This is a genomic window from Rhizobium sp. Root1334 (assembly GCF_001426665.1).
In the GTDB taxonomy this organism is placed as follows: Bacteria; Pseudomonadota; Alphaproteobacteria; order Rhizobiales; family Rhizobiaceae; genus Pararhizobium.
The window spans coordinates 394,377-509,719 of record NZ_LMEY01000012.1 but is presented as its reverse complement, the minus strand read 5'-3'; the positions used below and the strand labels follow the sequence as shown (position 1 = coordinate 509,719).

The 115,343-nt window shown below is 58.5% G+C and carries 101 protein-coding genes and 4 tRNA genes (1 of these 105 only partly in view); 76 read left to right on the top strand and 29 right to left on the bottom strand.

The genetic code is table 11. The annotated features are described in order from the left end of the window. The 3 genes from ASD36_RS16470 to ASD36_RS16460 form a co-directional block, all read left to right on the top strand. On the top strand, positions 1–842 hold the 3' portion of the coding sequence (locus ASD36_RS16470; protein ID WP_060505188.1) for a nitrite/sulfite reductase. Its footprint begins 832 nt before the window's first position; only the last 842 of its 1,674 coding nucleotides appear in the window; the start codon falls outside the window, past its left edge; it ends in the stop codon at positions 840–842. An 18-nt stretch (positions 843–860) separates the two neighbouring features. After that, positions 861–1,358, top strand: a complete 498-nt coding sequence (locus ASD36_RS16465; RefSeq protein ID WP_060505189.1) for a DUF934 domain-containing protein — start codon at positions 861–863, stop codon at positions 1,356–1,358. Between the two features lie 138 nt (positions 1,359–1,496). Further along, complete coding sequence (locus ASD36_RS16460) at positions 1,497–2,309, top strand: ferredoxin--NADP reductase (protein ID WP_060505190.1); 813 nt, start codon at positions 1,497–1,499, stop codon at positions 2,307–2,309. 108 nt (positions 2,310–2,417) lie between these two features. Here the strand turns inward: ASD36_RS16460 and ASD36_RS16455 are convergent, their stop codons facing one another. Continuing rightward, positions 2,418–3,899, bottom strand: coding sequence for a M10 family metallopeptidase (locus tag ASD36_RS16455; protein WP_060505191.1), 1,482 nt, complete (start codon positions 3,897–3,899; stop codon positions 2,418–2,420). A gap of 135 nt (positions 3,900–4,034) precedes the next feature. Between ASD36_RS16455 and ASD36_RS16450 the strand changes: the two genes are divergently transcribed. The 6 genes from ASD36_RS16450 to ASD36_RS16425 all read left to right on the top strand — a co-directional run bounded on the left by ASD36_RS16450 (position 4,035) and on the right by ASD36_RS16425 (position 13,117). After that, entirely contained in the window at positions 4,035–4,310 is a 276-nt protein-coding gene (locus ASD36_RS16450) for a hypothetical protein (RefSeq protein ID WP_060505192.1), read from the top strand. Between the two features lie 187 nt (positions 4,311–4,497). Next, the gene (locus ASD36_RS16445; protein ID WP_060505620.1) at positions 4,498–5,757 is read left to right on the top strand and encodes a ferric reductase-like transmembrane domain-containing protein; all 1,260 of its coding nucleotides are present in this window, start codon (positions 4,498–4,500) and stop codon (positions 5,755–5,757) included. A gap of 43 nt (positions 5,758–5,800) precedes the next feature. Continuing rightward, positions 5,801–9,055 carry a c-type cytochrome gene (locus ASD36_RS16440; RefSeq protein WP_060505193.1) on the top strand — a complete coding sequence of 1,085 codons (3,255 nt, stop codon included), beginning with the start codon at positions 5,801–5,803 and terminating at the stop codon, positions 9,053–9,055. Positions 9,056–9,125: 70 nt separating this feature from the next. Continuing rightward, the gene (locus ASD36_RS16435; protein WP_060505194.1) at positions 9,126–10,022 is read left to right on the top strand and encodes an OmpA family protein; all 897 of its coding nucleotides are present in this window, start codon (positions 9,126–9,128) and stop codon (positions 10,020–10,022) included. After that, positions 10,023–11,561, top strand: a complete 1,539-nt coding sequence (locus ASD36_RS16430; protein ID WP_060505195.1) for a caspase family protein — start codon at positions 10,023–10,025, stop codon at positions 11,559–11,561. Beyond that, complete coding sequence (locus tag ASD36_RS16425; RefSeq protein ID WP_060511082.1) at positions 11,561–13,117, top strand: caspase family protein; 1,557 nt, start codon at positions 11,561–11,563, stop codon at positions 13,115–13,117. Before ASD36_RS16430 ends, ASD36_RS16425 begins: the two co-directional genes overlap by 1 nt. Before the next feature lie 83 nt (positions 13,118–13,200). Here ASD36_RS16425 and ASD36_RS16420 read toward each other — a convergent pair whose 3' ends face one another. The 4 genes from ASD36_RS16420 to ASD36_RS16405 form a co-directional block, all read right to left on the bottom strand. Next, positions 13,201–13,977, bottom strand: coding sequence for an amino acid ABC transporter ATP-binding protein (locus tag ASD36_RS16420; RefSeq protein WP_037100902.1), 777 nt, complete (start codon positions 13,975–13,977; stop codon positions 13,201–13,203). A gap of 17 nt (positions 13,978–13,994) precedes the next feature. Next, positions 13,995–15,152 (bottom strand): amino acid ABC transporter permease, encoded by a 1,158-nt coding sequence (locus tag ASD36_RS16415; protein ID WP_060505197.1) that lies wholly within the window; start codon positions 15,150–15,152, stop codon positions 13,995–13,997. 4 nt (positions 15,153–15,156) lie between these two features. Further along, the gene (locus ASD36_RS16410; RefSeq protein WP_060505198.1) at positions 15,157–16,350 is read right to left on the bottom strand and encodes an amino acid ABC transporter permease; all 1,194 of its coding nucleotides are present in this window, start codon (positions 16,348–16,350) and stop codon (positions 15,157–15,159) included. A 97-nt stretch (positions 16,351–16,447) separates the two neighbouring features. Next, on the bottom strand, positions 16,448–17,473 hold the full coding sequence (locus ASD36_RS16405; protein WP_060505199.1) for an amino acid ABC transporter substrate-binding protein: 1,026 nt from the start codon (positions 17,471–17,473) through the stop codon (positions 16,448–16,450). Between the two features lie 346 nt (positions 17,474–17,819). Between ASD36_RS16405 and ASD36_RS16400 the strand changes: the two genes are divergently transcribed. Next, positions 17,820–19,010 carry a cystathionine beta-lyase gene (locus tag ASD36_RS16400; RefSeq protein WP_060505200.1) on the top strand — a complete coding sequence of 397 codons (1,191 nt, stop codon included), beginning with the start codon at positions 17,820–17,822 and terminating at the stop codon, positions 19,008–19,010. Between the two features lie 3 nt (positions 19,011–19,013). Here the strand turns inward: ASD36_RS16400 and ASD36_RS16395 are convergent, their stop codons facing one another. Beyond that, on the bottom strand, positions 19,014–20,174 hold the full coding sequence (locus ASD36_RS16395; protein ID WP_060505201.1) for an FAD-dependent monooxygenase: 1,161 nt from the start codon (positions 20,172–20,174) through the stop codon (positions 19,014–19,016). An 18-nt stretch (positions 20,175–20,192) separates the two neighbouring features. After that, on the bottom strand, positions 20,193–20,438 hold the full coding sequence (locus tag ASD36_RS16390) for a zinc-finger domain-containing protein (protein ID WP_018325189.1): 246 nt from the start codon (positions 20,436–20,438) through the stop codon (positions 20,193–20,195). Between the two features lie 164 nt (positions 20,439–20,602). On the opposite strand from ASD36_RS16390, the gene ASD36_RS16385 reads away from it, so the two are divergent. The 9 genes from ASD36_RS16385 to ASD36_RS16345 all read left to right on the top strand — a co-directional run bounded on the left by ASD36_RS16385 (position 20,603) and on the right by ASD36_RS16345 (position 28,513). After that, positions 20,603–21,388 carry an alpha/beta hydrolase gene (locus ASD36_RS16385; RefSeq protein ID WP_060505202.1) on the top strand — a complete coding sequence of 262 codons (786 nt, stop codon included), beginning with the start codon at positions 20,603–20,605 and terminating at the stop codon, positions 21,386–21,388. A gap of 102 nt (positions 21,389–21,490) precedes the next feature. Continuing rightward, positions 21,491–22,318, top strand: a complete 828-nt coding sequence (gene cysE / locus ASD36_RS16380; RefSeq protein WP_060505203.1) for a serine O-acetyltransferase — start codon at positions 21,491–21,493, stop codon at positions 22,316–22,318. A 97-nt stretch (positions 22,319–22,415) separates the two neighbouring features. Continuing rightward, positions 22,416–22,619 (top strand): DUF3126 family protein, encoded by a 204-nt coding sequence (locus ASD36_RS16375; protein ID WP_037100924.1) that lies wholly within the window; start codon positions 22,416–22,418, stop codon positions 22,617–22,619. 239 nt (positions 22,620–22,858) lie between these two features. Continuing rightward, the gene (locus ASD36_RS16370) at positions 22,859–23,212 is read left to right on the top strand and encodes a phasin family protein (protein ID WP_060505204.1); all 354 of its coding nucleotides are present in this window, start codon (positions 22,859–22,861) and stop codon (positions 23,210–23,212) included. 249 nt (positions 23,213–23,461) lie between these two features. Beyond that, positions 23,462–23,815 carry an ATP-dependent Clp protease adapter ClpS gene (gene clpS / locus ASD36_RS16365; RefSeq protein ID WP_060505205.1) on the top strand — a complete coding sequence of 118 codons (354 nt, stop codon included), beginning with the start codon at positions 23,462–23,464 and terminating at the stop codon, positions 23,813–23,815. Between the two features lie 9 nt (positions 23,816–23,824). Further along, on the top strand, positions 23,825–26,344 hold the full coding sequence (gene clpA / locus ASD36_RS16360; RefSeq protein WP_060511080.1) for an ATP-dependent Clp protease ATP-binding subunit ClpA: 2,520 nt from the start codon (positions 23,825–23,827) through the stop codon (positions 26,342–26,344). Positions 26,345–26,424: 80 nt separating this feature from the next. Then, entirely contained in the window at positions 26,425–27,171 is a 747-nt protein-coding gene (locus ASD36_RS16355) for an AzlC family ABC transporter permease (RefSeq protein ID WP_060505207.1), read from the top strand. Next, positions 27,158–27,502 (top strand): AzlD domain-containing protein, encoded by a 345-nt coding sequence (locus ASD36_RS16350; RefSeq protein ID WP_060505208.1) that lies wholly within the window; start codon positions 27,158–27,160, stop codon positions 27,500–27,502. The genes ASD36_RS16355 and ASD36_RS16350 overlap by 14 nt, the downstream gene beginning before the upstream one ends. A gap of 81 nt (positions 27,503–27,583) precedes the next feature. After that, the gene (locus ASD36_RS16345) at positions 27,584–28,513 is read left to right on the top strand and encodes a phosphatase PAP2 family protein (protein ID WP_060505209.1); all 930 of its coding nucleotides are present in this window, start codon (positions 27,584–27,586) and stop codon (positions 28,511–28,513) included. Positions 28,514–28,522: 9 nt separating this feature from the next. Here ASD36_RS16345 and ASD36_RS16340 read toward each other — a convergent pair whose 3' ends face one another. Genes ASD36_RS16340 through ASD36_RS16325 form a run of 4 tightly spaced genes read right to left on the bottom strand, consistent with a single transcriptional unit; the run spans position 28,523 to position 31,377 of the window. Further along, complete coding sequence (locus ASD36_RS16340) at positions 28,523–28,948, bottom strand: HIT family protein (protein WP_060505621.1); 426 nt, start codon at positions 28,946–28,948, stop codon at positions 28,523–28,525. A gap of 24 nt (positions 28,949–28,972) precedes the next feature. After that, positions 28,973–30,166: a GNAT family N-acetyltransferase gene (locus tag ASD36_RS16335; RefSeq protein ID WP_060505210.1), complete on the bottom strand. Its 1,194-nt coding sequence runs from the start codon at positions 30,164–30,166 to the stop codon at positions 28,973–28,975. Between the two features lie 3 nt (positions 30,167–30,169). Next, positions 30,170–30,895, bottom strand: coding sequence for a glycerophosphodiester phosphodiesterase (locus tag ASD36_RS16330; protein WP_060505211.1), 726 nt, complete (start codon positions 30,893–30,895; stop codon positions 30,170–30,172). A 14-nt stretch (positions 30,896–30,909) separates the two neighbouring features. Next, on the bottom strand, positions 30,910–31,377 hold the full coding sequence (locus tag ASD36_RS16325) for a RidA family protein (RefSeq protein ID WP_060505212.1): 468 nt from the start codon (positions 31,375–31,377) through the stop codon (positions 30,910–30,912). Positions 31,378–31,531: 154 nt separating this feature from the next. Here ASD36_RS16325 and ASD36_RS16320 point away from each other — a divergent pair, with 154 nt between their 5' ends. From ASD36_RS16320 to lpxB, 14 genes are all read left to right on the top strand, one after another. Next, a complete protein-coding gene (locus ASD36_RS16320; protein WP_060505213.1) occupies positions 31,532–32,359 on the top strand; it encodes a cell envelope integrity EipB family protein in 828 nt (275 codons plus the stop codon). 194 nt (positions 32,360–32,553) lie between these two features. After that, positions 32,554–33,321, top strand: coding sequence for a 30S ribosomal protein S2 (rpsB, locus tag ASD36_RS16315; protein ID WP_037100951.1), 768 nt, complete (start codon positions 32,554–32,556; stop codon positions 33,319–33,321). A gap of 256 nt (positions 33,322–33,577) precedes the next feature. Continuing rightward, complete coding sequence (gene tsf, locus ASD36_RS16310; RefSeq protein ID WP_060505622.1) at positions 33,578–34,504, top strand: translation elongation factor Ts; 927 nt, start codon at positions 33,578–33,580, stop codon at positions 34,502–34,504. Positions 34,505–34,693: 189 nt separating this feature from the next. Beyond that, complete coding sequence (gene pyrH, locus ASD36_RS16305) at positions 34,694–35,416, top strand: UMP kinase (protein ID WP_060505214.1); 723 nt, start codon at positions 34,694–34,696, stop codon at positions 35,414–35,416. Between the two features lie 51 nt (positions 35,417–35,467). After that, on the top strand, positions 35,468–36,028 hold the full coding sequence (gene frr / locus ASD36_RS16300) for a ribosome recycling factor (RefSeq protein WP_060505215.1): 561 nt from the start codon (positions 35,468–35,470) through the stop codon (positions 36,026–36,028). A 37-nt stretch (positions 36,029–36,065) separates the two neighbouring features. Beyond that, the gene (locus ASD36_RS16295) at positions 36,066–36,809 is read left to right on the top strand and encodes an isoprenyl transferase (RefSeq protein ID WP_060505216.1); all 744 of its coding nucleotides are present in this window, start codon (positions 36,066–36,068) and stop codon (positions 36,807–36,809) included. Then, positions 36,809–37,642 carry a phosphatidate cytidylyltransferase gene (locus ASD36_RS16290; protein WP_060505217.1) on the top strand — a complete coding sequence of 278 codons (834 nt, stop codon included), beginning with the start codon at positions 36,809–36,811 and terminating at the stop codon, positions 37,640–37,642. Before ASD36_RS16295 ends, ASD36_RS16290 begins: the two co-directional genes overlap by 1 nt. A gap of 28 nt (positions 37,643–37,670) precedes the next feature. Continuing rightward, positions 37,671–38,804 (top strand): RIP metalloprotease RseP, encoded by a 1,134-nt coding sequence (gene rseP / locus ASD36_RS16285; protein ID WP_060505218.1) that lies wholly within the window; start codon positions 37,671–37,673, stop codon positions 38,802–38,804. 247 nt (positions 38,805–39,051) lie between these two features. After that, positions 39,052–41,385, top strand: coding sequence for an outer membrane protein assembly factor BamA (gene bamA, locus ASD36_RS16280; RefSeq protein WP_060505219.1), 2,334 nt, complete (start codon positions 39,052–39,054; stop codon positions 41,383–41,385). A gap of 48 nt (positions 41,386–41,433) precedes the next feature. Then, positions 41,434–42,501 carry a UDP-3-O-(3-hydroxymyristoyl)glucosamine N-acyltransferase gene (gene lpxD / locus ASD36_RS16275; protein WP_060511078.1) on the top strand — a complete coding sequence of 356 codons (1,068 nt, stop codon included), beginning with the start codon at positions 41,434–41,436 and terminating at the stop codon, positions 42,499–42,501. Then, positions 42,494–42,961 carry a 3-hydroxyacyl-ACP dehydratase FabZ gene (fabZ, locus tag ASD36_RS16270; protein WP_060505221.1) on the top strand — a complete coding sequence of 156 codons (468 nt, stop codon included), beginning with the start codon at positions 42,494–42,496 and terminating at the stop codon, positions 42,959–42,961. The genes lpxD and fabZ overlap by 8 nt, the downstream gene beginning before the upstream one ends. After that, a complete protein-coding gene (gene lpxA / locus ASD36_RS16265; RefSeq protein ID WP_060505222.1) occupies positions 42,958–43,776 on the top strand; it encodes an acyl-ACP--UDP-N-acetylglucosamine O-acyltransferase in 819 nt (272 codons plus the stop codon). Before fabZ ends, lpxA begins: the two co-directional genes overlap by 4 nt. Before the next feature lie 5 nt (positions 43,777–43,781). Then, complete coding sequence (locus ASD36_RS16260) at positions 43,782–44,663, top strand: LpxI family protein (RefSeq protein ID WP_060505223.1); 882 nt, start codon at positions 43,782–43,784, stop codon at positions 44,661–44,663. Then, positions 44,660–45,835 (top strand): lipid-A-disaccharide synthase, encoded by a 1,176-nt coding sequence (lpxB, locus tag ASD36_RS16255; RefSeq protein ID WP_060505224.1) that lies wholly within the window; start codon positions 44,660–44,662, stop codon positions 45,833–45,835. The genes ASD36_RS16260 and lpxB overlap by 4 nt, the downstream gene beginning before the upstream one ends. Before the next feature lie 30 nt (positions 45,836–45,865). On the opposite strand, the gene gltA is transcribed toward lpxB, so the two are convergent. Beyond that, entirely contained in the window at positions 45,866–47,155 is a 1,290-nt protein-coding gene (gene gltA / locus ASD36_RS16250; protein WP_060505225.1) for a citrate synthase, read from the bottom strand. Positions 47,156–47,467: 312 nt separating this feature from the next. Between gltA and ASD36_RS16245 the strand changes: the two genes are divergently transcribed. The 3 genes from ASD36_RS16245 (at position 47,468) to exbD (ending at position 51,629) form a co-directional block, all read left to right on the top strand. Then, positions 47,468–49,966: a ComEC/Rec2 family competence protein gene (locus tag ASD36_RS16245; RefSeq protein WP_244482253.1), complete on the top strand. Its 2,499-nt coding sequence runs from the start codon at positions 47,468–47,470 to the stop codon at positions 49,964–49,966. Between the two features lie 225 nt (positions 49,967–50,191). Beyond that, complete coding sequence (exbB, locus tag ASD36_RS16240) at positions 50,192–51,199, top strand: tonB-system energizer ExbB (protein ID WP_060505227.1); 1,008 nt, start codon at positions 50,192–50,194, stop codon at positions 51,197–51,199. A 4-nt stretch (positions 51,200–51,203) separates the two neighbouring features. Next, the gene (gene exbD / locus ASD36_RS16235) at positions 51,204–51,629 is read left to right on the top strand and encodes a TonB system transport protein ExbD (RefSeq protein WP_060505228.1); all 426 of its coding nucleotides are present in this window, start codon (positions 51,204–51,206) and stop codon (positions 51,627–51,629) included. Positions 51,630–51,643: 14 nt separating this feature from the next. On the opposite strand, the gene ASD36_RS16230 is transcribed toward exbD, so the two are convergent. Continuing rightward, a complete protein-coding gene (locus ASD36_RS16230; RefSeq protein WP_244482255.1) occupies positions 51,644–52,468 on the bottom strand; it encodes an acyloxyacyl hydrolase in 825 nt (274 codons plus the stop codon). Positions 52,469–52,504: 36 nt separating this feature from the next. Here ASD36_RS16230 and ASD36_RS16225 point away from each other — a divergent pair, with 36 nt between their 5' ends. From ASD36_RS16225 to ASD36_RS16205, 5 genes are all read left to right on the top strand, one after another. Next, positions 52,505–53,170, top strand: a complete 666-nt coding sequence (locus tag ASD36_RS16225; RefSeq protein ID WP_060505229.1) for a protein-L-isoaspartate O-methyltransferase — start codon at positions 52,505–52,507, stop codon at positions 53,168–53,170. A gap of 308 nt (positions 53,171–53,478) precedes the next feature. Beyond that, the gene (locus ASD36_RS16220; protein WP_060505230.1) at positions 53,479–54,810 is read left to right on the top strand and encodes a TolC family outer membrane protein; all 1,332 of its coding nucleotides are present in this window, start codon (positions 53,479–53,481) and stop codon (positions 54,808–54,810) included. 218 nt (positions 54,811–55,028) lie between these two features. After that, positions 55,029–55,874 carry a PopZ family protein gene (locus tag ASD36_RS16215; RefSeq protein WP_060511090.1) on the top strand — a complete coding sequence of 282 codons (846 nt, stop codon included), beginning with the start codon at positions 55,029–55,031 and terminating at the stop codon, positions 55,872–55,874. A 127-nt stretch (positions 55,875–56,001) separates the two neighbouring features. Continuing rightward, complete coding sequence (locus tag ASD36_RS16210; protein WP_060511076.1) at positions 56,002–58,842, top strand: valine--tRNA ligase; 2,841 nt, start codon at positions 56,002–56,004, stop codon at positions 58,840–58,842. Positions 58,843–59,317: 475 nt separating this feature from the next. After that, on the top strand, positions 59,318–60,544 hold the full coding sequence (locus tag ASD36_RS16205) for an OmpP1/FadL family transporter (RefSeq protein ID WP_060505232.1): 1,227 nt from the start codon (positions 59,318–59,320) through the stop codon (positions 60,542–60,544). Between the two features lie 213 nt (positions 60,545–60,757). Here the strand turns inward: ASD36_RS16205 and ASD36_RS30670 are convergent, their stop codons facing one another. After that, a complete protein-coding gene (locus tag ASD36_RS30670; RefSeq protein ID WP_156393876.1) occupies positions 60,758–60,940 on the bottom strand; it encodes a hypothetical protein in 183 nt (60 codons plus the stop codon). A gap of 218 nt (positions 60,941–61,158) precedes the next feature. Here ASD36_RS30670 and exoR point away from each other — a divergent pair, with 218 nt between their 5' ends. Next, positions 61,159–61,962 (top strand): exopolysaccharide production regulator ExoR, encoded by an 804-nt coding sequence (gene exoR / locus ASD36_RS16200; protein WP_060505233.1) that lies wholly within the window; start codon positions 61,159–61,161, stop codon positions 61,960–61,962. A gap of 18 nt (positions 61,963–61,980) precedes the next feature. Here the strand turns inward: exoR and xth are convergent, their stop codons facing one another. Then, entirely contained in the window at positions 61,981–62,769 is a 789-nt protein-coding gene (gene xth, locus ASD36_RS16195) for an exodeoxyribonuclease III (RefSeq protein WP_060505234.1), read from the bottom strand. A 145-nt stretch (positions 62,770–62,914) separates the two neighbouring features. On the opposite strand from xth, the gene ASD36_RS16190 reads away from it, so the two are divergent. Continuing rightward, a complete protein-coding gene (locus ASD36_RS16190; protein WP_060505625.1) occupies positions 62,915–64,375 on the top strand; it encodes a phospholipase D-like domain-containing protein in 1,461 nt (486 codons plus the stop codon). Between the two features lie 8 nt (positions 64,376–64,383). Here the strand turns inward: ASD36_RS16190 and erpA are convergent, their stop codons facing one another. Continuing rightward, a complete protein-coding gene (gene erpA, locus ASD36_RS16185) occupies positions 64,384–64,716 on the bottom strand; it encodes an iron-sulfur cluster insertion protein ErpA (protein WP_060505235.1) in 333 nt (110 codons plus the stop codon). A gap of 211 nt (positions 64,717–64,927) precedes the next feature. On the opposite strand from erpA, the gene ASD36_RS16180 reads away from it, so the two are divergent. The 14 genes from ASD36_RS16180 to ASD36_RS16115 all read left to right on the top strand — a co-directional run bounded on the left by ASD36_RS16180 (position 64,928) and on the right by ASD36_RS16115 (position 81,341). Continuing rightward, positions 64,928–66,145 carry a deoxyguanosinetriphosphate triphosphohydrolase gene (locus tag ASD36_RS16180; RefSeq protein WP_060505236.1) on the top strand — a complete coding sequence of 406 codons (1,218 nt, stop codon included), beginning with the start codon at positions 64,928–64,930 and terminating at the stop codon, positions 66,143–66,145. 105 nt (positions 66,146–66,250) lie between these two features. Further along, positions 66,251–68,011 (top strand): arginine--tRNA ligase, encoded by a 1,761-nt coding sequence (gene argS, locus ASD36_RS16175; protein WP_060505626.1) that lies wholly within the window; start codon positions 66,251–66,253, stop codon positions 68,009–68,011. A 62-nt stretch (positions 68,012–68,073) separates the two neighbouring features. After that, on the top strand, positions 68,074–71,028 hold the full coding sequence (locus tag ASD36_RS16170; protein WP_060505237.1) for an SPOR domain-containing protein: 2,955 nt from the start codon (positions 68,074–68,076) through the stop codon (positions 71,026–71,028). Positions 71,029–71,153: 125 nt separating this feature from the next. Continuing rightward, complete coding sequence (nagZ, locus tag ASD36_RS16165) at positions 71,154–72,188, top strand: beta-N-acetylhexosaminidase (RefSeq protein ID WP_112834675.1); 1,035 nt, start codon at positions 71,154–71,156, stop codon at positions 72,186–72,188. Positions 72,189–72,269: 81 nt separating this feature from the next. Then, the gene (locus ASD36_RS16160; RefSeq protein ID WP_060505239.1) at positions 72,270–73,088 is read left to right on the top strand and encodes a ScpA family protein; all 819 of its coding nucleotides are present in this window, start codon (positions 72,270–72,272) and stop codon (positions 73,086–73,088) included. Beyond that, on the top strand, positions 73,081–73,815 hold the full coding sequence (gene scpB / locus ASD36_RS16155) for an SMC-Scp complex subunit ScpB (protein WP_112834674.1): 735 nt from the start codon (positions 73,081–73,083) through the stop codon (positions 73,813–73,815). Before ASD36_RS16160 ends, scpB begins: the two co-directional genes overlap by 8 nt. A 233-nt stretch (positions 73,816–74,048) precedes the next feature. Then, the gene (locus ASD36_RS16150) at positions 74,049–74,255 is read left to right on the top strand and encodes a twin-arginine translocase TatA/TatE family subunit (RefSeq protein WP_060505241.1); all 207 of its coding nucleotides are present in this window, start codon (positions 74,049–74,051) and stop codon (positions 74,253–74,255) included. Between the two features lie 72 nt (positions 74,256–74,327). Further along, positions 74,328–74,951, top strand: a complete 624-nt coding sequence (gene tatB, locus ASD36_RS16145; RefSeq protein WP_060505242.1) for a Sec-independent protein translocase protein TatB — start codon at positions 74,328–74,330, stop codon at positions 74,949–74,951. Further along, positions 74,948–75,766: a twin-arginine translocase subunit TatC gene (tatC, locus tag ASD36_RS16140; protein ID WP_037101031.1), complete on the top strand. Its 819-nt coding sequence runs from the start codon at positions 74,948–74,950 to the stop codon at positions 75,764–75,766. Before tatB ends, tatC begins: the two co-directional genes overlap by 4 nt. 69 nt (positions 75,767–75,835) lie before the next feature. Continuing rightward, positions 75,836–77,119, top strand: coding sequence for a serine--tRNA ligase (gene serS / locus ASD36_RS16135; RefSeq protein ID WP_060505243.1), 1,284 nt, complete (start codon positions 75,836–75,838; stop codon positions 77,117–77,119). 25 nt (positions 77,120–77,144) lie between these two features. Continuing rightward, positions 77,145–77,915, top strand: a complete 771-nt coding sequence (gene surE, locus ASD36_RS16130) for a 5'/3'-nucleotidase SurE (protein WP_060511073.1) — start codon at positions 77,145–77,147, stop codon at positions 77,913–77,915. After that, positions 77,912–78,565 (top strand): protein-L-isoaspartate(D-aspartate) O-methyltransferase, encoded by a 654-nt coding sequence (locus tag ASD36_RS16125; RefSeq protein ID WP_060505245.1) that lies wholly within the window; start codon positions 77,912–77,914, stop codon positions 78,563–78,565. Before surE ends, ASD36_RS16125 begins: the two co-directional genes overlap by 4 nt. 294 nt (positions 78,566–78,859) lie before the next feature. Further along, positions 78,860–79,516 carry a hypothetical protein gene (locus ASD36_RS16120; protein ID WP_060505246.1) on the top strand — a complete coding sequence of 219 codons (657 nt, stop codon included), beginning with the start codon at positions 78,860–78,862 and terminating at the stop codon, positions 79,514–79,516. 292 nt (positions 79,517–79,808) lie between these two features. Next, positions 79,809–81,341, top strand: coding sequence for a LysM peptidoglycan-binding domain-containing M23 family metallopeptidase (locus tag ASD36_RS16115; RefSeq protein ID WP_060505247.1), 1,533 nt, complete (start codon positions 79,809–79,811; stop codon positions 81,339–81,341). A gap of 55 nt (positions 81,342–81,396) precedes the next feature. On the opposite strand, the gene ASD36_RS16110 is transcribed toward ASD36_RS16115, so the two are convergent. Beyond that, positions 81,397–82,269 (bottom strand): ATP-binding protein, encoded by an 873-nt coding sequence (locus ASD36_RS16110; RefSeq protein ID WP_060505248.1) that lies wholly within the window; start codon positions 82,267–82,269, stop codon positions 81,397–81,399. 242 nt (positions 82,270–82,511) lie between these two features. On the opposite strand from ASD36_RS16110, the gene yajC reads away from it, so the two are divergent. The 5 genes from yajC (at position 82,512) to ASD36_RS16085 (ending at position 87,294) form a co-directional block, all read left to right on the top strand. Further along, positions 82,512–82,847: a preprotein translocase subunit YajC gene (gene yajC, locus ASD36_RS16105; RefSeq protein WP_060505249.1), complete on the top strand. Its 336-nt coding sequence runs from the start codon at positions 82,512–82,514 to the stop codon at positions 82,845–82,847. Between the two features lie 59 nt (positions 82,848–82,906). Next, positions 82,907–85,465 (top strand): protein translocase subunit SecDF, encoded by a 2,559-nt coding sequence (gene secDF, locus ASD36_RS16100; protein WP_060505250.1) that lies wholly within the window; start codon positions 82,907–82,909, stop codon positions 85,463–85,465. A 1-nt stretch (position 85,466) separates the two neighbouring features. Then, positions 85,467–85,853 (top strand): Mth938-like domain-containing protein, encoded by a 387-nt coding sequence (locus tag ASD36_RS16095; RefSeq protein WP_060505251.1) that lies wholly within the window; start codon positions 85,467–85,469, stop codon positions 85,851–85,853. Between the two features lie 27 nt (positions 85,854–85,880). Further along, positions 85,881–86,732 (top strand): phytoene/squalene synthase family protein, encoded by an 852-nt coding sequence (locus tag ASD36_RS16090; protein WP_244482259.1) that lies wholly within the window; start codon positions 85,881–85,883, stop codon positions 86,730–86,732. Positions 86,733–86,853: 121 nt separating this feature from the next. Continuing rightward, on the top strand, positions 86,854–87,294 hold the full coding sequence (locus ASD36_RS16085) for a hypothetical protein (RefSeq protein ID WP_060505253.1): 441 nt from the start codon (positions 86,854–86,856) through the stop codon (positions 87,292–87,294). Here ASD36_RS16085 and trmFO read toward each other — a convergent pair. From trmFO to ASD36_RS30205, 3 genes are all read right to left on the bottom strand, one after another. Beyond that, positions 87,291–88,703 (bottom strand): methylenetetrahydrofolate--tRNA-(uracil(54)-C(5))-methyltransferase (FADH(2)-oxidizing) TrmFO, encoded by a 1,413-nt coding sequence (trmFO, locus tag ASD36_RS16080; RefSeq protein WP_060505254.1) that lies wholly within the window; start codon positions 88,701–88,703, stop codon positions 87,291–87,293. The genes ASD36_RS16085 and trmFO overlap by 4 nt on opposite strands. A gap of 145 nt (positions 88,704–88,848) precedes the next feature. Beyond that, positions 88,849–88,992: a DUF1127 domain-containing protein gene (locus tag ASD36_RS30210; protein ID WP_081927849.1), complete on the bottom strand. Its 144-nt coding sequence runs from the start codon at positions 88,990–88,992 to the stop codon at positions 88,849–88,851. Between the two features lie 495 nt (positions 88,993–89,487). Beyond that, positions 89,488–89,631: a DUF1127 domain-containing protein gene (locus ASD36_RS30205; RefSeq protein WP_018325257.1), complete on the bottom strand. Its 144-nt coding sequence runs from the start codon at positions 89,629–89,631 to the stop codon at positions 89,488–89,490. 1,004 nt (positions 89,632–90,635) lie between these two features. Here ASD36_RS30205 and ASD36_RS16070 point away from each other — a divergent pair. From ASD36_RS16070 to ASD36_RS16045, 6 genes are all read left to right on the top strand, one after another. Beyond that, positions 90,636–91,748, top strand: coding sequence for a DUF2157 domain-containing protein (locus ASD36_RS16070; protein ID WP_060505256.1), 1,113 nt, complete (start codon positions 90,636–90,638; stop codon positions 91,746–91,748). Beyond that, the gene (locus tag ASD36_RS16065; RefSeq protein ID WP_060505257.1) at positions 91,745–92,326 is read left to right on the top strand and encodes a GDYXXLXY domain-containing protein; all 582 of its coding nucleotides are present in this window, start codon (positions 91,745–91,747) and stop codon (positions 92,324–92,326) included. Before ASD36_RS16070 ends, ASD36_RS16065 begins: the two co-directional genes overlap by 4 nt. A 211-nt stretch (positions 92,327–92,537) precedes the next feature. Further along, positions 92,538–92,622: transfer RNA gene (locus ASD36_RS16060), tRNA-Leu, on the top strand. A 172-nt stretch (positions 92,623–92,794) separates the two neighbouring features. Continuing rightward, on the top strand, positions 92,795–94,261 hold the full coding sequence (gene tig / locus ASD36_RS16055) for a trigger factor (RefSeq protein WP_060505258.1): 1,467 nt from the start codon (positions 92,795–92,797) through the stop codon (positions 94,259–94,261). Between the two features lie 240 nt (positions 94,262–94,501). Beyond that, the gene (locus ASD36_RS16050; RefSeq protein WP_060505259.1) at positions 94,502–95,644 is read left to right on the top strand and encodes an efflux RND transporter periplasmic adaptor subunit; all 1,143 of its coding nucleotides are present in this window, start codon (positions 94,502–94,504) and stop codon (positions 95,642–95,644) included. A gap of 3 nt (positions 95,645–95,647) precedes the next feature. Beyond that, positions 95,648–98,788, top strand: a complete 3,141-nt coding sequence (locus tag ASD36_RS16045) for a multidrug efflux RND transporter permease subunit (RefSeq protein WP_060505260.1) — start codon at positions 95,648–95,650, stop codon at positions 98,786–98,788. Positions 98,789–98,900: 112 nt separating this feature from the next. On the opposite strand, the gene sthA is transcribed toward ASD36_RS16045, so the two are convergent. Next, positions 98,901–100,307, bottom strand: a complete 1,407-nt coding sequence (sthA, locus tag ASD36_RS16040) for a Si-specific NAD(P)(+) transhydrogenase (RefSeq protein ID WP_060505261.1) — start codon at positions 100,305–100,307, stop codon at positions 98,901–98,903. A gap of 288 nt (positions 100,308–100,595) precedes the next feature. Here sthA and ASD36_RS16035 point away from each other — a divergent pair, with 288 nt between their 5' ends. After that, positions 100,596–101,591: a magnesium and cobalt transport protein CorA gene (locus ASD36_RS16035; protein ID WP_060505627.1), complete on the top strand. Its 996-nt coding sequence runs from the start codon at positions 100,596–100,598 to the stop codon at positions 101,589–101,591. 12 nt (positions 101,592–101,603) lie between these two features. On the opposite strand, the gene radC is transcribed toward ASD36_RS16035, so the two are convergent. Genes radC through phaC form a run of 4 tightly spaced genes read right to left on the bottom strand, consistent with a single transcriptional unit; the run spans position 101,604 to position 105,853 of the window. Then, on the bottom strand, positions 101,604–102,395 hold the full coding sequence (radC, locus tag ASD36_RS16030; protein WP_060505262.1) for a DNA repair protein RadC: 792 nt from the start codon (positions 102,393–102,395) through the stop codon (positions 101,604–101,606). A gap of 8 nt (positions 102,396–102,403) precedes the next feature. Then, a complete protein-coding gene (gene map / locus ASD36_RS16025; RefSeq protein ID WP_060505263.1) occupies positions 102,404–103,231 on the bottom strand; it encodes a type I methionyl aminopeptidase in 828 nt (275 codons plus the stop codon). Between the two features lie 30 nt (positions 103,232–103,261). After that, complete coding sequence (gene sfsA / locus ASD36_RS16020) at positions 103,262–103,981, bottom strand: DNA/RNA nuclease SfsA (RefSeq protein ID WP_060505264.1); 720 nt, start codon at positions 103,979–103,981, stop codon at positions 103,262–103,264. 18 nt (positions 103,982–103,999) lie between these two features. After that, a complete protein-coding gene (gene phaC, locus ASD36_RS16015; protein WP_060505265.1) occupies positions 104,000–105,853 on the bottom strand; it encodes a poly(3-hydroxyalkanoate) polymerase subunit PhaC in 1,854 nt (617 codons plus the stop codon). A 173-nt stretch (positions 105,854–106,026) separates the two neighbouring features. Between phaC and ASD36_RS16010 the strand changes: the two genes are divergently transcribed. From ASD36_RS16010 to recJ, 4 genes are all read left to right on the top strand, one after another. After that, entirely contained in the window at positions 106,027–106,365 is a 339-nt protein-coding gene (locus ASD36_RS16010; protein WP_060505266.1) for a hypothetical protein, read from the top strand. Between the two features lie 122 nt (positions 106,366–106,487). Continuing rightward, the gene (locus tag ASD36_RS16005; protein ID WP_037101088.1) at positions 106,488–107,705 is read left to right on the top strand and encodes an LL-diaminopimelate aminotransferase; all 1,218 of its coding nucleotides are present in this window, start codon (positions 106,488–106,490) and stop codon (positions 107,703–107,705) included. A gap of 84 nt (positions 107,706–107,789) precedes the next feature. Continuing rightward, a complete protein-coding gene (locus tag ASD36_RS16000; RefSeq protein WP_060505267.1) occupies positions 107,790–109,112 on the top strand; it encodes a homoserine dehydrogenase in 1,323 nt (440 codons plus the stop codon). Between the two features lie 123 nt (positions 109,113–109,235). Next, a complete protein-coding gene (recJ, locus tag ASD36_RS15995; RefSeq protein WP_060505268.1) occupies positions 109,236–111,038 on the top strand; it encodes a single-stranded-DNA-specific exonuclease RecJ in 1,803 nt (600 codons plus the stop codon). A 76-nt stretch (positions 111,039–111,114) separates the two neighbouring features. Here recJ and ASD36_RS15990 read toward each other — a convergent pair. The 4 genes from ASD36_RS15990 to ASD36_RS15975 form a co-directional block, all read right to left on the bottom strand. After that, positions 111,115–111,189 (bottom strand) — tRNA-Glu (locus ASD36_RS15990). A 189-nt stretch (positions 111,190–111,378) separates the two neighbouring features. Further along, positions 111,379–111,453: transfer RNA gene (locus ASD36_RS15985), tRNA-Glu, on the bottom strand. 137 nt (positions 111,454–111,590) lie between these two features. Beyond that, a complete protein-coding gene (locus tag ASD36_RS15980) occupies positions 111,591–113,006 on the bottom strand; it encodes a D-Ala-D-Ala carboxypeptidase family metallohydrolase (protein ID WP_060505269.1) in 1,416 nt (471 codons plus the stop codon). A 274-nt stretch (positions 113,007–113,280) separates the two neighbouring features. Then, a complete protein-coding gene (locus ASD36_RS15975; RefSeq protein ID WP_060505270.1) occupies positions 113,281–113,721 on the bottom strand; it encodes a VOC family protein in 441 nt (146 codons plus the stop codon). A gap of 196 nt (positions 113,722–113,917) precedes the next feature. Between ASD36_RS15975 and ASD36_RS15970 the strand changes: the two genes are divergently transcribed. The 3 genes from ASD36_RS15970 (at position 113,918) to ASD36_RS15960 (ending at position 115,154) form a co-directional block, all read left to right on the top strand. Then, on the top strand, positions 113,918–114,496 hold the full coding sequence (locus ASD36_RS15970; RefSeq protein ID WP_060505271.1) for a cold-shock protein: 579 nt from the start codon (positions 113,918–113,920) through the stop codon (positions 114,494–114,496). Then, entirely contained in the window at positions 114,496–114,981 is a 486-nt protein-coding gene (locus ASD36_RS15965; RefSeq protein WP_060505272.1) for a DUF192 domain-containing protein, read from the top strand. The genes ASD36_RS15970 and ASD36_RS15965 overlap by 1 nt, the downstream gene beginning before the upstream one ends. A 96-nt stretch (positions 114,982–115,077) precedes the next feature. Continuing rightward, positions 115,078–115,154, top strand: a tRNA-Pro gene (locus tag ASD36_RS15960). The last annotated feature ends 189 nt before the right edge of the window (positions 115,155–115,343 follow it).

Sequence of the window (115,343 nt, the reverse complement as noted above, 5' to 3'; positions counted from 1 at the left end):
AATTGAAGCTGCCGGAAGGGGATATCCAGGCCATCACCAGCTATTTCGCCCTTCCGCCGCTGACCGACCGTGCAGAAGGCTGGGCCAATCTCGCAGGCTGGAAGAAGGCGGATCCGGACTTTGCCCGCTGGGTGCAGCAGAACGTCCAGCCGCACAAGCATCCGGACTACGGCATGGTGACCGTATCGCTGAAGCCGATCGGCGGCATTCCAGGTGACGCCAGCGACAGCCAGATGGACGCGATTGCTGACCTGGCGGAAGAATACGCCTTCGATGAAATCCGCATCAGCCACGAGCAGAACATCATCCTGCCGCATGTGGCGCTGGCCGATCTGGAGGCGCTTTATCGCGGTCTCGTTTCGATTGGGCTGGCGACGGCCAATGCCGGCCTGATCACCGACATCATTGCCTGTCCTGGCTTGGATTATTGTGCGCTCGCCAATGCGCGCTCGATCCCGCTGGCGCAGGAAATCTCCACGCGCTTCGGTGACGCCGATCGGCAGGCTGAAATCGGTGAATTGAAGATCAAGATTTCCGGTTGCATCAATGCCTGCGGCCACCATCATGTCGGCCATATCGGCCTTCTGGGCGTGGAGAAGAAGGGCGCAGAGCTCTACCAGATCACCCTTGGCGGCTCCGGCGATGAGAACACGTCGATCGGCGAAATAATCGGCCGCGGGTTTGAGCCGGAAAAGGTGACGGACGCGATCGAGACCATCGTCAACACCTATCTCGGCCTGCGCAACGATGCCTCGGAGATTTTTCTCGATGCCTATCGCCGGGTCGGGCCGCAGCCCTTCAAGGACGCCCTCTACGGTGGCAACGCCCAGGAAGCCGCCTGAGAAGGCAAGGATAAAGACATGACGAAAATCTGGAAAGAAACCGGCTTCGTGACCGACGATCCCTGGGTTGTAGAAACCGAGGAAACCAAGGCCGGTTCGAATGAAAAAGCCATTCTCGGCATTGATGCTTTTCTTGAAAAAGCATCATCAGGCGATAGCGGCCTCGGTGTTTTGATCAATCCGGCCGATGATGTGACGCGGTTGCAACCGTTTCTGGAGCAGGTATCGCTGATTGCGGTGGCGTTCCCCGCTTTCAATGATGGCCGGGCGTTCAGCCACGCCTCGCTGTTGCGCGTTCGTTTGGGTTACGGTAAGGAAATCCGCGCTGTCGGTGATGTGCTGATCGACCAGGTGCCGCTGATGCTGCGCTGTGGTGTCGACAGCTTTGCCGTTTCCAACGAAACCGCACTCAAGCGCCTGTCCGAAGGCCGGTTGCCGGGGATCGACAATCACTACCAGCCGACGGCGAAACCATCGACGGATGCGAAATCCTACAGCTGGCGGCGGGTTTCTTAGGGCCCGCGACAGTCTGAAGCACGCATCAATCTGCAAAAGGCGCTATAATTGGAACGGAATTGCTTCCAAATCAGCGCCTTTTGGAATATCCGCTGATACCTGAAAGCATTACTCATCATTACAGGACCTGACGCCGAAATGAACGCTCCTGCCAAGATCGAAGAATTTGCCGCAACCGTACCTGCCGGCGTGTTTGCTGAAACGGTGACAAAGGTCACGCATTATACGGACCGGCTGTTTAGCTTCCGTATGACGCGGCCGACCGAATTTCGTTTCCGCTCGGGCGAGTTTGCCATGATCGGCTTGATGGTCGATGGCAAGCCGATCTACCGCGCCTATTCGATCGCCAGCCCGGCTTGGGATGATGAGCTTGAGTTCTTCTCGATCAAGGTTCCTGATGGCCCACTGACGTCGCATCTGCAGGGCATCAAGCCCGGCGATCAGGTGCTGATGCGCAAGAAGCCGACGGGTACGCTTGTGCTTGACGCTCTGACCCCCGGCAAGCGCCTCTATATGTTTTCGACAGGAACAGGCATCGCGCCGTTTGCGAGCCTGATCCGCGATCCGGAAACATTCGAAAAATTCGAGGAGGTCATCCTCACGCACACCACGCGCGATGTGGCCGAACTGAAGTACGGCTTCGATCTGATCGAGGAAATCCGCAACCATGAGTTCCTGGCCGAACTGGTCGGCGACAAGCTGCGCCACTATGCAACGGTCACCCGCGAGGATTACCCCTTCAAGGGCCGCATCACCAACCTGATGCGCGATGGCAAGATGTTCTCGGATCTCGGTCTTCCGGCGTTCGACCCGGCCGTCGATCGCGGCATGATCTGCGGCTCGACCGAAATGCTGAAGGAAACCAAGGAAATTCTCGAGGCGGCCGGTTTGCACGAAGGTGCCAACAACAAGCCGGGCGAGTTCGTCATCGAACGCGCATTCGTTGGCTAAATTTCGCACTTGAGATCGGTTGTAAAAAAAATGGGCGGCCCGTGGGCCGCCCTTCTGCATTGAGAGGCCGGATGTTTTCTTGATCCGGCCTTCTCTATTGCTGACCAATCAAAGGAGGAAGTAACCCTTCTGCATGGTGATGGCGTCGTCGAGATGAATGGCGAAGTCGATTTTCCTGTCGCCGTTCACGTCGCCATAGATGTAGGTATCGGACGCTTTCTTGACGTAACGCAACTCGCCTGCGGCGCCGGAAAAGGCGCTCGTGCCGATGAACTTGAACGCTTGATTGCCCGCAATCGTAGTGTCGGCGTCGATTCCCGAAAGATTGATCCGATCTCGCTCAGACCCCCGGAAATCAAAGATCGTGTCACGGTTGGACGCGATATTCGTGGAATCCAAAATAGACGTGAAAACGAATGTGTCAGCGCCGGCATCGCCGGTGAGCTTGTCAGCTCCTCTTCCACCATTCAGGCTGTCAGAGCCAGCGCCGCCAAACAGAGAATCGTTGCCGGTCATCCCGAGAAGCGTGTCATTTCCGCCGTTGCCGTAAAGCGCGTTTGCAGCCTGGTTACCGACAATCTTGTCGTTGGCGGAGCCAGCTTTCACGTTCTCGATCAGTGACGCAAGATTTCCTTCATGGAGCAATGCGTTGAAGATATTGCCGCGTGAGTGGCCATCGTTCGGCCCGCCGCCCAGCCAGGCCAATTGGTCCTTGTTGAACATTGAAAATCCACCGGCGCGAAGATCTATTTGCATGCCGGTCTTGTAAGCTGTCAGATCGTACGTATCGTTGCCGCCGCCATCCCAGATCGTGGCGAAGATGCGGTTGGCACCGGGTTCGATCGCCACCTTGCCATTGACAAGTGTATTGCCGCTTGTCGGTGTCCACTTGTAGACCGTGTTGCCGCTGTTGGTAGTGTAGTCGGCGCCGTACATATGCTGAAGCGCCGCAATATCGGCCATCATGAAGGTTTGCGGTGCACCGAATTGTTCATAATAATAACCGCTACCGCCGATGTAGCTGTTGTATGTCATCACAGAATATTCGACGGAATTGTTTTGAGAGGGCAGTGCACCGAAAGTGTCAGTCTCATGCCCGTGTTTAAGTCCAAGCGCATGGCCAAGTTCGTGGATCATGGTGTGCCAGGCGTAGTTGCCGGCTGTTGGGGTACGATAATCCTCGGAAGTACCAGCATATTCTGTGCCAAACCAGATATCACCCGCCTCATCGTAAGTGCCCGGATAGTAAGCATAGGCGGTGTCCGGGGTATCCGATTGCGCAAAACGGAGGGTTGCTGTGCTGGCGCTGCCAGCGGAGAAATTCAGATTCGTGAAGCCTTCCACCGAAAAACCGTCATTCGCAGCTGAGCCATAGGACTTCTCCATGGCAAAGAGTGCGGCGCCTCTCTGGGCAGTCGAAACGGCGGCGAAATTGTTTGAAGTTTCGTCTGTGTACGTATAGTTGCTGGTCAGCGTAGGAAACGCGTATGTGACGGAAGTGCCACCCCAGGCATAAGTTGAGATTACCCCATCAACGAGTTGGTCGCCTGTCGCAGCAATGGTTTTTGTCGTTTTGCTAATACCCGTCATGTTTGCCCTTTTCGGTGGAGAATATGAAGCTGAAATAACCAAATTTCTGGAAGACTGCCGCTTCGAAAAGCAACCGGAACCAGTCTATGCTACCAATCGCACGTATAACTTTCTTAAAACTGAAGAGGCATTGATATGCTAGTCGTATTTCGCAGGCAATGGCCGCTCCTTGCTCTTTTTGGGGCAATAGCAGGGTTTTTCGGCGGGTCGGTTCTGGCGGCACAAAAACCGGCAGGTGCCGGTGGCATCATGGCGCCAGCGCCGGATCCCGAGGCTGCCGTTCAGGCCGAATATGACAGCGTTGAAAAGAAGGGGACGCGCGAAGCCTACGAGCGCTTTATCCGCCGCCATCCCCAGCATCCGCTGGCACAGAAGGCACGCGAGATGCTTGCGTCGAGAAAGTTTCAGTAATCGCGAGTTGCTTTTTTGTCCGGAAATGTCGCCGGGCCTATTTCCGATGTAAACACAGAAGCTTGGGGGCCGTCGAATAAAGCCCGCCGCAAAATCGTATGTTCTACAATAGCAGTTGACGAAGCTTGAGGGCCTTGCCAGTCTTGCCTTCGGGGCTCTGCAGCTGCGGATTGGTGAGGGATATTGCGTGAGCGCGGGTGCTGTTCTTGTCTGGTCATTGATGGGATTTGCGGGGCTTTTGGCCATCCCCGCGGTCAGTCACACCAATGCGGGCACCACGTTTTCGCTGATGGCATCGTCCATGGCCTTTACCGGCATGGCGCTGGCGCTGTTCATGGCCACCCGTCCGCCTTTCGTTGAGCGGCTTTTCGGTGGTCTCGACCGTATCTACCAGACCCATCGCCGCGTCGGTATCACAGTGCTTGTCCTGATCCTCGTGCACTATTTCGTCACGCCGGATTTCAAGGGGCTGTCGCTGACTGGCGCTTTGAATAAACTTGCGGCGTCCGCGGGGGAATATGCCTTCTATGCCCTCGTGATCCTGCTGGTTCTCAGCATCGTCAAGATCATCCCGAAGACGAAGATCGAGATACCCTATCATTTCTGGCGCTTGACGCACCGTTTCATCGGTCTGCTGTTCATTATGGTTGCTTTCCATCAGACGTTCATCAAGCGGCCCTATGACGGCACGGCCATGCTGGCGACCTATCTCAACATTTTCGCCGTGATCGGAACGTTGAGCTACATCTACACCCAGCTTTTCCCCTGGCTGCGTACCCGGACCTACGAGGTCTCCGATGTGACGCGTCACGAGGGTGCGACGATCATTTCGGCCCGCCCAATCCGGCGTCCGTTGCGCGCCAGGCCCGGCCAGTTCGGGTTTTTCCGGGTCAATAAACCGGGTCTGCGTGAGCCGCATCCCTTCACGATTGCCGGCATGGATGACGACGGCGTCGTCCGCTTTGCGATCAAGCCTCTGGGTGACTATACCAAGGCCTTGCGCGAGGGCATCGCCGCTGGCGACCGGCTGACGCTGGAGGGCGGCTATGGTCATTTCAATCATCGCCGCGGCGGCAAGAAACAGATATGGCTCGCCGGCGGCATTGGTGTTACGCCGTTCCTGGCGATGGCGGGGAGCCTGAAGGGGGATGAGGGGCAGGACATTCACATGGTCTATTGTGTGCGCGAACGGAGCGAGGCCATCGGCCTCGACACCTTTGAGGCGCAGGCGGAAAAACTTTCGAATTTCAGTTTTACTTTACACGATTCCAAAACCGATGGACGGCTCGATGCGGCAAAGCTCGCGGCATCGACTGCGATCGATCCCGCAGGGGCGGACCTCTGGTTCTGCGGGCCGCCATTGCTGCGAAAAACCATTGAGAAGGGACTGACGGAGCTCGGCAAAAGACCCAGACGGGTCGAGTTCGAGCAGTTCGAGTTCCGATAAGGCATAACGTATTTGTCGGTTGAGAAAGCAAGGAGAACAAGCCATGCGCATGTTCGATCAATTGTCCGGTAAAATGACCCATAGTCCCAGCCTGTCGCGTCATGTTCTAGCGATAGGGGCTATCGTGCTGGCGTTGACCCAATGTCCAAGCGCCGTATCGGCCCGCGATGCTTTTTCTGACGATGCCTATGCGACCTACAAGGCCAATACCGACAACGGCAAATATCTGTTCAACGCATCCGGTTGTGCCGCTTGCCATGGGTCTGTCAGGAATTCCGAGGTCCTGTCCGGTGGACTTGAGATGGATACGGCGATCGGAAAATTCTACGCGCCGAATATTTCGCCCCATGCCAATGGCATCGGCGGCTGGAGCAATGCCCAGTTCCTCAATGCGGTGATGCAAGGGATCGACCGCGAGGGCAACAATCTTTATCCGGTCATGCCCTATACCGCCTATGGCGGCATGAAGCCGGAGGATGTGCTCGACATCAAGGCCTATATCGACACGCTCATTGCATCCGATGCCGTGTCGCAGGACCATGAGATCGCTTTTCCCTATAGCCGCCAGACGACGATTACGCTGTGGAAGCGCAGTCATTTCAATGTGCCGGAATATCAGTCTCGTGAAGAAACGCAGATGGAGCGGGGCCGCTATCTCGTCGAGAACGTCGGCGGTTGTGGCGATTGCCACACGCCGCGCACCACGACCTATGGTCTCGACATGGAAAACGCCTATACGGGGGAAAAGGGACTGACAGGTGCTGTTGCCCCGGACATTTCCAAGACGCGTATGGCAGGCCTTGCCTCGCCGGACGTGTTTACCGTCGGGCTGATCGATGAAGGTAAAAAGCTGTCGGGTGCGCCGCTGACCGATCCGGTGATGCGCGAAATCGCCCATGGGCTTTCCGCATTGACCGAGAAGGATCGTACGGCGATCTACGCCTTTCTGTCCGACCGTGAGGTCAAGCCACCGCAGCCGGTGGCGCAATCGGCAACCGCCGTCTGCAAGGAAAGCACACCCGCATCTGCGCTCGCCGGTGACAATGCTGGCCTTGCAACGCAGGCCGATGCCTTCATCGGCAAATATTGCCGCAATTGCCATGGTCCGGGTGAAAGTTCGCAAGGATCCTATCCGGCCGGCGATCTCAGCTCGATTGCGGCCGATGCGGCCTTCGTTGTTCCGGGCGATGCTGCAAAATCCCGCCTGTTCACCTCGGTGACCAGCGGCCGCATGCCGCTCGGCAAGCGTCCGACCGCCGAAGAGGTGAAAAGCCTCGAGGACTGGATCAACTCGCTCAAACAATCCGACCTGCCGCAGACGGCGGCAAGCAAGCCTGAGCGTACACGGCCCATGCTCTCCTATCGCGATTTCATCGAGGCCGGGCTGAAGGATATTTCCAAGGTCAACGATCTCGACCGGCAATACATGCGCTATTTCTCCTACCGCAACCAGTACAATGGCATGATGGGCTGCGAGGAGGACAAGACGTTCATGAAGCGCATGGACGTTCTGGCTGGCGGCTTCAAGAAACTGCTGAATTCGCTGTCTTATGGTCCGAAACTGGTCTTGCCGCAGGAAGTGGAGGGCACCAACGGACTGATGGTGCGGGTCGATCTGCGCGACCTGCAATGGACTGCCGACGACTATAATTTCCTGATCTCGCAATATGTCTATGGTATCGATCCCGGCAGCGATGCGTCGCTTCTGGCGCTGACCAAGGAGACGGATACCGTCCTGCCGGTCATGCGCATCGACTGGTTCATGGCCAATGCGGCCAAGCCGAAGATTTACAACCAGCTGATGAAGCTTCCGACCCATATCCGCGAGCTGGAACAGCGGTTCCAGATCAACGTGGACGACAATATCCGCCGCCGCCAGGTGTTGCGTGCGGGGTTTGCCGACGGATCGTCCGGTGTTTCCGATCATAACCGCATGCTTGAGCGTCATGAGATGCCGTTCGGCGGCTATTACTGGAAATCCTACGATTTCGGCGGCGATGTCGGACGTCAGGTTCTGAAGCGCTTTCCGCAGGGGCCGAAGGAACTGGAACCGTTCGACGGCGGGCTGACGGCGTTCGAACATGATGGCGGCGAAATGATCTTCTCGCTGCCGAACGGGCTGCAGGGCTATTACCTGTCGACGGCGGCAGGCAAGCAGCTGGATATCGGTCCGACCTCGATCGTGTCCTTCCGCAAGCGGCCGATCGGCAAGGGCGTCGAGATCGTCAACGCCCGCTCGTGCTTTGATTGCCATGCCAATGGTATCCTGTCGAAGCGTGATCAGTTGCGCGAGCATATCCAGACATCGACGCTGTTCAGCAAGGATCAGCAGGCCATTCTGCTCGACATGTATGTGCCGCAGGAAGAGCTTGATGCGGCGTATAACAAGGACCGGCAGCGCTTCGTCGAGGCACTGGTCAAGCTGGGGGTAACCGAGCCGACGCCGGACGGCAGCGCCCAAAGCATGCAGGCTCCGGGCAATGCCGAGCTCGTCACCTATTTCGGCGACAAGTATGAGGACGAGCTCGATTTCGATGCGCTGGCCGCCGAGTTCGACATGACCCCGGCTGAGCTTTCCGCAGCGATCCGGCGGGTGGAGGATGTCGATACGTTACGGCTCGGTATCGATTGGGTGACGACGCTGGAAGCCGGTGGCACCATCCCGCGCGCCGAAGTCGAACAGCAGTTTCCGCTGCTTTTGCATCCGCTGATGCAGTTGAAGCCGCTCGATACGACCACCGTCCATTTGGCGGTGACCAGCCAAAGCCAGGAGGTCGCAGGTCAGACGGCGCAGCAGGATTATGTCAAGCCTGAGACGGTTGCAGCCGCGATACCGGCCTACCGCCAGGAACAGCCAGCAGGTGGCAACAAGCTCGAACTGGCGCTGCATGTCGCGACGACCACTGCAAAAGTCGGTGATCAATTGTCGTTCGAGTTGAGCACGAACAAGGCCTGCGAACTGCAGATCCTCTATGTCGAGGAGACCGGCAATGTCGAGGTCATCCCCGATGAAATGATTGGCAACACGACGCTGCAAACGGGCGAAAAGCGGCAGATCCCGCAGCCGGGGACGGGCAACCTGACGTTCGACACACCGGCACCGGCCGAAACCATGATCGCCTATTGCCGCGAAGGAGGGCTGGGCGACCAGAAACTCTCGGTCGAGCGGGCGCGCCAGCTGGTGGCGCAATCGCATCTGCCGCCGACGCGCGGACTGGCGATCAACCTCGCCAAGAAGGCGCAGGACGACAAGGGCGCGAGCGGCCTGCAGGTGGTGACGTTTGAGATCAGGCAATAGCGGACTGGCCGGACGCCGAATGCCGTCCGGCCAGTTTGCAATTATTTGGAATAGCTTGGGAATACATGTGATGACATTGAAGGTTTTGGCAGGGGCATCGCTGCTGGCATTTTTCTTCGCTGGGACGGCGTCTGCGGCCTGCGATGCCTTGGCGCAAATTGCCGATGCCACCAATGCCGGAAACGAGGCACTGGCAAAACAGATCGCCGGGATGCCAAAGCCCGGCTGCACAGATGACCACAAGGCGATGATCAACCGTGTGGCGGCGCTCGCCTCCTTCAACCGGATCGTCGGTGCTGTCGGGCAAGGTGCCAATCTGGCAGATTTCGAGCACGAACTAGAGACGATCCGCACCAGCAATTCGGCTCCCTGGCAAGTGTTTGACGCGCTTGGTGATATCAATCGCGACCGGCGGGATTATGAAACGGCGGCACGCTACTACCAGTTGGCGTTGGAGGATGCCGCCAATGAAATGCTGACGCCGCAGTGGATGGCGCCGGATGAGTCCTATATCGTCCGGCTGGATCATATGGCCACCGAAATGCGGCTGGCGGCCCCTAAGCCCGTCAAGCTTGCCATGCGCGGCGGTTGCAAGATCAGCTATCGCGGTGTGTCGCTGAAGAAAAAATCGACGCCGGTGCGCTACGTGTTCGGCACGGCGGAGTTCACGCCGGAAGGAGTGGAATCGGCGAAAGACCTGTCGGAATGCCTGAAGTCGGTCAAGCCGAAAGCAATCACCCTGATCGGTCATACGGACCCGATCGGCACGGCCGAGGCAAACCGGGTGCTGTCGCTGCAACGGGCCGAGGCGCTGGCGCACTATCTCGTTGCAGAAGGCTACGCAGGCACCTGGACCACGATTGGCAAGGGCGAGGACGAGCCGTTCAAGGCCGATGATGCCAGCGCCTATGATGAGGAAACCCTCAATCAGATGAACCGGCGTGTCGAAGTCGATGTGGAGAACTGAATGATGCTGCGCCGGCTGGCTCTTGCTCTGCTGATCTCTGTTGTGCCGCTCGGTGCCGCATCGGCCAAGACCTTTGCCTTGATCGTCGGCATTGATGCCTATCCCTACGAAGTCAGCCTGGATGGCGCCGTCAAGGACGCCAAGGACGTGGAAGGTGCGCTAAGACGGGCAGGCGTCGATCAGGTGACGACGTTTTTTGATGCCGCCGCCCGCAAGGACGACATTCGCGCCGCCTGGGCCGGCTTCGTCGGCGGTGCGGTCAAGGGTGACACGATCATCTTCACCTATGCCGGACATGGTTCGCAAATGCCAGAGCTTGTTGCCGGTGATGAGGCGGACGGGCTGGACGAATTTCTGCAGCTGCCGGGCTTCGACCGCAGCCGCGCCGAAGAAACAGAACATGAAATCATCGTCGACAATGAGCTGAATGCCTGGTTTTCGGAAGCCGAGGCCAAGGGCGTGCAGGTTCTGTTTGTCTCCGACAGTTGCCATTCCGGCGGTATGAGCCGGTCGTTTTCCGGCAAGACACGGCTTGCCCAGGCGGTCACGGTCAAATTGCCGCCGCCATCGGAGGAGGCGGTGTCGGGTGCCGAGGTAAGAGAGACGCAGTTCCGCAATGTGACGGTCCTTGCCGCTTCCCTGGAGAGCCAGCCGTCGCCTGAGGTCATCATCGACGGCGAGCCGCGCGGTGCCCTAAGCTGGAGCTTTGCCCGCGCGGTGGAAGGGTCGGCGGACCGCAATGGCGACGGCCGCCTTTCCCGCGTCGAGTTGGAAGACTATGTCTTCGCCAATGTGAAGACCCAGTCGGAGGCATTGCAGGTGCCGAATTTCACGCCGCAACTGCCGCGATCCGAGGATGAGGTGGTGATGCCACTAAGTCGGAGCGTGGCCGCCACAATCCAACCAGCGGCAAAAAAGACCTATAAAACCGTTCGCGAAACCGGCTGGAATGGCAAGCTGGCGCTGTCAGTCGAGGAGGCTGATATTGTGCTGGAGAATACCGGCGGTACAGGTGTGCCCTATCGCTGGGATGCCGCCAGCGGTATTTTTTACACCCCGAATGGCGACGTTGCTGGTGAACATATCGATGCCAGTATGGTTCAAGCGGTCGTCAACAAGTTCATCCTGCTTGATTTTCTGAAAATCATGGCAAGCCAGAACCCGGGAATGGTGTCGCTGATCCCGCAAAAGGACATCTATGCCGGTGGCGACAAGATCTCCTTCGATGCGCCAGCGTCAGGGTACAGGAACATGGTGGTGTTCAATCTTGCCAATACCGGGCAGGTGCAGTTGCTGGACGTCCAGTCGGAAGGGACGGCAAGTGCTGAGTTCAAGCTCAGCAATCTGCAGGTTGTCGAACCGTTTGGCGCCGACCATCTGATCGTGATCGCCACCAATGAACCGGTTGATGCGATTGGCGCGGCACTGGCCAGCAAGAGCATCGATGCGGCCACGGTTTTGCAGCTTCTCACCAGCCGCATCGACGGCACCGACACCACTGTGGCCATCCAGCCGCTCTATACGCGGGAGAGGCTGTGATGACCGGTTTCCGCATGACTGTCTCTGCAGGCCTGTGGTGCCTGGCATCGTTGGCCGCGCTAACCACAGCGGCAAAGGCGGAAGATCGGGCGCTGGTGATCGGCATCGGCACCTACGAAAACTTGCCGCAGGACATGTTTCTGCATGGGCCGAAAAACGACGTAAAGGCAATTCAGGCGCTTTTGACGGGCACGTTGAATTTCAAGCCCGAGGCGATCCGGGTTCTGACGGATGAAAAGGCCACAAGGCACGCAATGCTGTCGTCCATGGACGAATGGCTGGTTGCCGGAACAGCCCCCGGCGACCGCGTCTATCTCTATTTTTCCGGGCATGGCCTGCAGGTCAAGGACACCGGCGGTGATGAGGAAGACGGAATGGATGAGGCCATTTCGACCTATGATATCAAGGCCGGCGACGACGACTGGACGAATGTCATTCTCGATGACGAGCTTGAGGCGGTTCTGGAGAAATTGAAGGGCAGGGCGGTGACGCTGGTGATCGATGCCTGCCATTCCGGCACGATAACGCGGTCATTGTCGCCGCAGGCGGTGTCCGGCTTGCAAGGTGCGCGCTACCTGCCGCGCCCGTTTGCCAAGGCAGACAAGCAACCGTCGACCCGGGGCCTTCGCATCGATCTCGGCGTTGTCGATAAACCCACGCAATTGACGGCCGGTGGCCTGACCGCGTGGAGTGCCGCCGCTGCCTATCAGGTCGCCTGGGACGATGTCCGGTTGCCGATCGAAGACCGGCACGGTGTTTTTACATCCGCTTACATAGCCGGCTACGCACCGGGAGAATCCGATGCGAATGGCAACGGCCTTGTCAGCAATGCCGAGCTCTTCGAATACGTGACCCGGAAATCGAAGGAGTATTGCTTGACGCTGGAGGATTGCGACAATCTCGATCCGCAGCTGGAAAGCGTGCCGGACGTCCTCGGTGTAAGCATCGCCAAGCCGGAGCCATACAAAACAGAACAGGCGGCGGCGGATCAGCGTCACGACAAGCCCGAGCCGGTTTATCAGGAGGCCAAGGTCGAGGCTGGTGGAGTCCCGGCTTATGTCGATGCCGATCCCGTCACGGCGATTGGAGATATCGTCGGCAAGGCGGATACCGGCGACGTCACGGTGTCGCTCGATACCGGCTCGAAGCTGAAGAAGGGGCAGCCATTCAAGATTTCTGTCACGAGCCAATATGACGGCAACCTCGTCCTTCTGGACGTGAACCGCGAGGGCATGGCGACGCAAATCTTCCCGAACGACATGGCCCAGAAAATCACGCCGCTTTCGGCCGGTTCGACATTGACGATACCGGATGACTATTACGGCTTCGATTTCGAGGCTGACGGTCAAGGCGAAAATATGCTGGTCGCCATCGTTGTCAGCGATCCGGTGGATTTGAAGGATACCGTCCCATCGGCGCAGGGCCTGACAGCCGAACTCGATGCCCGGCATTCTCTGAGCGAAATTATCGCAAGACTTCAGACAGCCTGGACTGGAGATGCCGAAAACCGCGGCGTGCGCTGGTCTTTGGGAACGTTGAAATACACGGTCGAGTAATGGCCGCAAACGAGTCTGGAATCAAAAAAGGCCCGCGGTGAATGCCGCGGGCCTTTTTGATTCAACGATGGAACTACTCAGCCTCAGTGCAGGATCTGGCTGAGGAACAGCTTGGTGCGTTCATGCTGCGGGTTGTCGAAGAATGCCGCCGGCTCGTTCTGTTCGACGATCTGGCCCTGGTCCATGAAAATCACGCGGTTGGCGACCTGGCGGGCAAAGCCCATTTCGTGCGTCACGCAGATCATCGTCATGCCTTCTTCGGCAAGGCCGACCATGGTGTCGAGCACTTCCTTGATCATTTCCGGGTCGAGCGCCGAGGTCGGCTCATCGAACAGCATGACGCGCGGATTCATGCAGAGCGATCGGGCAATTGCCACACGCTGCTGCTGACCGCCGGACAGCTGGCCCGGATATTTGTGGGCCTGCTCAGGGATCTTGACGCGCTTGAGGAAGTGCATGGCGACTTCTTCCGCCTGCTTCTTCGGCATCTTGCGCACCCAGATCGGCGCCAGGGTGCAGTTTTCCAGAATGGTCAGATGCGGGAAGAGGTTGAAGTGCTGGAACACCATGCCGACTTCGCGGCGCACTTCGTCGATCTTCTTCAGGTCATTCGTCAGCTCGATGCCGTCAACGACGATCTTGCCCTTCTGGTGTTCTTCCAGCCGGTTGATGCAGCGGATCATCGTGGATTTGCCCGAACCGGACGGGCCGGCAACGACGATGCGCTCGCCGCGCATGACCTTCAGGTTGATGTCGCGCAGAACGTGGAAATCCCCATACCACTTGTTCATGCCGGCGATTTCGACGGCGACATCCGTGGATGACACTTCCATTGTTAGCGGTTTGGCTTCAGCGGCCATAATATTCTCCCTCATTGTTATCTTTTGTGACCCTTGTCGAGCCTTCGTTCCATGAACCCTGAATAGCGCGACATGCCAAAGCAGAAAAGCCAGAAAACGAATCCGGCAAAAACAAGTCCCGACAGCGGCGTGACCGGCGATGCCCAGTTGGCGTCCGAGAAATTCTGGCGGACGATGCCGAGCAGATCGAACATACCGATGATCGACACCAGCGATGTATCCTTGAACAGGCCGATGAACGTGTTGACGATACCCGGAATGACCAGTTTCAGCGCCTGGGGCAGGATGATCAGCCGCATCTTCTGCCAGTAGCTCAAGCCCAGCGAATCAGCACCTTCGGCCTGCCCCTTCGGGATTGCCTGCAGGCCGCCGCGCACCACTTCCGCCATATAGGCGGAGGCAAACAGCGAGACGCCGATCAGTGCGCGCAGGAATTTATCAAAGGTCATGCCCTGCGGCAGGAACAGCGGCAGCATGACACTGGCCATGAACAGCACGGTGATCAGCGGAATACCGCGGACGAGCTCGATGAACGTGGTGCAGAGCAGGCGGATGACGGGCATCGTCGATCGCCGGCCAAGCGCCAGAACAATACCGAGCGGCAACGACACCGCGATACCGACGAAGGACAGGATCAGCGTGACCATCAGGCCACCCCAAAGCGCAGTTTCCACATAGGGAAGACCAAGCACGCCGCCGATCAGGATGAAGAACGATATGACCGGAAGGACACCAAACAGCAGGATGGCGTTTAGTCCCTTATACGGGATTTTCGGGATCAGGATCGGGACGAGAAGCGTCACGAACAAGACGCCGACCAACATGGGGCGCCAGCGTTCATCGATCGGATAGCGCCCGAACATGAACACATCGAATTTTGCGGTGACGAAAGCCCAGCATGCGCCACTCCAGCCCTCCAGCTGCGAGCCGCCTTGGGCGACGGTCGCGCAAACACCCCGCCCGCCGCCGGTCCAGGACGCGTCGATAAACAGCCATTTGATGGCGGGCGGCAGAAACCAGGCAAGTGCCAGGACGGCGATGATCGTCATCACCGCATCCAGCGGTGTTGCGAGCAGGTTTTTGCGGATCCAGGCGATATAGCCTTTGTCGAGTACCGGTGGCGCCGATTGGTCGATCATGGCGGTGCGGACGAAATTGGTCTGGTGCGTGTTCATGATCTTATCTCTCCACCAGTGCCATCTTGGCGTTGAACCAGTTCATGAGCAACGATGTCGACAGGCTGAGCGTCAGGTAGACGACAATCCAGATGGTGACGACTTCGATCGCCTGGCCGGTCTGGTTGAGGATGGTGCCTCCGGTCGATACGAGGTCGGAATAGCCGATGGCGATGGCAAGCGACGAGTTTTTCGTCAGATTGAGATACTGGCTGGTCAGCGGTGGAATGATGATCCGCATGGCCTGCGGAACGACGACGAGGCGAGTGGTTAGCCCTGGCCGGATACCAAGCGCGTGTGCTGCTTCCGACTGCCCATGGCTGACGCCACGAATGCCGGCCCGAACGATTTCGGCGATGAACGAGGCCGTGTAGAACGACAGCGCCAGGAACAGCGAGAGGAATTCAGGCCCGACGACGGACCCGCCGGTCAGGTTGAACTTGCCGGCAACCGGCACATCGAAGGAAATCGGCATTCCCGCCGCGAAGTAGGCCAGCAACGGCAGGCCGATCACCAGGCCAAGTACCGTCCACAGCACCGGCATGCGTTGACCTGTTTCCATCTGCTTCTTGTTCGCATAGCGCGAAAACAGGACGCTGCCGATCACCGCAATGACAAGCGCAAGAAGGATGTACTGCGAGCCGCTATCGAAAACCGGCCGCGGAAACGCCAAGCCACGGTTGTTGACATACATGTCAAATGGCAGCGCCAGCGATTCCCGTGGCTGTGGGAGAACAGCGAGAACGCCGGAGTACCAGAAGAAGATAACCAGCAGCGGCGGTATGTTGCGGAACACCTCGACATAGACCATCGACAGCTTGGCAATCAGCCAGTTCTTCGACAGACGGCCGATACCGACCAGAAAACCGATGATCGTGGAGGTGATAATACCTGCAACAGCAACGAGAATGGTGTTGAGAAAACCGACGACGAGTGCGCGGCCATAAGTCGAATCGCTGGAATAAGCGATCAGCGATTGCCCCACATCAAAGCCGGCCCGTCCGTTCAGGAAGCCGTAGCCTGATGCGATATTGGCGCGTTTCAAGTTTTCGATGGTGTTGGCCGTCACCCAATAGATGAAGAGAACCAGCAGCAGTAATGTCACGGCCTGGTAGATAAAGCCGCGGATTTTGGGATCGTTCAGAATTGAACCGGCCGGCTTGTCCTTCCCGGACGGAGTCGTGGCGTCAATCGACATAATAGAGCCTCTTCATTCCCCTGATCGCCCTGTTTCGAGCGATTCTTATTTTTGGGAAGGAAAGCGGCCGGAGCCGCTTTCCCGATGTCAAATGGTCTTAACGGACTGGCGGTGCGTACTGGATGCCGCCCTTGCTCCAAAGCGCGTTCAGGCCGCGTTCGATTTTCAGCGGGCTGCCTGCACCGATGTTGCGGTCGAATACTTCGCCATAGTTGCCCACGGCCTTGATGATCTTCACGGCCCAATCGTTTTCGAGGCCGAGGTCGGTACCGATCTTGGTATCTGCCTCAACGCCGAGGAAGCGCTGGATGTCCGGGTTTGTCGACTTCTTCATTTCCTCGACGTTAGCCGAAGTGATGCCGAAGTCTTCCGCACCGACGAGCGCGTAGTGAACCCAGCTGACAATGTCAAACCACTGGTCGTCACCCTGGCGGACGGCCGGGCCAAGCGGCTCCTTGGAAATGATTTCCGGGAGAATCATGTGATCGTCCGGGGCAGCCAGCGTCAGACGCAGCGAATACAGGCCCGACTGGTCGGTCGTGTAGACATCGCAACGGCCTGCGTCATAGGCAGCGTTCACTTCTTCGAGCTTTTCGAAAACAACCGGGTTGTACTGAAGGTTGTTGGCCTTGAAGTAGTCGGCAAGGTTCAACTCGGTCGTCGTGCCGGTCTGCACGCAAACGGCAGCGCCGGACAGTTCAAGCGCCGACTTCACGTTGAGCGACTTGCGGACCATGAAGCCCTGGCCGTCATAGTAATTGACCGGGCGGAAGTTGAAGCCGAGCGCGGTATCGCGGTTGATTGTCCAGGTCGTGTTACGGGCCAGAACATCGACTTCACCCGACTGGAGAGCCGGGAAACGGTCCTTGGCGGAGGTCGGTGTGTACTTGACCTTGGTCGGGTCACCGAAAATGGCGGCAGCAATCGCCTTGCAATAATCGACGTCGAAGCCGCTCCAGTTGCCGGACGCGTCCGGGGAGGCGAAGCCGGTCAGGCCAGTGTTGACGCCGCATTGAAGGAAACCCTTCGCCTTAACGTCGCTGAGCGTCGTTGCCGATGCTGCCTGGGCGCCAATCCCCATGACGGCAGCGCCGATCAGCGCTGTCAGAATTCTTTTAGCCATTTTAGAACCTTTTTCTGTTGTCTTTGTTCTTAATCCCCACGGCTGCGCTTGGTAGGCGAAGCTACGGCCCCCGCCACCCTCCTGGCGCGAGTACTGTCTATCTCATGCTCAAAACAGCGCAGGGTCAAGACACGTTGCCGATTTTCCGGGCTGCACCGGCATAATCGTTGATTGCGCCGTATGTTTAGGCAGTTTTTGACTGTTTGATGCACGTTTTTGTTCAAAAATCCGCCAGAAATTCAATTTTCCACGCTTGCGCCAGGGGGCCGTGACGGAAGTCCCTTGACCCTTCCGTCTGGGAGGCGGAAGAGTGTCCGGACATGAAATTTCACAAGCGGACCTTCCCATGAAAGAAAAGAATGATCTTCTCGCCGGCGCCGGCGTGAACACCCGGCTGTCGCATATCGGCAATTCGCCATCCGACTTTCATGGTTTCGTCAATCCACCCGTGGTGCACGCCTCTACTGTCTTGTTTCCAAACGCAAAAGCCATGGAAACCAAGTCGCAGAAATACACCTATGGCACGCGTGGAACGCCGACGACGGATGCGTTGTGCGAAGCGATCGACGCTCTGGAAGGTTCGGCGGGCACGATCCTTGTGCCGTCTGGCCTGGCTGCCGTCACCATACCTTTCCTGGCTTTTCTGTCGGCCGGTGATCATGCGTTGATCGTCGATTCGGTCTATTTCCCGACCCGGCATTTCTGCGACACGATGCTGAAAAGGCTTGGCGTCGCCGTCGAGTATTACGATCCGATGGTTGGCGCTGCCATCGAAAGCCTGATCAAGCCCAACACCAAGCTGGTTCACACAGAAGCACCGGGTTCCAACACTTTTGAGATGCAGGATATTCGCGCGATTTCAGCTGTCGCCCATCGCCATGGCTGCGTGGTGACGATGGATAACACCTGGGCGACGCCGCTTTATTTCAAGCCGCTCGATCATGGTGTCGACATATCGATCCATGCCGCGACGAAGTATCCGTCCGGTCATTCCGATATCCTGATGGGAACGGTGTCTGCCAATGCCGCACATTGGGAGCAATTGCTGGAGGCGCACGGCGCTCTTGGCATTTGCGGCGCACCCGATGACAGCTACCAGATCCTGCGCGGGCTGCGCACGATGGGCATCCGTCTTGAGCGCCACCAGGAAAGCACGCTCAACATCGCCCGCTGGCTGGAAGAGCGTGACGACGTGGCGCGCGTCCTGCATCCGGCCTTGCCGAGCTTTCCTGGCCATGACCTGTGGAAGCGGGATTTTACCGGCTCCAGCGGCATCTTCTCCTTCGTTCTCAAGGCCGGTAGCCCGGAACAATTCAAACCAAAGGCCCATGCCTTCCTCGATGCGCTGTCGCTTTTTGGGCTCGGCTGGTCCTGGGGTGGTTTTGAAAGCCTTGCTGTTCACGTCGGCCTGTCCGACCGCAAGGTCTGCAAGGCGCCAAGCGAAGGCCCGGTCATCCGGCTGCAGATCGGGCTTGAGGATGTTGTTGACCTGCGCAAAGACATCGAAGCGGGATTTGCGGCGGCAAAGGCCGTCTGATCGTCAGTCTTTTGGCTCGTATCCATAGAGCCAGTCGAAATCGGCGGCCAGACTTTCCGGCCGCCGCAACGACAGGACAAGATCACGCCCGAGCCGTATGGGGCCGCGGGCGTGATAGGCAAAACGGTTGAAGGCGCCGCGGGAGCGGACACGTGCCACGCGGCTTTTGCGGTGGTCGGCAAAGGCGGCAAGTGGCTTTCCGCCGGCCACGAATGATGCAAGCTCGAAGGCATCCTCGATCGCCATCGCGGCGCCCTGCGCGGCAAACGGCATCATCGCATGGGCTGCGTCACCGATCAGGGCAACCTCGTCGCCGCGATACCAGGCACCGGCAGTCACTTCGTAGAGTGGCCAGATGACCGGCTCGACCGCGTGCCGCAACAAATCGGCAATCTGAGGGTGCCAGCCGGAAAAGGCTCCCAGCAACCGCTGCCGGCTTGTTTCTGGGGGCAGGGTGCTGTCCCATGTTTCTCCGGGATTGGTGCCGCTGGTAATCGCCACCACGTTGAAACTGCGCGCGCGCTGCAAGGGATAAACGACAAGATGCGAGCCGATGCCGAGAAATGCGGTGACTTTGGTCGCGTCGAAAAATGCCGGCGCCTCGGCCTCACCGAGCGTAAAACGCCAGGCGACATTTCCGGAAAAGACTGCCTTTCCAGTTCCTTCTAAGGTTTTCCTGACTTTTGACCAGACGCCATCTGCTCCAACCACAAGGCGCGGTTGGATGCCTGTCATCCGTGCGATTCCGTGTTGCGCGGTATCGTCGATTGCCGTGCCGAGATGAAGGGTGCACAGGGGATTAGCCGTTACCGCGTCAAGCAACGCCTGCTGCAGGTCGGCCCTGTGTAGAACGCCATAAGGCGATTTCCAGCGATTGCGCGCGAACTGGCCGGATGGGACGGAAGCGATCGTCCGCAGCGATACACCGCTGACGAGGGTGATTGCCTGCGGTTCGCTCCACACCTTTTCCATTTGCGGAAGAAGCCCGAGCTTCGTCAGGATTCGCGTTGCATTGGGAGATAGCTGCAGCCCGGCGCCCGCCTCGCTGAGGACGGCCGTCCGTTCGAAGATCTCAGAGGCAATGCCCCTGTGGGCAAGACTGAGGGCAGCCGTCAGACCGGCTATGCCGGCGCCGGCAATCACGACGGGCTGGTGGCTGTTCATGCGGGGAGCGTTTGCCGCTCAGGCCGCCTTTGCATTGAACGTGCAGCCGTCCGGGACCGTCTGGTCCGCATGGAGCTTGGCGTTGTAGCGATACAGCGTCGAGCAGTAGGAGCAGACTTTTTCGTTGTCGTCGCCCATGTCGATATAGATGTGCGGATGATCGAAGGGCACAGACGCACCCGTGCACATGAATTCCTTGACGCCGATCTCGATGACCGCGTGGCCGCCATCGTTTTGAAAGTGGGGAATACCGTGCCCGGCCATGTCATGCTCCGTCGTATAGAAGAATAGTCGAATTTGGCCGCACCATAGAAAGCTTTGCGTCAAAAGTGTAGCGGCAAAGATGCCGCGCCTGCGGGTTTTTTGGTGTGCCGGGGTTTTCCCGGCGCTGCCGCTGTCATAGGTTCGCTCAAAACAGGACGCATGCCATGGATCTGAACCCGCCCGCCTTTTCGACCTTCACCCATGATGGTCTGTCTATCGCCTATTTCGATGAGGGCGATCCATCCGGCGATCCGATCTTGCTGATCCATGGATTTGCCTCCGGCGCCAATGTGAACTGGGTCTATCCGGGTTGGCTGAAGACGCTGGGCGATGCCGGATACCGGGTCATCGCGCTCGACAATCGTGGCCATGGTGCCAGCGACAAGCCGCACGATCCGGCGGTCTACCACCCGCCAGCGATGGCGGGCGATGCCGTGGCGCTGCTCGATCATCTCGGCATCGCCGAGGCCCATGTGATGGGCTATTCGATGGGCGCCCGCATCTCGACGTTCCTGACGCTGGCGCATCCGAACCGCGTGCGGTCCCTTGTTCTCGGTGGTTTGGGTATCGGCATGGTGACCGGCGTCGGTGATTGGGATCCGATCGCCGATGCGCTGAATGCGTCTTCTCTCGATGTGGTCACCCATGAACGTGGCCGGATGTTTCGCGCCTTTGCCGACCAGACGAAAAGCGATCGCAAGGCGCTCGCCGCCTGTATTTCGACATCGCGCGACCTGCTCTCCGTCGAGGATATGGGGCGCATCGATGTGCCGGTTCTGATCGCCGTCGGGACCAAGGATGACATTGCCGGCTCGCCGCAGGAGCTGGCCGCTCTCATTCCCGATGCCATTGCGCTGGATATTCCGGGCCGCGATCATATGCTTGCCGTGGGCGACAGGGTCTTCAAGAAGGCCGCGCTTGAGTTTTGGGCAAAGGTCGGGCAAGCGTAACGCCCGCCCAGCGTTTTGAGCGTCTATTTACGCGCGGCCATTTATATCCAATGCGATTTGGCCTATACCTGATGGACAGACGGACTACGAAGGAGAGTGGCGATGGTCGCCAGGACTGACATACGCCCGACCGAAACCGTGAAGATCATGGACCCGATCTGGGATAGTCTGCAGGAAGAGGCGCGGCTTGCTGCCCAGCAGGATCCGCTGCTTGCGGCTTTTCTCTATTCCACCATCATTAACCAGCGTTCGCTGGAAGACAGTGTCATCTACCGGATCTGCGAGCGGCTCGACCATCCCGATCTGCAAGCCAATCTCCTGCGCCAGACGTTTTCCGAGATGCTTGAGGACTGGCCGGAATGGGGCACCATCCTGCGGGTCGATATCCAGGCCGTTTATGATCGGGATCCGGCCTGCACGCGGTTTCTGGAAGCCATCCTCTATTTCAAGGGCTTCCATGCCATCCAGACCCACCGTCTGGCCCATTGGCTGATGAATCGTGGGCGCCGGGATTTCGCGCTCTATCTCCAGAGCCGTTCTTCGTCCGTCTTCCAAACCGACATCAACCCTGCGGCGCGGATTGGCAAGGGCATCTTCCTTGATCACGCCACCGGGCTTGTGGTCGGCGAAACTGCCGTTATCGGCGACAACGTCTCCATTCTACACGGTGTGACGCTCGGCGGTACCGGCAAAGAGGGCAGCGACCGCCATCCAAAGATCGGCAATGGCGTGCTGATCGGCGCTGGCGCAAAAATTCTCGGCAATATCCACATCGGCAATTGCTCCAGGGTTGCCGCGGGTTCCGTCGTGCTCAAGGAGGTTCCCTCCAAGACCACGGTTGCCGGCGTTCCGGCGCGTGTCGTCGGTGAAGCCGGTTGCTCGGAACCGTCCCGTTCAATGGATCAGTTGCTGGTTTCCTTCGAGATTTGAACCGGCGATTTGCCGCTTGGCTGCCAGCCAGGGGTTTACACCGATTGAATCTCTGTGCCAGAAGCGGCGCAAATCAAAACCGTCATGGAGAAGTGACTTGAAGCCCGAAGAAGTCAAAAAACTCGAAGCCTATTTCAAGCGTACCTTCAATGAAGGCATGGTCATCAAGCCGCGTCCGAAGAAGGACGAATCCGCCGAGGTTTATCTGGGTGACGAATTTCTGGGCGTGATCTTCCGGGACGAGGAAGACGGCGAACTGTCCTACAACTTCTCGATGGCGATCCTCGATATCGATCTCTGATTGCACTCTATCGTTGCAATTGAACTCGACCCGGTCCTGACCCTCAGGCCGGGTTTTTTGTTAAAATCATACTTTTTGATTATTTTTTGCGAAGAATTGGCGTGATTTCGCGATATTTCGCGATTTTTCATCAAGCTGTTGCAATGAAAGGATTTTATTGCGGCGCACGCATACATTGACTTTATTGTGCAGTGCACATAAAATATTGCCATTGCGAGCGTCACAAAAGGAGCAGCCTGATGTTCAATTTCGAAGATGCAAATAAGAAAAGCAAAGAGAACTTGGATACGTTGTTGAAGAGCTATGCGTCGCTGACGAAGGCTTTTCAGGCGATTGCCACCGAGGCTGCCGACTACTCCAAGAAGGCCTTTGAAGACAGCGTTTCCCACATCGAGAAGATCAGCACCGTCAAGAGCGTCGAAGCCGCTTTCGAGCTGCAGACGAGCTACGTGAAGACCGCTTATGAAGGCTACGTCGCCGAAGCCACCAAGATCGGTGAAATGTACGCTGATCTGGCCAAGGACGCCTACAAGCCCTACGAAGCGCCGGTTGCCAAGGCAACGGCAGCTGCCAAGACTGCGGTCGCCGCTTAACTCAAATTCAATACCTTAAATGATGAACAACCGGCTGCGCCCTCCGCAGCCGGTTTTTTGTTGTCTATCTGGCAGATTGGCGATAGGCGGCCTGAAGAAAGTTGATCAATCTTGTGCTTGACGACGCAAATGTGATTGCAGTGCAGACGAACAGCCTTAAAATCTGAAAAAGAACCACTAGATTATGTGTCACGAACAGGCCGCAAATTCCTCCCAAGCATTTGCGGCTGGACAAGGGAATGAAGTAGAATGATCGCCATGCCGGTCCGGATGCAAACAGACAGCGACGGGGATGGGGGCAAAGCCGGCCGTGGCACGTCCGTCATTACCCGGACACAGCCGAAGACCAAGAAGCCGAGCCTATATCGTGTCCTGCTTTTGAACGACGACTATACGCCGATGGAATTCGTGATCCACATTCTGGAGCGTTTTTTTCAGAAGGATCGCGAAGCGGCAACTCTGATCATGCTGCATGTTCACAATCACGGCGTGGGTGAGTGTGGTGTTTTCACCTACGAAGTTGCCGAAACCAAAGTGACGCAGGTGATGGATTTTGCCCGCGAGCATCAGCATCCGCTGCAATGCGTCATGGAAAAGAAATGAGGAACTGACGTGCCAACATTTTCAACAAGCCTTGAAAAAGCCCTGCACCAGGCCCTGACGCTGGCCAATGAGCGCCATCACGAATATGCGACCCTGGAGCACCTCCTGTTGGCATTGATCGACGATGCTGATGCGGCGGCTGTCATGGGCGCGTGCAACGTCAATCTCGACGCCCTGCGCAAGACAGTTTCCGACTATGTCGATAATGAACTCGGCAACCTGGTGACGGGGTATGATGAGGATTCCAAGCCGACAGCGGGTTTCCAGCGCGTCATCCAGCGTGCGGTCATCCATGTCCAGTCATCGGGGCGCGAGGAAGTAACAGGCGCCAATGTGCTTGTCGCTATCTTTGCCGAACGCGAGAGCCATGCCGCATATTTCCTGCAGGAGCAGGAAATGACGCGTTACGACGCCGTCAATTTCATCTCGCACGGTATCGGCAAGCGTCCTGGCGCATCCGAGGCGCGTCCTCCGCGTGGCGCCGACGAGCCGGAATCCGAACAGAAGGCATCGCGCGAACAGGACGAAAACGGCCCGAAGAAGCCGCAGGATGCGCTGACGGCCTATTGCGTCAATCTCAACGAGAAGGCCAAGGTCGGCAAGATCGATCCGCTGATCGGCCGTCACGCCGAGGTCAACCGGACGATCCAGATCCTGTGCCGCCGTTCCAAGAACAATCCGCTATACGTGGGCGATCCCGGCGTCGGCAAGACGGCGATCGCCGAAGGTCTGGCCAAGCGCATCGTCGAAAAGAAGGTTCCCGAAGCGTTGCAGGACGCGACGATCTTCTCGCTCGATATGGGCACGCTGCTCGCTGGTACCCGCTATCGCGGTGACTTCGAAGAGCGCTTGAAGCAGGTGGTCAAGGAACTCGAGGAATATCCGGGCGCCGTGCTGTTCATCGACGAGATCCACACCGTCATCGGTGCGGGGGCAACGTCCGGCGGCGCCATGGATGCGTCCAACCTTTTGAAGCCGGCTTTGTCTTCGGGCGCGATCCGCTGCATCGGTTCGACCACCTACAAGGAATACCGTCAGTTCTTCGAAAAGGACCGTGCGCTCGTGCGCCGGTTCCAGAAGATCGACGTCAGCGAACCGACGATCGACGATGCCATCGAAATCATGAAGGGCCTGAAGCCGTATTTCGAGGATTATCACAAGCTGAAATACTCGAACGAGGCGATCAAGTCGGCTGTTGAGCTCTCGGCCCGCTACATCAATGACCGCAAGCTGCCGGACAAAGCGATCGACGTGATCGACGAGACCGGTGCGGCCCAGATGCTGCTGCCCGTCAGCAAGCGGCGCAAGCTGATCACGGAAAAGGAAATCGAAGCGACGATCGCAACGATGGCCCGCATTCCACCGAAATCCGTTTCTAAGGATGACGAGGCTGTTCTCGCCAATCTGGAAAAGGAACTGCGGTCGGTCGTCTATGGCCAGGATCTGGCAATCGAGGCGCTGGCATCGGCGATCAAGCTCGCTCGTGCGGGTCTGCGTGAACCGAACAAGCCGATCGGCTCCTATGTCTTCTCCGGCCCGACCGGCGTCGGCAAGACCGAAGTCGCAAAGCAGCTGGCGGCGTCGCTGGGTGTGGAGCTCATCCGTTTCGACATGTCGGAATATATGGAGCGCCACACGGTCTCGCGTCTGCTTGGGGCACCTCCCGGCTATGTCGGCTTCGACCAGGGCGGCCTTCTGACCGACAGCATCGATCAGCACCCGCATTCGGTTCTGCTGCTCGACGAAATCGAGAAGGCGCATCCGGATCTGTTCAACATTCTGTTGCAGGTCATGGATCACGGCTCGCTGACCGACCATAACGGCAAAAAGATCGACTTCCGCAACGTCATCCTGATCATGACGACCAATGCGGGTGCGTCCGAAATGGCAAAGGCTGCATTCGGCTTCGGCTCTGCCAAGCGCGAAGGCGACGATGTGGAGGCGCTGAACCGGCTGTTCACGCCGGAATTCCGCAACCGTCTCGATGCGGTCATTCCGTTTGCTTCGCTGCCGACACTGGTGATCCACCAGGTGGTGCAGAAGTTCGTCATGCAGCTGGAAACCCAGCTGGCCGAACGCAACGTCACCTTCGACCTGCAGCCGGAAGCCATCGCCTGGCTGTCGGACAAGGGCTATGATGAAAAGATGGGTGCGCGGCCGCTGGCGCGCGTCATCCAGGAACACATCAAGAAGCCGCTGGCCGATGAAATCCTCTTCGGCAAGCTGAAGAAGGGTGGCGTCGTCAAGGTGAGGGTCGGCATCAAGCCGGATGGCGCCAAGGGCCTGCTGCTCGATTATGTGCCGGAGACGGCACGGATCAAGCCGAAGGCTGAGGTTGTTACCCCGGTTAAGAAGGCGCCAAAGACTGCAAAGCCAAAGGAGCTGGAAAGCGTTGGCGCTGAACCGGATGCGTCTCCCAAGCCGAAGAAGGCAGCGAAAGCCGCCAAGGCTGACGAAGCGGTGAGCGCCAAGGCAGCCGAGCCGCCGCGCAAGGGCAGCACGGTTCCGAAGGTGCCGCGCAAGAAATAACGCATTCCAGATTGAGATACGGTGCCGGACCTGATCGTCCGGCACCGTTTTTTTGTGGCGGCGAACAGGCGGATGTTTTGATGGATGACGGCCAGGCGATCGGCTCCGGGCGGACATGGTTCTTGGCTGGCATGCGGGGCATTTTCAGCCTGCCAGCACTGATGTTGATGCTGTCCTTCGTCGGCTTCTGTGCGTTTACTGCCCAGGCCGGTATTCCTGTCGAGCAGACCGTGTTCATGGTCGGTGCCGTCTGGGCGCTGCCAGCCAAGGTCATCCTCGTCAGTTCGATGCTGAGCGGCGCCAATCTGCTCGCCGCCTTTATCGCCGTTACGTTGTCCTCTATCCGTCTGATGCCGATGGTCGCGGCGCTTGTTCCTGAAATCCGCACTGGAAAAACCCCCACCTGGCTCCTGCTGTTCCTGTCGCATTTCGTGGCGATCACCGCCTGGGTGTTTGCGATGGAGCGCGTGCGAACAGTGCCCCGCGAACATCGGGTTACGTTCTTCGCGGGCTTCGGCATCACGCTTGTTGTAGCCAATATGCTTCTGGTGGCCGCAGTTTATCAGTACGTCACGGAGTTTCCGCCGATTGTCGCCGGTTGCCTGTTTTTCCTGACGCCGGTCTATTTCTTGGCATCAATCTGGAGTTCCGCCCGTCATCCGGTGATCTATTTGGCCTTGATCAGCGGTCTTGTGGCCGGGCCGTTCTTCTACTGGCTGGCGCCCGAGTTCGATATCCTACTGGCGGGCGTTGGTGGCGGAACATTGGCTTGGCTGACCGAGCGCCAATGGCGCAAGCGCGGGGAGGGCCGGCATGGCAGTGTTTGAAGGCTGGTGGCCCTATGTGTTTATCGCAATTGCCGGATGGTTGGCGACCGACCTCTGGCGCTGGCTCGGCGTTCTCGCCGGCAACCGGCTACGGGACGATTCCGAAGTCCTCAATTGGGTGAGGGCGGTCGCAACGGCCTTGGTGGCGGCCGTCATCGCCAAACTCATTCTCTATCCGACCGGAGTCCTCGAGCATTCGCCGCTCTGGCTCAGGCTTGGATCGATAGCTGCCGGTGTAACTGCTTTCTTTATTGGCCGCCAAAAACCGGCCGTTGGCATCGCCACGGCCATCGCTGTGCTGGCCATCGGGCTCTATGCGCTCGGGTTCTGATAAGGGTTCTCACGACAATCGGCTTAGGCGAATCTTAAATCCCATGGCGTATGTGTTGCCTGATTTCACAGGGAGCAGCAGGTGCGTTTTTTGCCGGGAGAATGGTTCGTCGTCCGAATTATTTTGGTGCTGGCTGCATTGGATGCCGTCTTGCTCTATTTCAAGAACATACCCGTCGATATTGTTGGCTATGTCAGCGTGATTGGGATTGGACTGTTTCTGGTTGCGGCGGGACAATATTATCGCGTCGTTCGGAATGAAGGCCGCCTGGCACTGGCTCTGGTCGCAGCCGGACTGTTTGTGCTGTTCACCATCATCGGCTCGGTTTTCAATTATATGTTCCTTCCCAATACCTTCGCGCCCATCGATGATTTTCTGATGCAGGTCGATGCGGCAATGGGATACCACTGGCCGTCATTGCTGACCTGGATATCGCATTACCCCTGGTTCGGGACTTTCCTGTATCAGGTCTATTTCACGTCCCTGCCACAGCTTTTGGTCATTATCCTGGTTTTGGGCTTCATGGGGCAGGCGCAGGCGTTGCATCGCTTTTTGTTGACCGGGGTCATCGGTGCGCTTTTGGCGATCGTGATCTGGGCGCTGTTTCCCAATTTTGGTGCCAAGAGCTTTCATGTTCTGCCACAGTCGGTGCTGGAGGCATTCCCAATCGCTGTCACTCCGGCCTATGGTGATGCGTTGCTGGCCTTGAGCCGTGATGGGGTAGATTATCTCTCTCCGAAGAACGTCCTTGGTTTGATCGGTTTTCCATCATTTCATACCGTCATGGCATGCATGTCCGTCTGTTTCGTGCCGCGTCATCTGATTTTAATGCCGGTGATCTTCTGCCTTAACGCTTTCATGGCGGTGGCCATTCTCGTGCAAGGCGGCCATCATCTGATCGATATGATCGGCGGCGTCGGCGTGTTTGCGATGGCCTACGCGCTGTCAGGTATGACAATGCGTAGGTTAAGCAACGCCTATCACAAGATTAGTGAGCCGCAGACCGTCTGAGCGCTGCCGTCAGAGGGCGTCCCTGATTTTCTCGGCATTCGCCGCAAGCACGGCCCCATCTTCCATCTTGCCGGAATGCGGCCGCAACGGCACGCCCTCGTGGCGGGGGATGACATGGAAGTGCAGGTGGAAGACCGATTGTCCAGCCGGCGCTTCGTTGAACTGCATGATCGTCACGCCGTCCGCTTCGAAGGCTTCCTCTGCGGCTATCGCCACTTTCTGGACGGTCGCGATGAGAGCGCCAAGCGTTGCCGGATCGGCATCGAGAATGTTGCGCGAAGCGGCCTTCGGGACGACCAGGACATGGCCCTGTGCCTGTGGCATGACATCCATGAAGGCAAGGACATTGGCATCCTCATAAACCTTGTGGGCCGGAATTTCGCCACGCAGGATTTTGGCGAAGATGTTGTTGGTGTCATAGGCGGCGTTGGGCATCTGCATTTCTCCTCAAAAACTCAATCAGTCGTCGGTCTCTTGCCGTTCGCCTTTGCGGAACGGACTGTGTTCGGCCAGGATATCGCTCATCTGCTCCACCTCCTGCCGTTCGCGTTCAAGGTAATCGGCAACGGCGCGCTTCAATCCGGGATGGGCGATGAAATGCGCCGAATGGGTGGTTGCCGGCAGATAGCCGCGTGCCAGCTTGTGCTCGCCCTGGGCACCGGCTTCGACGCGCTTCAATCCCTTGGCGATGGCGAAATCGATGGCCTGATGGTAGCAGACCTCGAAATGCAGGAAGGGATGATCTTCCATGGCGCCCCAGTGACGGCCATAAAGCGCATCGCTGCCGATGAAATTGATGGCGCCGGCGATGTACTTGCCGTTGCGCTTGGCCATGACAAGCAGGATGTCGTCAGCCATGCGTTCACTGATCAGCGAATAGAATTTGCGCGTCAGATAGGGCCGGCCCCATTTGCGGCTGCCAGTGTCCATATAAAAGGCAAAAAACTGATCCCAGACGTTTTCGGTCAAGTCCTTGCCAGTCAGCCAGTCGATGCTGATGCCGCCTTCAAGCGCCGAGCGGCGTTCCTTCTTCAGTGCCTTGCGTTTGCGCGATGCCAGCGTTTCGAGAAAGTCGTTGTGGGATGAATAGCCCGCATTGAGGAAATGAAACTGCTGGTCGGTCCGGTGCAGGAACCCGGCCTGTTCGAATGTGGGAATTTCGTCTTCCGGCAGGAACGTCACATGCGCAGAGGACACATTGTGACGGCGGGCGAGTTCCTGAAGACCGGCCGCGAGTGAAACACGAACACGGGCGGGATCGGCTGTCACAGCGGTCAGCAGCCGCGGTCCGGTGGCGGGAGTGAACGGAACCGAGCATTGCAGTTTTGGATAATAGCGCCCGCCCGCCCGTTCCAAGGCGTCGGCCCAGCCGTGATCGAAAACATATTCGCCCTGGCTATGGTTTTTCAGGTAGCAGATCAATGCGCCGGAAAACCTGCCTTTGCCATCTTCCATCAGCAGATGCTGGCCGAGCCAACCGGTATCGGCCGTCGCTGAGCCTGATTCCTCAAGCGAAGACAGATAGGCATGCGAAATGAACGGATTGTAGAGGCCGCCGTATTGCCCCTTGGCGGCCCCTGACAGTCCGTCCCAGCTTTCCTTCGAAATATCCTGAAAGGACGTCTCGACACGGATTTTAACGTCGCCGGTCATTCTTTAAGCGGTAAGCCTTTCACGCGGGTCAAACCCTTCGAATGTCATCTGGTCGGCGTGGCTGTAGGTGTGATCGACGCCCGCCTGATCGCGCACGGTCCAAGTCAAAATCGCACGGCCAAGCGAACGTTGCTTGGTGATGAACGAGTTTGGCAAATCCCCATAGAAATAGGAAATGAAATCAAGCCCGAGCTGCATCGCTTCCTCGTGAACGAGGAATTGCTCCGACTGGTTGCCACCCGCCGTCAGGCCGATCGGGTAGGGCGGGTCCTGCGCCTTGAGGTCCTTGAGCAGCCAATGATCGAAGCTCATCAGGGCAATGGGTCCCTCGTAGCTTTCAAGAGCCTCCAGCACCGCATCAACAAAACCTTCGTCGTCGCCGAGGCGTCCCTTCAGCTCAAGCACGATCGGAACCCGGCCCTTGACCAGTCTCAGAAGCTGCCCGAGTGTCGGGATCTTGTCGGTCGTGCCGCCGATGGCGATCAGGCCCAGTTCGCCGGCGGTCTTTTCCCGGATGTCGCCCTTGATGCCGCACAGTCGCTGCATGTCGTCATCGTGGAAAACCACCGGCACGCTGTCGGCGGTGTATTGCAGGTCGCATTCGATGGCGAAGCCATTTTCCGCTGCGCGGGAAAACGCTGAAAGCGTGTTTTCCCAGATGGCGTGGTTCATGTCGTGATAGCCGCGATGAGCGACCGGTTGCGCCGTCAGCCAGGACAGGTCTTTCATGAATACTCTTCCGCTCAGGCGATTTCGATCACGGCGTCGATTTCGACGGCGGCGTTGAAGGGCAGGGAGGCCATGCCGACAGCGGCGCGCGCGTGGATACCGGCGTCGCCCAGAACCTTGGCGATCAGGTTAGAGGCGCCATTCATGACCAGGTGCTGCTCGATGAAGGTCGGCTTGGAGGCGATGAAACCGTTGAGCTTGACGATGCGGCGAATGCGCGAGAGATCGCCGCCCAAGGCTGCTTTTGCTTGAGCAAGAATATTGATGGCACAGAGTTCGGCAGCGCGCTGGCCGGTGGCAACATCGACGTCGTCGCCGAGGTGACCGGTGATCGCGACCTTATCATTTTCCATCGGTAGCTGGCCGGAGATATAAAGGTGCGATCCACTGATGACGAAGGGAACATAGTTGGCGGCGGGTGCTGCCGCCTGCGGCAATGTGATTCCCAGTTCCTTGATGCGTGCTTCAATCTCTGCAGACATGGATAACTCCGGTCATTGTTGTGTTTTGCCGTCAAATGCTGCATGCACAGCATGTTTCATGAAGTGGTAAAATACTGCATCTTGAACATTGATGCCTCGCTTTTGCCTGATGTGTTCTTATAGCATCGGCAGCGAATCCAACAGGAGGAAACGGATGTTTCGTTCAAGCTTTGCCTCTGCCATCCTGGCATGGGCGTGTTTATCGGGTATGACGGTCGGCGGCGCTTCCGCTGCGTCAGCCAACATCCTGGTGCCTCACCGCGCTGTCTACGATCTGGAACTCAAGGACGCATCGGAGCGCTCCGGAATTTCCGGAATGTACGGCCGCATGGTCTATGAATTCAATGGCTCGGCCTGCGAGGGCTATACCGTCAGTTTCCGGTTTGTCACCAAGGTGGATACGGGTGAAGAGGTCAAGCTGACGGACCAGCAGACGACCACTTACGAGGACCTGAAAAACGGAAACTTCCGCTTCTTGACGCGCTCGTTCACCGACGAGAAGCTCGACAAGGAAGTGCGCGGCTCTGCCCATGAGGCCAAGCAAGGGCTGACCGTCGACCTGACCTCGCCCGACAAGCGTAAGGTCGATCTTGCCCAGGGCCTGTTTCCGACTGAGCACATGCTCGATGTCATCGACCGGGCAAAGAAGGGCGAGACGCTGTTTGAATCGCGTATCTTCGACGGCTCCGATGCTGGCGACAAGACGCTGATCACCACCACCATGATCGGCAAGCCGCAGAAGGCAACGGCTGGTGATGCCGACGCTGATAAGGCAGTGGCCGTGGCGGGAAAGCCCTATTGGCCGGTGACCATTTCCTATTTCAACGACAACGCGACCGGTGACGCGCTGCCGATCTACCGCATGGAGTTCAAACTCTATGAAAACGGTATCACCCGTGACCTGACCATGGATTACGGCGATTTCGTCCTGTCGGGCAAGCTCGCCGATCTGGAAATCTTCAAGCAGGAAAAGTGCAAGTAGGTCAGAACGGCCGCCCGCTGCTGCTATTTTCTTCGTTTGCCCTTGATTTATCGGGCGCCAAGGGGTAAGGGCACCGCATTCCACACGTAAGGTTTGGGACCGTCCGGGAGAAATCCGGGCAGTTCCACCCGGTGGCGCTTTCGAAGAAAGTGCTGTTTGCCTTGCGGAGGTTCAACCGGAAAAGGAGAAAAGGCATGGCATTGCCTGATTTTAGCATGCGTCAGCTTCTGGAAGCTGGCGTTCACTTCGGTCACCAGACTCACCGCTGGAACCCGAAAATGAAGCCGTACATCTTCGGCGATCGTTCGAACGTTCACATCATCGACCTCGCACAGACCGTTCCGTTGCTGTCGCGCGCGCTGCAGGTTGTCAGCGACACGGTTGCCAAGGGTGGCCGCGTTCTGTTCGTCGGCACCAAGCGCCAGGCATCCGAAATCATCGCCGACGCTGCCAAGCGTTCGGCCCAGTACTACGTCAATGCCCGCTGGCTCGGCGGCATGATGACCAACTGGAAGACGATTTCGAACTCGATCCAGCGCCTGCGCAAGCTCGACGAAATCCTCGCTTCGGAAGGCTCGGGCTATTCCAAGAAGGAACGCCTGAACCTTGAGCGCGAACGCGAAAAGCTGAACCGCGCACTGGGCGGTATCCGCGATATGGGCGGCGTTCCGGACCTGATGTTCATCATCGACACCAACAAGGAATCGATTGCTATCGACGAAGCAAAGCGTCTCGGCATCCCGGTTGTTGCGATCATCGATTCGAACTGCGACCCGGACCGTATCGACTTCCCGATCCCCGGCAACGACGACGCTTCGCGTGCGATCTCGCTCTATTGCGATCTGATCTCGCGTGCAGCCCTCGACGGCATCGCCCGTCAGCAGAGCTCGTCGGGCCGCGACCTCGGCGCCTCTTCCGATCTGCCGCTTGAGCCGGCTCTCGAAGAAGCCGCTGAAGCCTGATAAGGCGGGACGGCGGATAACACCGCCGCTCCTTTAGACAAGATCAGGACGAGGCCGTTTACGACTGAAAAAGTGAACGGCCTTGTTCTTTTGCATCGAACCGGCCCATGAGGCACTGGTTGTCACGATGCCTACCACCGTGATGGACCCTTTCATCACGATGTCACATTCAGGGGTCATGCCCTGCCACATCCTCCTGGTATCGCGCCGGCTTTCTGGCAGCGCACCAGCCGAACAAAACGAAGAGGCAAAAAAGATGAGCACTATTACTGCAGCAATGGTGAAGGAACTGCGCGAAAAGACCGGCGCAGGCATGATGGATTGCAAGAAGGCCCTCGGCGAAACCAATGGCGACATGGAAGCCGCGATCGACTGGCTGCGCGCCAAGGGCATCGCCAAGGCCGACAAGAAGTCGGGCCGCGCAGCAGCTGAAGGCCTCGTCGGCATCGCCAGCAGCGGCACCAAGGCTGTTGTTATCGAGCTGAACTCCGAAACCGACTTCGTTGCTCGTAACGATGCCTTCCAGGATCTGGTTCGTGGCGTTGCAGCTGTTGCAGTCGGCACGGACGGTACCGTCGAAACCATCAGCGCAACGACCTATCCGGCAACCGGCAAGTCGGTCGCTGAGAGCATCACCGACGCGATCGCAACGATCGGCGAGAACATGGCTCTGCGCCGTTCGGCCCTGCTGTCGGTCGAAGACGGTGTTGTTGCCACCTACATCCACAATTCCGTTGCTGACGGCCTCGGCAAGCTCGGCGTTCTCGTCGCGCTGAAGTCGACCGGCGACAAGGATGCCCTGAACGCCATCGGTCGCCAGGTTGCCATGCACATTGCAGCGACCAACCCACTGGCCATCCGTTCGACGGAAGTTGACGCTTCTGTTGCAGAACGCGAACGCAACATCTTCATCGAGCAGGCCCGCGAATCCGGCAAGCCGGAAGCGATCATCGAAAAGATGGTCGAAGGTCGCATGCGCAAGTTCTTCGAAGAAGTCGCACTTCTGTCGCAGGCTTTCGTCATGAACCCCGACCTGACCGTCGAAGCTGCCGTCAAGGAAGCTGAAAAGACCGTTGGTGCCCCGATCGAAGTTGTCGGCATGGCCCGCCTGCTTCTCGGCGAAGGCGTCGAAAAGGAAGAATCCGACTTCGCAGCCGAAGTTGCGGCTGTCGCCAAGGGCTGATTTCTTCATCCTGATTGGGAAAACAAAAGGGCATCGCGTGACAACGCGGTGCCCTTCGTGTATCCGGCATCATCATCACATTGGCGCAGGCTCCTTCGGGGAATATCCGGATGATATCGGCCGCGCAGGGATGAACAGATCAGTTTAAGCACATATCTTGCATATGTGCCTTCTTGGACAGGAGTGACGATGCCGGCCGAACCTCTCTACAAACGTGTGCTGTTGAAGGCCTCGGGCGAAGCGCTGATGGGCAACCAGGGGTTCGGGATTGATGTCGCGGTCGCTGACCGGATTGCCTCCGACATTGCCGAAGCTCGCGCCATGGGCGTCGAAGTCGGGGTCGTCGTCGGCGGCGGGAACATCTTTCGCGGTGTTGCGGTTGCCTCCAAGGGCGGCGATCGGGTGACCGGCGATCACATGGGCATGCTGGCGACCATCATCAACGCGCTGGCGCTGGCGACCTCCCTGCGCAAACTCGACGTCGATACTGTTGTTCTATCGGCTATCGCCATGCCGGAAATCTGTGAAAGCTTCTCGCAGCGCGCCACGCTGTTTCACCTGTCTCAGGGACGTGTGGTGATCTTTGCAGGCGGCACCGGCAATCCCTTCTTCACCACCGATTCGGCAGCCGCACTGCGCGCTGCGGAAATGGGTGCAGAAGCGATCTTCAAGGGCACGCAGGTTGACGGCATTTACACCGCCGATCCGAAGAAGGATCCGACGGCCACCCGCTTCGATCGCCTGACACACAGCGAAGTCCTGCAAAAGGGGCTCGCGGTCATGGACGTTGCAGCCGTGGCGCTGGCGCGCGAAAACAGCATCCCGATCATCGTCTTCTCGATCCACGAGAAGGGCGGGTTTGCGGAAATCTTGACCGGCGGCGGCCGGGCGACCATCGTTACAGACAATTGAGCAGTTAAAGGGCGGTCGTAAGACTGTCGCGATAAAACGGGAGTTTGATCCATGAGTGAAGGTATTGACCTGAGTGACCTGAAGCGCCGCATGGATGGCGCCATCACCGCGTTCAAGAGCGATATCGCATCGCTGCGCACGGGACGCGCATCGGCCAACGTGCTCGATCCGGTCATGGTGGAAGCCTATGGTTCACGCGTGCCGCTGAACCAGGTTGCCAATATTACGGTTCCGGAAGCCCGTATGCTCGGTGTTTCCATCTGGGACAAGTCGATGGTCAATGCTGTCGATCGCGCCATCCGGGAATCGAATCTCGGCCTCAACCCGATCGTTGATGGCCAGAACCTGCGCATTCCGCTGCCGGAACTGAACGAAGAGCGCCGCAAGTCGCTGGTAAAGGTTGCGCATGACTATAGCGAAAAAGCCAAGGTCGCCGTGCGCAACGTGCGCCGCGATGGTATGGATAGTCTGAAAAAAGCCGAAAAGGATGGCGATATCGGTCAGGATGTCAGCCGCAGCCAGTCCGAAAAGGTCCAGAAAATGACAGATGAGATGATTTCCGACATCGACCGCTTGCTCGGCGATAAGGAAAAGGAAATCATGCAGGTCTAGTCTGTCTTTTTCCGAGTCTCTGTTTTTCGGGTCACCGATGTCAAACCCATTGCTTAGAAATGTTCCCACGCACGTTGCCATCATCATGGATGGCAACGGACGCTGGGCCAATTCGCGCGGGCTGCCGCGAACGATGGGGCATCGCAAGGGCGTTGAATCGGTGCGTGAGGCCGTTCGTACTGCGGGCGAGGCCGGCATCCGTTACCTGACGCTCTTTGCTTTTTCATCGGAAAACTGGAGCAGGCCTGAGGCGGAAGTCTCCGATTTGATGGGGCTGCTCAAAGCCTTCATCCGGCGCGACCTGGCGGACCTGCATAAGCAGAATGTTCGCATCCGGGTGATCGGCGACAGGAACAATCTCCGCGGCGATATCCTGCCTCTGCTTCTGGAGGCAGAGGATACGACGCGCAACAATACGGGTATCACACTGGTTATCGCCTTCAACTACGGCTCCCGCGATGAAATGACCCGCGCCGTGCAGGCTTTGGCGGTTGATGTCGCCCAGGGGCGATTGACGGCCGATCAGATCACGCCGGAGCGCATAGCCAGCAAGCTCGATACGGCCGGCATTCCTGACCCTGATCTTGTCCTGCGTACCAGTGGCGAGGAGCGGCTGTCCAATTTCCTGCTCTGGCAGGCCGCCTATTCCGAATTGTTGTTTGTTCCCGAGCTTTGGCCAGACTTCAACCGCGAAGTCTTCCTCAATGCGCTGAAAACCTATGCCGGACGGGAGCGCCGGTTTGGTGGTCTGTCGCAGCCGACGCTTGCGGTTGGTTCCTGATGCAGAGCGAACTGCGACTGCGCATCATCTCCGGTATCATTCTTGCCATAGTCACCCTCGGTGCGACCTGGGCCGGTGGAACCGTGTTCGAGCTTCTCGCCGTGGCGATTGCAGTGCTTGTCTATTATGAATGGTCGACGATCACCCGGCTTGCCGAACGTGATTTCCAGGGCAACGCTTTCGGCTGGTTGTCACAGGCGGTGATTTCCGGGCTCATTCTGTTTGATGGCGCTCATGTCACTCTGCTCGTGCTGGCCGGGTTTGCGGCCGTCGCAGCCCTCTGGGTGTTTTTGCGGGGCGGCACCTGGTGGCTGCCGGGTGGTATCGTCTATGCCGGCCTGACGGGCATTTCGCTCTCGGCCATACGTGGCGAGAGCGATATCGGGCTGATCGCCATGATCTTCATCTTCGCCGTGGTCTGGGCAACCGATATCCTAGCCTATTTCACCGGCAGGGCGATCGGCGGGCCGAAGCTCGCACCGCGCATCTCGCCCGGAAAAACATGGTCTGGCGCAATCGGCGGTACCATCTGTGGGGTAATCGCCGGCGTCGCAGTGTTCATGAGTTATTTTCCACTGAACGATGTGCGTATTCCGCTTCTGGCGCTGGCGCTCTCGGTGTCCAGCCAGATCGGCGATCTGTTCGAATCCTACATCAAGCGCCGGTTCGGAGTGAAGGATTCGAGCAAGCTCATTCCCGGGCATGGCGGCGTTATGGACCGCGTCGATGGACTTGTTTTTGCCTGTTTTGCCGCGCTTTTGATTGCTTTGGTGCAAGTCATGTCCACCGGTGGACAGAATGTGCCCCTGGGGGCAATCCTTTTGGCGCCGTAAAACGCCCGCATAGCTGATCGAGGACCTTATGGCTTACCTGGCCGATACGCTTCAACTGATTGCCGGCTACATCGTGCCGTTCCTGCTGGTGCTGACGCTGCTCGTCTTCGTGCATGAGATGGGACACTATCTCGTCGGCCGCTGGTCCGGCATCCGCATCCTCGCCTTTTCAGTCGGCTTTGGCCCGGAATTGTTCGGTTATACCGACAAGCATGGAACACGCTGGAAGTTCTGCGCCGTCCCGCTCGGTGGCTATGTGAAATTCTTCGGCGACGAGGATGCTGCGAGCGTTCCTGATTACAGCCGGCTTGAACAATATTCGGCCGAGGATCGTGACCGGACCTTCCTGGGCGCAAAGGTCTGGAAGCGGGCGGCCACGGTGGCTGCCGGGCCTATTGCCAATTTCATCCTCGCGATCGCTATCTTCGCCGTGCTGTTTACGGTCTATGGCAAGCCGGTTGCGGATCCGGTCGTTGCCGAGGTCAAGGAAAACAGTGCCGCCGCCAAGGCAGGTGTATTGCCGGGCGATCTGCTTGTGGCCATCGACGGTGCGCACGTCACCACCTTCGATGATGTGCGTCGGTATGTCAGTATCCGTCCGGAAACGCCGATCACCATCCAGATCAAGCGCAAGGGCGAATTGCTGGATCTGCCTATGGTGCCTGAGCGCACCGAAATCACGGATCAGTTCGGCAACAAGATGGAACTCGGCATTATCGGTATCGTGACGAATCAGGAAACCGGCAATTTCCGTCTGGAAACGTTTGGTCCGCTCGAGGCCGTGGGGCAGGGTGCCGTCGAAAGCTGGCATATCGTCACCGGTACGTTCAATTATCTTGCCAATCTCGTGACCGGCCGTATGAAAGCGGATCAGCTGGGTGGTCCGATCCGGGTTGCCCAGGCCTCCGGCCAGATGGCGACGATCGGTATCGCCGCCGTTTTACAGCTGGCGGCGGTTCTGTCAGTTTCCATTGGACTTCTTAACCTAATGCCGGTTCCCGTACTTGATGGCGGGCATCTGATGTTTTATGCGGTTGAGGCCCTTCGGGGCAAACCGGTGGGGCCGCGTACACAGGATGTCGCTTTCCGGATCGGTTTTGCCATGGTGTTGATGCTGATGGTGTTTGCCACATGGAACGACATAAGTTCGCTTTTAGGCTGATATTACAGGCCTGCGGCGGACATGCAGGCGCAGGAGAGTGAACCGGCTTCGTTTAGACTTCAACGGGTTGGTTGAAAGGGTTTGTTTACGATAAAGCAATTGTGTAGTGGCCGTTAGGACACGGTTTCAATTGAAGTAAACAGAAATTAACGAGCTGGCTTGCTTGTATAGGAAAAGCGGTTAAAACGGCAACCTGACCGGAGTCGGTACGAGTTCGCTGCGGGGCATTTGGAAGAAGGTAAGATTTATGAAAGCTGGTTCAAGATTTTTGAACGCGGTGTCGGCGGTTGCGCTGTCTGCAAGTATGGTCGCAACAGGCTCTGGCATCGTAACGCTTGCAAGTGCGACTGTCGCTGAAGCTGCAACGATCAACCGTGTCGAAGTGCGCGGCGCTACCCGCGTCAGCCCTGAGACGGTCCGTGCAAACATCACGATCGTTCCCGGCAAAAGCTTCAGCAATGGCGACATCGATTCTTCCGTAAAGCGTCTTTATTCCACAGGCTATTTCTCTGATGTTAGCATCAATGTCTCCGGTGGCACGCTCGTCGTCACCGTGAGCGAGAACCAGCTGGTCAACCAGGTTGTCTTCAACGGTAACCGCAAGATCAAGGACGACAAGCTGCAGGCGGTCGTTCGCACGCGTTCGCTCGGTCCGTACAGCGAGGCGACTGCCGAATCCGATATTCAGGCCATCAAGGATGCCTATGCTGGAATCGGCCGCGAAGATGTGACTGTGACAACGCAGGTGGTTCCGATCGCGGAAGGCCGCGTCAATCTGGCTTTTGTTATCAATGAAGGCGATCGCACCAAGATCACTGCGATCAATTTTGTCGGCAACAATGCCTATAGCAACGGCCGTCTTGAGGCTGTGATCTCGACGAAGGAATCGGGAATCTTCTCCTTCCTGAACCGCAAGGACGTTTATAACGCCGACAAGCTGCGCGCTGACGAAGAGCTGCTGCGCCAGTTCTATTACAACCGCGGTTATGCCGATTTCCGTGTCGTGTCCTCGGATGCGGTGCTGGATGAAGCCACCAACGAATACACGGTAACGATCACTGTCGAAGAAGGCGAGCGCTACGACTTCGGAACGGTTAATGTTGAATCGACCGTTGAGGGCGTCAATGCCGAAGAACTGAAGGGGCTCGTACGGACCTCGGAAGGGAAAATCTACAAGGCAAAGGACGTTCAGGACAGCATTTCCGCGATTTCCAAGCGCGTTGCATCGCAGGGCTATCCGTTTGCTCGCGTAACGCCACGTGGTAACCGCGATTTTGGCAACCGTACGATCGCTGTTGACTATCTTGTTGACCAGGGCGAGCGCGCCTATATCGAGCGCATCGAAATCCGTGGCAACACGCGCACGCGTGATTACGTTATCCGTCGCGAATTCGACATGAGTGAAGGCGATGCGTTCAACCAGGAAATGATCACGACGGCCAAGCGCCGCCTGGATGCACTTGGTTACTTCTCCACCGTCAATATCTCGACCCAGCCTGGTAGCGCTTCCGATCGCGTCGTCGTCATCGTTGATGTGCAGGACCAGTCGACCGGTTCGTTCGGTATCGGTGCCGGCTATTCGGCCGGTAGCGGCGGCGGCTTCCTGCTGGAAGCTTCGATCGAGGAAAAGAACTTCCTTGGCCGTGGCCAGTACATCCGTCTTGCTGCAGGCCGTGGCGAAGACAGCCGTACCTATAACGTTTCGTTCACCGAGCCCTATTTCCTTGGTTATCGCTTGGCCGCTGGCTTCGATATCTTCAAGAACGAAAACGACTATGATGACGACAACTATAGCTATGAAGACGAGGGCTTCAGCCTGCGTGTAACGGCGCCGATCACCGAGCGTGTATCGACGACATTCCGTTACAACCTGACGCAGATGGACTACAGCGGCGATACAGCCGATCTGTCGAGCCCGTATGACCGTGTGGTCAGAGGCTCGCCTTGGACACGTTCGTCGATCTCGCAGACGCTGACCTATAATTCGCTTGATGACGCGAACTTGCCGCACGAAGGCATTCTCGCTTCGGCAACGCAGGAATATGCCGGTCTTGGTGGTACTTCCGATTTCTACAAGCTGACCGGTAAGGCCAAGTGGTACTATACCGTGAACGACGATGCCGATATCATCGCATCGCTTGCTGGTAGCGCGGGCCACGTGTTCAACACCGGTGGCAAGATGGAAGTCTTCGACCAATTCCAGTTGGGCCAGAACGATATTCGTGGTTTCGAGCGTAACGGCATCGGCCCACGTAGCGGCAAGTACGGCGACTCCATCGGCGGCACGACCTACTTCACAGCTTCTGCCGAAGCCACGTTCCCGCTGCCATTCGTGTCGCGTGATGCCGGTTTCCGCGGCGCAATCTTTGCAGATGCAGGTACACTGTATGGCAACGAAGTCGATACGACGGCTGACGATCAGATCAAGGGTACCAACAGTTCGCTGCGTGCATCTGTCGGTCTGGGTCTGATCTGGGCATCGCCCTTTGGTCCGTTGCGCGTCGACTATGCGTTCCCGATCGCCAAGGAAGATTTCGACCGCGTACAGAACCTCAAGTTCGGTATTTCGTCGTCCTTCTGATCCTTGCAGTCCAGAACTGCCTGCCAAAACTGTTCTGGAGTGTTGGCCATGGAAAACAATTGGTTCTTCCCACCACATGATGGGATCCGCCTGAGCGATCTGGCGGATCAGATCGGTGCGGTGCTACAGTCGCCCGAGTTGGGCGACCGGTTTGTCCGGTCTGTAGCGCCGACCTATCGGGCCGGTGAGTCCGATGTCTGCTACATGCTGCAGCGACGCTTTCGCGACGAGTTTGAAACATCAAAAGCCGGCGCTATCATCTGCGATGCTACGATAGCCGCAATTGTCCCGCCGCATATTCCGGTTCTCCTGACACGACACCCTCACACCGCTTTTGCGGTTGCCGGTGCAATTCTGCATCCGCAGGCCGTGCGGCCTGAACAGAACCTGTTGGGGCTGGGCGGAATATCTCCCGCTGCTTTTGTCGATCCGACTGCGCAGATCGAAGACAATGTCGATATCGAGGCGACCGCCGTCGTTGGCGCTGGTGCGCATATCGGCACAGGCACGCGGATCGCTGCCGGCGCCGTTATCGGACCAGGCGTCCGTATCGGCCGGGACTGCACGATTTCGGCTGGGGCAAGCGTGATGTATTCGCTTGTCGGCAACGAGGTTATCATTCATCCCGGCGCCCGGATCGGCCAGGACGGTTTCGGCAACGCGCCGGGACCAAAGGGGGGCATGATCAAAATCGTCCAGATTGGCCGCGTCATCCTGCAAGACAGGGTTGAGATTGGCGCCAATACGACGATCGACCGTGGCGCGATGGACGATACGGTGGTCGGCGAGGGCACCAAGATCGATAATCTCGTCCAGCTCGGCCACAATGTTCGCGTTGGCCGTCATTGCGGCATCGCCGCACAGGTCGGTATTGCTGGCAGCACGCGCATTGGCGACGGCGTTTTGATCGGCGGCGCTGCCGCGATCAATGGACATATCACCATCGGTGACAGGGCTCAGATCGGCGCCATGAGCGGTGTCGCATCGGATGTCCCGGCCGGAGAGCGCTATGGTGGCATTCCAGCGCGTCCGATGCGTGATTTCCTGCGTGAAATTGCAGAGATAACGGCACGGGCGCACAACAGGCAAAAAAAATCAGGAGGCAAAGATGAGTGAAGCTGCAACCACCGTTCTTGGTACGGCTGACATCAAGGAAATCTTGAAGCTTCTTCCGCACCGTTATCCGTTCCTGCTGGTCGACAAGATCATCGAGATTGATGGCGACAATTCGGCGATCGGCATCAAGAACGTCACCGCAAACGAGCCGCACTTTACCGGGCATTTTCCGGAGCAGCCGATCATGCCGGGCGTTCTGCTGATCGAAGGTATGGCGCAAACTGCCGGCGCGATCTGCGCACGCAAGAATGGCGAGGGCAGCAACCTCGTCTATTTCATGACCATCGACAACGCGCGTTTCCGCAAGCCGGTCATTCCGGGGGACCGCGTCGAGTTCCATGTCGTCAAGCAGAAGCAGCGCGGCAATATCTGGAAATTTCATTGTGATGCAAAAGTTGACGGGCAACTTGTCGCAGAAGCTGATATCGGCGCGATGATTATCAGCAAGGAAGACGCCTGAACATGATTGCCTCCACTGCGAAGATTCATCCGCTCTCGGTCATCGAAGACGGAGCGGTGATCGGTGACAATGTTGTTGTCGGACCGTTCTGTCACGTTGGCCCGAAGGTGACGCTCGCAGAGAATGTCGAACTGATCAGCCACGTCGTCGTTCTCGGGCGCACGACGGTCGGCAAAGGTTCTAAGATTTTCCCGTCGGCGGTGATCGGCGGCGATTCGCAGAGCGTGCATCACAGCGCCGTCGATACGACATTGCTGATTGGTGAGAATTGCACCATTCGCGAAGGCGTGACAATGAACACCGGCACCGTCGAATATGGCGGCGCCACCATCGTTGGCGACAACAATCTGTTCCTTGCCTATTCTCACGTTGCCCACGATTGCCGTCTCGGCAACAACATCATCCTGTCCAACAATGTCATGCTCGCCGGGCACGTCACTGTCGGTGACCGCGCCATTCTCGGCGGCGGCTCGGCGGTGCATCAGTTTACCCGTATCGGCCGCCATGCCTTCATCGGCGGGCTTTCGGCCGTTGCCTACGATGTCATTCCTTATGGCATGCTCAATGGCAATCCCGGCCTGCTTGGCGGTCTGAATGTTGTCGGTATGAGCCGTTCCGGCATCGAGAAGCCGGTCATTCACGCCGTGCGCCGTGCCTACAAGCAGATTTTCGAAGGCCCGGAATCGATTCGCGCCAATGCGGCTGCAATTCGCGCTGACTATGCGGATTGCCCGCCGGCGCTTGAGATTCTCGATTTTATTGCAGCCGAGAGCGATCGGGCGCTGTCGTCTCCGACACGGGGCAGCAAGGGCTGAGGCAAATGAGCATGCACAGCCGGCCAGAGATCAAAGACCGGCTGGCAATCATCGCCGGTAGCGGCTTGCTGCCGCTGCATGTCGCTGAAGCCGCACGGACCCACGGCGAAAACCCTTTCATCATCGCACTTGCCAACGAGTCGGACCGGGACTGGTCGTCCTTCGATCACACGACGCTCGGGATCGGCAATTTCAAGGCTATCAGCGGCACCTTTCGCGATGCCGGCATTGGCCGTGTGGTCATGTCGGGCGCTGTGCACCGCCGGCCGGATTGGCGCGATATCAAGCCGACGCTGAAAAGCCTCGTGAAAATACCGAGTGTTCTGCGCACGCTTTTATCCGGTGGCGACGATGCCGTTTTGAAAATGGCGATCGAACTGATCGAGACCAATGGCGCCCGGGTTATCGGCGTGCAGGAGATTGTGCCGGAACTTCTGGCCGAAGTCGGCACGTTGAGCGCCCGCGCGCCAGGTGTCGAGGATCAGGTGGATATCGAGATTGCGGAAGCCGCAGCCATCGCGCTCGGCCATCTCGACGTCGGGCAGGGCGCTGTTGCCGTTGGCGGGCGCGTCGTGGCGCTTGAGGGGCCGGAGGGCACAGACGCGATGCTGGAACGGGTGGCGCGGTTGAAAGCCGACGGACGCATTTCCAGCCGCCGCCGTGGTGTGCTGGTCAAGCTTTGCAAGCCGCAGCAGGATTTGCGCGCCGACCTTCCCTCTGTCGGGCCATCGACAATCAAGGGCGCACAGGCCGCCGGACTCGCTGGTATTGCCGTCGAAGCGGGCCGGGCGCTGGTCCTTGATCGGGAAGAAATGATTGCGCTTGCCAATGAAACCGGCCTTTTCGTCACTGGTGTGGACCGCGCCCTCTTGCGAGGTGGGCAATGAGCGAAAACAAGCTCAAACTTGCGGTTATTGCTGGAGAAGTGTCCGGCGATCTGCTTGGCGCTGATCTCGTCAAGGCGCTGCGGCCGCTGGTGAAGGGCGAGCTCTCCCTGGTGGGCGTTGGTGGTGAGGGACTTGAGGCAGAGGGATTAAGGTCGCTGTTCGACTATTCCGAGCTGTCGATCATGGGGATTTCCCAGGTTCTCGCCCGGCTGCCGAAACTGATCCTGCGGATTCGCCAGACGGCCAGGGCGATCATTGCCGCCAAACCCGATATTCTCGTCATCATCGATAGCCCGGATTTTACGCATCGTGTCGCGCGGATCGTTCGCAAATCCATGCCCGGTCTGCCTATTGTCAATTATGTTTGCCCAAGTGTCTGGGCGTGGAAGCCGGAGCGGGCTGTCAACATGCGGCCCTATGTCGATCACGTGCTGGCGGTGCTGCCATTCGAACCAGACGTCATGCAGCGCCTTGGCGGACCGCCGACGACCTATGTCGGACACCGGCTGGCTAGCGACGTCAATGTGCTTGCCGTGCGGACGCGGCAGGCGGAGAAGCGTGGCAGCCCGGAGGCAAAGACATGCCTGCTTCTGCCGGGGTCTCGGGGCAGCGAAATCAGCCGCCTCCTGCCGGCGTTTGGCGAGACAGCCGAGGAATTGCGCACCCGGCATCCAGATATGCGGTTCCTGCTCCCCACAGTTCCGCGCCAAGAAAGCCTCGTGCGCCAGATAACGGCGTCCTGGCCGGTCCAGCCGGACATCACGGTCGGAGCCGCCGCCAAATGGCAGGCTTTCGCTGAAGCCGATGCTGCGGTTGCAGCTTCGGGTACGGTGATCCTGGAGCTTGCGCTGGCCGGGATCCCGGTCGTATCGACCTACAAGGCCGACTGGATCATTCGCCTGATGCACAAGCGCATCAAGATCTGGACGGCGGCCATTCCCAATCTGGTGGCAGATTACCCCATCGTGCCGGAATATTTGAACGAAGCCATTCGGGCCGGTGCGCTTTCGCGTTGGATGGAGCGCCTGACAGGCGACACGCCGGAACGCCAAGCCATGCTCGCGGGATACAACACCGTCTGGCAACGCATGGCGACAGAGCAACCGCCTGGCGAGGCAGCCGCTGGTGTCGTTCTCGATGTTCTCAATGCAAAAAAGCCCGGTCATTTCTGACCGGGCTTTTTCAATCGTTATTTCCGCAGCTTAGCGCTTGGAAACCGGGACGTAATCGCGTTCCGGTTCGCCGATGTAGAGCTGGCGCGGACGGCCGATGCGCTGTTCCGGATCCTCGATCATTTCATTCCACTGTGCGATCCAGCCGACCGTACGGGCGAGTGCGAAGAGCACTGTGAACATGGTCGTGGGGAAGCCGAGCGCCTTCAGCGTGATGCCGGAATAGAAGTCGATGTTCGGATAGAGCTTCTTCTCGATGAAGTAGCTGTCGGTCAGCGCGATGCGCTCCAGTTCCATCGCGACTTCGAGCAGCGGATCGTCCTTGTGGCCGAGTTCGGCCAGCACTTCATGCGTCGTCTTCTGCATGATCTTGGCGCGCGGGTCGTAGTTCTTGTAAACGCGGTGGCCAAAGCCCATCAGGCGGAACGGATCGTTCTTGTCCTTGGCGCGGGCGACGAATTCCGGAATGCGATCGACCGAGCCGATTTCCGACAGCATGTTGAGGGCTGCTTCGTTGGCGCCGCCGTGAGCCGGACCCCAAAGGCAGGCAATGCCCGCAGCGATACAGGCGAACGGGTTGGCACCCGACGAGCCGGCGAGGCGAACGGTCGAGGTCGAGGCGTTCTGCTCATGATCTGCATGCAGGATGAAGATGCGGTCCATGGCGCGCGAAAGCACCGGATTGACCGTATATTCCTCGCAAGGAACGGCAAAGCACATGCGCAGGAAGTTCGATGCGTAATCGAGGTCATTCTTCGGATAAACGAAGGGCTGGCCGATATGGTATTTGTAGGCCATGGCTGCGAGCGTCGGCATCTTGGCGATCATGCGCAGGCTTGCAACCATGCGCTGGTGCGGATCGGTGATGTCGGTCGAGTCGTGATAGAAGGCCGACAGTGCGCCGACACAGCCGCACATAACAGCCATCGGGTGGGCATCACGGCGGAAACCGGTGAAGAAGCGCGACATCTGCTCGTGCACCATCGTGTGGTGCGTGACGCGATAGTCGAAGTCCTTTTTCTGCGCTGCCGTCGGCAGTTCGCCGTAGAGCAGCAGGTAGCAGACTTCAAGAAAGTCGCCGTGCTCTGCGAGCTGTTCAATCGGATAACCGCGATGCAAGAGGATACCCTGATCGCCATCGATATAGGTGATCTTGGATTCGCATGATGCGGTCGATGTGAAGCCGGGATCGTAGGTGAACTGGCCGGTCTGCTTGTAGAGCGTACCGATATCGACCACATCCGGACCGATCGACCCTGATCGTACCGGCAATTCCACCGTTTTGTTGTCCACGGTTACGACTGCGCTTTTTCCTGTCATGGGGGATCCTCCGTTTGCAGCAAATTGGCACACAATTATGCCGCAGATATTAACGCCGACCATGTGCTATCCGATTTAATCACGGCTGCCAAGTTGAACGAAAGGCAAATTGTGCGATGCAAAAATAGGCATATGGCGACGCAATAATTACACGTTCGAGCCATATGTCCAATGACATAATTGTCCGCAAACTGACCAAGCTTCCAGGTGCAGAATGGTTTTGCATCTTTTTTGTGCATCAATCTCGTCGGTTGCATTCCGTTCTTTCAGGTTGCAGAATGCAGCCGGGCGTGGACGGTTGGAACAACATCCATGAAAGAGGGGCAGCAGCCAGGAGTGGCGTCACGCGCGCGGTCTGACGATGCGTTTAACCGCGTCCTTGCGAGTGCTCCGCATATCCCCGTCGCTGTGGGGAAAGAACTGGAAAACCGGGCTTGGTCAGGTTACCTTACGGGCCGCTCAGCGGCATTCAAGCGGCTACGAACCATCCGCTGGTATGCCGCTTTCCAAAAGGCTGTGGCAGAGGAACAGGCCTTCGGGCATTCCTTTTTGTTTGTTCCGGTCTTTCTGGGGCTAGGCGCGCTTGTCTGGTTTTGGCTCCCTTATACGCCGGGCCATCTCAAACTTGCACTGCTGATCTGCGTTTTCGGCATGGCGGCTTTCGCACTTCGGTACCGTTCAGGCCTATTGCCCACGGGCATGCTGATTGTCGCTTTATCGACTGCAGGCATGGGGCTTGCTGCGTTGGAGACGGCGCGCCTTGATACGGTGGTGCTTGACACACCAGTCACCACACGGGTTATTGGCACCGTCACAGCGCGGGAAACCACGGATCGGGGCTACTGGCGATATACTGTCGCAGTCAGCCGGACCTCGGAGCCGGAATTGAAGCGCCCGCCAGCCAAGGTCACGCTGTTATCCCGCAGCCGCGAAACGCCTGTGGGGATTGGTGAGGGTATCGAGGGCAGGGCGCGGTTATCGCCGCCATCAGGGGCCGCGCTTCCCGGTCTCAATGATTTTGCCTTCGACAGCTATTTCAGGGGTATCGGTGCTGTCGGCTATTTCTACGGAAAACCGCAGGCGGTATCAGCCGTGGAAGACGTAGCCAGAAGCAGGGTTGCCGCTTGGCGTGCTGAAATGGGGGAAACAATCGCCCGCTGGCGCGAGGCGATTGGCGCGCGTATTCGCGGCACCATCGGAGGCGACGCCGGGGCCATAGCGGCCGCGTTGGTTACCGCCGAAGAACGCGCTATCGGCCGGCCGACGATCGAGGCGCTGCGCGAGGCAGGGCTTGCGCATGTGCTGGCGATCTCCGGCCTGAACATGGTTCTGGCCGCCGGAACCTTCCTGGTCGGTGCACGCACGCTGCTCAGCCTTGTTCCTGGGCTGGCACACCGTTTTCCGATCAAGAAATTCGCCGCTGCCGGCGCACTCATTATGGTATTCGCATACATCCTGATCTCGGGAGGCGCCGTTTCGGCGGTCCGGTCCTGGATCATGATCTCCATCATGCTTATTGCCGTTTTCTTCGACCGGCCGTCGATCAGCCTGCGCAATGTGGCTTTGTCGGCTTTGATTATCCTGATCGTCACACCGTCTGCCGTGACGGGGCCGGGTTTTCAGATGTCCTTTGCTGCAACGCTGGCTCTGGTCGCGGGCTATGCGCATTGGCGGGACCGGCCTAGCCGCGATATTCTTCCAACAAGCCGCGCGATTGGTCCTTTGAAGGCCGCTGGCGGTTTCTTTGCCGGTCTGCTGCTCAGTTCGCTGATCGGCGGCCTGTCGACGATGATTTACTCCGCCGGCCATTTCCACCGGCTGGCCACCTATGGTTTGATCGGCAACATTCTGGCCATGCCGATCATCAGTATTTTCGTCATGCCCTTCGGTCTGTTGGCCATGCTGTTGATGCCCCTTGGTCTCGACCGTTACCCGTTGCTGGTCATGGGGCAGGGGCTCGACTGGATGATCTCCATCGCGCGCATGGTCTCCTCATGGGACGGGGAAGTGACAACGGGCCGCATTCCTGATCACGCCTTCACGCTGATCGCCGCCGGTGGTGTCCTGGCCTGCCTGTTCCGGACATGGCTGGCGGCTTCTGGTCTCGTTGTCATCGCAGCCGGCCTCATGGCGGCATCGATGAGCGCTGTTGCGCGACCGGATATGGTGGTCGCCGAGGATGGCCGTCTGGTTGCCATGATCAAGGAGGCGGAGGCTGCGAGCAACAGGGCAAAGCCGCCCGATTTCGTGTTTTCCCAGTGGCAGCGCGCTTTACGCCTGCAGGAGCATCAAAAGCCACAGCAACGGCCTGAACTGGTGATCAGGGATGCCGTTGAAGCAGGATCAGACGTCGAAGAAGCCCCGGAGGCACGAAAATCAAAGCCGCCCATCGATAAGGACGCGGCGCGTATTGTCATCCGCAGGCTTTTGGCTGAGGCAGCGCCTGACCGTTTCGCTTGCGCCCCAACGCAATGGTGCGCGGCAACGGCGCAGCACGGTTGGCGCATCGTCACTGTCGATGATGCGCGTTTCATCGGTGTCGCCTGCGAAGAGGCCGATATCATTGTGACGCCGGTCATGCTGCGTTTTCGTAACTGCCGGTCGGGTGCGGTGTTGCTCAGCGGCCAGAGTTTGCGCCGCACCGGCGCAGTCGAGATTTATGGCGTCGAGAACCGCACAGTGGACGGCGTGGCCGGCCATGCCGGGATGCGGGTCGTTTTTGCGCAGGAACAATTGCAACGTCCCTGGGCGCAACACCGGACCTATGATTGGCGCACCGGCCTGTTCGATGCGCGGGGGATGAATGACTGACCTGTTCAAATCCGTCCGGCATGCGCGAGAAAAGTGGAATTCTCGAATGATCATTTATTCTTGATTAAAGCACTCCACAAATACTTGTCTTTCCGCCATAGTATGTCATATGAAGCCGCGATTGATGCAGGCGCGTTCGGCGCCGGGCGTCAAATGATGTGTTTACGTGTTCCCGCCGTCTTATCCTCCCAAGGATTGGCGGGCGATGACGAGGTAGGATAGGTCATGCCGAACCGTGCAATGCCGAAATGGATGATGCTGGCGGCCGTGCTGCTGGCGTTCTCGAATGCCGGAGCGCTTCGCGCGCAGGAAACCCCGGCTGCGGCCGTCAATGAAACACAGCAGCCGGCTCAGGTGACGCCGCAAGCTGACGCAGCGCCGGTTACGCCCACGAATGAAGGAACCCCCGCAGCGCCGGTGAACGAGCAGTCGGCTCCAGCCAATGACGCCGCAGCCGTTGACGCGCAGGCAACGTTGCCAAACCCGGTGTTGCCGCACGATCTGTCGCCGTTCGGCATGTTTATGGCCGCCGACATGGTCGTCAAAGCTGTCATGACGGCATTGGCTCTGGCATCGGTCGCAACCTGGGCCATTCTGCTCGTCAAGTCCTTCGAACTTGCTGCCGCCAAGCGGAATGCACGGCGCGCAGTAAGGGCCTTGTCCGATGCCGTTGTGCTGCGGGACATGCGTGAGGCGCTGACGGTGAAAAAAGGGCCGGCTGCGGAGATGATCTCGGCCGCCAATGACGAACTGTCGAAATCAGAGGCGGTACTCGACATTGTCTCGACGCAAGGGGTCAAGGAGCGCGTGGCATCGCAGCTCTCCCGTATCGAGGCGGGTGCCGGCAAGCGGATTGCCAGCGGTACCGGTATTCTCGCGACGATCGGCTCGATCTCGCCGTTCGTCGGTCTTTTCGGGACTGTCTGGGGCATCATGAATTCGTTCATCGGCATCAGCAAGGCGCAGACGACAAACCTTGCGATCGTCGCGCCGGGCATCGCTGAAGCGCTGCTGGCAACGGCTATCGGTCTGGTTGCAGCTATTCCCGCCGTCATGATCTACAATTATTTCGCCCGCTCGATCGGCGGCTACCGCCTGATCCTGGCCGATGCTTCGGCTGCGGTTGAACGCCTCGTCAGCCGCGATCTCGATTTCCGGCAGGCACGCCGCTTGGCGCCGCGCAAGCCCGAAAGCCATGTGCATTCGGAGGCCGCCATAGCGCGGATCGGATAAGATCATGGCCAGCAAAATCAGCGAAGGTGGCGGTGACCTCGAAGAAAACAGCGAAATCAACGTCACGCCCTTCATCGACGTCATGCTCGTTCTCCTGATCATCTTCATGGTGGCGGCACCGCTTGCCACTGTCGACATGAAGGTCGATCTGCCGCAATCGGCGGCAGCGCCGGTAAAGCGTGAAGACAAGCCGGTCTTCGTGACCCTCAAGGCGGACCTCTCGCTGGCCCTTGGGAACAATGAGGTCGGTCGTGACGGTTTTGTTGCCGAACTCAACGGCATGACCGAGGGCAACATGGAGACACGCATTCTTCTGCGTGCCGATAAGGCCGTCGACTACGGCGAGCTGATGACAGTCATGAACCTCATTCAACGGGCCGGTTATACCAAAATCGGATTGGTCGGTCTGGAAGCAGCGCCTGCCGGCTGACGCTGGCAGTCCGCTTAGAACTTGTAGCCGATGGCAAGGCCGGCGTGGCTGAGACCGTCGTTCGGCCCATCGCAGAGATTGGCGTGCGACGAATGGTCGGCTGTCGCAAGCATCTGCCAATTGTCCGTTACGCGATAACCGAGTGCGATCTGTTCGCGAAACAGCAGGCGGCAACCGAGGTCCGGTCCCTTGCCGCCGCCGCCATCCAGTTTACCGTTGTGAACGGTTCCGCCAAGCCCAAGTTCAACGAAGAGGCGGCTTGTGATATCGGCGGTCCAGCTGAAGCCGCCGAAAATCTGATCCACCCCGTCACCCGTGCCCACCGAAGCACCCAGATAAATCCGTGGTTCCAGAATGGTTTGCTGCCACGTTGCCGCCGTGCCGCTCGACAGGGGATCGAAGAAGAGGGTGGCCGATGGAACGATGCCCGACTCGTGTGAATTGCTGCCGCTGATGGATGCGCTGGTGCCGAACCGCAGTTCGTCGAAAATCTGTTCGGCTGCAATCGCGTTGTTCAAGCTTGAGAGGGAAAGAAGCAAACCCGACGATAGAAGGAGGAGCCGGAAAGTTGAGCTGTTTGGCTGTTTGAGACGTACTGCCACTTTCAAAATCTCCAGTCCCGGTGATTCGCTGTATATGCGGTAATGCAAATTTGCCCGGATTTCCTGCTTCCGGAAAGGGTAGAATATGTTGACCGGCTTTTGTGAAGCTTGCTTTTTTGCAAGAACTGCATTCCATAGCTTGAAACGGCAGATGCGCGGATTTATGAGCTTGGCCATGCCCGGCCGGCTGAAGCGCCACCGGTTTGTTTTATCTGCGCAAGCCAAAAGCGCGCACACGCCGGAAGACGATCCGGATTTACGAAGGCAGGCAAGATGAATTTCGAAGCAGCACGCATCAAGATGGTCGACAACCAGATCCGCACGACGGATGTGACGTCGCACGCCGTTCTCGCGGCATTCCTATCGGTCCCGAGGGAAGAATTCGTGCCTGCCGCACTGAAGCCTCTTGCCTATATCGACAGCGATATTGAACTGGCTGCAAGTGCTGAAGGCGAGCGGCGTTACCTGATGGAACCGTCGCCTCTGGCAAAGCTTCTTCAGCTGGCGGCAATTTCCAAGGATGACAAGGTTCTGGAGATTGGCTGCGGCACCGGCTACGCCTCGGCAATTCTGTCGGAGCTTGCGGCCTCGGTCGTAGCACTTGAAAGCGATGCCGCTCTTGCGGCGGAGGCAACCGCAACATTGGGCCGCCTTGGGCACGCGAATGTCTCGGTCATTACTGGGGATCTTGAAAAGGGCCATGCCGCAGGCGCACCGTATGACGTGATCTTTGTTCACGGCGCTGTCGAGACGGTGCCGGATTCGCTGTTGTCCCAGTTGAACGACGGTGGCCGCCTTGTTGCCGTGGTTGGACTTGGCAATGCATCGAGAGCCCAGCTTTTCCTACGTGAAAACGGCAGGACATCGGAGCGCCTGGCGTTCAATACCGCCGTCAAGCCGCTACCGGGCTTCCGCCTGGCGCGCGAATTTGTATTTTAATACGTCTCATTCGACGATTAGGCGCCCGCTTGTTGGCGCGTGAATGGCCGAACTGTAATCTGGCAGAGCGGCATTCACGCGATTGAATATTAGCTTAAAATAATATGTAGGTATTCGCACGCGGCGACATTTTGACCATTTTTCCTCGATATCGGAACGGGACAAGACGTGACAATCACATCCGGCGGCGCCGGAGCGCCACGTTTTCGCAATTTGCGCGCCCTACCGGCCTTTGTTTTGGAGTGAGTTTAGTGTCGTTTCTTCGTAAAACAGCTGCGGCGGCCGCCCTTTCATCCGCCTTGTGGCTTATGCCGCATGCTGTCTTCGCTGAAACTATTTCCGATGCGATGGCAAAGGCTTACCAGAATAATCCGGAACTGAATGCGGCGCGCGCCGGGCTTCGTGCTACCGACGAAGGTGTGCCGATCGCCAAGTCCGGCTACCGGCCGCAGATTTCGGCTACCGTTACCGGTTCAGCGACACGGTTGGGCACGGAGAGCCTGTTTCGGCGAGGTACGCCGATGCTCGCCGAAGATTACACCACCGGATCTGCCGGTATCACCATCACTCAACAAATTTTCGACGGCTTTCAGACCCTGAATAATGTCAGGGCTGCCGAGGCGAACGTATTTTCAAGCCGTGAGACGCTGAAGGCGAATGAAATCTCCATCCTTCTGGCGGCAGCGCAATCCTATGCCAATATCGCCCGTGATCAGCGCGTCGTATCGATCCGCAAGCGGAACCTTGCCTTTCTCAAGGAACAGTTGAGCGCCGCGAAGTCGCGTCTGGATGTCGGCGAGGGGACGCGTACCGACGTCAGTCAGGCCGAGGCGGAACTGGCGGGAGCCCAGGCAATTCTCGTCAATGCCGTTTCGCAACTGAAGCAGAGCGAGGCCGTCTATGTCCAGATCGTCGGCGATGCCCCAAAGGGCATCAAGCAGCCAGCGCCTGCATCCAAAGCACTGCCGAAAAGCCTGGATCAGGCTGTTGCGGCCGGTTTGCGCGATCATCCGACGATCGCCGCTGCGCAGTACAATGTCGATTCTGCCGGTTTCAGGGTCAAATCAGCAGAGGGAACGATGCTACCGGGCGTCGTGATCCAAGGCTCAGCGTCGCGCAACACCACCGACCGCGACCGCAACAGCGACACTGCGAACGCCTCCATTACCGCCCGGCTTGAAGTTCCACTTTATCAGGGTGGCGCCGAATATGGCCAGATTCGCCAGGCCAAGGAACGTCTTGGGCAGCAACGCATCATGGTCGATACCGCTCGTGCCGAAGTTCAGCAGACCATCATCACGGCGCATGCCCAGTTTGAAGCGGCGCTTGCGACAACAGTGGCCAACAAATCCCAGGTGAGCGCCGCAAACCAGGCATTGGCGGGCGTCATCGAGGAGCGCAAGGTTGGTCAGCGCACGACGCTCGACGTACTTGATGCCCAGCAGAGCGTATTGGTCGCTGAAGAAAGCCTCGTGGCATCGCAACGCAACGCCGTCGTTGCCAGCTACTCGTTGCTCGCGGCTATGGGGCGGCTGACAATCCAGAGCCAGGGCCTGCAGGTGGTCGAATACCGTGCCGAGGAACACTATGAGGCCGTCAAGGACAAATGGTTCGGATTGCGGACCGTCGACGGCCGCTGACCGCCAGCGCTCATCCCTATTTTATCGCGTGTTGCCTGGTACCCCCCGCGAGCGCTTCTGCCGTGGGATTGGGGGTAGGTGACGCCGCCAACAAATCTGTGCAAGATTCCCAGTAGATGATTCGCAACGTTTTGTTCGGCGCCGAACTCGCATACAGTCCGCGCCAATGACTGGCGGTAATGTTCCGATCGAGCGCGACCGCAGAAACGGGGATAATGATGGCACAGCCCAATGTAGCGCGTGAACCTTCGATGGACGAAATTCTGGCTTCCATTCGAAAGATCATCGAAAGCAACGAGCCCGGCATTCCCGGCTTTCCCGCCAATGATCTCGGTCCTGCTTCTGACAATGCGTTTCGCGGCTATGACGAGGACGATGCTGGTGAAGACATTCACCTGACGATCGACGATGAGGTTCTTGCAAAGGAATTCGAAGCCGAAGAACAGAAGAATTTCATAGCTGTGGAGCCGCCGGTGCGGGAACCGCAGTTGCGAGATACGGAGAGTGTCAGCGTAAAACCTGCCGTATCGCCGCCGCCGATGTCTCTTGCCGATGTTGCTGTGCGTGTTCGTGCTGCGTCCGAACGGCATTCGGCGCCGTTGCGCGATCCGGAAAATCAGCCTGCCGCCACCCGCACCAAATCCGATAACCCGACAGTCACATCGCGTATGGCGCCATCGCCCTTACCTTTGAATACAGAGATCAAGCAGGACGCAGCAATGGCTGCAGCGATTTCCCTTGTTCCGCCGGTTGTTGCTCCTCAAGTGGTCGAGCCTGCCGCTGCTCCTCTCGAACTGGCGCCTGAACAGCGCCAGCCATTGTCCATCGTGACGGAAAAAGACGTGGCCGCGATTGTTTCGCCTGCCGTCGGCGAACAGGTCGCGCGTTCTTTTGGCGATCTGGCGCTGGCCGTTGATAGTGGCGCGCGGCGTTCCTTTGACGAGATTGCCGAAGATATGCTGCGTCCGATGCTGCAGGAATGGCTGGATGACAATCTGCCAACGCTGGTCGAGCGGCTGGTGCGGGAGGAAATCGAGCGTGTTGCGCGGGGCCCGAGGCGCTAGACCACGCATTTCTTTCTTTCAAAGCCGCCAGCAATCACACTGGCGGCTTTTTTGCTGTTATTGTTGACAGCAATGCCCCGTTCCGATTTACAAACCATCGATATCAATCAGCAAGTTTGGCTCCAAAATGCTTGAAAAAACCTATGATTCCGCCGCTGTCGAACCGCGTATCGCCAAGATTTGGGATGACGAGGACGCCTTCCGTGCAGGTGCAGGGGCAAAATCGGGCGCCGACAGCTTCTGCGTGGTCATCCCGCCACCGAACGTGACGGGTTCGCTCCATATGGGCCATGCACTGAACAATACGTTGCAGGACATCATGATCCGCTTCGAGCGCATGCGCGGCAAGGATGTGCTCTGGCAGCCGGGCATGGACCATGCCGGCATCGCCACGCAGATGGTTGTCGAGCGCAAGTTGATGGAGCGCCAGCAGCATCGCCGCGAAATGGGCCGCGACGCCTTCATCGACAAGGTCTGGGAATGGAAAGCTGAATCCGGCGGGCTGATCTTCAATCAGCTGAAACGTCTCGGCGCCTCCTGCGACTGGTCCCGTGAGCGCTTCACCATGGATGAGGGCCTGTCGAAGGCTGTACTCGAAGTCTTCGTTTCGCTCTACAAAGAGGGCCTGATCTACAAGGACAAGCGTCTGGTCAACTGGGACCCGAAGCTCCTGACTGCGATCTCTGATCTGGAGGTCGAGCAGATTGAGATGACAGGCAGCCTCTGGCATTTGCGCTATCCGCTGGAAGAGGGGGTTACCTACCAGCATCCGATCGCTTTTGACGCTGACGGCAATGCGACGGAATGGGAGACGCGCGACTATCTGGTCGTCGCCACCACGCGGCCGGAAACCATGCTGGGCGACACCGGCATTGCTGTTCATCCGGATGACGAACGCTACAAGGCCATCGTCGGCAAGCATGTCGTGTTGCCGCTGGTTGGCCGCCTCATCCCGATCGTCGCCGACGAGTATCCAGACCCGACGGCTGGTACCGGCGCCGTCAAGATGACGCCTGCCCATGACTTCAACGACTTTGAGGTCGGCAAGCGCCGCCATCTGCGTCAGGTCAACATCCTGACGATTGATGGCCACATCACGCTTGCTGGAAACGAGGAATTCCTGGAAGGCCTGCCGGCGTCCGATGAACTGGAAGCCCTGGTCTCGGCGCTTGATGGCGTCGAGCGGTTTGCTGCGCGCAAGGCGATCGTGACGATGTTCGAGGAGCGTGGTCTGCTCGACAAGATCGAACCCCACAAGCACACCGTTCCGCATGGTGACCGCGGCGGTGTTCCGATCGAACCGCGATTGACGGAACAGTGGTATGTCGACGCCAAGACGCTCGCCAAGCCGGCGATGGCGTCCGTTCGCGAGGGCCGGACCAACTTCGTTCCGAAGAACTGGGAAAAGACCTATTTCGAATGGATGGAAAACATCCAGCCCTGGTGCGTTTCCCGGCAATTGTGGTGGGGTCACCAGATTCCGGCTTGGTATGGACCGGATGGCCAGGTCTTTGTTGAGAAGACGGAAGAGGAGGCGCTGCACGCCGCGATCCAGCACTATCTGTCGCATGAAGGCCCGATGAAGGCCTATGTCGAGGATCTGCTGGAGAATTTCCGGCCAGGTGAAATTCTCGTTCGTGACGAAGACGTGCTCGACACGTGGTTTTCGTCGGCTCTCTGGCCGTTTTCGACGCTTGGCTGGCCAGACAAGACGCCGGAATTGGACAAGTACTATCAGACAGATGTCCTGGTGACTGGCTTTGACATCATCTTCTTCTGGGTTGCCCGGATGATGATGATGGGCCTGCACTTCATGAAGGATAGCGACGGTACGCCTGTCGAGCCGTTCCATACGGTCTATGTTCACGCCCTGGTGCGCGACAAGAACGGCGCCAAGATGTCGAAGTCCAAAGGCAACGTCATCGATCCGCTCGACCTGATCGACGAATACGGCGCCGATTCGTTGCGGTTCACGCTGGCGATCATGGCGGCGCAGGGACGTGACGTGAAGCTCGATCCGGCCCGCATCGCAGGCTATCGCAATTTCGGTACCAAGCTTTGGAACGCGACGCGCTTTGCCGGGATGAACGGCGTTGCCAACGATCCGAAGTTCGTGCCTGAAACCTCTTCGCTGACGATCAACCGCTGGATCCTTACCGAACTGTCGCGCACGATTCGCGACGTTACCGAGGCGATCGAGAACTACCGTTTCAACGAGGCCGCCGGCAGCCTGTACCGGTTTGTCTGGAATCAGGTCTGCGACTGGTATCTGGAACTGCTGAAGCCTGTCTTCGGTGGCGAGGACGAGGCTGCAAAAGCTGAATCGCGGGCTTGCGTTGCCTACATTCTCGACGAGACCTATAAGCTCCTGCATCCCTTCATGCCGTTTATGACGGAAGAGCTCTGGGCGCAGACAGCGGGCGAGGGTACCACACGCGACAGCCTGCTCTGCCACGCCGAGTGGCCGGCCGCCTCCTACGCGGATGATGCCGCCGCCGGTGAGATCAACTGGCTGATCGATCTGGTATCGGGCATCCGTTCGGTCCGTTCGGAAATGAACGTCCCGCCAGCTGCAATCGCGCCTCTGGTCGTCGTTGAAGCCAGCATGCTGACTAAGGAACGTCTGGAGCGTCATGCCGCCGCTATCCGCCGGCTGGCGCGTGTCGATGCGATCGACTTGGCTGCGGCTGCGCCGAAGGGGAGCGCGCAGATCGTGGTTGGCGAGGCAACGGTCTGCCTGCCGCTTGGCAGCCTGATCGATCTTTCGGCTGAAAAGCTGCGGCTGGAAAAGGCGATCGGCAAGGTCGAGCAGGAGCGCGAGCGTATCCTCGGCAAACTGTCGAACGAGAAGTTCGTTGCCAATGCCCGTCCCGATGTGGTCGATGCGGAGCGTGAACGCCTGGCCGAACTGGATGGCCAGAAGGCATCTCTCGCGGTCGCATTGGCCAGGGTCGCCGACGCCGGTTGATGTCGATACAACTGCGAGAGGCATGCCATTCGGGATGCCTCTGCAGCCATAATTTGTATAAAAATGACAAAAAAAGGCGGTTCTGGCCGCCTTTTTTATATTGTTTGATTCTCTTTTTGGGCGCGATGGCCGTTCACACGGAAAAATGCGGCAGCTCTACCTTTTGACGCCAACTTATTTCACTGTCATCGCGGCACATCTTCCAAAAAATGGCATTGTTGTGTCGAGGTTACAGCTATCAATATTTATGGAATATTATTCCTATTTTTACAGAAATTGGATTTTTTGGTGAAATTATTTACCCATTTTTCTCGTTCTAATACGAAATTCGGTTTTCTTACGTAAATTTTTGGTGCGCTGACGTGACCCGTTGCTAAATCTAGGTATTTGCCATCCGCCGTTCCCGGTCGATAGTTCTTTCCAACAGGTTGGCGGTTACGTCGGCCAATGATCTGTATTCAGGGGGAGAAAACGGATGGTTCACACCAAAATCAAGGCGACGATCACCGCGGCGCTTGCTGTGTTGTTGACCAGCACGGCCGCTAGCGCCGGCGGTCTGGAGCGGGGCGGCTACAACATCGATCTGCTGTTTGATCCATCGACCTATGCGGCAGAAGCTGCAGCAACTTACGTCAATCCGCAGCGCGAACTCGACAATGTGGTAGATGTTAATCCGGCAAACGGTATCGGTTCGAACGGCCGCGGAGCCGGCCAAACCAATGGAATCGGCGAAACTGAAGGTTATTGGGTGCCGCGTATCGGCGTCAAAGCCGGCTTTGGCGATAGCGTCGATTGCATGGCCGATTATTCGCAGCCATGGGGTGCGCATACCAAGCCGGGCGCGAGCTGGATGGGTGCCAATGACAATATCGAAACGAAGATTGAAAGCGACAACTACGCTGCCACCTGCTCCTACAAGTGGGATATGGGGAAAGGTCAGTTCCGGATCATCGGTGGCGGCTTCTACCAGGAAGTCGGCGGCTTCAAGGAACGTCTTGTGACCCCAGTCTTCGGTGGGGGTTTTGACGGCGTTGGCCGTCTCGATCTGGATGGCAGCGGTTGGGGGTGGCGCGCTGGCGCTGCATACGAAATTCCGGAATATGCGTTTCGTGCGAGTCTCGTCTACAACAGTGCCGTGGATCTCGACAATCTAGGGGGAACGATCGACCTGACCAAGGTTCTCCTCCCCAACGGCGCAGGTGGTTTTGTTCCGGGCACCCGGTACGATGTCTCCAGCTTTGCGTCCATGCCTGATTCCCTTGAGCTGAAGGTTCAATCCGGTATCGCGCCCGGCTGGCTTGTCTTTGGATCGGTCAAGTGGACAGACTGGAGTCAACTGCAGGTCATTCAAATCACGCCGAACAGCACGCTCGATCCACGCAATCTACCGTCGAGCCTCACCCTTCTCTACCGCGACGGCTGGACCGTGACGGGTGGCGTCGGCCATAAATTCAACGATCAATGGAGCGGCGCGGCCAGCCTGACCTGGGATCGCGGCACGAGCCATGGTTACGGCAACCAGACCGACACCTGGACGCTCGGAACAGGTGTGTCGTATGCGCCGACCGAAAATGTTGAACTGCGGCTCGCTGGCGCCGTCGGCGTTCTGACAAGTGGCAGTTCGGTTGGTGAGGAAGTGACGTACGATTTCGGCAACGACATCGTCACCGCCATTTCCACGTCGCTGAAGGTCAAGTTCTGATCATCCAGGACAGTGCAAGAAAAAAGCCCGGTGCTCGCATCGGGCTTTTTTTGCATGCGTTTGTGGCCGTCAGGGAAGGGTGGCTCTGATTTTGCGGCTCCTGCAGCAGGCGTTGAGTATTGCTACGCGACCAATGGCGGGCTCAGGCCGCTTGCCGTAGTTTCGTGATCAAAAAATTCAATGGCGCTCGTTGAAATTTCTATGTTTCCGGCATCACACTTTGTGACGATTCAGCAACACATTCTTTCTATAGTCTGCAACGGCCTGCTGGCTGCCGATTGTGTCTATTTCCCGCCACAAACTGGGAGCACCGATGGATTTGACAAACGTGCCGGTAAGTTTTGAGCATGCGGCGTTTGAGGTAAGATGAGTCATAGCATTTTCGAAAAAATCCATGCCTCCCCTGATGTTACGTGGCTTTGCTGCAGCTTTCGCAAGCTGCTTGAATGGTCGCAGGGGCGTGTGGTGGATGAGGCGGCCGGGGCAGGCCGCACTCTTGCCGGAAACGCTGATTACTGTTTGAAAAATGCCGGTTTGAGCGGCGCTTTCGACAGAGGCTTATCGGGACCTTTTGTGAACCGGCTCTTGGGTTTGAACGGAAGAAATAGACTATCATGCTGATACGCGGTTACCGGTCGTTGACGTTTCTTGTTTTGAGTGTAGCGCTCACGCTGACCGCTGAGAATCGCATGGCTTATGCGTTCGATCCGAATGCCGGCATCACCAAGGAATCGGGCCCTTTCGCCCTCTTCAAGTTTGGATTTTCCGCCTATAAGAATGGCCGCAAGGACGAGGCGGTTGAAGCCTACCGATACGCCGCCGAAAAGGGCCATACGGGCTCGCGCTGGGCGCTCGCCAACATGTATGCCTATGGCGATGGCGTTGCTGAAAACGATCTGGAAGCCTTCAAGATCTATAACGAGATCGCCGAGAAGGGGGTTGAGCCCGGCTCCGAGGATACTGGATATTTCGTCAATGCACTGATTTCATTGGCTGGGTACTACCGCCGCGGCATTCCCGACAGCCCTGTCAAAAGCGACCTCGGTCAAGCTCGCCAACTTTATTTTCAAGCCGCCTCCACCTTCGGTGTTCCCGAGGCGCAGTTTCAGCTTGCCAAAATGCTTCTTTCCGGTGACGGCGGCAGCGTTAATGTCCAGCAGGCGAAGAAATGGCTCAACCGTGCCCGCAAGAACGGTCACGCCGGTGCCATGGGCGTATTTGGCAATGTGATCTTCCAGGAAGGCCAAACGGCGCGTGGGCTGGCCTATATGACCGCAGCGCTTGACCAGTGTACTCCGAAGGAAAGACCCTGGCTGCAATCCCTGCAGGAGCAGGCCTTCTCGATCGCCGGAGAAGATGACCGCCGCAAGGCCGTCGCGATGGCGCATAGCATTCATCTCGACAGCGATAGCGATTGAGCCGTAGGGCTCCTTCATTCAAGCAGCAAAATTGAACTGCGCTGCCACCGGCACGTGATCGGACGGCTTCTCCCAGGCGCGCACGTGCTTCTCGATATCCGTCGAGATCAGCCGGTCGGCCGCCTCCGGCGACAGCATCAGGTGATCAATGCGGATGCCAAAGTTCTTCGGCCAGCAACCGGCCTGATAATCCCAGAATGTGTAGAGTGGCGCCGCATCCGTCGTTGAACGGACGGCGTCGGCAAAGCCCAGGTTTTCGAGCCGGCGGAAGGCCTGACGGGTGCGCGGCTGATATAGCGCGTCGTTCTGCCAGACTTTAACGTCCCAGCAATCATGCGGCTCGGCAATGACATTATAATCGCCGGCAAGAATCAAAGGCTCCTCCAGAGCAAGGCGGCTCTGCGCAAAGGCAGCCAGGCGCTCCATCCAGGATAGCTTGTAAGGATATTTCTCTGTTTCGACCGGATTGCCGTTGGGCAGATAGAGCGAGCAGACACGGATTGCCCCGTCCTTGACCGAAAACACACCCTCGATGAACCGTGACTGCTCATCGGCCGCATCGCCAGGCAGGCCGCGATTGATTTCGTCCGGCTTCAGCTTCGACAGGATGGCGACGCCGTTGAAGCCTTTTTGGCCATGCGTCTCGACATGGTAGCCCAGCGCTTCGATCTCGGCGCGGGGAAAGCCCTCATCCATTGTCTTGATTTCCTGAAGGCAGACGATGTCGGGCTGCGATTCTTTCAGCCAGGCCACGAGAACGTCGATGCGGGCCCGAACGCCATTGATGTTCCAGGTAACGATTTTCATGCGATGGACGTCCTTTTGGCTGGCGGCGCAGAGGCCTGTTCTGCTTTTAGCCGCTGCGCGTGTTTTTCACAAACCCGGTGAGGGTAAAAGACGTGTGGATGGCGGCCGAATTGCTTCCTGGTTCCGGCCCGTTATAGTTCTGCGCATGATCGATCTGCTGATAACCTACTGGCCGCATATTCTGGCGACGCTTTCCATCATCCTTGGCGTTCCTGCCGCCATTCACGCGACGATGACCAAGGACGAGGTTCGCTCGGCCCTTGGTTGGGTTGGCGTGATCCTGTTGTCGCCCATCGTCGGAGCGCTGATCTACGGGATTGCCGGCATCAATCGCATCCGCCGCTCGTCGATCGGGCAGCAGCGATCACTGTTCCGCGAGCGCGGACCGGATGCCATGGGCAAGTTCGATGTTTCCAGCACGGTCATCGCAGAGCGGTTCGGGCAGCGATTCGGTGCAATGAAGTTGCTGGGGGATCGTGTCAGCCGGCATCGCATGTGTGGCGGAAACGGCATCACGATGCTGGAGGGCGGCGATGCTGCCTATGCGATGATGCTGGAGCAGATCGGCGGTGCAACGCGCTCTGTGCTTCTCGAAACCTATATTTTCGATCGCGATCCAATCGGGTTGCGGTTCGCCGACGCCTTGATCGCCGCTGCCAGGCGCGGCGTTGCTGTACGGGTGCTCATCGATGCCGTTGGAGCGCGCTATTCGGTGCCAAGCATCGTTGGTTACCTGCAGCAAGGCGGCGTTACCGCCAAGGTTTTCAATGGCAACATCATCATGGGGCTGCGGCTGCCCTATGCCAACCTGCGCACTCACCGGAAGATTCTCATTGTTGATGGCTCCGTCGCCTTCACCGGCGGCATGAACATCCGCTCTGGTTTTACGGGCGAGTTTGCCGGCGAAGGACAGGCACGTGACACGCATTTTCGCGTCACTGGTCCCGTCGTTGCCGATCTTTTTCAGGTAGCATCCGAAGACTGGCGGTTCTCGAGCCGCGAGGCGCTGGATGGGCCGGCATGGAAAATCTCTGTTGCGCCCTCTCAGCAGAAGCCCACCATGCTGATGCGGGCCGTGCCCTCCGGGCCGGACCGCGCCAACGAATCCAACCACAAGATGATGATGGGGGCCTTTTCCGTCGCCAGACGCAACATCCGCATCATGTCACCCTATTTTCTGCCTGACCGGGAGCTGATCAGCGCATTGGTGACGGCAGCGATGCGTGGGGTTGAGGTCGATATCATCGTGCCTGCCGTCAACAACCTGGTGCTGGTGGATCGGGCGATGACGGCGCAGTTCGACCAGACACTGAAGGGCGGGTGCCGCATCTGGCGCGCCACAGGTGCGTTCAATCACTCCAAGCTGATGACGGTCGACGATCGCTGGGCCTATGCCGGCTCTTCCAATCTCGATCCGCGCTCTCTGCGGCTCAATTTCGAGATCGATCTGGAGGTGCTGGACGCCGGCTTTGCCAGCGCCGTAGGCCACAGACTACAGGGCGTGTTGAGCACCGCCCAGCCCGTGACACTGGCTGATCTGCGCGCCACGCCGTTTACGACGCGCTTGCTCAACAAGATATTCTGGTTGGGATCGCCCTATCTTTAGGGCCGCTGTCAGACCGAGAAACTTGTGCCACATCCGCAGCTTGCGACGGCATTCGGATTCTTGATCTGAAACGACTGGCCGAGCAGATTATCGACGAAATCGATTTCGGACCCGCTCATATAAACCAGTGACAGGCTGTCGATCAGAACTTTGGCCTCGCCTTTTTCCAGAACGAGATCGTCGTCATCGGCATCGCCGACCAGATCGAACTTATAGGAAAAGCCCGAACATCCGCCGCCTTCTACGGAAACGCGCATGGCCTTTTTCTCGGCATCCGATTTCAGGATCACGGCAATGCGTTTTGCCGCCGAGTCCGAGAGAGTTACGGTTTCTATTGTCATATCTACCTCCTGCCGGGGTCAAGAACCGGAGAGATTCGCTGTTTACGTCACCCGTTGCCCAAGTCGTGCCGACGGACGGGAAGGATCAATTCGCGCGGCAAGCCCTTGATTTCGTTCATCGCCAAAAGCGATGTCCACTCGGTGCTTTCCTGCAGCGCCCACTATAGGTATGAAGGCTTTAATACCGCGTCAATGGGATGCTGAACGGGAAATGACATTGGACAGACATGCGCTTGGTTTTGGTGCCGGTGAACGCGCGATTTTCGCCTCGGATCCGTGGGCCAGCCGCGGGAGGCTTTATCCCGAAACAGGCAGCCCGACGCGTTCCGATTTCCAGCGCGACCGCGACCGCATCGTTCACACCACGGCCTTCCGCCGTCTGAAGCACAAGACCCAGGTCTTCATTGCCGCCGATGGCGATCATTATCGCACCCGGCTGACCCACACGATCGAAGTTGCCCAGATCGCCCGGGCGCTGGCGCGGGCGTTGAAACTGGACGAGGATCTGGCCGAGGGCGTGGCGCTCGTCCACGATTTTGGACACACGCCGTTCGGTCATACCGGCGAAGACGCGTTGCACGAGATGCTCGCGCCCTATGGTGGTTTCGATCACAATGCCCAGTCGCTGCGGATCGTCACCAAACTCGAGCGCCGCTATGCCGAGTTCGATGGTCTCAATCTGACATGGGAGAGCCTCGAAGGGCTGGTCAAGCACAATGGGCCACTTGTGGCTGCCAACGGCGAGGGCACGCGCGGTCCGGTGCCTCAGCCCATTCGCGACTATTGCGCGCTGCACGATCTGGAACTGGCAAGTTTTGCAAGCCTCGAAGCGCAGGTGGCGGCGATTGCCGACGATATCGCCTATAACACGCATGATATTGATGACGGGTTGCGCTCCGGCTATCTCAAGTTCGAGATGCTGGAGGAAATACCGTTCCTCGCCGGGTTGATGCGTGAGGTCGGCGATCGCTACCCGGGGCTGGAAGCCAGCCGCTTCACCCATGAAATCATGCGCCGGCAAATCACCGCCATGGTTGAGGACGTGATCACCGTTGCGCAGGATAATCTGAAAGACATCCGGCCGCAGAGTGCTCCTGATGTGCGCAACGCGGGTAGGGTGATTGCGACCTTCTCAAAGGCCATGGCCGAGACGGACAAGCAGATCAAGAAGATGCTGATGACGCGGATCTACCGGCATCCGGACGTGATGCGGGTGCGCAAGGATGCTGCCCTGATCGTCACCGATCTTTACAAGGCCTTCATGGCCGATCCGCGCGAGATGCTGAAACACTACTGGATTGACCAGATCCCCGGCATGGCAGAACCGGCCAAGGCGCGCCATGTCGGCGACTATCTGGCCGGGATGACGGATACCTATGCAATCTCCGTGCACAGGCGTTTGTTTGACCATACCCCTGATTTGCGGTAGTCACCGCGCCGGTTGGCGGCAGCATCGAGCATATCGGGTTGCCGTTGATGTGAACGATAGGAACGCGGTCTCGCGCCTTTGGGCGGAGCTGAGCGGATGGGTGCCATGAATCTCTTCACTGACTTCGGATCAAGAATTAAAAACGTGCTGGAAGCGCTTGATATCGTGCGTGAAAACCGATCAGAGCTTGATTTCAGCCGAATCAGCGTGGAATCGCCGCGTGATGCGAGCCATGGCGATGTCGCGACCAACGCCGCGATGGTACTGGCCAAGCCGCTCGGTACCAACCCGCGTGCACTGGCCGACCAGATTGTCGCCAAGCTCAAGGAAGACCCGGAAGTTGCTGACGTTTCCGTCGCAGGCCCGGGCTTCATCAACGTCAAGCTTTCGATCGCGTACTGGCAGAAGCTGCTGACCGCAATGATCGGCGAAGGCACCGACTATGGCAGGAGTGCCGTCGGGGCCGGCCGCAAGGTCAATGTCGAATATGTCTCGGCCAACCCCACCGGCCCGATGCATGTCGGCCATTGCCGTGGCGCCGTCGTCGGCGACACGCTTGCCAACTTGCTTGAGTTCGCCGGCTATGAGGTCACCAAGGAATATTACATCAACGACGCGGGCTCGCAGATCGACACGCTCGCCCGCTCGGCTTTCCTGCGCTACCGCGAAGCTCTGGGCGAAAAGATCGGGGAAATCCCGGCAGGGCTCTATCCCGGCGATTATCTTGTGCCGGTCGGCGAGGCACTGGTTGCCGAGTTCGGATCGAGCCTGCGGATCATGCCGGAAGACAAATGGATGCCGCTCGTCAAGGAGCGCACCATCGCCGCAATGATGGTGATGATCCGCGAGGATTTGGCAGCACTCAACGTTCATCATGACGTGTTCTTCTCCGAGCGCACGCTGCATGCGGACGGCGCAACACGCATTCGCAACGCCATCAACGATCTGACCTTCAAGGGCCATGTCTACAAGGGCACGTTGCCGCCGCCGAAGGGGCAGTTGCCGGAAGACTGGGAAGATCGCGAGCAGACGCTGTTCCGCTCGACCGAGGTTGGCGACGATATCGATCGGCCACTGATCAAGTCGGATGGGACCTATACTTACTTCGCCGCCGACGTTGCCTATTTCAAGGACAAGTTCGATCGCGGCTTTAACGAGATGATCTATGTTCTCGGTGCCGATCACGGCGGCTACGTCAAGCGGTTGGAAGCCGTGGCGCGGGCGGTGTCCGGCGGCGCGTCGAAGCTGACCGTGTTGCTTTGTCAGCTGGTTAAGCTTTATCGCGACGGTGAGCCGGTGAAAATGTCGAAGCGGTCGGGCGATTTCGTCACGCTGCGGGATGTCGTCGAAGAGGTTGGCCGCGATTCGGTGCGGTTCATGATGATCTATCGCAAGAGTTCAGAGCCGCTCGATTTCGACTTTGCCAAGGTCACAGAACAGTCGAAGGATAACCCGGTCTTCTACGTGCAATATGCTCACGCGCGCTGCATGTCGGTTTTCCGTCAGGCGGCAGAGGCGTTTCCGGACGTTGATTTCGCGGCCGCCGATCTCGCCGGCGCTATCAAAGGCAACATCTCTGATTCGAACGAGCTGCAACTGGTTGCCAAGCTGGCAGAATATCCGCGTATTATCGAGGCAGCCGCACTGTCCCAGGAGCCTCATCGGATCGCATTTTACCTCTATGATCTTGCCAGCGCCTTCCACGCGCACTGGAATAAAGGTAAAGAGTCTCCGGAATTACGTTTTGTTAACGATAAAAATGGAGAATTGACCATTGCCAGACTTGGGCTGGTGCGTGCTGTCGCCTCGGTGTTGAAATCGGGCCTGTCTATTACAGGTACCGCTGCACCAAACGAGATGCGATAGTATTGTCACCATTTACCCACAATGCACTGGCAATGACTGGCTAGTAGTTGTGAGTGGAGCGGATGGCAGAGAAACAATTGGCACGAAGCGGGGCTGCGGATTTCAACGTTTTGGCGGACGATGATCCATTGGCAGAACTCGCCCGCATCGTCGGCTATGACAATCGGCCTGCAGTTCAACAGCTGCAGGAACTCGAGCGGCATCGTGAGATGGTAAATAGGGAATCTGTGCTTCCTGAGCCGGTTCTCGATCTCGAAGACGAACTCCTGCGCGAGTTCGATGTCTACGATGCGCCACAGGCTGCTCCAGTTGTTCATGTTGCCGAGCCGGTTAATATCGAAGAGCCTGTTTCCTTCGCGCCTTTCGATGAAGAGTATCATGCTGCTCTTTCGCAGCCCGCTGAGCAGCCTGCCGTCGAATATCAGGCCGTAGAGGTCGCTGCGCCCGTTGTCGATGTGGTCGCGCCGGCCGAAAGCATCGAGCCGATTGCTGTCGAGCAGCCGGTTTTCGAGCAGGACATTGCCTTCGAGGCGATGGTGCCTGAGCATTCCGTGGCGCAATCCTGGTCACAGGAACCGGAGGCGGTCGCCCCGGAAGCCGACATTGCCCCCGAAATCGATAATGGTTGGGCCGTCGAGCAATGGAGCGAGCCGGCTTTTGACGGTGCGGACCTGGAGCGTGAGCTGGAGCTGTCGATCAGCTACGACGAAGCGCAGCAGGCAGATATCCGTCAGGCGCCTCACTTCGAGCCGGAACAGGACTTTTCCGCAGCGGGTTTCGCAAGTGTTGCCGAGCCAATTGTTGCTGCGCCTGTGTTCGAGAGCCCGGTTGCGTTCGAAGCTGTGGACTATTCCCCACCCGAAGCCGCGCAGCCTGTTGCCGATCCTGAAGCTTTGATGCAGGCCGAGCTGCCGGAATGGCGGGATACACCGGCGCCGACATCCGGCAATATCGTTATTTCGCCTGCGGATACCCACGGCATTGATGCCCTTCTGGCCGACATCGAGCGTTTTCCCGTGCCGCCCAAGGCGGAGGTTGCGTCTCCGGTGGAGGTTGCGCGCAAAGTCAACTACCCGTTTACACCGACGTTCAGCCGTGCGACGCCCGTCGCCACGAACGGCGGCGTGTCGTCCCAGAAAGCCTATGCAACGCCGCTGGCGGCAGCCGTGGTGGCCGCACCAGTGGCCGTCGCTGTCGCTGAGGCTGCCTATCAACCGGCAGAAGCCGCCGCCGAACCGGTGGTGATCGAGGCCGCTGCAGCCCTGAAGCCGGCCGTCAACGCCGAGCCTGATTTCGATCTCGATACGTTCGAGCTGGATCTTTCCGATATCGATATCAATTTGGATGCCGATGCTCCGGCTTTTGAGCCGGCGGCACAGGAGATCCCCTTTACCGCCGCCGAACCTGTTGCAGCCGCACCAGTCGTCGCCGCTTTCACCCCGGTAGCGCCTGCGGCCTACATTCCGGAGGCTGTGGAAGAAGTTCGCGAGGAGCCGGAAAGCGCTTTGGCTTTTGATCCGGCGATGATTTCGGAAACGGAAGAGAGCCTGACGGCGATTGCCGACCTTAACGTTCCCCAATTGCCTGTTGTCGAGCAGGAGCGCCCGGCTGTTCATCACCCGGATTACGATCTTGATATCGATGCTGAAATGGCTCAGCTTTTTGCCGCTCCGGGCCGCACCGCACAGAGTGTCGACCGCAGTGCCAATGCGACGCAAGCTGCAGCACCTGTTCAATCGTCGAATGTTCGCGTCGAAGAGGATTTCGACGAGTTCGAGAAGGCGATGGAAGAGGACTTCCGCCGGTCGCTGAGCCAGCCGCAGGACAATGATCCGTCCTCCGACCGTTTGGCCGTTGGTTCCGGTTATGCCGCCAACAACGATTATGACGACGAGCGCCGCGGTTCGGGCCGCCGCCGTCTGGCGCTGCTGGCCGCAACCGTTGCCGGTCTGGCGATCTTTGGCGGCGTTGGCGTCTATGCCTTCATGGGCGGTACGGGTTCCTCGCTGTCCGGCGGCGAGCCGAAAATCATTCTGGCGGACAAGTCGCCGGTGAAGATGGTGCCGGTGGAGAAGGGCGGCAAGACCGTTCCGAACCAGGACAAGGCCGTTTATGACCGTGTTGCCGGTGCGCAGGACACGACGCCTCAGCAGGGGACCCTGGTTTCCTCCACCGAAGAACCGATTGATGTGGTTCAGCGGACGTTGACACCGGAAAATCTGCCAAATGAAGGCACTGATGATGACCTTCCCGGCGTGATGCCGGTGGACGACGATGGCAGCGCCCGGCTTCTGCCGGATGGACAGACGGCGGACAATGCCACAGCTGACGCAGAACAGTCGCCTGCTGTATCGCCGCGCAAGGTTCGCACGATGATCGTCAAGCCTGACGGGACGTTGGTAGCCCGCGAGGAGCCGGTGGCCGAGCCGCAGACAAATGTTGCTGCCAACAATGGCGAACCGCAGGTCAATGTCGTCAAGACGACAACCTTGACCAAGCCGATCGAGACCGCTTCGACGCCGAAGTCGCAGCCTGTTGTCGAACAGCTTGCCGAGCAGGGACAGAAGAGCGCACTTGCTGAGGCCGCAGACGTAACGGTTAATGAAACCGCGCCGGTCCGCCCCGTCAAGACGACGGATGTAGCCGATGCGAACCCGCTACCGCAGACGCGTCCGGCCGCAGAGCAGAAGGTTGTCGATACCTTCAAGAACGATATCGCTGCAACGCAGCCTGCTGCCGAAGGAAAGCCGGTCGAAACAGCCTCGATTGCGCCTGGTACCTATGTGATCCAGATCGCCTCGCTGCCGTCCGAAGCCGAAGCCCAGACGTCCTACAAGACGCTCTCCGGCAAGTTCGGCAGCGTGATTGGCGGCAAGGGTGTCGATATCAAGAAGGCCGAAATCGCAGGCAAGGGCACCTATTACCGGGTTCGTATTCCGGCAGGCTCCCGCGACGCCGCCAACGCGATGTGCGCACAGTACAAGAGCGCTGGCGGCAGCTGCCTCGTGACACGATAATCTGGTCGAATGACCAGCCCACAAAAGGCGCGGCCACTGGTCGCGCCTTTTTCATGTCCGAGGCTGGCCGCAAGCGTTGCGAATGCTGAGACAAGACGAGAAACCGGCTTTCGTCTTGCCAAGGGCTGCGGCTATCATACGGCATGACCGAATCAAAAGCATTCATTTCGGGCTGCAAAGGCCTGACCATCACCCCGGACGAAAAAGCCTTTTTCGCGGACGAGCGTCCGTGGGGCTTCATTTTGTTTGGACGCAATATTGGCGAAGCCAACCAGATTGCTGATCTGACGGCGTCCTTGCGCGACAGCATCGGCAATCCCGATGCGCCGGTGCTGATCGACCAGGAGGGTGGCCGCGTCCAGCGCATTCGCCCGCCGATCGTGGCGCAGTATCCGAATGGTGCGGCCATCGGCGAAATCTATCGTCGTGATCGTGAACAGGGTCTGCGCGCCGCATGGCTGATGTCGCGGCTGCATGCATTTGACCTGATGCGGTTCGGTATCACCATTGATTGCCTGCCGGTACTGGATGTGCCTATCGAAGGCAGCAGTGACGTCATTGGCAATCGCGCTTACGGCTACGATCCGCGCGCCGTTGCCGAAATCGGCGCCGCTGCGTCGGCTGGCCTCAAGGCCGGCGGCATGCTGCCTGTGATGAAGCATATGCCGGGCCATGGCCGGGCCTTTGTCGATTCGCATCATAAGCTGCCCGTGGTCGACGTTTCCTTCGATGAACTGGCCAACAGCGACTTTCTGCCGTTCGTTGCCATGAAGGACGAACTGATGGGCATGTCGGCCCATATCGTCTTCACTGCCATCGATCCGGATAATCCGGCAACGACCTCGGCGAAGGTGGTGCGGGATGTCATCCGCGGCCATATCGGTTTTGATGGTCTGTTGATGTCGGACGATGTCTCGATGAATGCGTTGGCCGGCGATATCGAGGCGCGGGCGCGCGGGATTATTGCTGCCGGGCTCGATCTGGTGTTGCATTGCCATGGCATCATGGATGAAATGCATCAGGTCGCGCGGGTCGTGCCGGTCATTTCCGGAGACAGGCTGCGCCGTGTGCAGGCTGTCGAGGCTGGCTTTGCTAAGCCCGACGCCTCGGACGAAGCAGCGCTGCGGGAAGAATTTAACGGCATGCTGGCTATAGCGTAGGAGGCATGAGCTGATTTCAGGGGCAGGGCAATCGTGAGTAACGCCGGCGACACGCAGAAGAAACCGGCGACACGGGCGCCGATGGATTCTCTGTGGCAGGATGACCCCTCCGATCGCGGCCTGCACGAGGAAGAGCTGGTCGTCGATATCGCCGGGTTTGAAGGTCCGCTCGATCTTTTGCTGCATCTTGCCCGCAATCAGCGCGTTGATCTCTCGCGTATTTCCGTGTTGGCGCTTGCCGAGCAATATATCGCCTTCATCGAGCGTGCCCGCAGCATCCGGCTTGAACTGGCGGCTGATTACCTGGTGATGGCCGCCTGGCTGGCGTTCCTCAAGTCTCGTCTGTTGATTCCCCAGCAGGCCAAGGACGAAGGCCCATCAGGCGAGGAGATGGCGTCGGCGCTGGCGTTCCGCCTCAAGCGGCTTGAAGCCATGCGCGAGGCAGCCACCCGCCTGATCAACCGCAACCGGCTCGGCCGCGACGTGTTTGCCCGTGGTGCGCCGGAACATATTCCGGTCGAAAAGAAATCGGCGTTCGAGGCTTCGCTTTACGATCTGCTCCATGCCTATGCGTCGCTGCGCCAGCGTGAGGCGGTGATGCAGGTGACGATCGAGAAGCGGCAGGTCTGGTCGCTTGCCGATGCGCGGCTCGTGCTGGCGCGGCTGATTGGCGATATGGTCGACTGGACAGCGTTGGATCATTTTCTGCTGCGCTACATGACGAGCCCGAAGGAACGCGCCACGGCAATTGCCAGTTCTTTTGCCGCCTCGTTGGAAATGGTGCGTGAAGGGCGCCTCGAAATCCGCCAGGATGGTGCCTTTGCGCCGATCTATCTCCGCCAGGGACCAAATCCGCTCACGCCCGAAGGGCTAGCGGCCATGGAGGCGGGGCGTGATTGAGCCGCAAGAGCGTCTGCCGGGGATGATCGAGGAAGAGGACGGCGCAGAGACAACCATTCCCTTGATTGATCCGCGCACTGAGCTGGAAGTCGAGCGCATCGCTGAAGCGCTGGTGTTTGCCTCTGCCCAACCGGTCTCGGAGGGCTATATCGCCGCACGCCTGCCGCAGGGAGCGGACGTTCGGCGCATCATGATGCGGCTGAAATCCATTTATGCCGGCCGTGGCGTCAACCTGTTGCAGGTCGCCGATCACTGGGCGTTCCGCACGGCCGCCGACCTTTCGTTCGTCGTGCAGACCGATGAAAACGAGGTGCGCAAGCTGTCGCGCGCTGCCCTCGAAGTTCTGGCGATCATTGCCTATCATCAGCCAGTGACGCGAGCCGAGATCGAGGATATTCGCGGCGTGCAGACGTCCAAGGGGACGCTGGATGTGCTGATGGAAGCGGGCTGGATCCGCTTTCGCGGCCGCCGCCGCACGCCGGGCAGGCCGGTGACATTCGGCAGTACGCGGGACTTTCTCGATCACTTCGGGCTGGAGGAACTACGCGATCTCCCAGGCCTTGAGGAGTTGAAGGGGGCAGGGTTGCTGTCCGGACGCATCCCGGCAAATTTCCAGATCCCTGTGCCGCTCGGTGACGATGGGTTTGGCGAGGACGAGGATCCGATCACGCAACTCGATCTCGAAGAACTCGGCCTTCTGCCGCCATCCGGCGGGGATGGCGAGTAGAGCGGCGCTTTCGTCTCGCCCCTTACTGCTTTTCTGGTCACGTCCTCGTGACTTCGTGGCCAGAATACGCTGGAAAGTTCGGCGATTCATACAGTTGGCTGTATCTCCGCCGCAGTCTCGGTGTAAGGATTGCGCGACGGACGCCTTTCCGCTAACCAGCGAAATGGATTGCTGTTTGAAAAAGATGGTTGAGCATCTTAAATCGGGGTTACAGGCTTCAAGGGAGTAAGAATATGGGTTCCTTTAGTATCTGGCATTGGCTGATCGTTCTGGTCGTCGTTCTGCTGCTGTTCGGCCGTGGCAAGATCCCGGAACTGATGGGCGACGTTGCCAAGGGCATCAAGAGCTTCAAGAAGGGCATGACCGACGACGAGACGGCATCGGCCGACAAGACCGTCGATGGCAAGACGGTCGAACACAAATCCGACGAAGTCCGCTAATCATGCATATTGTTCAGGGCCTGACCCGTCCGGGCAGGCCCTGCCGCCTTCGGTTTTGTGGAGTTCCTGAGAATGCTTGATGTCGGCTGGACCGAGCTTGTCGTTATTGCCATCGTTCTGATCATTGTGGTTGGTCCGAAGGATCTGCCGCCGATGCTGCGAACCTTCGGCAAGATGATGACGAAGATGCGCGGCATGGCGAACGATTTCCGCCAACAATTCGACGAAGCGCTGAAGGAAGCCGACCTCGACGACGTGCGAAAGACGCTGAGCGACGCTCAAAAACTCAACCCGGCCAACACCATCCGCGAGGCGATGAACCCGCTCAGGCAGATGGGCAATGATATCAAGGCCGATCTGCAGAAGGCGACGGCGGTTGACCCCGCGCCAAAGGCGGATATCCCGCCACCCGCTTCCGTTTCAGCCGAGGCCGCAGTTCCGCAGGAGCAGCCAAAGGCTGATCCTGTTGCCGCTGCTGCAATCGCATCGGCTGCCAAGCAGATGGATCGTGCCGCCGAGGCTGAAAAGCCCAAGCCGAAACGTGTTGCCAAGCCGAAGACGGTAGCCCCTGAGCCCGCTGTTGTGTCCGCTGTAAAGACACCGGCGAAAAAGGCGAAGGTTGCTGTTTCGGCCGATGTCAAGCCGGCCGCCAGCAAGTCAGCAGCCAAGACGACGAAGAAAAAAGGTGACGCATGAGCGGCGATATCGAAGACAAGCCCCAGCCGCTGATGGCGCACCTGATCGAACTGCGCGCCCGCCTGATGTGGGCCGTCGGTGCGTTCTTCGTGGCCTTCCTCGTCTGCTTCTATTTTGCCAAGGGTATCTTCAACATTCTTGTCCAGCCCTTCAAGTGGGCGGTGGATTGGGCTGGTCTCAATCATGGTTCGGTTGAGCTGATCTACACCGCGCCGCAGGAATTTTTCTTCACCCAGATCAAGGTGGCGATGTTCAGCGCGCTGGTGATCGCGTTTCCGGTGATTGCCTCGCAGGTCTACAAATTCGTCGCGCCCGGGCTTTACAAGAACGAGCGCGCGGCTTTCCTGCCGTTTTTGATTGCATCGCCCATTCTCTTCATTCTCGGTGGTTGCCTCGTTTATTTCTTCTTCACGCCGATGGTCATGTGGTTCTTCCTGGCTATGCAGCAGGATGGCAGCAACGGACAGGTGTCGATCCAGCTTCTGCCAAAGGTGTCTGAATATCTGAGCCTGATCATGTCGCTGATCTTCGCGTTCGGCTTGGTGTTCCAGTTGCCAGTCATCACCACGCTGCTTGCGCGCGTGGGTTTTGTCACGGCGGATGGCCTGAAGGAAAAGCGGAAATATGCGATCGTCATTGCGTTCATCGCCGCCGCCATCCTGACGCCGCCGGATCCGGTGTCCCAGATCGGCCTTGCTCTGCCCGCCATCCTTCTCTACGAGATTTCCATCTACACGGCCCGACTCATCGAACGGCAACGGGCGCGCGACGCAGCTGCGCGCGAGGTTGCCGAGGCGGAGGAAAACGCCGGCTGATACGCTTGTGTATCAGCCAATGCGTTCGGGTCTCAGTTTTTACCAAGACCGATCAGGACCTGAACGACCATGCTTGATATCAAATGGATTAGGGATAATGCCGAAGCCCTGGACGCCGCCCTTGCAAAGCGCGGCGCCGAGCCCCTGTCGGCTGCACTGATTTCGCTCGATGAAAAGCGCCGCTCTCTCGTTCAGTCGCTGCAGGACATGCAGTCGCGCCGCAATGCCGCATCCAAGGAAATCGGCGCCGCGATGGCGCAGAAGAACAGCGAGCTTGCCGATAAGCTGAAGGCGGAAGTGGCCGAGTTGAAGACCACGATGCCGGCGTTGGAAGAGGAAAACCGGCTGACGGACGCCGCCCTCATCGAGGCCTTGTCCAGCATTCCGAATATTCCGCTCGACGATGTTCCGGTCGGGAGCGATGAGCACGGCAATGTGGTCAAGCACAGCCATGGCCAGAAGCCCGGCTGGAATCACCAGCCGAAAGAACATTTCGAAATCGGTGAAGAACTCGGTTGGCTCGATTTCGAAGGCGCTGCCAGGATCGCCGGTTCGCGCTTCACCATCGTCAAGGGCCAGCTGGCGCGCCTTGAGCGGGCGCTTGGCCAGTTCATGCTCGACCTGCATACCGGCGAACACGGCTATCTTGAGGTCCAGCCGCCGCTGATGACCCGCGACGAGGCCATGTATGGAACGGGGCAGCTGCCGAAGTTTTCCGAGGATCTTTTCAAGACCACGGATGGCCGCTGGCTGATCCCGACGGCAGAAGTGCCGTTGACCAATATGGTGCGCGAACAGATCCTTGAGGCCGATGCCCTGCCGCTGCGCTTTACGGCGCTGACGCCGTGCTTCCGTTCCGAGGCAGGTTCCGCTGGCCGCGATACCCGCGGCATGCTGCGCCAGCATCAGTTCAACAAGGTCGAACTCGTGTCGATTACCGATGCCGACAATTCGATTAATGAACATGAGCGCATGACGGGCTGCGCCGAGGAAGTGCTGAAGCGCCTCGGCCTGCACTATCGGGTCATGACGCTGTGCACCGGCGACATGGGCTTTGGTGCCCGCAAGACTTACGATCTGGAAGTGTGGCTGCCGGGGCAGGACGCCTATCGCGAAATCTCGTCCTGCTCGGTCTGCGGCGATTTTCAGGCCCGGCGGATGAACACCCGCTACCGGACGAAGGACGACAAGGCCCTGAGGTTCGTTCACACCCTGAACGGTTCCGGTACCGCTGTCGGCCGCGCTTTGATCGCCGTCATCGAAAACTATCTGAATGAAGACGGATCGGTAACCATCCCGGACGTATTGTTGCCCTACATGGGCGGCCTCACGAAGATCGAAAAGGCCGGTTGAGCCGCGTCTGGCGGCAGGGGTTAAGATGCGAATTCTGCTGACAAATGACGATGGCATCCATGCCGAAGGCCTTGCCGTGCTCGAACGGATCGCCCGGACGCTTTCCGACGATGTCTGGGTGGTGGCGCCGGAAACGGACCAGAGCGGCCTTGCGCATTCTCTGACCTTGTCAGAGCCCCTGCGTCTGCGGCAGATTTCGGAAAAGCATTTCGCGCTGCGCGGGACGCCGACCGATTGCGTCATCATGGGCGTGCGCAAGGTTCTGGACGTCAAGCCGGATCTCATCCTGTCGGGTGTCAATGTCGGCGCCAACATGGCCGACGACGTCACCTATTCCGGCACGATTGCCGGAGCCATCGAAGGAACGCTGCAGGGCATCCGTTCATTTGCCCTCAGCCAGGCCTTTCGCCACGCAGATGGCGGTATCGTTCCCTGGGATGTTGTGGAAACCCACGCGCCCAAGCTTCTGAGGAAGCTGATGAATCTTGATCTGCCGGACGGGACGTTTCTCAACCTGAATTTCCCGAACTGTTCGGCCGATGCGGTGACCGGCACCGAAGTGACCTGTCAGGGCAAGCTTGATTTCGGCCTGTCGATCGATGAGCGCTCCGATGGACGCGGTCATCCTTACTATTGGCTTCGTTTCGGCGAGCGCTTCGGCGACTTCAGGGCAGGTACCGATATCCATGCGATCCGCGAGCACAAGATTTCCGTGACGCCATTGAAGCTCGATCTGACCGACTACGCGGTACAGGACCGGGTCGCCCGCGCGCTTCTTGATGGAGAGGCCGATTGAGCCCGCGCGTTATCGAGCAGGAAGGGTTTGCCGCATTGGTGCTGCGTTTACGGGCCGAAGGCATCTCCAACAAGGAGCTGCTCAACGCCGTCGAGCAGACGCCACGGTCGATCTTTACCCCACCGCAGTATCAGGAGAATGCCTATTCCTCGCGGCTCGTTCCGCTGGATTGCGGCGCCTTCATGGAAGGCTTCGATTTCGCCGTGCGGCTTTTGCACTGCCTGAATGTCAAGGCGGGCCAACGCGTGCTTGAGGTCGGTACCGGCAGCGGGTTTACGGCTGGCGTGATGGGGCGGATGGCCGAGCGGGTGCTGACGATCGAGCGTTACAAGACGCTTGCGACCAGCGCCCAGCGAAATCTTGAAAAGGCCGGTATCCGCAATGTGATCGTCCGCCACGCGGATGGCAGCATCGGACCGACGGGTGAGGGGACCTTTGACCGAATCCTGGTGACGACCGCATTCTCCAGCCTGCCGCGGGTCTTTTCCGATCACCTCGTGTCGGGCGGCGTCCTCATCGTGCCGATCATGATGAGCGAAACCGAATGCCGCATCGTCCGGCTGACGCGCACCGGTAGCCGCTTTGACCGGGAGGATCTGTTCGAGGCGCCCTATCTGCCGTTCGTCCCGCAAGTCGCTTCATTTCTCTGATTGTCCAGGCAGACCTTCAGCCGCGTGTTTGTCCCAAAGACTAAAAGCACCCCTTCCGTGAATTGATTCCCTCGACTGTTGCTGCAGTTCGGCGCATCGTTTTCAGCCTGCTTTCTCTATTCGTATATTCCATGGAAAAACAGGGCGTTAACCTCTCGTTAACGGCGGTCAGTTTCGCGCAAGTTTCGGGGCCTAACCGAATTCTGCGCACAAAAGTCATAGACCTGAGCTGACCCCTGAAGTGATGCGTGTTTGTCAGTTCTATTCCAGGCGTAGAAACGCAAGGAGCGGCAGATGCAGATCGCGAACAGATTGGCCTCGGCGACAGCCGGAGATGGGATGAACAATCTTGCCGGCCGTGCGGCAGCGCAGGGTGCCTCCGGCAATCGGGAGGATTCCGGCACATCCGTGTCGCTGACCGGAGGCTACGACCCTTCCTCGCGTGTTTCGCTGTCTGCGGAGGCGCTGCTGTTTCTGGGCCGTACAAAGCGCGTTCAGGAAAAATACCCGGCGCTGACCAGAGATGAATGGAGCAACAAGCTTTCGCCGCAGCTGGCTGCCCGCGAATACCAGGCATTTGGCAAATATAGCGAGACTGGCGACCACAAGGCCTACTATCGCGCCTTCATCGAGTATTACGACAACCTCCGCCCGGAAGACCAGAACAGCTTGCGCTATTTCGGCACGCGCGATGCGGCCATCGCCGGTGCGCGTTCTGTCGCCTATAGCGACGAGAGCGGTATGGACGGTGGATCGGGGTTTCAGACGCTTGTCAGTGTTCTGCTCGATGCTGACAAGGTGCAGTCGGAATTGACCGCTGCGCAGGATACCGGCGGTATGATCACCGGTGATATGTTCGGCTGGGATACCGGTACGATCAGCTATGAGGACGTGTCACAGACACGCAGCGGCCTCTCCGAGATCGAAAAATTCTACAGGGAAAGTTTTTGAGCTTTCGGCCGTAGTCAATTGAAGCTGCCGGGTAAAAGCCACAAACCGCTGCTCTGATGATCGCCGAGGCGGCCTGCAGGCGTGCCCGTATTTGAAGCGCTTCGCGCCGTCCCGGCGGGTGCCGTTTGCCGGGATACGCTAGGTCAATCGCGGGCACGCGGGACGGCGGTCTGCGATCATGGTTATCAATTCATCAAAAAAAGTGGAAGCTAATATCGGTTTTAACCGTGCGGTAACTCTAATGCGTTTTAATCATTTTACACCGAGTTGTGTTCCAAGTGGGTAAAGTGTCATGCGTATTAGAGTTTCGTCGAGTGTGGGAAAGTCCGCTGTCCGCCTGCTTGCAGCAATATTGCTGGCAAGCGTAGCGACAGGATGTAGCTCCGATGCAAGCCGCTTTGGCGGGCTTTTTTCGAAGTCCGACAATCTAACGACCAACTCAATCTCCAGCAGCAATGTTCCCATTCCGCGCAGCGATGTGCAGAGTGGTAGCCTAGCGGCTGCCCCGGTAGGGCAGGTCAATCGCCAGGAAGCGGTCAGTCAGCCTTTCCCTGATCCGGTTAATACCGCATCGACGCCGATTTCGCGCGCCCGGGAAGCTTCGACGCCGATCAATGTTCAGCGTGTCGCGCTGGCGGACTCGACTACGAAGGTGCGTGATACATCGCTGGCACAGCCCATGCCAGCGGCTCGCAACCTGGCGAAGGCCGAGCAGAAGCTTAATGCCGATCCGATCTCGACGGCGACGACATCCAAGGGCGGCTGGTCAACGGCGAACGCTCCTGCCGTTCTGCTTCGTCAGGGCGATACCGTCGCAACGCTCTCGAAGCGGTTCGGCGTGCCGGAAAAGGAAATTCTCAAGGCGAACGGTCTGACGTCTTCATCGCAGGCGGAGCCGGGTCAGCGCATTCTGATCCCGACCTTCGGTGTAGCCAGCAGCGCTGCCAAGGCATCGGCATCGGACGCCGCGGCGAGCCTTGATGTCGATAAGCAGAAGAATATCCCGATCCAGCCGGACAGCCGCGATGTGGCAATCCTGCCCGGTCAATCGCAGTCCCGCGAAAAGGGTGTCAATCGCACCGATATGGCCGCCGGCAAGCAGCCGGTTTCCGGCGACGGCAACGGTCAGGGCGGCACGTACACTGTCAAGGCGGGTGATTCCATCAACCGGATCGCCAAGGCAAACGGCGTATCGGTCGATGCGCTGCGCAAGGAAAACGGCCTGACCAGTGCTGCAATCCGCATCGGTCAGACGCTGAAGATCCCGGGCGGCAATGCCTCGGCTGCAGATCAAGTCGTCACCGCCTCGGTTCCGAAGAAGGCCGACACCAAGGTTGCCAAGGCCGACAGCACAAAGCCGGCCGAATATACGGCGCCGGTGGCCAAGCAGTCGGTAACGGAAGTCGCTTCGAAAGAGGACACGACCGAGGCCTCGCCGAAGGCAACAGGGATCGCCAAGTACCGCTGGCCGGTTCGTGGCGCAGTCATTGCCGGATATGGCGCCAACGTCGAAGGCAACCGCAACGACGGCATCAACATCTCGGTTCCCGAGGGTACGCCGATCAAGGCCGCAGAAAATGGCGTGGTCATCTATTCCGGCAGCAGCCTGAAGGAGCTTGGCAATGCGGTCCTGGTTCGCCATGACGATGGCACTGTCACGGTCTACGGCAATGCGTCGGAACTGAAGGTTCAGCGCGGCCAGAAGATCCAGCGCGGCCAGACGCTTGCAGCGTCCGGCATGAGCGGCACGGCAACGCAGCCGCAGGTGCACTTCGAGGTTCGCAAGAACGCCAGCGCGGTCAATCCGGCCACTTTCCTGGAATAGTCTGAAGCTGCCGCCAATCATCAAAAGAAAAGCCCCTTCCGGGGCTTTTCTGCGTTTAGACCAGATCGATCTTTTTCTGCGAGCGGCCGGCCAGATCCTGAATGAACTGCCAGGCGACGCGGCCGGAGCGGGCGCCGCGCGTCGTGCTCCATTCCAGTGCATCGGCGTGAAGTTTTGCCGGGTCGGTCTCCAACCCGAAATGCGCGGCATAGCCATCGATCATCGCCAGATAGTCGTCCTGGCTACACTTGTAGAACCCGAGCCAGAGCCCGAAGCGATCAGACAGCGAGACCTTTTCTTCGACTGCCTCGGATGGGTTGATCGCCGTCGATTGCTCATTTTCCATCATATGGCGCGGCAACAGGTGCCGGCGGTTGGATGTCGCATACAGCAGCACGTTTGCAGGCCGGCCTTCGATGCCGCCGTCAAGGACCGCTTTCAGCGACTTGTAGGATGTGTCGTCATGATCGAAGGACAGGTCGTCGCAAAAGACGATGACCGGGACAGGGGCGGTCTTGAGGATTTCCATCAGGGTTGGCAACGTGGCGATATCTTCGCGATGCACCTCGACCAGCTTCAGGCGGATACCTGCATCGGCAGCGACGCTGGCATGCACCGCCTTGACCAATGAGGATTTGCCCATGCCGCGTGCGCCCCAGAGCAATACGTTGTTGGCCGGAAAGCCTTGCGCAAATCTCAGCGTGTTATCGAACAGAATATCGCGGACATGATCGACGCTCTGGATCAGCTTGAGTTCCACCCGGTTTGGCTTGGTCACCGGCTGAAGGTGCAGCCGTTGAGGCGCCCAGACGAAGCATTCCGCAGAATCCCAGTCGTTCACGGCAGGGGCTGGACCGGCGATCCGCTCGATTGCCTCCGATAGCTTGCGCATTTCGGCGATCAGAAGGTCGATTTTTGTGTCCTGCATGAGAGTTTCCCCGATGATGGCTGTGGTTTTGGCTGTGGGGCCAAGCTGTCCGGTAGCATGGCTGATCTAACGGTAAAAGGCGTGAAATCCAGTAGAAAGAGCTTCTCCTTGGGCCGATTTCATGTATGAGGCTGAAGGCAGAAGCCGGTTGGTCTGATGTTGCATTGAAATCAACCTTTCCTATAGTCCGGCGATCCGAAACGCGGGCATCTGTCCGCCAAACCGCATTCAAGGAGTGATTGATGTTCATTACCGAGGCATTCGCCCAGACGGCACCCGGCGCAAGCGCCGGCGGCGCTGATATTCTCATGTCGATCCTGCCGTTCCTGCTGATCTTCGTCGTGATGTACTTCCTGATCATCCGTCCGCAGCGCGCCAACATGAAGCGCCGCGAGGAACTGCTGAAGAACATCCGCCGCGGCGATCAGATTGTTACCGGTGGCGGAATTGTCGGCAAGGTGACGAAGGTCGTTGATGACAACGAACTCGAAGTCGAAATTGCTGACGGTGTGAAGATTCGTGTGGTACGCAGTGGTGTATCCGAAGTCCGTGTGAAGGGCGAACCTGTCAAGGAATAAGCTTGCAGGGAGGCCGGGGCACACTGGCCACCTTGTAACGACGTGTCTTTGAGAGCTTCATGCCGTATTTTTCCCGCTGGAAAACCATCATCGTCTGGCTCGTCGTGCTGTTCAGCATCCTGGTCGCCGTGCCGAACGCGGTTCCGACCGCGACCTTGGCCACACTACCGGACTGGCTTCCCAAGAAGCAGATGATGCTGGGCCTCGATCTCCAGGGTGGATCGCAGATCACTCTGAAGATCGAGCGGGAAGATGTCGTCAAGGCGCGGCTTGAAACTGTTATCAACGATGTCGGCACGCGCCTTCGCGCTGCCGGCATCGGTTATTCCGGACTGTCTGGAACCGGGCAGGCGATCCAGCTTCGTCTTCGCGATGCCGCTCAGGCCGATGTTGCACGGGCGGCATTGAAGCCCCTGACCGATCTGGTCAAAGCCACTGGCCTGACGAAGAAAGATTTCAGCGAAGTCACCGTCGGCAATTCCCCCGATGGCGCCTTGTCTGTCGCTGTCACCGATGACGGCATCAACCACAGGATTTCCGCCACACTCGACAGCGCGATCACTGTTTTACACCGGCGCCTGACAGAACTCGGTTCTCTGCAGCCGAAGATCCGCAAACAGGGTGCGGACAGGATCATCGTCCAGATACCCGGGCGCTATGATCCCGAACAGATTAAATACATCCTTGGTCAGGCCGGAATGTTGTCATTTCGCAGCATCGATATGTCGATGCCGGTTGAAGACGCGGTCAACGGCCAGCCGCCGGTCAATTCGGAAATTCTCTATTCGGCAGACGATCCACCGATCGGTTATCTGCTGCGCCGCCAGCCCATTATCGACAACAGTGACATCATCGATGCTCAATCGGCGGTCAATGCCCAATCCGGTAATCCCGTGGTCAACCTTCGGCTGGGACCGGAAGGAACCGCTCGGTTTGCCCAGGCAACGACGGACAATTCCGGAACGACCGTTGCCATCGTTCTGGACGGGGCGGTGATTGCGACGCCTCTGGTGCGCAAGGCGATTACGGATGGGACCGTGCAGCTTGCCGCGGACATGAGCCCGGAAGGAGCCGGCGATCTGGCGCTGCTGTTGCGCGCCGGAGCCTTGCCGACACCTCTTACAGTCGTTGAGGAACGGTCGATCGGGGCGGGACGCGGCGCCGATTCTATCCATTCTATCATGACCGCCGGTGCAATCGGCGCCGTCCTGGTGATCGCCTTCATGATCGGTTTTTACGGGTTGTTCGGCGCGGTTGCGAGCCTTGCCGTCGCACTCAACGTCGTGATGATCATTGCTGTCCTGACTGCCACCGGGCTGCCTTTGACACTGCCGGGCATTGCCGGGATCGTGTTGACGATCGGCATGGCGGTCGATTCGAACGTGCTGATCTACGAGCGTATCCGCGAAGAAGTGCGGCAGGGCCGCTCGGTGCGGGACGCCCTGCAATATGGTTTCTCGCGGGCGTTTGCTGCCATTGTCGATGCCAACATCACGACATTGATCGCCGCGATCATTCTATTGTTCCTGGGGACGGGTTCCGTCCGCGGATTTGCCGTGACGCTTGCCATCGGTATCGTCACCACGCTTTTCACCGCCTTTACCCTGACACGGGTCATGCTGGAAATCTGGGTCGACCGGCGTAATCCGACGGCATTGCCGGATGGTATCCGCACCGGCATGTTCGATGGTGCCGCTTTGCGTTTCATGGCGATCCGCAATTATGTCTTCTCGCTGACGGCTCTCCTGTCCGTCGTCAGCATGCTTCTGTTTGGTACGCTTGGCATCAATCTCGGCATCGATTTCTCCGGTGGCTCGGTGATCGAGCTGAAAGCCCGGGAGGGTAATGCTGATCTCGAGGACATTCGTGGCCGTCTCTACGAGCTCAATATTGGTGACGTCACGGTAAGTCCGTTCGGTTCGGCGCAGGATGTGGTGGTCCGGGTCCATTCGCGTGATGGCGGCGAAAATGCCGAGCAGACATCGGTGATCATGATCCGGGGCGAGCTTGAGGAGGAATACGAATTCCGCCGCGTCGAAGTCGTCGGGCCGTCTGTTTCGGGCGACCTGACCACGGCTGCCACCATTGGCGTCCTGGCATCACTTCTGGCGATCCTGATCTACATCTGGGTGCGGTTTGAATGGCAGTTTGCCGCAGGCGCCATCGTCGCGACGCTGCATGACGTGCTTTTGACTATTGGACTGTTTGTCGTGACCGGCATGGAGTTCAATCTGACGAGCATCGCGGCCCTGCTGACAATCGTCGGTTACTCGCTCAACGATACGGTTGTCGTCTATGACCGTGTCCGCGAAAACCTCAGGCGATATCCGCGCATGCCCTTGCCGATCCTGATCGATACATCGATCAATCAGACCCTGTCTCGCACCGTGCTCACCGGCGCTACGACGATGCTTGCGCTGGCGGCGCTGTGCGTCTTCGGTGGCGAGGCGATTCAATCCTTTGCGTTCGTGATGCTGTTCGGCGTGGCTGTCGGTACGTTCTCGTCCATCTATGTGGCGGGTCCGGTTCTCATCCTGTTCAAGCTGCGGCATGGGACACCGGGCGACGCGGAAAAAGCCGGTGGCGTTGGTGCCCAGCCGGTCAAGGGAGCGCAGTAGCATGCGAAAACCCATCGAAATCCGTCAGGCTCATTTTCCGGGCCGGGCGCCGATCGACAGTTATGGCAATGGCGGCTTCCGGTTCGCGGAAATGTCGCATCGTGGCTCACTGCTGATGCTGCCCTCGGGCATCTACGGCTGGGACATGGTGGAGGGCGATCCGCTGACGGTGGACTATTTTCAGCGCGTTCTGGAAGAGGCCGCTGACATCGAGGTTCTTCTTGTCGGCACCGGCAAGGATATCAGACCTTTGCCTGCGGCCTTGAGGGCGGTGTTCAAGGAACACGGAATTTCATCCGATCCGATGAGCACCGGTGCTGCCATCCGAACCTACAACATCATGCTTGCCGAAGAACGCGCCGTCGCCGCCGCCTTCATTGTCGTTTGAACGATGACCATGCCAGAAAATACCGCCGTGGCTCTTCAGCCTGCCTACGATTTCAGCCTTGCTGCACTGCGCGACAGCGACCGTGACCGCTATCTTGCCTGCCTGTTGTCACCGCAGGATAAACGCGGCCCGCTCTCAGCACTCTATGCGTTCCATGCCGAGATTGCCCGGGTGCGCGATCTCGTGCGTGAACCCTTGCCCGGTGAAATCCGGCTGCAATGGTGGCGTGATGTGCTCGAGGACCCAACGGGCGTAAGCGGCGAGGGCAATCCGCTGGCCGAGGCGCTGCTGGCCTGCGTGAAAAGCCACAAGCTGCCCGTGCCGGTGCTGCAGAACATGATCGATGCCCGTATCTTCGATCTCTATGACGATCCGATGGAAAGCCGCGCGTCGCTTGAAGGATATGCGGGTGAGACCGCGTCGGCACTCATTCAGCTTGCAAGCCTGATTCTCGATCCCGCAGAGGCGCAGAACTCGGCGTCTGCTGCCGGTCATGCCGGCGTTGCCCAGGCGATCGCCGGGCTGCTGCTGTTGCTGCCGCTGCATCGCCGGCGCGGGCAAGTGTATTTTCCGGCCGAGCTCTTGGCCGCGACCGGGCTTGACCGTGATGGCTTCCTTTCGGGCGAGAACGAACAGTCCGTCAGCTTGGCAATCTGTGCATTTGCTGGCCTTGGCCGCGAGCACCTTGCCAAGGCCCGTGCGGCTGCCGCGAGCATCTCCCCGGCCAACCGCTATGCGTTTACCGCCTTGGCACTGGCAGAACCGGTGTTCGATCGCGCCGAGCGGGCAGGCGCGAAACTCTTTGAGCATTCGATCGTACCGCCGCAGTGGCGTCGGCAGTGGTGGATGTGGCGGGCCGCGCGCAGCGGCAGATGGTAGAACACTGACGGCGCCTTCGTCTGTGCCAATATTGGCGAGTGCGGGCACATTGGCGCAAGGTTCGCCTTTTAGAGTCGCTCCCGTGTTATTATCAGGAACTGTGTAAAAGGGAGTCGGCGCCATGGGTTGGCCGATTGTCATCATCTGCATCTTGATCGCAGGTCTTTTCTACATGCGAATGAAGGCTCGTGCCGACAAGGACAGGCGCGAGCCGGACACCGGGACGGCGATCCTCGATTTTGGCCGCGCTTTTCCCGATGAAGCCATCCGGGCCATTCATGCGACCGCCGATGAAAAAGCCTATTTCGTCCGCCTGCACGATGGCAAGGCCGGTTTTATGGCAGCCCATGGCACGCATTTCGTCTGCCACCTGATCGAAGCCGGCAAGGTGAATGTCGGCAACGCCGGCAGCGGACGTGGCCTGAGGGTCCACTTCACCGATTTCTCATATCTCGACGGCGTCTATGAGTTTGCAAGCCCGGAAATAGCAGCCGAGGTTTCCCTCTGGCTGCTGGGCAGTTTCAAGCCGCAGTCGGAACGTGCTACCCTTCCGGAGAATTAGACCGACTTCAGCCAGGCTGCGCAATCGTCGAGCGCCCGCTGCGCCACCAGTTGCTTTTTCATTACCGTCTTGTCCTTGCCGCGGAAGCGCTTGACGCCCTCGGGCTTGACGATAGCGCCGGGCTCCAGCAGCGGAAACAGGCCGAAATTGATGTTCATCGGCTGAAACGAGCGTTTTCCCGGCTCGTCATCCGAAACGATATGGCCGCCGGTGATATGGTTGAGCAACGAACCGAAGGCCGTTGTTTCGGGCGGTAGCGGCAATGGCTGGCCTTTGCGCTCTGCAGCAGCGAAACGGCCGGCGAGCAGGCCGATACTGGCGCTTTCGACATAGCCTTCGCAGCCGGTGATCTGGCCTGCGAATCGCAGTCCGGGCCGGGACTTCAGCGTCAACGATCCATCCAGCAGGACAGGCGAATTGATGTAGGTATTGCGGTGCAGGCCGCCAAGGCGGGCAAATTCGGCATTTTCCAGTCCGGGAATCATGCGGATCACTTCCGCCTGCGCACCGTATTTCAGCTTGGTCTGGAACCCGACCATGTTGTAGAGCGTGCCAAGCGCATTGTCCTGACGCAATTGCACGACGGCATAGGCCTTGACGGTGGGGTTATGGGCGTTGGTGAGGCCCATCGGCTTCATCGGGCCGTGACGCAGGGTTTCGCGGCCGCGTTCGGCCATGACCTCGATCGGCAGGCAGCCGTCGAAATAGGGCGTGCCTTCCCATTCCTTGAAACCGGTCTTGTCACCGGCGATCAGCGCATCGACGAAACCATTGTACTGCGCCTCGTCCATCGGGCAGTTGATATAGTCCTTGCCTGTGCCGCCCGGACCGACCTTGTCGTAACGCGACTGGAACCAGCAGACATCCATGTCGATACTCTCGGTATGGATGATGGGGGCGATAGCGTCGAAAAAGGCCAGCGCATCGGCGCCGGTTTCCGCCTGGATGGCGCTGGCAAGCGAAGGTGCCGTCAGCGGCCCGGTGGCGATAATGGCGAGGTCCCAATCCTTCGGTGGCAGGCCACTGATTTCTTCGCGCGCGACGGTGATCAGCGGGTGGGCGTCGATCGCCGCAGTCACTGCATCGGAGAAACCATCGCGATCAACCGCCAGCGCTCCACCGGCCGGAACCTGGTTCTTGTCGGCGCAAGCCATGATCAGCGAACCGGCAAGCCGCATCTCGGCGTGCAGGACGCCAACGGCATTGCTGGTAGCGTCATCGGAGCGGAACGAGTTGGAGCAGACCAGCTCGGCAAGGCCGTCGGTCTTGTGGGCATCCGTGCCGCGGACGCCGCGCATCTCGTGAAGAATGACCGGGATGCCTGCCGCGGCGATCTGCCAGGCGGCTTCGGAGCCGGCGAGGCCGCCGCCGATAACGTGAATGGGGGAGTGCGAAGATGTATCTGTCATGGGCCATTTACTAGAGCAACGCGGCCAGGAAAGAAACCGGTTCCGTGCGGTTGATATCAATGCAAGGCCCGGAATCAAAAACGGCACCGTGTGGTGCCGTTTTTAGTTCCTCGACATTCCCGGTCCGGTCAACGGACTGGCCCGATTAACGGAAGGAACGCGAAGCGATGTTGCGGATGTCGAAGCGGGTGATGCCGATGTCCGTCAGGGCGTGGTTGGACAGGTTGCCAAGTTCAGCAACGGTACGGCGGTAGTTGATCCAGCTTTTTGCGATACGAATCGGGTTCATGATCTTTTCCTTGAGACTTACAAATGAGCAGTGCAGTGATTGCCTGCTTCGTTGAGATCCTTGTACGCCTTTCGCGGGAAAAGATGGAGTGCAAAGAAAATGCATCTGCTATGCATTTGTGCAATGCGATGCTGTTTCGCTGAGCATTTTGGGTGCCTGATGAAAAACAAGCCATAGGTTAACGGCATGGTTCGCCAAGCCGGAATCCGTTTAACCGTTTGTTTTTCGGATGTGTTTTGTGTGGCGAAATTGTGTTGCGGAGCGAGTCTCTGCCCTGATTGCCTGCCAAGGCGTGCTGAGTACGATGCTGCAACGAAAATAGGCAGAAGCTGTTATGCTGCACTGCGTCGAAAGCTATGGTTGATTTGTAATCGGAGTGGTCCGTCCATTCAAAGCCTGTAAGCGGCACCTGAACGAAAAAAACGCCCGCCGGTTTGAGCCGGAGGGCGTTTGGTGGCTGCGCATCGGGCTGGAAGAACCAGCCGGTCGCGAGGCTTACTTGACTGCCTGACGGGCAACGTACTGGATGTCGCCACGGCCGATGCCGAGGTCGTTCAGTTCGCGGTCGGTCATGCGGCCGAGTTCGTTGCAGGTCTGACGGTACTTGCGCCAATTGTTGAATGAGCGAGCGATATTCATGATGCTGGTCCTTTCTAGGTTTGCCAGCACTCTTTGCTGGCCCTCATCTGATGGTTGGAATATAGGCCGTTCCGCCCTGAAATTACAGAGACAATGCTGCATCGCACCCATGCGCTTCTTGCAAGTCTCGGTGCGCCCGTTGGTCACGGTTCGGCCAAAGTCGATGCGAGTGCGTGACCGCCGCAATTGAAGTGCCGATTTTTGGAGAGGGTGCCGAATAAAAAACAACGCCCGTCGGGGGAGGAGGTCCGGCGGGCGTTGCTTGTTCTGATCGACAACTGGGAGGAGGAGTGTTACCGATCCCATCAGGGCGCGCTGGGAGGAGGAGTGCGCTGCCCCGAAGTTGTCCTGAATATAAATCCGCCGAGCGCAAATGGGTAGAGCCAATGGCGAATGGCACCTATTCCACTGTTGCATGGCTAGACTCGTCGTTTGCGACACGGATGCCTGAATTTTGATCATCCGCGCAGTTGCGACCGCAGAAATACGATGATGTGTCGGGGGGGCTGAAACGAATAACGCCCGCTGGGGGAGGAGGTCCAGCGGGCGTCATTTACGGTGATGAGCAACTGGGAGGAGGAGTGTTGCCCATCGGATCGGAGCGGCGCTGGGAGGAGGAGTGCGCCACTCCGAATTCTATGAAGCGAACCTTTTAAATTCGCTGGCCTTTTCCGCTTCTTGAGCGAAAGCGGCTGGCCATGCCGCTGACGGTCCCGATCGCTTGCGCTGATCTCGTTCCGTCTTCTTGAGAACAAGATAGGTGACCGATGGCGATTTGTGCAGTGCAATATCATCATGGATGACATGCAAATTCCGCATAAGCCCGGCGATACGCCCTGCAGTTCTCTTCCGATTCCAGATTCGCACGAAACCCTTCATGCTTCGTTAACGATGACCGCGCCGCTGACGCCGCAAAGAGGGAGCGCCGGGCCTGATCGTCATCTAGGAATCAGGAACGCCTATGATATGTGTGGCCCAACACGCGCATGCAAGGGGATCGGCCGATGTACCGGGGACGGATCGAAAAAGACTTCAATATCTGGGTTTCCAAGGGCATGCTTGATTCTGGGGCGGCAAAAGCCATGCTGGCGGAGTATGATGGCCGCGAGACCGTCTTCAGCGCCGGCCGGGTTCTTCTCGTGCTGGCGGCGATCCTCGTATCCGCTGCAATCCTGCTTCTGGTGGCGGCCAATTGGGAAGCTATTCCCCGCATCCTGCGCGTCGCCGGTATCGTTGGCCTGATCTGGGCGTTTTATCTGGCCGCCGCCTTTTGCCTTGGCCGTGGTTTCAAGGCCATGGGCGCCGCGTTGCTGGTTCTGGCGACGATGACCTTTGGTGGCGCAATTGCGCTGGTCGGACAGATGTATCACCTGTCGGGCGATGCGACCGACGCGCTGCTCGTCTGGTTTGCGGCGGCTTGCGTCACCGCGGTGGCCTTTCGGTCCGCCGCCCTTGCGGTGTTTTGCGGTTTCCTGGCCTGGGCGATTTTCGGCGAACTGATGGTCGACAATGATGCCAGTTTCGAGGGGAACGGCTATATCTACCTCGTGCCGCTGCTGATCGTCATCGTGATTGCATTGGTGCGATACACCAATGCGGGCATCGCCCGCCACCTTGCGTATCTTCTCGCCCTGGCCTGGCTCGGCTGGTTTTACGTCGAGCTGCCGGAGGTCTGGGTCGCGAGCCTCCTGTTCGGGGCAGGTGTCGTAGCGTTCCTGGTGACCAGCATTCCCCTGTCGCCGCTCTATCGTTTCGCCCGCGAGGCCGGAGCGGCTCCCGTCTTTTATAGCTTTGCGCTTGCCGTGATGGGGCTGGCGGCCTTGCATGACGAGGTTGATGGCATTGGCCAGGAGATCGCAATCGGAGCAACGACGCTTGCGGTGGCGCTCGGTGGTATTGCCATCGCCGGCCGGCTGAATGGTGCGGTCCGCTTTCTCGGTTACGCGGTTTTCGCGGCCGAAACCCTTTATCTGGCGTCCGAGACACTGGGCAGCATCCTTGGCACATCCGGCTTTTTCCTGATTTCCGGTGTCGTCGTCGCTTTGATCGCCTGGCTGGTCATCCGGCTGGAAAAGCGCTTGTCATCTAAAACCGCAGCCGAAGGGAGCGTGGCATGAGCAGCAATCCGTTGGTCAGACCGCTGTTTGCGGCAATCCTGGTCGCTTTGTTGCAGACCGCCTTCCTAGGCTACATGATCGAGAGCCGCGCCTCGATCCTGCGCAACGGGGTCGATGTGGTGCTGAAGACCGTTCCCGTCGATCCACGCGACCTTTTGCGCGGCGACTATGTCATCTTATCCTATGATATCTCGACCATTCCGGCCGACAAGGTGGCCGGCGGTTTTCCCGCCGAGGCGACTGACGCGCAGCTCTCCGTACGGCTTGAAAAGCAGCCGGACGGATTCTGGGGTGTTGCGGAAGCCTCGTTCAATGCTCTTGCACCAAAGGCGGGCAGCATCATTGCCCGCAGCGCGCCATTCTATTTTTATCCAGCGCCGGACGGCGCACAGTCTTCGCTGAATGTCGATTACGGTATCGAGCGTTATTATGTGCCGGAAGGCGAGGGCAAGGTTCTCGAGGAGGCGCGCAATGCCAGTGCCTTGTCGGTGACCGCGCGGGTGGATGATGAGGGCCGGATGCAGATTCGCCTGATCGCGATTGACGGCAAGCCGCTCTATGAGGAGCCGCTTTATTGATCGGGAGGTGGTTTCTTGCCGGGCAGGTGATGGGAATACGACAAAAACCGCATTTTTCCGCCGATCCCCATTTTTCCTTTGATCCCTTGGAAACGGGTGATATAGAGACGCCGCGCTCGGGAACGCCCTGAACCCGGTGCAGGTCTGTCTTTGGCGGCTCGCTATAGACTTTTCTGTGCCGATGCGAGCAGGCGCTGCGGTTTTTCTGAACGCGGGTATGGTGAAATTGGTAGACACGCCAGATTTAGGTTCTGGTGCCGCAAGGCGTGGGAGTTCAAGTCTCTCTACCCGCACCAGAATAAAGGGACGTCCAGGGCTTGCCTTGGCGTCGATCGATAGGACGGCGCCATTTTGCTTGCAAAACGGTGACTGATTTGCGTAAAGCCACTCCCGGCAAATGGATCGGCTCAAGTGCTCGTGTACAAGAACACCGACAGAGCCCTGTCAACGTGAAATGAAGGTTTGAACATGCAGGTTATCGAAACGCTCGCTGAAGGGCTGAAGCGCGAACTCAAGGTCGTTATCCCGGCCAAGGACATGGAAGCTCGTATGAACGAGCGCCTCGCCGAAACCAAGGACAAGGTCCGTATCAACGGTTTCCGTCCGGGCAAGGTGCCTTTCGCACATCTGAAGAAGATGTATGGCAAGTCGATCATGGCTGAGCTCGTCAACGAACTCGTTCGCGAAAAGCCGACCGAAATCCTGTCCGAGCGCGGCGAAAAGTCTGCGACGCAGCCGGAAATCGCGATGACCGAAAACGAAGCCGAAGCGGACAAGATCCTCAGCGCTGAAGCCGATTTCGAATTCACGCTGGCCTACGAAATCATTCCGGCGATCGAACTCAAGGACATCAGCGGCATCAAGGTGACCCGCGAAGTCGTTGATATCGACGAAGCCGAAGTGACCGAGCAGATCCTCAAGATCGCTGAAAATGCTCGCACCTACGAAACCAAGAAGGGCAAGGCCGCCAACGGCGACCGCGTCACCATCGATTACCTCGGCAAGGTCGACGGCGAAGCCTTCGACGGCGGCAAGGACGAAGACGCTGAACTGGTTCTCGGCTCCAACCGTTTCATCCCGGGCTTCGAAGAACAGCTCGTTGGCCTGAAGGCTGGCGACGAGAAGGTCATCACCGTGACTTTCCCGGCTGAATACCCGGCTGCAAACCTTGCTGGCAAGGAAGCTACCTTCGACATCACCGTCAAGGACGTTGCCGCTGCTGCCGCTGTTGAAATCAACGACGACCTCGCTACCAAGCTCGGCCTCGAATCGGCTGACAAGCTGAAGGAAGTCGTTCGCGGCCAGATCGAAAGCCAGTACGGCTCGATGACCCGCCAGAAGGTCAAGCGTCAGATTCTCGACCAGCTGGACGAACTCTATCAGTTCGACACGCCGCAGCGCCTCGTCGATGCCGAGTTCGACAACATCTGGCGCCAGATCAACACCGACCTAGAACAGGCCGGCAAGACCTTCGCCGACGAAGACACCACGGAAGAAGAAGCCCGCGGCGAATACCGCAAGCTGGCTGAACGCCGCGTCCGTCTCGGCCTGGTTCTCTCCGAAATCGGCGAAAAGGCCGGTGTGACGGTAACCGACGAAGAAATGCAGCGTTCGCTGTTCGAACAGCTGCGCCAGTTCCCGGGCCAGGAAAAGCAGATCATCGACTACTTCCAGAAGACCCCGGGTGCAGCCGCATCGCTGCGCGCTCCGATCTTCGAAGAAAAGGTTGTCGATCACCTGCTCTCCGAAGTGAAGGTTACCGACAAGACCGTCAGCAAGGAAGAACTGCTGGCCGACGACGAGGAAGGCGCTTCGGAAACGAAGAAGGCCCCGAAGAAGAAGGCTGCCAAGGCTGAAGCTGCGGAAGGCGAAGAAGCCGCTCCGAAGAAGAAGGCTCCGGCCAAGAAGAAGGCAGCTGACGACAGCGCCGAATAAGCCCGCGCATCGTCGCATGATTTTTGGAGAAGCCGTCCCGCAAGGGGCGGCTTTTCTGCTTTCGCGGGGCCGCAACATCGGTTTGATGTTTTGGCCCCGCGGCCGTTGTAGTTCGGTGTTTTGTCCTCGATTGGAACAATCCGAAAAGCGAAAACTTCAAGGATGTCCGTAGATTGACACTTGCCATCCGACAGAGGAAGGTGAGGTTGTTGTTATGGGACGCGATTGAGGGGATATTCAATGGCAGGTTGCGCCTATCGATCATTGGTCACTGCTGCGATGTTCATCTCGGCGATTTCAATAGGTACCGGCGCCATGGCTCAGGAGGCTGCCAAACCGGCTGCCGCGCCCTCGGTTTCTGTCACCCGGGTCGTCGAAAAGGATATCAGGCCAGCCATATCCTTCACCGGGCGCGTGGAGGCGGTAGACAAGGTCGATCTGCGGGCGCGTGTCGATGGATTCCTCGAAAAGCGGCTGTTCACCGAAGGCCAGGATGTCAGGCAGGGCGATCTGCTCTTTGTCATGGAAAAGGGGCAATACGAGGCAGCGGTTGTCCAGGCCGAGGGGGCGATCGAGTCGGCTAAAGCCGTACTGGAATTGGCGGATATCGAAGTTCAGCGGCAGACAACTCTTGTCGCGAAAAATGCTGCAGCACAAAATCAGCTTGATTTGGCGATTGCCAGGCAGAATGAGGCCAAGGGTAGCCTCACGCAATTGAACGCTGCGCTGGACAAAGCCAAGCTTGATCTCGGCTACACCGAGATTCGCTCTCCGATCGACGGCCGTATCGGCCGCTCAGTCTATTCCATCGGAAACTTTGTCGGTCCATCAAGCAATGTCCTCGCGACGGTCGTCAGCCAGGATCCGATCTATGTGAGCTTCGCGGTATCCCAGCGTGAAATTTTGGCCATTCGAGAAAAATTGACGAGCAAGGGAACGCTGGGCAGCACCGTGGATGCGGCAGTCGTCTATGTCGATCTTGCCGATGGAACGCGCTATGGCGAGCCCGGCAAGGTCAGTTTTGTCGATGTGACCACCGATCAGGGCACCGACACGTTGCCCGTTCGCGCGACATTTCCCAATCCGCACCGCATCCTCGTCGATGGTCAACTCGTGACTGTGATTGTCGAAGGAGGAGCTGCAGAAAAGTCGTTGGTCGTGCCACAAGCGGCTATCCAGATCGACCAATCAGGACCTTTTGCCCTCGTCGTCAACAGCGAAAACAAGATCGAGGTTCGCCGTATCGAGCCGGGCCAGGCCGAAGGCAGCGATTTGTCCGTTCTCAAGGGCCTTGCCGTCGGTGATAGGATCGTGACCGAGGGCATACAGCGGGTTCGCCCTGGGCAGGTTGTAGAGCCGCTCGAAGTCAAGTCGGGATCCTAAAACATGCTGTCGGGTATTTTCATCGATCGGCCACGGCTTGCGGTCGTTATATCGCTCGTCATCACCATTGCAGGTCTTGTCGCGCTCAGCGTCATACCAATTGCCCAGTTTCCGGACATCGTGCCGCCGCAGGTGTCCGTAACCGTCAGCTATCCCGGCGCCAGTGCTGAAATCGTTCAGCAATCCGTCGCCCAGCCGATCGAATCCCGGGTCGTTGGCGTCGACAACATGATCTACATGAAGTCGACCAGCGGCAACGATGGCAGCTATACACTGACCGTCAGCTTCGCAGTTGGAACGGATCCCGATATCAACGCGGTCAACGTTCAGAACCGCGTCAACCTTGCCGAGGCGCAACTACCGCAGGAAGCACGGTCGCAGGGGATCAACGTCAAGAAGAAATCCTCCGCGCTGATGCAGATCATCGCCTTGACGTCAAAAGACGGCAAGCAGGACCAGCTTTTCCTCTCCAATTACGCGACAATCAATATCATTGATGGCTTGAAACGGATCAGCGGTGTGGGCGACGTCTCGCTGCTGACGCCATCCGACTACAGCATGCGCATCTGGGTGACTCCGGAGCGGCTGACCAGTTTCGGCATGACGCCGAATGACATTGTCGACGCGCTGAAGCGGCAGAACGTCCAGGCGGCCATCGGCCGTATCGGCGCTCAGCCGGCGCTGCCCGACCAGCAGTTCCAGTTGACCATCCAGACGAAGGGGCGCCTCAGCACGGTCGAGGAATTCGGCAGCATCGTTCTGCGTGCCCAGCCGGACGGCTCTTTTGTCCGCATCCGCGACGTGGCGCGCGTCGAATTGACGTCGAAGACGGCGGAGCAGATCGGCCGGCAGGATGGCACACCGGCGGCCGTGCTTGGCATCTACCAGTCTCCCGGAGGCAATGCGATTGCGACGGCGGAGGCTATCGGCCAACTGCTCGAAAAGTTGAAGCCATCATTTCCGGAGGGCGTCGATTACAAAGTCACCTACGATACGACGAAATTCGTAGAGGAAAGCATTCACGAGGTCATCAAGACCCTGGTCGAGGCCTTCATTCTCGTCGTCATCGTCGTCTATCTGTTTCTTGGAAGTGTTCGGGCAACGCTTATTCCGTTGATCGCGGTACCAGTTTCGTTGATCGGAACATTTGCCGTGATGATGGCGCTCGGCTTTTCAGCCAACACTGTCTCGCTGCTGGCGCTCGTGCTGGCTATCGGCATCGTCGTCGATGATGCGATCGTCGTGGTCGAGGCGGTCGAGGCCCAATTGGAGAAAGACCCGAGCATCACGCCGGCACAAGCCGCGCGGCTTGCCATGGGAGAGATCACGGCACCGATTATCGCCATCACGCTGGTGCTGCTGTCGGTGTTCATCCCGGTGGCGTTCATTCCGGGCATTTCCGGTGAGCTTTTCCGCCAGTTCGCGGTGGCCGTTTCGGTCTCGATGGTGATTTCGGCGATCAACGCGTTGTCGCTGTCGCCCGCACTCTGCGCCGTGCTTCTGAAGGCCCATCATGGTCCCAAGCGCGGCCCGATCCGCTATGTGCTGAAGGGAATCGATTATGCCCGCGATGGCTATGCATCGCTGGTGCGGCGGTTCGTCCGCTTCGCTGTCCTCGGGCTTGTGCTTCTTGCCGGCCTCATGGCCGGTACCGGTTGGCTGGTCAAATCGACGCCAACAGGCTTTTTGCCATCGGAGGATCAGGGCGCTATTTTCGGTGAAATCGTCCTGCCGGATGGCGCTTCGGTCAACCGCACCAACGAGGTTGCCAAGCGTGTCGAGGATATGATCCGCAAGACCGATGGCGTCGATGGTGTGATGTCGGTTGTCGGCTATAGTCTGCTCGATGGCCAGGTGAAGTCGAATTCCGGTCTGTTGGTGGTCACGTTGAAGCCCTTCGCGGACCGCACGAGGGTGGAATTGTCCGTGAACGGACTGCTTGGCAAGTTGAGCGCTGAACTGCAGGCGATCAAGGATGCCAACGTTATCGTCTATAACCTGCCGCCGATCATCGGATTGGGAACGGGAAGCGGGTTCGAATACCAGTTGCTCAGCCTGACCGGCGGCAGCGCCAGCGATGTTGCCCAGGCGGCACGCGGCTTGGTGTTTGCCGCCAATCAGGACCCGGCGCTGAGCAAGGTGTTCACCACCTATGCGGCCAATACCCCGCAACTTTATCTCGATATCGATCGCGAGAAAGTCCAGACGCTCGGCATTGAGGTCTCGGATGTCTTCAATGTCCTGCAATCTGTGCTCGGCAGCGCCTATGCCAACGACTTCAATCTGTTTGGCCGGACATGGCAGGTCACGGTGCAGGGCGAGGCTTCGGAGCGATCGAAGGTTGACGATATCTACCGGATCAATGTTCGCAACAACAAGGGCCAGATGGTGCCGATCCGGGCGTTTGCGCAGGCACGCCTGATCCTCGGACCACAGCTGATCGTCCGTTACAACAACTATGCCAGCGCGACGATCAACGGCGGTCCAGCAGAGGGGCGCAGCTCCGGCGAAGCGATTGCGGCGATGGAGGCTGTATCCGCCAAGACGCTTCCTGCCGGCTATAGCTATGAGTGGACCGGCACAGCCCTGCAGGAAATCGAGGCCAGCGGCAAGACGACGATGATCCTCGGGCTTGCCGTGCTCTTTGCTTATCTGTTCCTTGTCGGTCTCTACGAGAGCTGGACGATCCCGATAGCGGTGCTGCTATCGGTGACGGCCGGCATTGCCGGCTCGATGCTGGGGCTGAAGGTGGCGGGTCTCGACAACAACCTTTATGCCCAGATCGGCCTTGTGGTGCTGATCGCGCTTGCGGCAAAGAACGGCATTCTGATCGTCGAGTTTGCCATGGAACGACGAAAGCAAGGGTTGGGTATTGCGGACGCGGCTGTCGAAGGCGCGCGCGAACGGTTCCGTGCCGTTATGATGACCAGCTTCGCCTTCATTGCCGGTCTGGTGCCGCTGGTCATTGCGGAAGGGGCTGGCATGCTGAGCCGCCGTGGTGTTGGCACGGCCGTCTTCGGCGGCATGCTGGGTGCGGCATTGATTGGTATCTTCCTGATCCCGATGCTTTACGTGAACTTCCAATGGTTGCGCGAAAGGGCCAAGACGATCGGCCGGAAAACGGAAGGTCAGCCGGCAGAATAAACCGCGAAACCTTTGACAAGAAAAGCCGCCCGTTGAGGCGGCTTTTCTCTATCTATGATTCCGATGTGCGGAGGTTGGTTGATGGCCCAAACGCCGCCGTCCTGACGCCCATTCACACCTTCGGCGTGATCTCGCCCATCCGGTTGCCGGCGTCGAGACCGGCGATCTTGTAGGCTTCGGCCAGCGTCGGGTAATTGAAGGTGTTTTCGACGAAATATTCGACGGTGCCCTTCAGGTTTAAGACCGCCTGGCCGATATGGACCAACTCGGTGGCACCTTCGCCGACGATATGAACGCCAAGCAGGCGGCGGGTTTTGAGCGAGAAGATTAGCTTCAGAAGCCCGGAATCGAGCCCCATAATATGGCCGCGCGATGTTTCGCGGAACCGGGCAATGCCACATTCATAGGGAATGCCGCGCTCCTTGACCTCTTCCTCCGTCAGGCCGCAGGTCGAGATTTCCGGAACGGCGTAGATGCCGTAGGGGAAGAATTTAGGCGGTTCCTTGGCGATTGCCCCAACGGCGACGCGCGCCGCAATGCGGCCCTGTTCCATCGACGTGGAAGCAAGGCTTGGGAAACCGACAACGTCGCCGGCGGCATAAATGTTGGGAACCGACGTCTGGAATGTCTCGGGGTTGACGCTGAGGCGGCCACGGCTGTCAGCCTGAAGACCAGCAGCTTCCAGGTTAAGAGAATCTGTGGCGCCCATGCGGCCAGCAGCAAACAGCACCATTTCGCAGATGATGATGCGGCCGCTGTCGAGCTTGATCGAGCATTTTCCATCCGGCAGCCGCTCCACCTTTTCGGCCTTCTGGCCGAGGTGAAGTTTCATGTTGCGGTCGCGCAACTGATAGGTGAAGTCCTCGACGATTTCCTTGTCGATGAAATCGAGCATTGTGGCCTTCGGATCGATCAGGGTCACCTGCGTATCCAGCGCGCTGAAGATCGTCGCATACTCAATACCGATGACGCCCGCGCCGATGACGGCCATGGACCGCGGCAGATCTTCGATTTCAAGCAATTCGTCGCTATCGAGCACCGTCTTTCCATCGAAGGGAATGTAATCCGGGCGAAACGGCTTCGTGCCGACCGCAAGCAGGATGCTGGTGGCGGAAACCTGGATGGTCTCACCGTCTTCCTTCACGATCTGCATCGTCTGCGAATCGACGAAGCTGGCCTTGCCGCGCATATGCTGCACGCGGTTTCGGGCAAACTGGTGTTCCAGCACCTCGACCTCGTGATCCAGCGTAATTAGCAGACGGCGGCGCAGATCCTCGGCGCTGATCTCTTCCTTGACGCGGTAGGCCCGGCCGTAAAAGCCGCGTTCGCGCCAGCCGGTCAGGTTGAGTGCGGTCTCACGCAGCGTTTTGGAAGGAATTGTGCCGGTATGGACCGAGACGCCACCGACGCGCTTTCCCTGTTCGATGACAAGAACCTTCTTGCCCAGTTTGGCAGCCTGGATGGCGGCTCTGCGTCCTGCAGGTCCGCTTCCGACAACCACGAGATCGTACTGGTTCATGACGCGTTTCCGGTGATGGAGGAGAATCATTGTGCGCTGCGATAAATGTCGCCCGCAAGCGTCTATATCGTCAATCTTACAGTTTAATAAAGCCTTGGGAACATGCCCCAGGCTTACCGATGCTTATTTAACCAAAAGCGATTATATTGGTCGGGAAATCGGCGGTCCGCGGGAAGGTTTATATCCGCTGTCACTGGGCGCTTGAACACTGGGAGGTGTGTCATGGTTTTGCAGGAAGCTGGAAGCCGGCAAGAAAGCGAAACGGCTGCTTCGTCCACCGTCACCGATATGCCACCGGCCAAGCCGCGCAGCCGTCCCGGAGTGGTTGCTGCCGCAGTCTACGAAGATGGCCAGCGCATCCGCGATATCGAAATCCAGGATGCGCACAAGTGGAAAGGCCGCGATAAGGCGGTCGTGTGGATTGGCTTGCATGAGCCGGATGATGAGCTGCTCCGCGAGGTGCAGGTCGAGTTCGGCTTGCATGCATTGGCGATCGAGGACGCCGGTCACGCGCACCAGCGCCCCAAGCTGGAAATCTACGGCGATGCGATTTTCGTCGTCGCGCGCACTGCCCATATGGCGGGCGATGAGATCGTTTTCGGCGAAACGCATCTGTTCGTCGGCCGCGGCTATGTCGTTTCGGTGCGTCACGGGCCGTCGACATCCTACAATTTGGTCAGGCAACGCTGCGAGGCTTCGCCAGCCGCATTGGCGCATGGCGAGAATTACATTCTCTATTCCATCCTCGATTTTATCGTCGACAACTACATGCCGGTCGTTGAGGGCATTCATGCGGAAGTGGAGGAACTGGAAGAACGGGTCTTGCGTGATCGCCTTGACAAAAAGGATATCGAGCGGCTCTATTTCCTGCGCCGCAGCCTGCTTCGCCTGCGCAACGCCGTCGTGCCGCTTGTCGATGTCTGCCGGCGCCACGAGCATCTCGATTTACCCGGTATGGACGCGACGCTGCATGCGCTGTTCCGCGACGTGACCGATCATGTGCGGCGTGTCCAGGAGGATATCGATACGTTGCGCGAGGTGCTTGCCTTCACCTTCGAAGCCAGCCTGATGATCGGCCAGTCGGAACAAACCGAAATTTCGCGGAAGCTCGCCTCATGGGCGGCAATTCTGGCGGTACCAACAGCGATTGCCGGAATTTACGGGATGAATTTCGACGACATGCCCGAACTGAAATTCAAGTATGGTTATTTTGTTATCCTGGGGCTTATCTTTGTCGTATGCAGCATGCTCTACCGCATGTTCCGGCGAGCGAAGTGGCTCTGAAAACTGGTACGATTAGATCAGGCGCAGCCCCTTGAGGCTGGCATGGCCATCCTTGCCGATGATGATGTGATCGTGAACGGTGATCCCGAGTGGCTTTGCTGTATCGACGATCATCTTGGTCATCTCGATATCGGCCCGGGAAGGGGTTGGATCACCGGAGGGATGATTATGCGCGAGAATAAGCGCCGTTGCGGACAGTTCGAGCGCGCGCTTGACCACTTCGCGCGGATAAACCGGCGTATGATCGACGGTGCCGGTTTGTTGCACCTCGTCGGCGATCAGCGCATTCCGCTTGTCGAGGAAAAGGATGCGGAATTGTTCCCGGGTCTCGTGTGCCATCGCCGCATGGCAGTAATCGACTACAGATGACCAGGAGGCCAGCACCTGCTTGCCCTTCAGTTCGCTCTTGAGAGTGCGATGGGCAACAGTCGAAATCAGCTTCAGATCGAGGGCAACGGCCTCGCCAATCCCCTTCACTTCCTGCAGCAAGGCAGGCGAGGCGCCAAAGACGCCGGCCAGCGTACCGAAACGTTCAAGCAGCGCCTTGGCGATCGGTTTGGTATCGCGACGCGGAATCAGCCGGAAGAGTAGCAGCTCAAGGATTTCGTAGTCAGCCAGCGCCGTATCACCGTGATCCCGATAGCGTATCCGCAACCGGTCTCGATGGCCATGGTAATGCGCATCGTCTTGCGACACTGGTGGTAATGCCAAGGCCGGCCGTTTTGCTTGCTGTTCGGCGAAAAAGCCCCTTTCATCAGCCGGTTGCGAATGATCGCCTTCGGAAGAAAATGGGGGCTTTGTCATCGCAAACCTTATGTTGGCAGGCCCGGACGGTCGAGGCCGCCCGGTGACAGGGTGAAAATCTCGCAGCCGGTGGCGGTGACGCCGACAGCATGTTCGTATTGCGCCGAAAGAGAGCGGTCGCGGGTAACGGCAGTCCAGCCATCGGCCAGAACCTTCACATGCGGCCGGCCGAGATTGATCATCGGCTCGATGGTGAAGATCATGCCTTCGCGCATTTCCGGGCCTTCGTTGGCGCGGCCGTAATGCAGGATGTTCGGCGCATCGTGAAACAGGCGCCCGACACCATGACCGCAGAAATCGCGCACCACCGAACAGCGCTCGGCTTCGGCAAAGGTCTGGATGGCTTCACCGATGGCGCCGGTGCGCGCACCGGGCTTGACGGCGGCGATGCCGCGCATCAGGCATTCATGGGTGACTTCGAGAAGACGCTGAGCGGCGCGCTTGATTTCGCCGACCGGATACATCCGGCTGGAATCACCGTGCCAGCCGTCGACGATATAGGTGACATCGATATTGACGACATCGCCTTCGCGCAGCGGCTTTTCATTGGGAATACCATGACAGACGACGTGGTTGATCGAGGTGCAGGACGACTTTGTGTAGCCGCGATAGTTGAGCGTCGCGGGCAGGGCGCCGTGGTCCATGCCGAAATCGAACACGAAACGGTCGATCTCGTCGGTCGTCACACCCGGCTTGACGCGGCTCGCCAGCTCATCGAGACAACGCGCGGTGAGCTGGCAGGCGCGCTTGATGCCGGCAAAATCCTGGGGCGTATAGAGGCGGATGACGCCGGTATTCTTGTAGGGCGCTGACGCTGCCTCGATATAGGTGACCATTACAATACTTTCAGTTGTCTTTCTTAAGTGTCATAGATCAGCACAGGCGGGTTCGTCTATCGGGATCAGCCCATCAGGCGCAATTTGCTGCGGCGAAACCCGGCACTTGATCGCAAAGGCCTCAACCCCGCGCTGTATGGCTCGGCGATAAGCCGCGGCATAAACCGGGTCGAGGTCGTCGCATATCCTGAACGTGGCGCAGTCATCCCGCTGGATCAGGTAGATCATGATGCCGCGATGGCCTTCAGCGACCATATCGCCGAGTTCTTCCAGATGTTTTGCTCCCCGTGCCGTCGGGCTGTCAGGAAATTCACCAAGGCCCGCCGTCCGGCTGAAATGCACGTTCTTGACCTCGACATAGGCGCGTCCGCGCTCGGGATCGGTCAGCAGCATGTCTATGCGGGAATTGCGGCCATATTTCTGTTCACGCTGGAGGGTCGCATAGAGGTGAAGGTCGCCGACCTGTCCGGCCCTGATCGCTTCTTCCGCCAGCCGGTTCGGTAGCCCGGTATTGATGCCGACGACGGTGTCTCCGACTTCGATCATTTCGAACATGTGCCGGTACTTGCGCGTTGGACTGTCGTGCTCGGACAACCAGATCCGCGAGCCCGGCGTGGTCAGCCCGCGCATTGATCCGGTATTGGGGCAGGAGCCGGTGATTTGGCGCCCGTCCTCAAGAACGGCATCGAAGAGAAAGCGTTTGTAGCGCTGAATGAGCACGGCGGGCACCAGCGGCCTGTCGAAAAGCATGGAGTGTCCGTTATCTGATCAGGCGCGGGCGCGGACATAGGAGCCCGGCGCTTCTTCAAGAGAATTGAGGTTTCCGCCCGTCTTTCGCGCCGGAACGCGCTCGCCATCAAGCGTTTCAATCCAGGCTTGCCAGTGCGGCCACCAGGAGCCCGGTGTTTCCTTCGCTGACATCACCCAGTCATCGAAGTCGCCCTTGGCCGCGCCACCGGTCCAGAACTGATACTTGCTCTTGTCCGGCGGATTGACGACGCCCGCGATATGGCCCGAACCGGACATGACGTAGGTGACATCGCCGCCGAAGAACTGGCTGCCGACGAAGACAGACTTTGCCGGAGCGATGTGATCTTCCTTGGTGGCGAGATTGTAGATCGGGATTTTGACGTCACCAAGCGAGACCTTCTTGCCGGCCAGCACCATGTCGCCCTTGGTCAGGTTGTTCTGCAGATAGCAATTGCGCAGATAGAAGGAGTGGTTGGCTGCCGGCATCCGCGTCGAATCGGAATTCCAGTAGAGCAGGTCGAATGCCGAGGGCTCCTGGCCCTTCAGGTAGTTGTTGACGAAATAGGGCCAGATGAGATCCGACGCGCGCAGCATGTTGAAGGCCATGGCCATCTTCGAGCCGTCGAGATAGCCGGTCTCCTTCATCCGCTGTTCTATCTGGGCGATCTGCTCTTCGTCGGCGAAGACCTTGAGGTCGCCGGCATGGGTGAAATCGACTTGCGTGGTGAACAGCGTGGCAGAGCGGATGCGCGTATCGCCTTCCTGCGCATGCAGCGCGAGTGTGGCAGCAAGCAGAGTGCCGCCAACACAATAGCCGATCGCGTTGACATCCTCTTCGCCGGTCGCATGGCGGATGGTGTCGAGCGCAAAGCCGATGCCTTCGCGGGCGTAGGACTCCCAGTCCTTATTGGCATGGCGCTCATCCGGATTGACCCAGGAGATGACGAAGACGGTATGGCCCTGATCGACCGCCCATTTGATAAAGGATTTTTGCGGATTCAGATCGAGAACGTAGAATTTGTTGATCCATGGGGGGCAGATCAACAGCGGCCGCTTCAAGACTGTGTCGGTGGAGGCATCATATTGCAGCACCTGGCAGACATCGCTTTGGGCAATCACCTTGCCGGGGGTGATGGCAATATTCTCGCCGACCGCGAATTTGCTGACATCGGTCTGGCGTAGTTTCAGGTCGCCCTTGCCGGCAACGATGTCCTCGGCCAGCATCTGCATGCCCTTGACGAGATTGGCGCCGCTGGAGGCGACCGTTTCGCGATAAAGCTGCGGGTTGGTGGTGACGAAATTGGCAGGCGACAGGGCGCTCGAAATCTGCCTGACGTAGAAGGCGGCTTTGTGTTTGGTATGCTCGTCGAGCCCTTCGGCGTCGCGCACCATCCGGTCCGCCCAGCTGGACGTGATGAAATAGGCCTGCCGCAGGAAATCGAAGAACGGATTGGCAACCCAGTCGGCATCCGCAAAACGTTTGTCGTTGCGGGGCACCTCGTCTGGATCGGCGACCGCCTCGCCGTTCATTTTCTGCAGGCTTCGCGTCCACATGGAAAAGAAGCTGCCCATCAAATGGGTCTGGGCTTCCAAGGTCCGCCTCGGATCGGAGAGCCAGTATTCGGATACTTTGGAGAGGGTCTTGACCATATCGACCATCGGGTCGGCGACCATGTCGGTCTTTTCGCCGCTTTCGCGGGGGGCAAGCCAAGCGGATGCGGCCTTGCCAAGCTGCTCGACAGTGCGGGCAAGATTGATCGTAAAGGCTTCCGGGTCCTTGACGATATAGGGTTCGACGGATTTCGGGTCGAAACCGGGAAAACCTTCCGTGCTGGCGCCGGTCTGGCCCTCGGCCTTCCTGTCTTCTGCCACCCAGTTTCCTCCACAGATGTTTGTTTGTTTTGTCTTTTTACATTCTGCCTTAAAATGATTACAAGTGCCAGCGCATGTTGGACTCGGGGCACGTTGGTTGCCCACCGGTTTCGGTCGAGGATTCAACGAAAGGGCCGGGCAGGGGCGAGATGACGAAGTCGGGGAAAGCAGTGATGACGCGGATGGTGACGGCCTTTGGGATGGCAGGTTTGGTGCTTGCGCTTGCCGCCTGCAGTTCGGCAAAAATCGAGGAGCAGCCGTCGATCTATTCGGCCACCATGGCCAAGCCGATCCCTGCTGACGTCTATCCGGTCATCGAAGGAAAATTGCCGGCGGCGAGCGCCCAGATGAGCAATGAAGAGGCTGCAAGCCAGTCGGCGCGGCTGACTGCTCTTGGGGCTGCCCGCTCATCGGGAAAAATCTCCGAAGCCGAATATCAGCGCCGCCTGAAGGAGCTGCAGCTGTTGGCCGCCAATCACGGCGCCGATACGCTGAAAGAGATACAGAAATAGCGCTTGCGTTTCGGCTGATTTGGACGCAAAGCGTTTCATGGCCGCGTGGGCCTGATTGCACCGCGCGCGTCTCCTTGCACGCATGATTCCGGCATGGGGACGGCGCAAGACGAGGTTTAGAGATGGAAGAGTTTCACAAAGTCCGGCGTCTGCCGCCTTACGTTTTCGAACAGGTCAACCGTTTGAAAGCCAGCGCGCGAGCGGGTGGAGCTGACATCATCGATCTCGGCATGGGCAATCCGGACCTTCCGACGCCGCAATCCGTTGTCGACAAGCTGTGCGAGGTCGTTCAGGATCCGCGCACTCACCGCTATTCGTCCTCCAAGGGCATACCGGGTCTTCGCCGTGCGCAGGCCGCCTATTACGCCCGCCGGTTTGGCGTCAAGCTTAATCCGGACACGCAGGTGGTCGCCACCCTCGGCTCCAAGGAAGGTTTTGCCAATATGGCGCAGGCGATCACCGCGCCCGGCGACGTGATCCTGTGCCCGAACCCGACCTATCCGATCCATGCCTTCGGCTTCCTGATGACCGGCGGCGTGATCCGTTCGATCTCGGTCGAGCCGGATGATACGTTCTTCCCGCCGCTGGAGCGGGCGATCCGTCATTCGATCCCCAAACCGATCGCGCTGGTCATCAACTATCCGTCCAACCCGACGGCGCATGTGGCAACGCTTGATTTCTACAAGGAAGTCGTCGCCTTCGCGAAGAAGCACGACATCGTCATCCTGTCGGATCTGGCCTATTCGGAAATCTATTTCGATGGCGTTCTGCCGCCGTCGGTTCTGGAAGTTCCAGGCGCCATGGACAACACGGTCGAGTTCACCTCGATGTCGAAGACATTTTCCATGCCCGGCTGGCGCATGGGTTTTGCTGTCGGCAACGAACGCCTGATTGCGGCTCTGACGCGGGTGAAGTCCTATCTCGATTACGGCGCTTTCACGCCGATCCAGGTGGCTGCAACCCATGCGCTGAACGGCGACGGCTCGGATATCGCGGAAGTGCGCAATATCTACAAGCGCCGCCGCGACGTGCTGGTCGAAAGCTTCGGCAAGGCCGGCTGGGATGTGCCGCCGCCGGCCGCCACCATGTTTGCCTGGGCCAAGATCCCGGAAAAGTTCCGTCATCTCGGTTCGCTGGAGTTCTCCAAGCTCCTGGTCGAAAAGGCCGATATCGCAGTGGCACCCGGCATCGGTTTTGGCGAGCAGGGCGACGACTACATCCGCATCGCGCTGGTTGAAAACGAACACCGCATTCGCCAGGCCGCCCGCAGCCTCAAGAAGTTCCTGTCGACAGCCGACGATACGTTGCACAACGTCATCTCGCTGAACGCTCACCGCTGAGGCATTGGATTTTCCAGTTTCCTCAAAATCTGCTCCGCCGTTTCAGGCGGAGCGCTCTCGATATGTTAATGTTAGGAAACGTGTATGGCAGATGCCCTTAAAATCGGCATTGCGGGCTTGGGAACTGTTGGTGCCTCGCTCGTGCGTATTCTCCAGGAACGCCACGAGGCGCTGGCGACGACATGCGGCCGGGCCATCGAAATCACCGCCGTTACGGCACGTGACAGGAACCGTGATCGCGGCATCGACATTTCCGCCATCGACTGGCACGAAGATGCGCTTTCGCTGGCGAGCACTGCCGATATCGACGTCTTCGTCGAATTGATGGGCGGTGCCGGTGAACCGGCTCTGTCCGCCGTCAAGGCTGCCCTGTCGCGCGGCGTGCACGTCATCACCGCCAACAAGGCGCTGCTGGCAGCCCACGGCATCGCGCTTGCCGGTCTGGCTGAAGAGCATGGCGCGCTTCTGAATTACGAAGCTGCCGTCGCCGGCGGTATTCCGGTGATCAAGGCACTGCGGGAATCGCTGACGGGCAACACGATTTCGCGCGTCTACGGCATCATGAACGGCACCTGCAATTACATCCTGACCAAGATGGAAAAGGAAGGCCTGTCGTTCGAGGCCTGCCTCAAGGAGGCCCAGCGCCTTGGTTATGCTGAAGCCGATCCCGCTTTTGACATCGAGGGCAACGATACCGCCCACAAACTGTCGATCCTCACCAGCCTTGCTTTCGGTACGGCAATTGCTGCCGATGACATTTATCTTGAAGGCATCACCAATATCTCGATCGACGACATCCATGCAGCCGCCGATCTCGGTTACCGTATCAAGCTGCTCGGCGTTGCCCAGCGCACGGAGAGTGGTATCGAGCAGCGCGTGCACCCGACCATGGTACCGCTCGATTCGGTGATTGCGCAGGTTGATGGTGTCACCAACGCCGTGGCAATCGAATCCGATATCCTTGGCGAATTGCTGATGGTCGGCCCGGGTGCTGGTGGCAATGCAACGGCATCCGCCGTACTCGGCGATATCGCCGATCTGGCCAAGAGCCGCCCGGGAGCCCAGCATGTTCCGGCGTTTGGCCGCCCTGTCACGGCGTTGCTGCCGTACAAACAGGCGCAGATCCAGAGCCATGAGGGCGGATACTTCATCCGCCTGAAGGTTCTCGACAAGACCGGCGTGTTTGCAAGCATTGCGACGCGCATGGCAGAGAACCGGATTTCGCTGGAATCGATCGTCCAGCACTCCAAGCAGCCCGTGGATACTGGCGAACCGCAGACGATCATCCTTGTCACCCACGCGACGACCGAGGATTCGGTGCGCAAGGCCGTGGCGTCGATCAAGGCCGAGGGTTATCTGGTCGGCGAACCGCAGGTTATCCGCATCGAGCGGCCGAAGGCAGCCTGATCCCCCTTTGCCATTGAATGTCTTACGGCCCTATCCGGATTGTATCCGGATGGGGCCGTTTTCGTTGCTGTTTGCACAGGATGCAAAACCCGCGTACGAACGGTCAAAAGTCATGGGTGTACGATGATTGAAGTGCCAGATCCCGTCCAGCGGGCGTTTCTCAATGTCGAGCGGTCGGTCAGCGGACAGCGCTGGGTATCGCGGCTCGACCAGGCCGGTCAGAACCGCGCATTGGCCATCAGCCAGGTTCACGGGTTTTCCGATCTCATCGCACGGGTACTTGCGGGCCGCGGCGTGACCATGGACGACGCGGTGGCATTTCTCGATCCGACCATTCGTTCGCTGATGCCCGATCCCGATACGCTGACCGATTGTAGCAAGGCTGCCGCCCGGATCGTCGCCGCGATCACGGCGCGCGAAAAGGTTGCCATTTTCGGAGACTACGATGTCGATGGCGCCGCGTCCTCGGCACTGATGTTCCGCTTCCTGCGCCATTTTGGCGTCGCGGCGGAAATCTATATTCCCGATCGGATTTTTGAAGGCTACGGTCCCAATCCTGCTGCCATCAACCAGCTGATCGATAATGGCGCCCGGTTGATTGTTACCGTCGATTGCGGCTCGACCAGCCACGAATCGCTGGCGGCTGCCGAGGCGCGCGGCATCGATGTCGTTGTGATCGACCATCATCAGGTCGGTGCGGAACTGCCGCCCTGCGTGGCGCTGGTCAATCCAAACCGCGAGGACGATCTGTCGGGGCAGGGGCATCTCTGCGCCGCCGGTGTCGTCTTCCTCGTTCTCGTCAATGCCGTGCGCCAGTTGCGTGAAGCCGGTGACAAGCGTGTCGCCTCGTTCGATCTGCTCGCCTTGCTTGATATTGTCGCGCTGGCGACGGTCTGCGATGTGGTGCCGCTAAAGGGGCTGAACAGGGCCTACGTGGTCAAGGGGCTGGTTGCCGCACGGCATATGCAGAACCCGGGCCTGTCGGCCCTGTTTCGCAAGGCCGGGCTTGGCGGGCCGGTGACGCCCTATCATTTCGGCTTTCTGATCGGCCCGCGCATCAATGCCGGCGGCCGTATCGGCGATGCGGCACTCGGTAGCCGCTTGCTTACGCTGGAGGATGAGGCCGCCGCCGAAGAGATCGCCGCCAAACTCGACGAGCTCAACCGAGAGCGGCAGGTGATGGAGGTGGCGATGCTGGCAGAGGCGGAGGCCGAAGCGCTGGCGGAATACGGCACCGGCGAATCGGCTTCGATCATCGTCACAGCCCGTGAAAACTGGCACCCGGGCATCGTTGGCCTTCTGGCTGCACGCCTGAAGGAAAAGTTTCGCCGTCCGGCCTTTGCGATCTCGTTTGATATCAATGGCAAGGGAACGGGATCGGGCCGCTCGATCAGCGGCTTCGACATCGGCAAAATCGTTCGCGCGGCTGTCGATAATGGCCTGCTGGTCAAAGGCGGTGGCCACGCGATGGCGGCGGGCCTGACCGTCGAGCGCGCCAATCTCGGCAAGCTCAGGCACTTCTTCGACGAGAGGGCGCAGAATACCGTCAAAGACCTCGTCTCGGCCGAGACGCTGAAGATTGACGGCGCCTTGGGCGCCGCCGGCGCCAATCTGGCGCTAATCGATCAATTGGAGCAGGCAGGCCCATACGGGGCAGGGCATCCGCAGCCCGTCTTTGCCTTGCCGGCGCACCGCCTGCGGGATTCGCGCCAGGTCGGCGCCAATCACGTGAAGGTGACGCTGGAAGGCCAGGACGGTTCGAGGGTCGAGGGTATCGCGTTCCGTGCTCTGGAGACACCGCTGGGCGACTTGCTGCTGTCCGAGCGTGGCACTTCGCTACACGTAGCCGCCTCTGTCTCGGCAGACATGTGGCAGGGAACACGCCGCGTGCAACTGCGCATTATCGACGCGGCAAAGGCATTCTGAACCGGAGGCGTGCAACAAGGCTAAAAGCTTTGAAAGCCGGAAAATGCGTCAATGTGGGTGGATGAATGAGAGACCATGGTACGCCCTAGGGGAGTCGAACCCCTCTTCCCAGAATGAAAATCTGGTGTCCTAACCGATAGACGAAGGGCGCATCAGTGGTGTGGGCGTCTTATAGACAGACACGATGAATGCTGCAAGCGCTAAATCGCATTTTTCGAAAGAATTTTTCACAACAAAATCAGCGGTTAAACGGCTTGAGTTTATGTGACGCAAAAACGCCCGCAACGCCTGTTTTAAGCGTCTGCGAGGCATATATTTTCGCTGGAAAGGAGGATCACAATGGTACGCCCTAGGGGAGTCGAACCCCTCTTCCCAGAATGAAAATCTGGTGTCCTAACCGATAGACGAAGGGCGCATCCGTTGTGTGGGCGTCTTATAGTCAGGGGTTTTGAATACCGCAAGCGGCAAATTTCATTTTCCTGTAAAAAAGTTCTGATAACGAACGGTTTTTAGTGGTTGGAGGAATTGTCTAATTAAAACAGACGGTTGTCGTTAACCCTTGCGGCGGCGGCAGCGCCAATTCCAATCGCGGGCCTCGCCCGTGTCGATATGGACGGATTCCGTGTGGCAATAGGTTCCAACGCCGCCGCGTCCCGGAATAGTACGCAGATATTCGGCAAGATCCCATTTGCTGACGCCAGGCACCTGGATGTCGGCGGCCTGGCACGTCGTGTGAAGCGAGTGCTTGCGTCCACCGGCACTGGCATTATGCTTCAGATCGCGCAAGCCGGAGGTCACCATGATCTTTCGGCCGTAATGAGTCTCAATGACCTTCAGAACCTGCAACAAATCGGGTTGGAAACAGCCCGTTTCCACCTTTTCGGTTTGCAGCATCAGCCCGTTCGGCGCGAGGCGAGCGAGGCCCGACAATGACGCCATTTCCACCGCAGGACTATCGTCGTCGTGTCCCGGTTGCGAATCATCGACAGTCGCAAACATCGACGTGGTTCGCACGCCGGGCAGGGCGGTGAACCCGAGCGCGGCAATCTGCTGCGGTTTCAGGTTGCTGGCAACGAGCGCCTTCTTTTCGGAAGCCTTGGCGAAGCGATCATTGTTGAACTGGTTCCGGTTCTTGCGCTTGGCAGCAAACAGGCCGGCAAGCGTCAGGGTTTTTTCCGCCTCATCCGATTTATCCTCGCTGTTCTGCGAATTTCCGGAATCGGAAATCATTGCCGTCGCGCTGTTGACGCCCTCCGCGGATGCGGTTTGCTGGGCTGCTGTTTGTTGTGCATCGGCGTTTCGCATGCCGTCGCCGCTAGACGGGATTGGCACGGCAACGGGGAGCGGCGTGCCGTCAGCGCCAATTTCCGTGCTCGCCACCTGTTGTTGAGCGGTTGCCGCACCGTCGGCATTGCTCGCGCCTTCCAGCGGCAGGGGGACCTGGCTTGCTGCCGGCTGGCCACTGTTGAAAAGACTGTTTGTCGCGGGATTAACGCCGGTGGCTTGCGCGGTCGGCAGTGGTGCATTGCCTGTGGCTGTCGTGGCACCCTGAGCCGTCACCGCGTTCGGCGTCTGGACCGCAAAGATGCTGTTCGAGGTGGCATTCAGGCCGGTGTTTTGCATCGTCAGCGATGACGGCTGTCCATTGTTGGGGGCAGGCATCATCGCAGTGGCTTGGGTTGCGGGGTGTTGCTGGCCATTGGCGCCAATGGCGGAAACCTGCTGATCCTGATAGGAACCGGACGCCGCTTGCCCGGCGTCAGTGGACGCGATTTCCGGCACCACATCTTCTGCTGCTGTCGCGGCTTCGGCCGTTTCCTTTGCGGCGGAAACGCAACCCGACAGCATCATTGTTGAAACGCTCAGCGCAAGTGCACAACCAAGGCCGCGAATCGCCGCCGCTTTCTGCAAAATATGGCGCAACGTTGGATCCCCACTCAATGCGGGCCGGGCGACATTTGCCGTCATGGCCTTTCATCAGACGCGCCAAACCGCACGATCAGCGTGGCCCCTGTTAAAGGATCGCCACACCTCCTCCATTGCGGTTTGACCGGTTCAACCGGGGATAAAGTGCCTGCCAGCGTAACGCTGTGTGCACCTTTATTCCCTTAACGTTTCGTTCAAACATTAGTGAACGTACCGGTATTTGTAAACCTGCGCTGACGCAGGCGATACGTGCAGCCCAGCAACCATCGGTGCTGGAAAGCAGTGGCAGATATCGCCCAGTCGCATTGTGCGGAGCTTACCAGGCGCCGGTATTGCCCATCGAGGCCCAGGGTTCCTGCGACGCAAGGCTCTCACCCTTCTGCAGGATTTCGATGGAGATGCCGTCCGGCGAGCGGACGAAGGCCATGTGGCCATCGCGTGGCGGCCGGTTGATGATGACGCCGCCGTCCATCAGATGCTGGCAGGTCGCATAGATGTCGTCGACCTCGTAGGCCAGGTGGCCGAAATTGCGGCCGCCGGTGTAATCCTCGGTGTCCCAATTGTAGGTGAGTTCCAGGCAGGGCGACAATTCTGCCTTGGCGTGATCGAGATCGCCGGGAGCGGCGAGAAAAATCAGGGTGAAGCGGCCCTTTTCATTCTCGTAGCGGCGAATTTCCACAAGGCCAAACAGCTTGACCCAGAAGTGAAGTGAAGCGTCCAGATCTTTGACGCGAACCATCGTGTGCAGATAACGCATTGGTATATCCTTGTTTTGCGGAAGATGGAGTATATTTAGCCGACAACCAGCCAGAGGCAAGGCTCGGCGGCTAATGTGCTTTGACGGCAAATTTCATCCGGGGGCTTGCACATGTGCGGCGGGACGATGTTATTCTGATCGTCAAGAATCAGTTAACCGTAATGATGTGACGCGTAATCGAGGGGCTGGATAGGCAATGGCGGACAGAATTTCAGCAAAGGGCGTCACGCCGGATGACGATTTTGCCAATGACGCTCTCGATCTGGTTGAAATAACCGGCGTCATCAAATGGTTCGACGTTGCCAAGGGATTCGGCTTTATCATTCCCGACAACGGCATGCAGGATGTCCTGGTTCACGTCACATGCCTGCGCCGCGACGGCTACCAGACCGTGCTTGAGGGCGCCCGCGTGGTTGCGCTCATTCAAAGGCGTGACCGCGGCTATCAGGCTTTCCGTATTCTCTCCATGGATCAGTCGACGGCAATCCATCCCTCGCAGCTGCCGCCGGTCAAGACCCACGTTCAGGTGACGCCGACCAGCGGGCTGGAGCGATGCCTGGTCAAGTGGTTCAACCGCACCAAGGGGTTCGGCTTCCTGACGCGCGGCGACGGTACAGAGGATATTTTCATCCATATGGAAACCCTGCGTCGTTTCGGGCTTACCGAACTGCGTCCCGGTCAGACCGTTCTGGTGCGTTTCGGCGATGGGGACAAGGGTCTGATGGCCGCCGAAATTCATCCTGACATACCGGCACCAGTAGGCCGGGCACACTAATGCGCACTTATTGTCTGCGCCTCGCCGGAAGCGCCCTCGTGGCGCTTTTTTTGTGGCTTGTTCCTTTTTTCGCTGCCGCCGCTGACGTCACCTTCGAAACCGCGCCTTTGCAGATCATCTCCACTGGCGGCAAGGTGCATAAATTCACCGTCGAACTGGCAGTGGACAACGAGCAGCGATCGCAGGGCCTGATGAACCGACGCCATATGGCGCGCGACCACGGCATGCTGTTTGATTTCGGTGTGACGCGGCAAGTGATGATGTGGATGAAGAACACCTATCTTCCACTCGACATGCTGTTCATCGCCAAGGACGGCAGGATAGAGACGATTCGTGAGAACGCCGTACCGCTGTCGGAAGCCATCATTGATTCGCGCGTTCCGGTCGCTTTCGTTCTCGAATTGAATGCAGGCACCGTCAATCGCCTAGGTATTGCGACGGGCGATGTTGTCGATAGTCAGCGCATCTCCGATTTGAAGCCCTGACCATCCGGTCAATCCTTTGGCGCATCTGTGGAATTGTGCAATTTAGGTGTTGCAGGGGCAGGGGGAAGCGTGTATCTCCCCGCCATCGACGGGTCACGGAGTGTAGCGCAGCCTGGTAGCGCATCTGGTTTGGGACCAGAGGGTCGGGAGTTCGAATCTCTCCACTCCGACCATTGATTTTCCCAATTTGTTACATCGGTAGCGCAAGAGGCCTTTGCTTGTTCGGCTTCACGCGCCGCTTGTGAAGCGCTCGCTTTTTGCTGCGAAACGGCGCAGATGGCAAAATTGGCGGATATATCTCAGCAAGGTCATTTCGTTTTAATTCGTTCTGCGCTATGGCAATGCGCAGACACCGGCTGCGC

What these genes read in the sequence shown, in the direction of transcription:
- ASD36_RS16370 (WP_060505204.1), top strand. Translation starts at nt 22,859, where the DNA reads ATGTTCAATTTCGAAGATGCAAATAAGAAAAGCAAAGAGAACTTGGAT.
- serS (WP_060505243.1), top strand. Translation starts at nt 75,836, where the DNA reads ATGCTTGATATCAAATGGATTAGGGATAATGCCGAAGCCCTGGACGCC.
- ASD36_RS16410 (WP_060505198.1), bottom strand. Translation starts at nt 16,350, where the DNA reads ATGTCGATTGACGCCACGACTCCGTCCGGGAAGGACAAGCCGGCCGGT.
- ASD36_RS16290 (WP_060505217.1), top strand. Translation starts at nt 36,809, where the DNA reads ATGCAGAGCGAACTGCGACTGCGCATCATCTCCGGTATCATTCTTGCC.
- sthA (WP_060505261.1), bottom strand. Translation starts at nt 100,307, where the DNA reads ATGAACCAGTACGATCTCGTGGTTGTCGGAAGCGGACCTGCAGGACGC.
- ASD36_RS16050 (WP_060505259.1), top strand. Translation starts at nt 94,502, where the DNA reads ATGGCAGGTTGCGCCTATCGATCATTGGTCACTGCTGCGATGTTCATC.
- ASD36_RS16215 (WP_060511090.1), top strand. Translation starts at nt 55,029, where the DNA reads ATGGCACAGCCCAATGTAGCGCGTGAACCTTCGATGGACGAAATTCTG.
- ASD36_RS16005 (WP_037101088.1), top strand. Translation starts at nt 106,488, where the DNA reads ATGGAAGAGTTTCACAAAGTCCGGCGTCTGCCGCCTTACGTTTTCGAA.
- frr (WP_060505215.1), top strand. Translation starts at nt 35,468, where the DNA reads ATGAGTGAAGGTATTGACCTGAGTGACCTGAAGCGCCGCATGGATGGC.
- cysE (WP_060505203.1), top strand. Translation starts at nt 21,491, where the DNA reads ATGGTCGCCAGGACTGACATACGCCCGACCGAAACCGTGAAGATCATG.
- map (WP_060505263.1), bottom strand. Translation starts at nt 103,231, where the DNA reads ATGGTCACCTATATCGAGGCAGCGTCAGCGCCCTACAAGAATACCGGC.
- ASD36_RS16150 (WP_060505241.1), top strand. Translation starts at nt 74,049, where the DNA reads ATGGGTTCCTTTAGTATCTGGCATTGGCTGATCGTTCTGGTCGTCGTT.
- rpsB (WP_037100951.1), top strand. Translation starts at nt 32,554, where the DNA reads ATGGCATTGCCTGATTTTAGCATGCGTCAGCTTCTGGAAGCTGGCGTT.
- ASD36_RS16330 (WP_060505211.1), bottom strand. Translation starts at nt 30,895, where the DNA reads ATGAAAGACCTGTCCTGGCTGACGGCGCAACCGGTCGCTCATCGCGGC.
- clpS (WP_060505205.1), top strand. Translation starts at nt 23,462, where the DNA reads ATGATCGCCATGCCGGTCCGGATGCAAACAGACAGCGACGGGGATGGG.
- rseP (WP_060505218.1), top strand. Translation starts at nt 37,671, where the DNA reads ATGGCTTACCTGGCCGATACGCTTCAACTGATTGCCGGCTACATCGTG.
- surE (WP_060511073.1), top strand. Translation starts at nt 77,145, where the DNA reads ATGCGAATTCTGCTGACAAATGACGATGGCATCCATGCCGAAGGCCTT.
- argS (WP_060505626.1), top strand. Translation starts at nt 66,251, where the DNA reads ATGAATCTCTTCACTGACTTCGGATCAAGAATTAAAAACGTGCTGGAA.
- ASD36_RS30670 (WP_156393876.1), bottom strand. Translation starts at nt 60,940, where the DNA reads ATGGATTTTTTCGAAAATGCTATGACTCATCTTACCTCAAACGCCGCA.
- ASD36_RS16210 (WP_060511076.1), top strand. Translation starts at nt 56,002, where the DNA reads ATGCTTGAAAAAACCTATGATTCCGCCGCTGTCGAACCGCGTATCGCC.
- ASD36_RS16115 (WP_060505247.1), top strand. Translation starts at nt 79,809, where the DNA reads ATGCGTATTAGAGTTTCGTCGAGTGTGGGAAAGTCCGCTGTCCGCCTG.
- fabZ (WP_060505221.1), top strand. Translation starts at nt 42,494, where the DNA reads ATGAGTGAAGCTGCAACCACCGTTCTTGGTACGGCTGACATCAAGGAA.
- ASD36_RS16355 (WP_060505207.1), top strand. Translation starts at nt 26,425, where the DNA reads ATGGATGACGGCCAGGCGATCGGCTCCGGGCGGACATGGTTCTTGGCT.
- recJ (WP_060505268.1), top strand. Translation starts at nt 109,236, where the DNA reads ATGATTGAAGTGCCAGATCCCGTCCAGCGGGCGTTTCTCAATGTCGAG.
- ASD36_RS16035 (WP_060505627.1), top strand. Translation starts at nt 100,596, where the DNA reads ATGCCACCGGCCAAGCCGCGCAGCCGTCCCGGAGTGGTTGCTGCCGCA.
- yajC (WP_060505249.1), top strand. Translation starts at nt 82,512, where the DNA reads ATGTTCATTACCGAGGCATTCGCCCAGACGGCACCCGGCGCAAGCGCC.
- ASD36_RS16190 (WP_060505625.1), top strand. Translation starts at nt 62,915, where the DNA reads ATGATCGATCTGCTGATAACCTACTGGCCGCATATTCTGGCGACGCTT.
- tatB (WP_060505242.1), top strand. Translation starts at nt 74,328, where the DNA reads ATGCTTGATGTCGGCTGGACCGAGCTTGTCGTTATTGCCATCGTTCTG.
- ASD36_RS16160 (WP_060505239.1), top strand. Translation starts at nt 72,270, where the DNA reads ATGGATTCTCTGTGGCAGGATGACCCCTCCGATCGCGGCCTGCACGAG.
- trmFO (WP_060505254.1), bottom strand. Translation starts at nt 88,703, where the DNA reads ATGACAGATACATCTTCGCACTCCCCCATTCACGTTATCGGCGGCGGC.
- ASD36_RS16350 (WP_060505208.1), top strand. Translation starts at nt 27,158, where the DNA reads ATGGCAGTGTTTGAAGGCTGGTGGCCCTATGTGTTTATCGCAATTGCC.
- ASD36_RS16465 (WP_060505189.1), top strand. Translation starts at nt 861, where the DNA reads ATGACGAAAATCTGGAAAGAAACCGGCTTCGTGACCGACGATCCCTGG.
- ASD36_RS16415 (WP_060505197.1), bottom strand. Translation starts at nt 15,152, where the DNA reads ATGAACACGCACCAGACCAATTTCGTCCGCACCGCCATGATCGACCAA.
- ASD36_RS16010 (WP_060505266.1), top strand. Translation starts at nt 106,027, where the DNA reads ATGACGCGGATGGTGACGGCCTTTGGGATGGCAGGTTTGGTGCTTGCG.
- gltA (WP_060505225.1), bottom strand. Translation starts at nt 47,155, where the DNA reads ATGACAGGAAAAAGCGCAGTCGTAACCGTGGACAACAAAACGGTGGAA.
- lpxB (WP_060505224.1), top strand. Translation starts at nt 44,660, where the DNA reads ATGAGCGAAAACAAGCTCAAACTTGCGGTTATTGCTGGAGAAGTGTCC.
- secDF (WP_060505250.1), top strand. Translation starts at nt 82,907, where the DNA reads ATGCCGTATTTTTCCCGCTGGAAAACCATCATCGTCTGGCTCGTCGTG.
- ASD36_RS16400 (WP_060505200.1), top strand. Translation starts at nt 17,820, where the DNA reads ATGAAAGAAAAGAATGATCTTCTCGCCGGCGCCGGCGTGAACACCCGG.
- tsf (WP_060505622.1), top strand. Translation starts at nt 33,578, where the DNA reads ATGAGCACTATTACTGCAGCAATGGTGAAGGAACTGCGCGAAAAGACC.
- ASD36_RS16340 (WP_060505621.1), bottom strand. Translation starts at nt 28,948, where the DNA reads ATGCCCAACGCCGCCTATGACACCAACAACATCTTCGCCAAAATCCTG.
- ASD36_RS15970 (WP_060505271.1), top strand. Translation starts at nt 113,918, where the DNA reads ATGGCGGACAGAATTTCAGCAAAGGGCGTCACGCCGGATGACGATTTT.
- ASD36_RS16120 (WP_060505246.1), top strand. Translation starts at nt 78,860, where the DNA reads ATGCAGATCGCGAACAGATTGGCCTCGGCGACAGCCGGAGATGGGATG.
- ASD36_RS16395 (WP_060505201.1), bottom strand. Translation starts at nt 20,174, where the DNA reads ATGAACAGCCACCAGCCCGTCGTGATTGCCGGCGCCGGCATAGCCGGT.
- lpxD (WP_060511078.1), top strand. Translation starts at nt 41,434, where the DNA reads ATGGAAAACAATTGGTTCTTCCCACCACATGATGGGATCCGCCTGAGC.
- ASD36_RS16440 (WP_060505193.1), top strand. Translation starts at nt 5,801, where the DNA reads ATGCGCATGTTCGATCAATTGTCCGGTAAAATGACCCATAGTCCCAGC.
- ASD36_RS16420 (WP_037100902.1), bottom strand. Translation starts at nt 13,977, where the DNA reads ATGGCCGCTGAAGCCAAACCGCTAACAATGGAAGTGTCATCCACGGAT.
- ASD36_RS16295 (WP_060505216.1), top strand. Translation starts at nt 36,066, where the DNA reads ATGTCAAACCCATTGCTTAGAAATGTTCCCACGCACGTTGCCATCATC.
- ASD36_RS16405 (WP_060505199.1), bottom strand. Translation starts at nt 17,473, where the DNA reads ATGGCTAAAAGAATTCTGACAGCGCTGATCGGCGCTGCCGTCATGGGG.
- ASD36_RS16425 (WP_060511082.1), top strand. Translation starts at nt 11,561, where the DNA reads ATGACCGGTTTCCGCATGACTGTCTCTGCAGGCCTGTGGTGCCTGGCA.
- ASD36_RS16220 (WP_060505230.1), top strand. Translation starts at nt 53,479, where the DNA reads ATGCCGCATGCTGTCTTCGCTGAAACTATTTCCGATGCGATGGCAAAG.
- ASD36_RS15980 (WP_060505269.1), bottom strand. Translation starts at nt 113,006, where the DNA reads ATGACGGCAAATGTCGCCCGGCCCGCATTGAGTGGGGATCCAACGTTG.
- exoR (WP_060505233.1), top strand. Translation starts at nt 61,159, where the DNA reads ATGCTGATACGCGGTTACCGGTCGTTGACGTTTCTTGTTTTGAGTGTA.
- ASD36_RS16000 (WP_060505267.1), top strand. Translation starts at nt 107,790, where the DNA reads ATGGCAGATGCCCTTAAAATCGGCATTGCGGGCTTGGGAACTGTTGGT.
- ASD36_RS30205 (WP_018325257.1), bottom strand. Translation starts at nt 89,631, where the DNA reads ATGAATATCGCTCGCTCATTCAACAATTGGCGCAAGTACCGTCAGACC.
- ASD36_RS16180 (WP_060505236.1), top strand. Translation starts at nt 64,928, where the DNA reads ATGACATTGGACAGACATGCGCTTGGTTTTGGTGCCGGTGAACGCGCG.
- ASD36_RS16390 (WP_018325189.1), bottom strand. Translation starts at nt 20,438, where the DNA reads ATGGCCGGGCACGGTATTCCCCACTTTCAAAACGATGGCGGCCACGCG.
- bamA (WP_060505219.1), top strand. Translation starts at nt 39,052, where the DNA reads ATGAAAGCTGGTTCAAGATTTTTGAACGCGGTGTCGGCGGTTGCGCTG.
- ASD36_RS16095 (WP_060505251.1), top strand. Translation starts at nt 85,467, where the DNA reads ATGCGAAAACCCATCGAAATCCGTCAGGCTCATTTTCCGGGCCGGGCG.
- ASD36_RS16065 (WP_060505257.1), top strand. Translation starts at nt 91,745, where the DNA reads ATGAGCAGCAATCCGTTGGTCAGACCGCTGTTTGCGGCAATCCTGGTC.
- pyrH (WP_060505214.1), top strand. Translation starts at nt 34,694, where the DNA reads ATGCCGGCCGAACCTCTCTACAAACGTGTGCTGTTGAAGGCCTCGGGC.
- ASD36_RS16325 (WP_060505212.1), bottom strand. Translation starts at nt 31,377, where the DNA reads ATGTCTGCAGAGATTGAAGCACGCATCAAGGAACTGGGAATCACATTG.
- ASD36_RS16045 (WP_060505260.1), top strand. Translation starts at nt 95,648, where the DNA reads ATGCTGTCGGGTATTTTCATCGATCGGCCACGGCTTGCGGTCGTTATA.
- ASD36_RS16450 (WP_060505192.1), top strand. Translation starts at nt 4,035, where the DNA reads ATGCTAGTCGTATTTCGCAGGCAATGGCCGCTCCTTGCTCTTTTTGGG.
- ASD36_RS16455 (WP_060505191.1), bottom strand. Translation starts at nt 3,899, where the DNA reads ATGACGGGTATTAGCAAAACGACAAAAACCATTGCTGCGACAGGCGAC.
- ASD36_RS16320 (WP_060505213.1), top strand. Translation starts at nt 31,532, where the DNA reads ATGTTTCGTTCAAGCTTTGCCTCTGCCATCCTGGCATGGGCGTGTTTA.
- exbB (WP_060505227.1), top strand. Translation starts at nt 50,192, where the DNA reads ATGCCGAACCGTGCAATGCCGAAATGGATGATGCTGGCGGCCGTGCTG.
- ASD36_RS16385 (WP_060505202.1), top strand. Translation starts at nt 20,603, where the DNA reads ATGGATCTGAACCCGCCCGCCTTTTCGACCTTCACCCATGATGGTCTG.
- ASD36_RS16260 (WP_060505223.1), top strand. Translation starts at nt 43,782, where the DNA reads ATGAGCATGCACAGCCGGCCAGAGATCAAAGACCGGCTGGCAATCATC.
- ASD36_RS16335 (WP_060505210.1), bottom strand. Translation starts at nt 30,166, where the DNA reads ATGACCGGCGACGTTAAAATCCGTGTCGAGACGTCCTTTCAGGATATT.
- tig (WP_060505258.1), top strand. Translation starts at nt 92,795, where the DNA reads ATGCAGGTTATCGAAACGCTCGCTGAAGGGCTGAAGCGCGAACTCAAG.
- ASD36_RS16460 (WP_060505190.1), top strand. Translation starts at nt 1,497, where the DNA reads ATGAACGCTCCTGCCAAGATCGAAGAATTTGCCGCAACCGTACCTGCC.
- ASD36_RS30210 (WP_081927849.1), bottom strand. Translation starts at nt 88,992, where the DNA reads ATGAACCCGATTCGTATCGCAAAAAGCTGGATCAACTACCGCCGTACC.
- ASD36_RS16225 (WP_060505229.1), top strand. Translation starts at nt 52,505, where the DNA reads ATGAATTTCGAAGCAGCACGCATCAAGATGGTCGACAACCAGATCCGC.
- ASD36_RS16245 (WP_244482253.1), top strand. Translation starts at nt 47,468, where the DNA reads ATGAAAGAGGGGCAGCAGCCAGGAGTGGCGTCACGCGCGCGGTCTGAC.
- ASD36_RS16085 (WP_060505253.1), top strand. Translation starts at nt 86,854, where the DNA reads ATGGGTTGGCCGATTGTCATCATCTGCATCTTGATCGCAGGTCTTTTC.
- tatC (WP_037101031.1), top strand. Translation starts at nt 74,948, where the DNA reads ATGAGCGGCGATATCGAAGACAAGCCCCAGCCGCTGATGGCGCACCTG.
- radC (WP_060505262.1), bottom strand. Translation starts at nt 102,395, where the DNA reads ATGACAAAGCCCCCATTTTCTTCCGAAGGCGATCATTCGCAACCGGCT.
- ASD36_RS15965 (WP_060505272.1), top strand. Translation starts at nt 114,496, where the DNA reads ATGCGCACTTATTGTCTGCGCCTCGCCGGAAGCGCCCTCGTGGCGCTT.
- ASD36_RS16170 (WP_060505237.1), top strand. Translation starts at nt 68,074, where the DNA reads ATGGCAGAGAAACAATTGGCACGAAGCGGGGCTGCGGATTTCAACGTT.
- ASD36_RS15975 (WP_060505270.1), bottom strand. Translation starts at nt 113,721, where the DNA reads ATGCGTTATCTGCACACGATGGTTCGCGTCAAAGATCTGGACGCTTCA.
- ASD36_RS16070 (WP_060505256.1), top strand. Translation starts at nt 90,636, where the DNA reads ATGTACCGGGGACGGATCGAAAAAGACTTCAATATCTGGGTTTCCAAG.
- ASD36_RS16205 (WP_060505232.1), top strand. Translation starts at nt 59,318, where the DNA reads ATGGTTCACACCAAAATCAAGGCGACGATCACCGCGGCGCTTGCTGTG.
- ASD36_RS16110 (WP_060505248.1), bottom strand. Translation starts at nt 82,269, where the DNA reads ATGCAGGACACAAAAATCGACCTTCTGATCGCCGAAATGCGCAAGCTA.
- exbD (WP_060505228.1), top strand. Translation starts at nt 51,204, where the DNA reads ATGGCCAGCAAAATCAGCGAAGGTGGCGGTGACCTCGAAGAAAACAGC.
- sfsA (WP_060505264.1), bottom strand. Translation starts at nt 103,981, where the DNA reads ATGCTTTTCGACAGGCCGCTGGTGCCCGCCGTGCTCATTCAGCGCTAC.
- erpA (WP_060505235.1), bottom strand. Translation starts at nt 64,716, where the DNA reads ATGACAATAGAAACCGTAACTCTCTCGGACTCGGCGGCAAAACGCATT.
- ASD36_RS16435 (WP_060505194.1), top strand. Translation starts at nt 9,126, where the DNA reads ATGACATTGAAGGTTTTGGCAGGGGCATCGCTGCTGGCATTTTTCTTC.
- ASD36_RS16430 (WP_060505195.1), top strand. Translation starts at nt 10,023, where the DNA reads ATGATGCTGCGCCGGCTGGCTCTTGCTCTGCTGATCTCTGTTGTGCCG.
- xth (WP_060505234.1), bottom strand. Translation starts at nt 62,769, where the DNA reads ATGAAAATCGTTACCTGGAACATCAATGGCGTTCGGGCCCGCATCGAC.